Here is an 81,119-nt window from a genome sequence, read left to right as displayed (position 1 = left end):
CGACAAATATTGGGGCGCGCAGACACAGCGATCCCTTCAAAATTTTAAAATCGGTGAGGAAAGGCTACCCTTTCCCCTGATCCGGGCGCTCGGCATTCAAAAAAAGGCGGCGGCCCTCACCAACCGGAAACTGGGCTTGCTGGACCCTCGCCTCGCCGATGCTATTGTCACGGCCGCCGATGAAGTTATCGACGGCACCCTGAAAGATCATTTCCCTCTGGTTATCTGGCAAACCGGATCCGGCACACAGAGTAATATGAATGCGAACGAGGTCATTGCCAATCGCGGCAACGAAATTCTGGGAAGTCCCCTTGGTCAACAAAAACCAATACATCCAAATGATCACGTCAATCTTGGACAAAGCTCCAACGATAGTTTTCCAACCGCCATGTCAATCGCGGCCTGTGACGAAATTTCCAGACATCTGATGCCATCTTTGCGGCACCTGCTTACAGAGTTAGTGGCAAAGTCGAAGGAATTTGACGATATCACGAAAATCGGGAGGACCCATACCCAAGACGCCATACCAATTACCCTCGGGCAGGAATTTTCCGGATATTGCCGCCAGATAGAACTCGGGCTTGCCCGCATAGAGGGGAGCCTTCCCCGCCTGCTTGAACTGGCGCAGGGGGGAACGGCTGTCGGAACCGGCCTGAATGCCGCCCCGGAATTTGCCGGAAATTTTGTCACAATCGTCTCCGAGATAACCTCCCTGCCCTTCACATCGGCCGAAAACAAATTCGAAGCCATTGCCGCGCATGACGCCCTCGTCGAGATGTCCGGTGTACTGAACGTCCTTGCGACCAGTTGCATGAAAATCGCCAATGACATCCGCTTTCTGGCGAGTGGCCCTCGCAGCGGCCTGGGAGAATTAATTCTGCCAGAGAACGAACCGGGATCCTCGATCATGCCCGGCAAGGTGAACCCGACGCAATGTGAAGCAGTAACCCAAGTCTGTGCCCAGATTATGGGAAATCATGTCACCGTGACAGTCGCCGGATCGAACGGCCATTTTGAACTTAATGCGTTTAAACCCGTGATGATATACAATCTCCTCCAGTCCATTCGGCTTTTGTCGGATGCACTTCGAAGCTTCACCGATAACTGCCTCATCGGCATTCAGGCGAACCGGCCCCGCATTGCCAGCCTGATGGAACAGTCACTGATGCTGGTAACCGCCCTGAACCCACATATCGGCTATGACAATGCGGCCAAGATCGCCAAAAAGGCCTATGCAGAAAATACAACATTGAAGCAAGCCGCCCTTGATCTTGATCTGATGACAGAGACGCAATTTGATGACTGGATACGGCCCGAGAAAATGACTGGAAAATAGAGGTGCTTCTAAACTCGCGAAATCCTTGACACCAGGGGAAACCGGCATGCGGTGCGGAACTGAATAAAAGTCGATGCGTTTGCACTGTGAGTGAAAACTGAAAGGAAAGATAATGAAGACACGACAAAAGGATATTGAGAAAATCTTGAAGGATCCCTCAGCCGTTTATGACACACCACATGATGTGTATCATGACGAAAATCTCACATTTGAAGCAAAGAGTGCAATTCTTGAAGGCTGGGAAGAGGATGTAAAAGGTTTACTGCGGGCAGACTCCGAGAATATGTCAAACCCGGACTCATCGTCAAATTCTGCCGACCTACTGAAGAAAATTTCCGAATTAAGGGCTGAACTGGAGAAAACCGCCAATAATGATCGCGTCTAAACTTAGCTCTGGACAGCTATGAAGACAAAAAACCGCCGTGCCCGAAAGCACGGCGGTTTTCTTATAGGTTAATATCAGTGGGAGTGATCTCTCTCGAATTCGTCCAGCATTGAGTCCGCTTCTTCTTTGGCAATGCCATAGTTTTCCTGAATCCGGCCAACAAATTTCTCTCGGTTACCATCTATCTGGTCCAGATCATCGTCAGTGAGCTTACCCCATTTCTTCTGGATATCGCCCTTGAGCTGTTTCCACTTGCCTTTCAGAATATCTTCGTTCATTTCATTCATCCTTTCAAAATAGAACTACGGGTTTAATTAGTCTTAGCGTCCTTGTAATTCATGATCATAGCGGCTCGATTGGCGGATAACTGCACATCATAATCCCCATCCTTTGGAATGATTTTCACGGAATCATAAGGCATCGCGACATCTTCACCGCCAAAACCAAGCACCTTGTCGTATCCGACAATCAAATGGTCGGCAGTGTCGTCCTTAAAGGAGATGTCTTCGACTTCTCCCATCTTGTCGCCTTTTTCGTTGATTAAATTCGCATCCAGCAGTTTGGCGACGCTGTAGCCATTTTCCGGGACCATGCGCACATTTTCTCCCTTGTCTTTCCGGTCGTAGGAGAACTCAGACGCCCGTTCAATGGACTCTTCCGTCAAGGGCATAATTATATCACCCTCAGCATTCATATTGACCATGTTGGCATAATCAAACGCCGCAAGTTTACCAAGTCCGAAGAAATCGCCATCGCCGACAACGATCATCACAGGTTTTCCCGTCTGATCGACAATGATGTCTTTGACAACGCCGACCCGTTCCTCGTTATTGTAAACAGGCTCGCCGATTATGCCTTCCGCCGTTTCACGGGAATTGATCCTGACCTGCTTTACGCTCAGTTCATCATCATTTTCACCGAAAGCGAAGGCCTTGAAGTCTCGATAAGCCTCCTTAGTTGCGTCGGCAGCATCATCCGCTGCTTCGGAGACAGCTTTTTTGGTTTTGTCCCAACCTTCCTTGACGTCTTTTTTCGCTGAGTCCATCGTATCGTTCGACTCGTTTGTCGTATTTGCACTTACGAGAAATGCCTTCTCAGTTTGTAAAGCGGACTCCGCATTTTTATCGGTTGCCCCCGCAAATGTGGGGCTCGCGCTTATCAGCGCAACTATTGATACGGCGGCTAAAAGTTTCTTATTCATAAGTAACTTCTCCTTAGACTTGTATTAAGCAATTCACACCCGGACTAACCGTCAGTGAGAAAATCGGTTCCTATATCCGATAAGGCGATCCGACTACGTCGGCACATTTAAGTGACGACTATTTCCTTATCGGAAATCTGAAGCCTATTCCTTCTTTGCACCAGTATGAGTTTTAGTGCCCGGCTGCATGCTGGTATCGGCCTTTTTGCCCGTTCCCGATTGCAGTTTATTCGGTGTTTCAGTTGAACTCGTCCCTGAACCCGGCTGCATGGACTTGTCTTCCATGTGCGCCTTTGTTCCGCAGTCAGTTTTCATGCCGTTTTTCACGGCTGCGCTGCCCGTATCCGATGACGTGCCCGATCCAGGCTGCATTTTCGAATCTACTTTATCACTCGCATTATTTGAATCCGACTTCATCATTGTTTCACAATCCGAATTCATCTTCGTTGATGTGGTCGTTCCCGCAAATGTGGGGCTCGCGCTCATCAGCGCAGCTATTGATACGGCAGCTAAAAGTTTCTTATTCATAAGTAACTTCTCCTTTGTCCAGTTTCAGGTATCTCACCCCACCAAACGAGCGGAACGTAAAATGGTTCCAATAAATACAGGGAACCAAAAACAACCGGATTAGTTAGATGGCACTATAGGGAACCCCAAACAATCCAGGAGAGGCGACGATGACGAAATCCGAGGCAGACTTCCTTAACGACCTGATAGCTATCTGCGAGGATGCGCGTAAGTTTTATGTAGGGGCTGCCGCTCAGACCGAACACACGTGTATTAAAGAAACACTTGAGGAAATGGCTTCGGTTCGTAAAAGTATCGTCGAAAACCTGAAGTTCCGCATCATTGCCATTGGCGGTGTGGTTGGCCAAAATAGATCGTTTGCCGGAATGCAGCCTCAGATGTTCGGCAGCCTAAAGACCAAGCTGACCAACAGGGATAAAATGCTGGTGGCGGAGCTTGAAGAAGCAGAAGACAAAACACTTGAGGAATTTTATCATATATTGGGAAATAAGCAGCCAGCCGCAACCATGGCCCTGTTACAGAAACATACGAAGATGCTACGGGAGGCCCATATCTATATGCAAACACTGAAGGTTCAGTTGGAAATTGTCGCGTGATCGGACGGGAGTTAACAGGTTTGTCGCCGATGAATTTCTGCCGTACTTTTAGCTAATGGTCTGAATTAAAAACCCCTATGAACAAGTTCACACGGAACTGGCAACTGCGGGAACGTTGTCTATCGCTGTGCTTTTGGCAAGGTCCTCATCACCGGTCGTGCCACTAACAACAATAGTACCATGATAGACAACCGCCCATTTCCACACGTCCGCCTGTTGTTCGCATTCCCAGTTCCGCTTTTGCTTCTCAACAACGAGTTCATAATCCCCAACATCGGTACATAGCCGCTGGTTTTCCCAGGATATTTCTTTTTTACCTATCGTCATCCTGCTTCTCCTCTCCGGAAAGTTAAGTATGTCAGAACCGGTACCCAAATGAAAGCGCTCCAAAAACAGATGGATCCTCCTGCCCGTCAAATTCCTTCGTTCGATAAACAAATGTGTAACTAATCCGGTACTGATCGTAGGTCAGAGCCAGACCCGCGTTAGCATCCATAACGAGATATTTTTTATCAACGCTATGGGAATCACTGAAGGTATTGCCGTCCAGAAAGATATTATGTGCCACCGCGCGCACATCCATGCCAGCGAACAGATACCAGCTCCATCCTTTCGGGGGAACCTCAAAAAACCCGGTCCCCGGTGACGCTGGTCGAACCCGGACCGGGGCGTCCTGCCAGATGTCTTTTTCCGGTATTAGTCGCAAACTGAATCCGGCATTGGCGAAGGTATAAACGTTGCCAAGTGTTACGCCGAAATGGGGTTCGAGCCCAAGCGACAAACCCGCGCCACGAGCGGCAAAATACTCAGGAAACCGGCGTTGCCATGCCAGTAACAGCGCTGGCTCGTTATTCAGCTGGTTCGACCAGCCCTCGGGCGTCGGACTGTCTGTCGTAATATATTTATGGACGAAAGTCTGGGTTTGCTTGCCAAGCGCCCAAGGGCCGACAACACCGACAGACGCTTCTACCTCGTCTATATGATCGTCGGTTGCCGTAACCAATCCCATGGCGACATAAAGGTGGGCGGCCCAGGGTCGATCATCGGGATTCTGTGTACTTTGTGTAATATCACTTGGCGTATACAGATTTTGGCCAAATGTATAAAATACACTTGAACTATCATTGATTGCGAATGTCGGAATATAGTCTGCCAGTTTATACGCGATAATTGGCATCTTGGCACTTACGTCGAAATAATTCAGGCTCACGCCACTTGTATAGTTTTTATCGTCTCCCTGAAATCCAATCGAGTCATTTTCAATGACGAGGGTGATGATCTTGCCGTCGCGATCGGATATCGGTTTTGCAGGGGCATCTTTTTCCGGCTCCGCCTCCTCCGCGAGTAACACTGACGGAAAGAGAAGAAAACTTAGGATAACAACTACAATAAATTTCATCTTTACATTTTCCGCACAAAATAAAACCGTCTGCTCAAAGACGGTTTTATTTCAGTATGTAATTCCCGGCAAGAAAAGGTCCATAACCGACCCGTCCCATAATATCTAGTCAGCAGCGTCCTGAACAGATTTGCCCGCTTTTTCAATGTCTTTGCCAGCGCCTTCCATTGTCTCACAAGCGACGAGCGACAGCGTCGAGACAGCGAACAGGGCTAATATCAAAACGCGCATTTTTGATCGAAGTATTCTCATTGGTCTTCCTCGCTACTACAATTAATAACGTAACAACCAACGCAGCTACACTCTATTTGGTTCCCTAACTCAGGATAAATACTTACCCGCGATAAGCCCTGCTATGCCCGCGATAAGCAATGCCGTCTTGGGACTCTCCTCCACCTTTTCATTAAGTCCGTCCGCCGCCGTTGCCGAAATCAAAGAGATGAGTTCCCTGATTTCATCGTTCGGCGCTGGTTCCGGTGGTATACGTTTAAGAACCAGATAGGCGCTGAAAGCAACGATCGAGCCTATTACCAGAACCGTGCCTGCCGTGACCAAGGCCGCAACCGGCTGGACAAAATGCAGCAACAGCCAGCCATAATAGGCCAGAACCATATAAAACAGGGCGACCAGAAGCAGGAATCCCGCCACCGCCATCAAACAAATACCAAGCTTGCTTCTTTGTATCGTTTGCGACCTGTTGCTTAAAACTCCGTTGAGCAACACTTGTTGGATTATGTTGGCGATTGACCCCACGGTTTAACCGCGCCTCCGCAGGAGCATATTCGCAAGGAAACCGACAGCAAACGCAATTGCCAGACTCTGTGCTGGCTTGGCCTGCACCTGAGCTTCAACTGTCTTGAGGCCTTGTTGTCCGTGTCCCTTAAGCTCATACAGCTTTTCCTTGGCCTTTTCGCCGAGTTTGTCAGCCTGATCCAGGCCCTCATTTTTCAGGCGGTTGGTCAAAGCCTCGACATGAGACTTCAAAGAGGCAAGATCGTCCTTGATTTCCGACATTTCGGGAGAGGTTGTTTTTTCATTCGCCATTTAAGGTAACTCCTTTTCAGTAATTGCTTTAACACCAACAAACAAATAGCAAAAGAGTTCCAATCATTATTCCTTCGGAGCAAACATATATCCAATGCCACGAACCGTTTTAATGATATTTACGCCTTCTTTTCCAAGTTTTTTGCGAATCCTGCCGACCTGAATGTCAATTACCCGATCATAACCGTCAAATTCCCCATCGCGGGTCAACTCAAACAGCCTCTCGCGACTGAGAGTTCTTCTTGGCGCCAGCGCCAATTCCTTCAGGAGCTGAAACTCCCCCGTGGTCAGGTCAAGGGATTTTCCCTTTTTGTCAAATACCTGGAATTGGTTATTGTCCAATACAAACTCGCCAACGGCTATTTTTTCGTTCTGCTTTTTTGCTGGTTCACTCTTCTCGTTTCCATTCACAGGGTCTGGCACCCGTCGAAGCGCCGCCTTGATTCGCGCGGACAATTCGCGCATCTCAAAAGGCTTCGTTATATAATCATCTGCCCCCATTTCCAGACAGATGATCTTTTCCGTCGTGTCATTTTTTCCGCTGACGACAACGATTGGTGCCTGTGTTTTCGACTTAATCAATGAAATAAGGTTGACACCGTCTGCATCCGGAAGGACCAGGTCGAGGAGAATGACGTCAAGTTCAACAGCATCGAGCCTGTCAGACAGCTGTGCCCCATTTCTCGCCGACACGACGGTATAGCCGTCACCTTCCAAATACTGCTTCAGGACAGACTGAAGTCCCTCATCATCATCAACCGTTAATACCGTTCCTTTGTTCATTACGACCTCTACTGTGTCCGCGGTATGAACATGTCCGGACACAAAAATGATACAAACTATTTCACAAATACTACAGAGGCGAACAATCCTGGTTACAGATACTGGCTATCTTTCTAATTGCGAAATCAACGGAACCTAGCAAAGAGAGATACAAAATGTTTGACAATCAGCAATTACTCGAAGAAATGCCGGGACTTGAAAAATTTGCGCGCCGCCTAACGCGAAATAAACATGATGCCGACGATTTGACACAGTATACCTTACTGCGGGCGATTGAAAAGAAACATTTGTTTCAGGTCGATACGGATTTGTTCAAATGGACCTCAAAAATGATGTACAATCTTTTTGTGACCGATTACCGGCGGAAAGTAAAATACGAAACCAAATTTGATCCGGAGAGCTATCTGGAAGCAGAATTTGTAAATCCCTCCCAGGAAAAGCATCTGGAACTGTCGAACGTCACAAAGGCAATGAGTCTGCTTTCGCATGAACACCAGGAAATCCTGGTTATGATCTGTGTTCAGGGCATGCATTACCAGGAAGTGGCCGAGGCTTTGGACATTCCGATCGGAACTGTTCGCTCCCGTCTTTCCCGCGCTCGCGGTCACCTGCAAATGCTGACAGAAGAACCTCACAGCAAGACGATTGCGGCGTAAGAGTGATACCAACCGACATGCCGTTTTCAATTATTGCCATTATTGATCGGAAGCCCGGTTTTATTGCCGGGCTTCTTTTTGAACAGCGTCTACCTGAACCGTCAGGAAATTGAGAATTGTCGATTTGAAGTCATGCTCGACAATTGGCTTTGGTAAATAGGAATCCATCCCCGCCTCAATACATTTATCCTTATCCCCGACAAGTGCGTGCGCCGTCATACCAACAATCGGTGTTCTGAGCAGTCCTTTTTCCTTTTCCATGTCGCGAATAATCTTGGTGGTGGTAAATCCATCCATTTCCGGCATCTGGATATCCATCAATATCATGCTGTAATGGTGTTCATTCCAACTATTGACGGCTTCCAGGCCAGTTTTCGCGATATCAAACACGATCCCCATATCCTCGAGCATATGCCCTATCACAGCGATGTTGCCGTCATAGTCCTCGACCAACAGGATCTTTTTGGTCTGTTTAATGATCGCCCGGAGTTCCTCATTGAGCTTTCTTTTGAGGGTCCTGTCCGGCTTTTCGTTGACCTCTGGCAAACTGGCGGTGACTATCGGCAGGATCACGGAAAAAGTTGATCCCTTGCCAAGCTCACTCTTGACCTCGATGTCTCCGCCCATAAATGCGGCGAGTTTTCTGGCAATGGGGAGCCCTAGTCCGGTCCCTCCGAATTTGCGGGAAACGGACGAATCCGCCTGCTTGAAACGCTCAAACACAAGTTCAAGGTTTTCGTCTGCAATTCCAATTCCAGTATCTTCGATATCAATACGCAAAATGGAAACTGCCCCTCGGTCTTCTTGGCTCGATTTGACGGAAACCCCTCCCTCGTCAGTGAATTTTACCGCATTACCGATAAGGTTGATTAATATCTGCCGCAACCGCATCGGATCGCCATATAAATAAAGATCTTTCACATGGTCATAGTCAAATGAGAAATCGAGGTTTTTTTCGCGTGCCCGAACGGAAATTATGCTGACGATATGCTCAAACGCCTCCTGCAGGCTATATGTGGTTTCTTCCAGTTCCAACTCACCGCTTTCGATCCTTGAAAAATCGAGGACATGCGAAATCACATCTTTCAACGTAATTGAGCTGGAACGAAGAACTTTCACAAGTTCCTGCTGCTTGATATCCAGACTATTCGAATTATTATCGAGGATTTCTGCAACACCGCTAATGGCGGTCAGCGGCGTACGGATTTCGTGGCTCATATGGGCCAGAAAATCGCTTTTTGCCTTGTTTGCATCTTCAGCCTTTGTTTTCGCTTCCTGCAGCTTAAGTTCATATTCCTTGGCGGCGCTGATATCCCTGTGAGCGCAGACAAAACGGACTGGTCTGCCTTTCTTGTCTAGAACAATTGTCCCTCTTGCCTGAACCCATATCCATCGGCCCGACTTTTGCAGCATACGAAATGTATTTGAATATTCAGACAGCTGCCCCTCCAGATACAAATCCAGATATTCCCAGACGGTTTGTTTCTCATCCGGATGAAGTTTATCCGTAAAATCGTCCAGAGTTCCGTCGAACTCCTCCGGTTCATAACCCAGCGTTTCGGAAAACTGAGTGGAATAATAGACCGCCCCTGACTTGATATCCCAGTCGAATATGCCGTCTTGCGTTCCCTCGACCGCGAGGCGAATTACCTTTTCCTTCTCCGCGTCTGAAAAGGCGGCATCGGCCCGGCCGCGTCTTGACCGTGCCCGCCAGAGGTAGGCGTTGATAGCGATTATGATCAATATCGTTGTGGCGGCGAGAAACAGGGTCACATAGAACCAGGATTTCGCCTCTTCCAGAATCGTCACGCGTTTATTTAAAAGATTGAATTCTTCGGATAGAAAATCGCTACTAATTCGCGAAATATCTGATTTCAGCCCATCTGTATTTGTGTTGTCAATCGTAGTCTGTTCAGCGGACCCTGAAATTTGCGCGGACCGGCTTTCCAATTGAGAGGAAAACTGAACAAAAAACTGCCGAAGTTCGTCTAACCTGCTGGCCTGCGCAGGATTATCGCCAGTTAATTTACTTAATTTTGCAATATTTTGTGAAAAAGAAGATTTCGCGCCTTCATACTCGTCCAGAAACTTTTTTTCCTTGGTAATCAAATATCCCCGCTGTGACGAGAGCATGCGTTCAAGCAGGGAATTTACCTTTTCAGAGACAATGATGGTTTGCTGAGTCTGGAATATCTGTGCGTTATAACTGTTTATCTCTTTTTCACCAGAAATCAGGAGATAAAAAAATGAGAGAACGCATATCACGACGATAGCGCTGAAAATCAAAACGTTTCCGTAAAAGGTTTTTAACATCAACGCATAATATAGCATCAACCGTTTCGCCGCCATATAAAACGGCGCTTCAAACGAAGCGCCGTTTTATATGTTTTGTTAATATATCACAATCCTGTTCTGCGTTTCCTCACGACATGCATAACTGCCGCAATTACGAACAGCACAATGAAGATAACAAATAATAATTGTGCAATTTCCACAGACACTGCTGCCACCCCGCCAAAGCCTAAAACGCCAGCGATCAGCGCTACAACCAAAAATGTCAAAGCCCATCCAAGCATCAGGTTTCTCCTCATTTGTTATACACACCACCATAAACGAATGATTTCAAAGAAAGTTCCGTGGAACCATTTAAGCACTGAAACCGTTAGTGTAAAGGAGAAGACCTAACTACACGGAAACCTCGATCACGGAGGCGCGTAATATCGTGATTCCGGAGACTATATGAAAGACAATATTATTTCGGATTATGACCTTCAAGCTCTAGTTGACGACGAATTGGGACCACTGAAAGCGAATGAAGTCAAAGCATTCATAGCGCGCAACCCCGATGCAAGAAAGCGATACCGGGAATTGCAGAGGCAAACGCGTGATCTCAAATTCTGGTGGAAGAGTGCACAGAATAAGATGTGACGACTGACAGGCGTTTGTCTATGGACATGAAGGGGTGGCCTATATCGCTTCACTCTCGGAAAAACTCCAGTATGTCCTCCCCTCTTGCCATAGTATCCTTGTAACCAAGATCAATAAGAGTGCCAATATAACCTGGCTCGAAGAGTAAATAACTTTCCAGCAACCCGACAGCTTCTGATTTTCCTTCGCGGGCGACTATCCATCTCAGGCTCCTCGGCATTTCTCCACGATAGTTCAGGGCGATCTTCTTGAGATCCCGGCTCGGATTAATCACCAGTGTCGTTATGTGTTTCAGCGACGTTTTCTCGATTTCCGACGCCGGTATCAAGCCGATTGTCGTGTTGATGCGCTGCAAGCGTTCAATATCCGCATCAAGACTGTCGTGAAACACTGTATCAAGCGTGTAGCCCGCGATGTCACCAATTGAAGGGTATTTGGTAGGGGTCATTTCGTTGGCCACCCGTGTCGCCTGGATTTTATCGCGGGTGCCGACAATTAGCAGTTTCGTGCCCCCCAAATGGATTGCTGGTGCCAATGGCGACGTCAGGCGCAAGGAACCGTCGCCGAAATATTCACTACCGATTTTGACGGCGGGGAAAAGAACAGGCAGAGCAGAGGAAGCCATGACATGATCGATTGCCAGATCGCATATCATTCCCTCCCTGCGTTCACGATGCCATTCCGTTGTATTTGATGCCGTTTCAAAAAAAGTCTTGGCGTTGCCGGTGGAATATCCAGAGCAGGTCACCCCCACCGAAAACAGATTGTCCGTCGAGACCGCCTGCTTTATCTTTGAAAAATCAATTCCCTTTTCAAGGGATTGACGTAATGGGTAATTCTGAAACAGGGATTTAGGGGATTCAGCCTTCATAAAAGGAACGAATTCTGAGAGAAACATCCTGCTTGCATTCAAAATTACCCGCATAAGGTTTGCATCGAATACATTTTTAGTGTGCAGCTTTTTCCAGAAGTTTTCGATCACCTGCACCGAATAGTTAAAATCATCGAAGTTCGCCGCAAGGGCGGCTGCGTTTATAGCCCCGACAGACACGCCCGTGATCACTGGAAATGCGACCTTTTTGGTATCAGAAAGCTCTGATAGGGCGCGCAAGACACCTACCTGATACGCCCCTCTTGCCCCGCCCCCTGTAAGGACAATGCCACATCTTTTCGTTATTTTATTTTTCATTTTTTCTGTTTCTGCATACATAAAAAACGGGCGACGGTCCTTACCTGCACGATATATCCAACTGTCATTTTGAGCATTTTCAGCTTCTGCGCAAGAACTCGCCTCATATGGATGCTCTCTTAATTCGGCCGCTCGGCACTGAAAGTCGTCCGATAAAGCAAGCGGCGTGATCCATCATAATCATTGGTCGCATAATGCAGGCTCATTCGATTGTCCCAAACCGCAATGTCTCCCGCCTGCCATCGCAGCCGACATGAGAAATCTGGCCGCGTGCAATGCTTGTAGATTTCCTGCAAGATCGGTTTGCTCTCCTCTTCGCTCATGTCTTCAAACCGGGTGGTATAGATTGGGTTCAAAAACAGAGCCTGCCGCCCACTTTTGGGGTGGGTGATGATGGCCGGGTGCAGAATTTCCCGATCCGCATCCGGGTCCCCGCGGGACATGCGAATGGAGGCGTTCGCACGGCTCTCCGGCGGCGGCGCATGTTTCACGCCATACGGGGTGCCGACATGAACGGCCTTCCGACCGTCAACAATATCCTTCAGATGTGTAGGAAGCGACGCATAGGCTGACACCTGACTCGCCCAGACCGTATCGCCGCCGACTTTCGGAACTTCCACCGCCGACAACAGCGATCCGGCAGGCGGATTCTCGAGAAAGCTGAAATCCGAGTGCCACTCTCCGCCGAAGATACCGGTGTTACATTCATCCGCTTCCTTTAAAACGGCAATCACCTGATTGTCATTCTTCAATGGTTCAACATAGGGTAACTGCATAATTGGCCCGAAAACCTCAGTCAGCCGCTTCTGCCGGGGAAGAGAGAGATGCTGACCACGAATGGCTATCATCTGATAGTCTGCAAGGGCCTGACGCAGGCTTTCCGCCGCCTTGTCTGTAATATCTTGTGACAGATCAATTCCAGAGACTTCCGCCCCCATTAATCCCGTGAGCTTTTCAATGTGAAGCACCTGCTATGTCCCTGAATTTCCTGGAATGGGATTGATTTTAATTCGAGCCCGGCAATATATCGCCTCATCAGTTAAGGTATAGTATGCAATTGCCCTGAAATATTGCAAGAGGCGTAAAGGGGAATATCGTTCACTTGCCCGAGACTACAGAAAACGGGAAATTTCTTCGGCTGTATTAACGACATCGCTAACAACAGCGTTATTAAACTGAAGGTCCTGTTCATGTCCGGACAGGTTTATGGCGCCAATATATTTTCCCTGTTCATTAATCAACGGCGCAGCAATAGCGTAAGTTCCCGGTGCGATATGCGAATTCTGCGCCACAAACCCGCGCGACCGATCTTCCGTCAGCAAGGCCATCAGTTTACATAAACTTGTTGGGGTATGCTCTGTCAATTGCTTGAATTCATACCCTTCAAACAATTTATTCAGGCGACTTTTTGGCAAATCACTTAGCAGTAACCGCCCCATGGATGTCGCGTAGGCCGGCAAGCGTGATCCGACGGGAATATTGGACACCATGGTTCGGTCTGACAGCGCCCGGTGAATATAGACGATATCCGTATTTTCAAGCACGGAAACATGCACGGAGAAATTCGTCCGGTCGCGCAGGCCATTTACATGCGGAACCGCAATTTCATTGATATCCAGCGATTTGATATAGCTGTAGCCCAGACCCATTATCCGGGACGTCAGACGGTATTGCTTTTGTTCCGAAGAGCGGCAGATATAGCCTTCCTGTTCCAGTGTAAAGACAATCCGGTAGGCCGCGGAGCTCGATACGCCAAGGACGTCCGCAATCTCCGAGAGTGTCATGCTTTGGCGCTTATGTTCAAATGCCTTCAGGATTTGCAGGCCCCGGACAAGGGAATTGGCCGTGTAGTTTCTTTGCTCGCTTTTTTGTTTCATAAACTCAGCTCATTTCCATAGGTTACAGCCGGGACAATAGATTTTTCATCCGGTTCTTATAGGTGGTGGAAATAGTGTCGCGGTGAATGTGCTGGCCTTTTGAGACAACGGGATGACCGGCAACAAAAACGTCCCGTTCCAGCCTGTCCGAGGCGAATAGCAGGATATCGAGGATATGTTCACGCGGTCGCCCATACAAATCGGGATGATCCATGTCCAGAACGATAAAATCCGCACGCGCGCCCACTCGTAAGGCCCCGACAGGCTGATTTAAAGCCTGCGCGCCGCCGGCAAGAGCCTTTTCGTACAGATAACGCCCGGTATCAGGCTGGCTTTTTGAGGAAATGACATTGCGTTCCTGAAGAAACAGCCGCTGGCCGTATTCCAGACTTTCAAGCTCCCGTGCGGCACTCAGGCAGACATTGCTATCCGATCCGATGCCGAACATTCCGCCCTGATCAACGAATGCTTTCGCCGGAAAGACGCCATCGCCGAGATTTGCCTCTGTCAGTGGGCACAGTCCGACAATCGTCCTGCTTGTTACGATACGCGCCAGTTCATCGTCAGTCACATGGGTGGCATGGACAAGACACCACCGATCATCAACATTAAAATTATCATACAGCCAGTCGAGCGGACGCGCGCCGTAGGCCGCCTCACAATCAGATATTTCCTTTTGCTGCTCGGCGATATGTATATGAAGCGGGGTTGCGGGGTTGATCCGTGTCAACTGATCAAGTTCGTCCTTTGTTGCCGCGCGCAGCGAGTGAGGGGCGACGCCAACGGACAGCAATGGCTCCTCCGTTGCCATTTTCTCCGCGGCAGCATGAATCTCCTGATAGCTGTCGAGGCTGTTGATAAAACGGCGCTGACCCTGCTCCGGGGCTTGCCCGCCAAAGCCGGAATGCGCGTAAAAAACCGGCAGAAGTGTGAGCGGCATCCCTGCCTGACGGGCCCCCTCAATAATCGCTTCCGACATGCGGGAAGGCGTTTCATAGGGCAGTCCGTCGCGGTCATGATGCAAATAATGGAATTCAGCGACACTAGTGTAGCCCCCTGTCAGCAGTTCCGCATACAGCTGGGCGGTAATGGCGGTGACGTCTTCGGGCTCAAGGAGATCGAGAAAGCCATACATAATCTTGCGCCAGCTCCAAAAGCTGTCAGTCGGTGAAGACCGCCTTTCCGCAAGTCCGGCCATTGCCCGCTGAAACGCGTGACTATGAAGGTTCGGCATGCCGGGAACAGCGGCGCCCCTGATTCTCGGGAAATTATTATACTGCGCCGATTTTTCAATGGAAATAATATGGCCCGCCGGGTCAACCTCCATCGAGACATCTGTTGCCCAGCCATCTTCAAGCAGTACCTGTTCAAAATGAAATCCGCGCATTCCTTCACCCTATTTATCTGGTCTATTCACAGCTTATGCGAATTTTCCCGGTAAGCGTAACAGTCTCATATGAATTTTGCATATAAAATTTAATATTGACATGGAAAATTATCTGGGGCCTGATATTTTCGGCAGGCTTGATGGGCCGGTCTCAAATCATGTAGGGTAACGCTTTCGAATGGCCTTCAAATATTCGAAATATACAGGAGAAAAATCGATGCATATTAAAAGTCCGTCTAAAAGGCATTTTTTATCGGCATTGCTTGTCGCTGGCGCCATCGGCGTTACCGGTATTGCAAATGTAGCGACCGCGGCAGATCGCGTGTTTTTTGCGATTGCAACTGGAGGCACCGGGGGTACTTATTATCCGCTCGGCGGCATGCTGGCGCAGTTGATTTCCAATAACGTTGAAATCGATGGAGCCAAGCTATCGGCAACAGCGGAAACCGGGAACGCATCTGTTGCTAACGCAAAGCTGCTGGGCCGCGGGGAAATTGAATCGGCCTTCGCCGCTGCGGATATCCTCGATGCCGCCTATAAGGGCATCAATCAGTTCGACGGCGAGCCCATTAAAAACCTGCGCGCGATCGGCGCCCTGTATCCGGAAACCGTTCAGCTTGTCGTTCAGGCGGACTCCGGCATTAATTCCATCAAGGACCTCAAAGGGAAAACCGTTTCCTCCGGCTCACCGGGATCCGGGCAGTACCAATTGTTGAGCGACCTTCTCGAAGTTTACGGAATGTCGCGCGATGATGTGCAGGAGGATCACTCGTCCTTTTCCCAGTCAGTCGAGAAAATCAAGGACGGAAATCTTGACGCCTCCCTGATTACGGCTGGCGCGCCCACGGCGTCTGTTATCGATCTGTCGAATGGTCATGACATTAAGATTGTGCCGCTCGTCGGCGCTGAAATAGAAGAACTTCAAAAGAAGCAGCCCTATTACGCGTCCGCCGTTCTTCCCGCGGGCACCTATAAGGGACAGGATAGCGATGTCCAGACTCTTGCCGTTCGGGCGATTTGGGCGACACATGCCGACATGCCCGATGACCTGATCTATGCCGTCACGAAAGCCCTTTACGAGAATACGGAAACACTGGGTAAAGTGCATCCGAAGGGCAAAGAAGTGACGATTGAGACCGCGCTTCAAAGCGTGTCTATCCCGGTTCATCCCGGCGCCGAAAAATACTACAAAGAAAAAGGCGTTATGAAATAATCATGACCTGATTATTCGGGAAATGACTTAAAATGAAACCGGAAAGCCTGCATATGTTTTTAAAAAAACTCTTCCTGCTTTCCGGTTTTATTTTTGCTTTGCAAAACCCTGTCCCTGCCTTTGCGGGCATAGAAAACCATCAGCTCTGTGTTCTCTCTTTTCCGGAAAAGAATATCCTCTGGGAACAGAACCTCACACAGACGGGAACAGCTTTTTCACTTTTCTTCATCCACTCGGTCTCCAAAACAGAAGTTGAGGATAAATATCATTTCTCGGGCGAACGGATTATTCAGAATGCAGAGATTTTCGAAGCTCATGGCGCCGGACTGCCCTCGCTGAAAAACGAGGTGAACGAAACATCCTGGTCCCATGTTGACGGCAAGTTCGTGTTGGCACTGGATCGACCGATCGACACCCTTATTATCCGGGTCAATCCTGAGTATCGGAACCGCCTCACTTTCAAGAACACGACGATAGATCTTACTCAATGGGGCCGACGGGCCCTGTTGATAGAGCTTTGCCACTGACGGCAGAGGGGGGAATTAAGAATGACGGACCAGAACGAAGACGGCAAAAAGGCAGTTCCGGCGGATACTGAGGAATTATCGCCGGAAGAGCTTCAACGCATCGTTGAAGAATATGACACTGAATCCAATTTTCGGCATCTTGTTGGTCCCGTTGCCCTGCTCGTCACAGTTCTCGGTGTGTCGCTGTCGCTTTTTCATGTCTATACGGCCGGCTTCGGTATTTATAACGAGATTATCCATCGGGCCGTTCATCTGGCCTTTGTCATGCCACTTATTTTCCTGGTGGTACCACGAAAAAACAACGACAGGGAGGTAAAGCACTGGGCGCAGTCCATCGGATTTGCAGCCTTCTACGGGTATATCGCCTTTGATCTCTATCGTTCCCTGCCGGACTCGCCTATGAATATGGTTTTCCTGGCGGTGATTGCCATCATGATCCTGATGACCCTGCCCTGGCCGCCGACGGTGGAGACAGGCAAAAAGGTTTATTTCAGGGACTGGGTTTTTGCACTTCTCGGGGCTGCCTTTTCCCTCTATCTCATTCTATTTTTCCATACAGTTTTTGTTGAAAACGTGGGCGACCCGACGCCACGCGACTATATGCTTGGCGTTCTCGCAATTATTATCGTTCTGGAGTCCGGCCGAAGGACAATGGGTCCCGTGCTTCCCATGATTGGGATTGCCTGCCTGATCTATGCCTTGATGGGACCCTATTTTCCGGGAATTTTTGGGCATCGCGGATATAATATCCTGCGCATCGTCAATCATATCTATGTTGGCACGGAAGGCATTTACGGGATCGCGGTCGGTGTCACGGCAACATATGTCTATCATTTTGTCCTGTTTGGCATTCTCGCCCAGGCGAGCGGGCTCGGACAGCTTTTCATTGATCTCGCCTCGATGATTGCCGGTCGTCAGGCCGGCGGTAGCGCCAAGGTTTCCGTTGTCTCCTCGGGCTTCTTTGGTATGATTTCGGGCTCACCGATCGCCAACACAGTCACCACCGGTTCCTTCACCATTCCCCTTATGAAACGCACTGGATTTTCCGCGCGCTTTGCCGGCGCGGTCGAGGCCTCGGCCTCCTGCGGCGGCCAGATTACCCCTCCGATCATGGGGGCCTCCGCCTTCGTCATGGCGGAAATGCTGGGCGTTCCCTATAACCAGATTATCCTTATCGCTATTGTTCCAGCCGCCTTTCACTATTTTGCCATCATGCTGATGGTGCATCTGGAAGCCAAGCGGTTGGGGCTGAAAGGGATGGACGCATCGCAAATACCGAAACTGGGCGCGGTCATCGGCAAGCAATGGCATCTGTTCATTCCGCTTATTGTCATGGTGACGCTGCTAATCATGCAGTTCACGCCATTTCTCGCCGCTTTCTATGGGATCATGCTGACGATTGCCTTTTCCTATATCCCCTATATCCGGCAGAAGCTGGGCGATAAATCCATCACGACCGAGGGCGTCCTGTTTCCGAAAAGATTAATCGAGAATTTTGCGGTTGCCGCGAAATTCTCACTGGCGATTACTGCCGCCTGCGCCTGCGTCGGGTTTATTCTTGGCATTACCACTCTGACCGGGCTCGGCTTTAAGTTCTCCGGCGCCGTGGTATCAACAGCACAGGATTTGGCAACATTCCTCCACCCGATTGATGTCTTCGGGTTGTTGACAGTTTCGCAAATGACGCTTTTCTTTGGCCTCATCTTCGTGGCAATTGCCTGTATCCTTATGGGCGCGGGTTTGCCAACGACGCCGACCTACATCATCCTCGCCTCCATTACCGCACCCGCACTCTATGATCTCGGAATTCCACTGATCGCGACTCATTTCTTCGTCTTTTATTTCGGGGTTCTTGCCGACGTGACGCCGCCGGTTGCTCTTGCCGCCTATGCGGGCGCCGGTATTGCGCGCTCTGATCCGACCGAGACAGGGATCACCGCCTTCCGACTTTCCATGGGGAAGGCACTTGTCCCCTTCATGTTCGTCTATGCGCCAAGCCTGCTCTTTGTCAATTTCTCCTTCACCGAATTCATTGTCGCATTGTTAAGCGGCATTTTATGCGTATTGGCGCTGTCCACCGCCTATATCGGCTATTTCAAAACGGAGATCTCTACTATCCAGAAAATTATGCTCACAGTGGGGGGATTGTTTCTCATCAGTAATTCACTCATTCCACTCGCCATTGGCGGGGTGATGATTGCGATTGTTCTGATACCAAACTACATGAGAACGGCCGTTTCGTATTGAACTAGGGCAAAAGGATGAACGCGACACAGCCACCTGCCTTCGCCCGGACAACCGATTTATCACACTATGGTTTGCGATGGCGGCAGGAGAGAAGCTTGAGTCTCAGGCATCGTAACTATTCACATAGATTATACCTTTACGCGCTCAGACTTGGGATCATACATCGGCTTTATCGACGCATTAACCTCGAAACGGGTACCGGCGATTTCGATTTCATAACTTGAGGCGAGAACATCGGCAGGCGTCTCGCCTTTGCACGGCACATAGCCCAGCCCAATTGCCGCCCCTAGTGTATGCCCGTAGCTTCCTGAGGAAATATAGCCCACGACCTTACCGTCCCTAAGGATCGGCTCGTTATGATATAGCAGTGGCTCCGGGTCCTTGAGCCGGAACTGCACAAGGCGGCGGTTCGGCCCGGACGCCCGGCGATCGAGAACGGCGCGGCGGCCGATGAAATCCGGCTTGTCCGTTTTAACCGCAAATCCCAGCCCGGCATCAATGACATGATCCTCGCAACTGATATCATGACCGAAATGACGAAACGCCTTTTCAATGCGGCAGCTGTCCATCATATGCATGCCGCAAAGTTTCAGGTCTAGATCAGCTCCGGCGTCCAGCAGGGTTTCAAAAACATACCCGGCCATATCCGTCGATATGTAAATCTCCCATCCTAACTCGCCGACATAGCTTACCCGGTGGGCCCGCGCGAGCCCCATCCCGATTTCAATCGGCTGGGCGGTGCCGAACGGATTCACCTCATTCGAAAAATCATTTGGGCTGACTTTATTCAGCAGCTCGCGGGATCGCGGCCCCATGACAGCGAGCACGCCCTCGCCCGCCGTTACATCGGTGATAACAACATTAAAATTCCCGCGATGCCGCTCAAGCCAGCCTTGATCGGAAAGACGTGTTCCGGACGGGGTCACCACCAGAAAGGCCAACTCGGATAATCGCGTCACCGTGACATCCGCCTCAATTCCACCCTTGTCATTCAGAAACTGGGTATAGACAATCTTGCCAGCTGGAACCGAAAAATCACCGCCTCCTACATAGTTTAGGAAGGCTTCTGCATCTGGACCCTCAACACGAATCTTGCCGAACGAGGACATATCATACATGCCGACGGCTTCGCGCACGGCCCGATGTTCTGCCGCGGAATTTTCAAACCAGTTCTGGCGCTTCCAGCTATATTTATATTCCCGTTCCTGTCCGGGATCTGCAAACCAGTTCGCGCGTTCCCATCCGGCGGCCTCCCCCATAACCGCTCCGTTCGCCAACAGTTCATGATGAAACGGTGAACGGCGAATACCGCGTGCGGTTATTTTTTGGCGAAAAGGAAAATGATCGGCATAAAGTAATCCGAGAGTTTCTTTTGACCGTTCAAATAAATAATGCCTGTTTCCCTGAAAGGGCTGCATGCGGGCAATATCGACATCGCCAAAATCGAAAGGCTTTGCGCCATCTTCCATCCATTGCGCCAGCGCCATCCCTGCTCCGCCAGCGGATTGAATGCCAATCGAATTAAATCCTGCAGCTACCCAGAAATTATCAAGCTCGGGTGCCAGGCCAAGGTGGTAGGCGTCATCGGGCGTAAAGCTTTCCGGGCCATTAAAAAATGTATGAATGCCGGTTTCCGCCAATACCGGCATCCGGTTTACCGCCCGTTCAAGGATTGGCTCGAAATGATCGAAATCCTCCGGCAACTGGTCAAACTCGAAATTCTTCGGGATACCGGCCATGCCCCAGGGTTTCGCAATCGGCTCAAAGGCTCCGAGAAGGATCTTTCCCGCGTCTTCCTTGTAATAGGCACATTCGTCAGGCACCCGCAGCACAGGTAACTGGGGTAACCCCTGAATGCTTTCCGTGACAATGTAAAAATGCTCACAGGCATGCAGCGGGACATTAACGCCCGCCATACGACCCACCTCGTGCCCCCACATTCCTGCGCAATTGACAATCATTTCTGCTTCGATATGGCCCTGCTCGCCTGTCTCATCCTCCCAATCGACACCGGTCGCGCGCCGTCCGGAAATGGCAACACGGGTCACGCGTACCCGCTCCTGTATCAAGGCTCCCCGCTGCCGCGCGCCTTTTGCCATGGCCAGCGCGATATTACCGGGATCCCCCTGCCCATCATGCGGCAGCCAGACAGCCCCGGTGACACCGTCAATATTGAGGTAGTCATATTTCGCCTTGACCTCTTCGGGGCTGATTTCTTCCACTTCGACGTCGAAGGCCCGCGCCATTGATGCCTGACGTAGCAATTCCTCCTTGCGTTCCTCTGTCAATGCGACCGAGATCGATCCCGTCAACCGCAAGCCGGTGGCCACACCCGTTTCCTCTTCCAGCTTGCCATAGAGCTGCTGGCTATATTTTGCGAGACGGGTCATATTCTTGCTGGCGCGCAACTGGGCAATCAGTCCCGCCGCATGCCAGGTCGTGCCTGAGGTAAGCTGCTTACGTTCCAGCAGGACAACGTCGGTCCAGCCCAGTTTTGTCAGATGATAGGCAACCGAACTGCCGATAACCCCGCCGCCAATGATGACAACGCGGGCCTTAACGGGAATTGAACTCATAACAGGAACCTTTTTACAAATGCCGGATGACAGAATAATAGTCTGGCGATCTCCGACGCACTGAACAAGTATAATCTTGCCCATTTGCGCGTCACCAACAATTAACTCTCATGGAAAATTGCAGAATTTTTTTTCAGCCAGTCGTTACTGCCGCAGCGGGACATTTTGCCTGCAGGTTTCCGGAAAATGCCGGACCACCCGAGGCATAACGGTAAAAAGTCAAGTCGACACGTGCCGTTAAATTTTATAGCCAAGTGCCACGGGCAGCCAAAGCGCTATCTGCGGGAAGATAATGACCAGGGCCACGGCCAGTATCATGGCAAGTATCGGCCATATAATCCACCGTACTGTCTCTTCTATCGACACATTGGCTATTCTCGCCGTCACCATCAGATTGACGGCCACCGGCGGGGTAAACTGGCCGATTGCCACATTCATGGCCATCAGCACGCCAAACCAGACCTGGTTCCAGCCGAGAGCGGCCATGATGGGCATCAGCAAAGGCAACGTAATCAGGTAAATCGAAACGCCGTCGAGCACCATACCAGCGAGCAAGATAAAGCCCATGACCAGTATCAAGACAATGATCGGCACGTCCGAGATCGCGAGGATATGGGCCGCAGCGGCGTCAAAGGTGCCGAGTATCGATCCGGCAAAAGCAAAGAGGCCGGCCAGCGAGATGATGATCATGACCACCGCGGATATTTGTGCGGATTCGGCAAGCACATTATAGATATCCCGCAGATTCATTGACCGATGCAGGAACAAGCCGACAATCAGACCATAAAAAACAGCGACGGCGGCGGCCTCCGTCGGTGTAAACAGACCACTCCGCAATCCGCCCAGAATAATAACCGGTGCGAACAATCCCGGCAGGGCCCTGATAAAACTCGGGCCGAGAGGTGGACGAGTTGCATCGCCCTCGGCACCGAAACCTTGCCGACGGCTAATCAACAGAGCCGGTACGGCAATTGCCAGTCCGGCCAGAAGCCCCGGGAACAGGCCTGCCGCGAACAACGCGCGTAAATCAACACCGGGCACCATGATGGAATAGATAATCAGTGCGATGGATGGAGGTATCAGGATGGCGGTGGAGGCTGATGCCGCGATGATACTGGCCGAAAAGGCCCGGGGATAACCTTCTTTCAGCATGCTCGGGATCATTACCGTCGCCACGGCAGCGGCATCCGCAGGCCCGGAACCTGACATTCCACCCATGATCAGACAGACAAGAATAGCCACAAGAGCGAGTCCGCCGCGTCTTGGTCCGACGACCGCCCGGGATAACTGGACCAGCCGCTCGGCAACACCCGAGCGTTCAAAAATCGCACCGGTCAGAATAAAGAGTGGAATGGCAATAAGAGGATATTTGGCGATACTGGAATAAATAATGGTGCTCATATTGGCGACGGCATCCATATCGAGGCCGAAAAAGATAGCGATCACGCCCGATAGGCCCAAGGCCACCGAAATCGGGGCACCGGAAATCAGAATGAGAACAAAACTTCCCAACAGGACAAGATGCGGGCTCATCCCTTTTTCCTTAACTCGTTCCAGTGCGACTGAAAAATCCGGAACAGGACGGCAGCCGACAACAGAGGCAGCCAGACTGTATAAATCCAGGTCGGATACCCCAGCGCTGGTGAGGTTTCCTCAAAAAGATATTCGTCAATGGTAAGGTCGGCCCCGTAATAGACGATGAGAGCGAACAGAACTGTTGAGGCAAGAAAAGAGAACACTTTCAATACCCTGCGGCCGCGCAGGCCGAAGCGGTTCACAAAAAAAGTAATGGCGATATGACCGTTATTGGTATAGGCGAGGCCAGCACCGACAAATGTTACGACCACCAGCAGGAAAACCGAATATTCTTCCGTGAACGCGAAAGAGACATCCGTCGCATAGCGGACAACAACATTGAGGATACTGATGATGCAGATCAGGCCCATCGCCAGCGCCCCGATTGCTTCCTCTATTCGAAACGTCGGCTTTTGTTGAGCCTCGCTTTCCGCTTCCTCTGGATGTTCCTCTACCATTACGCATTCCCACTTAACTAATCGGAGGCACCCGACATAAATTGAACTCGAGGCCTCCGATTATTCAACAATTTTTCTACCTGCTATTCGCGACACTTTCTTCTGCCGATTTGACCAGATCCGGACCGATGATGTCCGTCCATTTGGCATAGACATCACGCGTCGCATCAACAAATTGCTGACGTTCATCGTCATTCAGGTGGGTGACTGTAACGCCGAGCCCTTCAAGTTCTTTATAAAGGGTGTCATCCCCATTTTTCAGGCCCGTACGTGCGACTTCAATCCCGTACGCCCCGGCTTCGACTGCTGCCTGACGGATGATCTCCTGATCTTCAGGCGTAAAGTCTTTCCAGACTTTATGGCTTACGGCGAAAATCAACGGATCGGCGACATATCCCCAAGCCGTGACATATTTTTGGCCCACCAAATGCATTTTGGCTATGGTGTAAATCGTCAGCGGGTTTTCCTGGCCGTCAACCGCACCGGTGGTCAGGGCCGGCTTGGCATCCGCCCAGCTCATCTGTGCCGGATTGGCGCCGAATGCCGTGAAGATATCGTTGAATAACGGCGATCCGACAACCCGGATTTTCATGCCTTCGAGATCTGCTGGCGTATGCACTTCGCGCTTGGAGTTCGTCAGTTCGCGGAAACCGTTTTCTGCCCATGCCAGCGGTTCCACGTCTTTTGAGCGTACAATCTCGAAGAGTTTCTCGCCAACCGGTCCGCCGGTCAGAGCATCCATCGCCTTATAATCCGGGATCAGGAACGGCAGCGCAAAGATATTCATTTCCGGAATTTGCGGCGACCAGTTAATGGTCGAGCTGACGGACATATCAATGGCCCCACGGCGCACTGCCGTAAACTCCTTGGTCTGTTCCCCGGCGACGAGCTGCGTACCCGGATAAGCCTTCATATTAACCCGGCCATCCGTTCTTTCCCGGACAAGCTCGATCCATTTGTCAGCGGCCAGTCCCCACGGAAATGGCGCGGGAACAACGGTGGAGACCTTGTATTCGGATTTATAGTCTGCCGCAAACGTCGGCGAGATACTCGCAACGCCGACTAACACGGTCGCTAATAACGCATAAAGTTTCATTTTAACATCCTTCCCTTTATTATATGGCACCGTGCCTTTACGCCACACGGTCCCCTTTTTTGACCTGAACGGTCCTATTATCCACCGCAGGAAGCATCCTTGCGGGGTCTCGCGTGACCACAACATCGACAACACTCGGGCGGCCCTTTTCTGCAAAGGCACTCTGTAATGCCGCTTCAAGCTGATCCGGTGACTCAACACGAATACCGTGACAGCCCATTGCATTGGCGACATTTGCATAATTGGTCTCGGAAAGCTCCGACGATTGATAGGCACCGTCGCCAAACATCAAATGCTGTAACGCTTTCACATATCCGGAGGCGGCGTTATTGACGACGACGATGGTGACGCCAAGGCCCATGCGACGGGCAGTTTCCAATTCCCCCAGCACCATATTGAAACCGCCGTCGCCGGTTAGACCGATCACGACAGAGTCCGGCGCCGCAAGCTGAACACCCATGGCGCCCGGAAGGCCGTACCCAATCGAGGCAAATCCGCGATCCGGAACAAAGCTCCGTCCTGCTTTCTTGGTGTCAAACAGCAAGCCGCCCCAATGGGCCGCAAACCCTCCATCTGCAACCAGATATCCGTCATCGGGCAACAGTTTGTTGATTTCTGTAATCAGCCTGGCCATATGAACCGGCGTTTCATCAGAGTTTAAGCGCTCTGACACATCCTTGCGCCAAGCCTCCATTTTCTTCGGCACCTCGGCGATATAGGCCTGTCGCGCGCACCGCTGGTCCGCTGACCGACTTTCAAGCAGGGAGCTCAAATCACTCAATCCGGCTTTCGCATCGCCCCACAATTTAAGGGCGGGCTCAAACGTCCGGCCCATTTCCTCGGCAACGATATCAAGATGGATTACCGGTGTCCCGGCTTCGGGAATAGTGTAGCGTTTAGTCGCAATCTCACCAAGTTTACAGCCAACAACAAGCAAACAGTCACTTTGTGCGATCATGTCGTTCGCGATCCGGTCATAGCGCCCGAAAAGCCCGGCACTAAGGGGGTTGGAACAGGCGATGGCCCCCTTTCCCGTCAGCGTATGAGCAACCGGAATGCTGCAGCTTTCAGCGAGGGTCGTGACTGCATCGCACGCGCCGGAAATATGAACACCGCCGCCGCACAGGATCATCGGGCGTTTTGCCGCCGCGATCATATCCGCTGCCTTTGCCGCCATTTCCGCATCCGGACGACATCGGAGCGCGGGCATCGCGCAATGGGCAGCCTCGACCTCAAAGTCCTCCGGCTCGAAATTATAGGTTCCATGTGCAATATCTTCAGGCACATTCACGACAACGGGACCAGGCCGACCCGAGGTTGCTATGGCAAACGCCCGGCGCATGATTTCCGGAATACGGTGCACGGCCTCAATTTTAAGCAGCTCCTTGCAGGCCGGACGCAGAATGGAAACCTGGTCGGTCTCCTGCGTCATATTCTTGCCTGCATGATCACGATGCGCATCGCCGATGATCGCAACGATGGGCGATCCCGCATTTAAGGCTTCCACAAGTCCGGTGACAAGATTTGTCGCTCCAGGCCCAAGCGTTGCATCGACCAGCCCGACCCTGTTCGATACCTTCGCATAAGCGTCGGCGGCAAAAACAGCGCAACGCTCGTCGTTAATCAGATTATGATTGAGGCCAAGACGGCGTGCGGCATCATAGAAAGGAAGCAACTGAAAGCCCCCCATTCCAAACATCGGGCCGGCCCCATGAGCCAGCAACATCCGAACCAGTGCCTCACCCCCCATCATTTCATTCTTAAGCATCAATCCGCCTTTTCCAGTGTTTCCTGTGCCGCTGTGGCAATCATTTTAGAGGTAACCCGTAACATATCTTCGAGATTGGGAGCGTAAGAGACAAGGGACCGTGGCGCGCCAAGCCGACGAACCGGTCCTTTGAGAAAATGGCCGCCCTTCTCGGCGACCGTCGCAACAATTTCCGCGCCGAATCCGCCGACGGCCACAGATTCATGGGCCACGACCAGATGCCCTGTCTTCTCGACACTTTTCAACACCGCAGCCTTATCCCAAGGCCAGAGACTGCGAAGGTCAATCACCTCGGCGCTGATCCCCGTATCGGCCAGCGCCTTAGCGGCATCAACCGCAATATTTGCCGTATTCGACCAGCTCACGATTGTCACATCGGTGCCAGCGCATCTTGTCCTCGCGGCACCGAATTCATAGGTTTCTGAAAAATCAACTTCGCCTTCCAGCTCCCAAATCCCCTTATGTTCCAGATAAACGACTGGATCATCACAGGCGATGGCCGCCTTGAGCATTGAATAATTATCCTGCGGGGTGCCGGGACAGGCAACGACTAGGCCCGGAATATGAGCATACCAGCTCTCCAGTGACTGCGAATGCTGGGCGGCCGACGACCGCCAAAGTCCCATCGGCTTGCGAATGACCATCGGCGCGCGGGACTGCCCGCCGAACATGAAGCGAGCTTTTGCAATCTGGTTGACCAATTCATCCGTGGCACAAAGAGCAAAATCGGAAAACCGCATTTCAACAATGGGCCGTGTGCCCATCATTGCCGCCCCGAAAGCAGCTCCCATGATTGCCGCCTCAGAAATCGGGGCATCAGAAATCCGTGCCTCGCCGAATTCCTCGCGCAATCCTTTATACTGGCCGAAAACCCCGCCCCGTCCCAGATCCTCGCCAACGCACCAAACATCCGGGTCTGACTGCATGGAATGGCGGACGGCCTCAAGGCCTGCATCCTTGTAACTTAAACTTGGCATTAGAAGGCCTCCAGCGCAGGACTACCAATGTCCTGTACATCCATAAATGCCGTGCTGTTATCGGGAAAAGCCGTGGCGGCAGCTTTCTTCAGAACCTCGACCATTTCCGCTTGCGCGTCGGCATGAAGGGACCGCATATCCGCCTCCGTCATGCCCGCCGCAATCAGGACCGCCTGTTGCCGGGCAATTGGATCGTTTTTCTTTTCCTCGATTTCCGGTTCACCCTTAGGGCGATAGACGGCGGGATCGAAGGAGGTATGGCCTGTCCGCCGGTATGTTATGGCGTGCAGGAATTCGGGCGGACCACCAGCCCGCAACCGCGCGGTAATTCCGGCCATGCTATCGGCAACGGCCTCAACGTCATTCCCATCTACCGTCGTTGACCGCATACCAAGGGCAACCGCGCGGGCCCCAGCCCCCTCGCCCGCTGTCATCGACGAAGTTCTGGTCGTGGCTGAATATTGATTGTCTTCACACACAAAAAGTATCGGTAGTTTAAAGACCGCCGCCCAGTTGAGCCCTTCCAGAAAGGGTCCGCGATTGACGGCGCCATCGCCAAAGATATCAACAACAATTCTTTTATCACCCTTCAGCCGTATGGCATGCGCTGCCCCGGCGGCAATTGTAATATTTGCCGCAACAACGCCATTGGCGCCGAGCATTCCAACACTGAAATCGGCAATATGCATGGACCCGCCCTTACCACCGCAGCATCCCCCTTCGCGGCCGAGCAATTCCCGCATCATCGCCAGAGAATCGGCTCCCTTCGCGAGAGTATGTCCGTGACCGCGATGGGTGGAGAGCAAAATATCCTCCCGGGTCAGATTATGCATGATACCTGCGGCGACGGCTTCCTGACCTATGGACGGATGAATGGCGCCAAGCACCAGCTTATCCCGCTCCGCCGCCAGACATGCCTGTTCCTCGAATGCGCGAATACGCTCCATCATTTGCAATAGCAACCGACCGCGTTCGAAATTATGGCCTGCAGACGTCATAAATCCTGCCCCCGTTCCAATTCATTTAATTTTTCAGCAAGTCGGGCCGCCTCCCGGATCAGGCCCGGCAATAATAGCTCATCTATCCGTGATTGGGCCATCCGGTCATCAATGGCGCCAATGGCAAGGGCCGCAACCAAGCGATTGCCCGTCAATATTACCGGGACGCCGACCGCGCTCATGCCGCTGACGACCCGGCCTTGGTTAAAAGCGTATCCGTTTTTCCGGAAAAACGCGTAATCCGACAACAGGTCTTCTTCCGTGACCTTGTAATCGGCCAACCAATTCCGGTTTACCCGGCACATAGTGGCCCTTTGGGCTTCTGTCAGGGAGCAAAACAAGGCAAGGGATCCAGCGCCAACACCCAGGGGTCGACGGTCGCCAACATCCAGGGTCAAAGTCCGGATGGGGAAGGCACCGACGTGGCGTTTGACACACACGGCCGTTGCGCCCTCCGGGACGGACAGGAAAACCGTGTCTTCCGACATATCCGTCAAGCGCATCATGCCGCGCTCACCAAGCGCTGCGACGTCGAGACGCTCAGCGGTACGGGCGAGATTGGATAGCTTCGAACCCAGCCTGTAAATCCGGCTTGCCGGATCCTGAACGACATAATTAATATCACGAAGAGACGCAAGAACCCGAAAAGTAGTTGTTTTGCTGAAATTTGACCGGGCCATGATTTCGGTAAGGTCAGCTCCGTCCGGCGTCATGGACAGAACATCCAAAACGCGTGCTGCACGTGCTATTGAGCCTTTTGGTGCCAATAGACTTGTCATCACCCCTCCCGCAATTATTCCGTTTATCGGAATTTATTGTGGTATTATTTGAAACGATTGTAGCAAAGAGTCAAGAGTTGTAAGGTTCGGTTCATGATAAAAAAAACATTTTTTCTGGATTCCATCACCGACGCTGATCAAACACATCAGGGCCGTATCGGTATCTCTGGTTCCCACGGGGGCCTGTACCCTGCCGCTCTCGCCTCCGCCGCAGGCATTCGCGCCGTGTTATTTTATGATGCTGGAATTGGTCTCGATCAGGCGGGTGTGGCCGGAGTTCTGGCTCTTGCCAATGTCGGCATGGCAGCGGCGGCAATCGATTGTCATAGTGCCCGGATAGGTTCTGCCCGAGATGCCTATGACCACGGTATTATAAGTGTCGTCAACTCGGCAGCGGCCGCCCTCGGTGTTCTGTCCGGCATGCCTGTCCGGACGGCGTTGCTGGCGCTGGAGGCGGCAGAGATGCCCATCGGCACGTTACCGCCAGTTCAGGAATCAAGGCATGAACTTACGCTGGAAGAAGGCGGACAACGATTATTGTTGGTGGATTCGGCTTCTCTAGTCACGGCGGATGACGCGAACAGAATAATAATCACAGGATCACATGGCGGACTGATTGGCGGCGATCCGGCCCGCGCCCTGAAAACTGTCGCCCGGATCGCCGTTTTCAATGACGCGGGAATGGCCGAGAACCAGGCTGGAACCACCCGCTTGCCGGCACTCGACGCGCAGGGAGTTGTCGCAGTTACCGTGTCCCATGAGACCGCCAGGATCGGCGATGCCCGTTCCAGTTTTGAAACCGGCATTATTTCCAAAGCGAATGATCTTGCGTCTCAACGGGGAGCGGACGTCGGAACTTACCTTAAAGACTGGATTGCAAAGCTAGAAATACCAGCCTCCTGAACAGGACTGAGTGGTTAGTTTACCCAAAGGTTAAGTCAATAAATAAAAATCACCACAGAAGTTTTTTATTGGAACAATCACCCTATCTATAATGTTAGTGCATACAGGTTGGCTTATTTTCTGGCTTAACAATGCAAATAAATTTCGTCCTATTGGAATATCACCATTTTTCGGTAGTTTTAGAGCACTTACATCTAGGATAAGTATAAAAATACAAGCCATGAGTATTACAAGTATACGCCAACAGATATTGACGAAGCCGATATATAAATGGGCGCAAAAGGCATTACCTGGCCTGTCCGATACGGAGCGCGAAGCTCTGGAAGCCGGCGATGTCTGGTGGGACGCTGATTTGTTCTCTGGCAATCCCGACTGGTCAAAACTTCTGGCGACCCCCCCGGCAAAATTATCCGACGAAGAGCAGGCATTTCTCGACGGACCGGCGGAGGAATTATGCGGGATGCTCAACGAATGGGAAATTAATTCAGAGCTCAAGGACCTGCCGCCGCCAGTCTGGGATTTCTTGAAGGCCAACAAATTTTTTGCAATGATCATCCCCAAGGAATATGGCGGCCTGGAATTCTCCGCCTATGCAAATTCAGAGATTATCCGCAAAATAGCCAGCCGGTCGATTGTTGGCTCCGTCACGGTGATGGTTCCAAATTCTCTCGGTCCGGGAGAATTGCTCATGCAGTTCGGAACCAAGGAGCAGCAGGATTTTTGGCTACCACGGCTGAGTGACGGCACGGAAATCCCGTGCTTTGGCCTGACAAGCCCCGAAGCCGGGTCCGACGCCTCGGCAATGACCGATACCGGCGTTATTTGCAAAGGGACCTGGCAGGGCAAGGAAGTCACCGGCATCCGCCTCAATTGGCATAAGCGATACATCACATTGGGACCGGTCGCCACTGTGCTTGGACTCGCGTTTAAACTGAACGACCCCGATCATCTTATTGGAAATGAAGAGGAATTGGGTATTACGGTCGCCCTTATTCCAACCGACCTTAAGGGAGTCGAGATCGGCAGGCGGCATCTTCCCTCCTATCAGATGTTTCAAAACGGGCCAAACTCAGGCACCGATGTTTTCATTCCGATGAACCATATCATCGGCGGCGAAAAGCAAATTGGCAAAGGCTGGAAAATGCTGATGGCGGCGCTTGCCGCTGGCCGGGGCATCTCTTTGCCGTCCCTTTCCGCCGCCGGAACAGCGTTTACGGCGCGCACAACCGGGGCCTACGCCCGCATTCGCGAGCAATTTGGCATTCCAATTGGTAAATTCGAAGGCATACAGGTCCGGCTGGGGCGTCTCGCCGCAAATGCCTATCTGCTGGATGCAGCCAGACGCCTGACCTGCGCGGGTCTCGATGAAGGCCGCAAACTCGCAGTGATCTCGGCCATCATGAAAGCCCATGCCACATACCGGATGCGGGAATCCGTGATAGATGCAATGGATGTTCACGCCGGCAAGGCGGTTATTGACGGTCCGTCGAACTACCTTGGTAATCTATACCGGGCGCTACCTGTCGGTATTACCGTTGAAGGCGCCAATATCCTGACCCGCAACATGATTATTTTTGGTCAAGGATCCATTCGCTGTCATCCCTGGCTGCTCAAGGAGATGCTGGCGCTTGAGGAGAGCGACAAAGAAATATCCCTGAAAGAATTCGATGACGCGTTCTGGGGTCATGTCGGACATAGCGTGAAAACGCTGGGCCGGGCGTGGCTGCGGAGCTGGACGGGCGCGATATTCGCCCCCGCCCCCGACGTACCTGTCAACGTCCGGTCATATTATAAAAGATTGAGCCGTCATGCTGCCTGTTTTGCCTTGCTGGCGGATATGGCGCTCCTCACGCTCGGCGGCAGCCTGAAACGCAAGGAAATGCTGTCTGCTCGCCTCGGAGACATCCTTTCTGAATTATATTTGTTATCTGCGGTCCTGAAACGCTGGCAAGACGAAGGTGCTCTGGCGGAGGACCTACCGCTTGTAGACTATTGCCTGCAACAGGGGTTTCGGACAATCGAGATGCGATATGTCGAAATTTTGAGAAACCTGCCGAACCGTCCGATTGCGTGGTTCGTCTGTCTGGTGACGCACCCCTTTGGGCCAAACCTAAAGGGGCCGTCAGATGAATTGATAAAAATCTGTGCTGATATATTGCTGAAACCGTCCAAGCAGCGCGACCGCCTGACCCAGGGACTGGATAAAGGATCTGCGGGTGAGCCAGTCCATGACCTCGAGCATACCTTTAAGCTCGTAACAGAAACGGCGTCCTTGAGGGAGAAAATGAAAAAAGCGCGTATGCGCAGCGTTGAAGAAGCGGTTCAAAACGACATTTTAACCAACGAAGAAGCCAAAAGTTTGCAAGAAATGGAAATTGCTGTGTCAAAGGTCATCGCAGTTGATGACTTTGCAGCGGAAGAGTTTTCACCTAAAAAAGCATCTGAGGACTGAGCATGGCGCGACCAGCCGCCCGCAAGGATAATTCCAATGAAAACCGTACGCCGGACAGCTTCCGGCCGGTTTACATTGTTGACGGCGCCCGTACACCGTTCATAAAAGCGCGGGGAGAACCCGGCCCCTTCACGCCGGTAGATCTGGCGGTCCAATGCGGACGGCCCCTCTTGTTACGCCAGCCCATCCCCGCTCAAGATTTTGATCAGGTTATTCTGGGCTGCGTCAATGTCATCGCCGAGGAAATGAACCCGGCCCGTGTCGCCGCCCTCCGCCTCGGGATGGGAGTGGATATGACCGCTTTTACGGTCCAGATAAATTGTGGATCGGGCATGCAATCCATTGATACAGCATATAAATATATTCGCTCTGGCGCCTCCGACCTGATACTCGCGGGCGGCGCGGAAGCCCTGAGCCATGCCGCACTCCTGTTTCGGCAAAATGCCGTTGCATGGTTTGCCGCTTTATCCAAATCAAAGTCCCTCACTGACAAGTTAAAGACATTTGCCACGATTAAGCCATCCTATTTTAAACCGGTTATCGGACTGGAACGTGGGCTCACCGACCCTATCGTAGACTTGAATATGGGACAGACCGCGGAAAAGCTTGCCTATCTTTTTGATGTCTCAAGAACGGAGGCGGATCAATATGCGGTAACCAGTCATATGCGGCTCGCCAGAGCTCAGGAGAAAGGATTTCTTAAAGGTGAGGTAGAGACCGCCTTTGCAAGTAACGGCGCAATATACGAAAACGACGATGGCGTGCGGCCGGATACGTCAATCGACAAGCTTGCCAGCCTCTCGCCAGTCTTTGAACGCCCCTATGGGAAGGTGACGGCCGGCAACAGCTCTCAGATCACGGACGGGGCCTCCTGGGTCATTCTCGCGTCTGAAGAGGCCGTCAAGAAATACAAACTCGAACCTTTGGCCATCATCCGCGATAGTGAATGGTCAGCGCTCGATCCGTCGATCATGGGGCTGGGCCCGGTTCTCAGCGCGTCCAGCATTATGACCCGGCACGGCTTTGATCTGAATAGCATCGATATCTGGGAAATAAACGAGGCATTCGCCGCGCAGGTTCTCGCCTGTCTGAAAGCCTGGGAAGATGATGAATTCTGTCGGGATATTCTCTCACTGGACGGTGCTCTAGGATCATTGGACCGGCGCAAACTTAATATCGATGGCGGCGCGATCAGCCTTGGCCATCCGGTGGGCACGAGCGGGAACCGCATTGTTCTACATCTGGCGAACGCTCTCAAGCGGCTGGATAAGAAAATTGGAATTGCCAGTGAGTGCATTGGCGGTGGCCAAGGCGGCGCCATGCTGATTGAGAGGGCATAAAATGTCACAAGGGGTGCTGGAAAAAATTGAGGCATGGCCGGTAGACTCATTGCCACCGAAAGGCGATTACAAGAACTGGCGCAGGGACTACGACGCGGACAGAAAAATATTGACGCTATTTTTGGATAAAGATGACAGTGAAACCAATGTGTTGTCTTCCGATGTTCTGTTTGAACTTGAAAAAATTATCGGCAAAGTTGAAGCGGATTTACCGGTCGCGCTTGTCATCCGATCTGCCAAGGAAAAGGGATTTTGTGCAGGCGCAGATATTCGCGAATTCAAGGAATACAGCGATGCTGACATAGCAGTCAGCTTAAAGAAGGCCCATGACGTCATAGATCGCCTGGACCGTCTGGATACCCTGACCATTGCAGTTATCCATGGGCATTGCCTTGGCGGCGGACTGGAACTCGCCCTTGCCTGCGACAAGCGCATCGGTGTTGAAAAAAACCTGCAAATGGGATTTCCCGAAATTCTTCTCGGCCTGCATCCGGGAATGGGTGGAACATTTCGGCTAACCGAACTGATCAGTCCGGTCACGGCCCTCGAAATGATGCTGACGGGACGCCCCGCGCATGAGCGCCAGACAGCAGAACGCGGACTTGTTGATGTCCTGACGGAAGAACGGCATGTGGACGCTGCCATCCGGGCAATGATCTCCGGTGATGTGAAGCCCCGTGATCCGGGCGTGGTCCAATCAATCATGAATTTACGCCCGGCCCGCAGTCTGGCGGCGATCAAAATGCGGCGGATGAGCGAGAAAAAAGCGCCCTCCCGCCATTACCCTGCCCCGTATGCCCTGATTGATCTTTGGGAAGACCACGGCGGCAACCGCGATGCAATGCAGAGAGCCGAAATTAAATCCTTCTCTAAACTGCTGACCACGGACACTGCCCAAAACCTGATCAGGGTTTTCTTTTTACAGCAGAAGCTAAAGGATTTGTCCAAATCGACATCAGACATCCGGAATATCCATGTTATAGGCGCCGGCGCCATGGGTGGCGACATCGCCGGCTGGTGCGCCATGCAAGGGTTTCATGTCACGATTTCGGATCAGAAGCCCGACCCGATTGGACAGGCGCTAACGAACCTGCGCCGCCTCTGTCAGAGCAAGCACAAGTCCAGTATTGAAACCCGTGATGCCATGGACCGCTTTGTCCCGGATCTCGACAACCATGCCGTGCGGCAGGCAGATCTGGTGATCGAAGCCATTCCGGAAAACCTCGAAATCAAGAAGAAGCTTTATAAAGTGATAGAGCCGCTGATGAAAAAAACGGCGATCCTCGCCAGCAACACCTCCAGTATCCCGCTCGAAGACCTGTCTAAAGGATTAAAACGGCCGCAACAATTTTCCGGTTTGCATTTCTTCAATCCCGTATCCCAGATGATGGTGGTAGAAGTAGTTCGTCACGAGAATACCAGCGAGGAAGTTCAGAATAAAATACTGTCCCTTGCAACTGAAATCGGAAAACTGCCCGTACCTGTCACAAGCCACCCGGGATTTCTGGTAAATCGTGCCCTGGCGCCGTATCTGGTCGAAGCGATTATCATGCTGGATGAAGGATTGCCGAAAGAAGTGATAGATGACGCGGCGATAGCGTTTGGCATGCCCATGGGTCCGGTGGAACTGGCAGACCAGGTCGGACTGGATATTTGTCTCGATGTTGCCGATATGTTGTCAGATGCCGATGGCATAGCCATAGCCCCCGTCCCGGCCTGGTTCCGCGACAAGGTGAAAAGCGGGGAGCTTGGCAGAAAAACGGGAAGAGGCTTTTATCACTGGAAGTCGGGCAAGATACAAAAAAGCGGATCGTCCAGCGCAAGATCCGATAATAAAATAATTGACCGTCTGATCTTACCCATGCTCAATGCCTGCGTGGAATGTTATCGTAAAGGCGTTGTTGCGGATACCGATCAACTCGATGCCGCCATGATATTCGCGACCGGCTTTGCCCCGTTCCGCGGCGGGCCCTTGCACTATGCACGAACGCGGGGAATTGACGACGTTGTCACCTCGCTGCGACGGCTCGTGGATAAACATGGCGAAAGGTTTACACCGGATAACGGCTGGAAGGACGTATAGGATTTGACTGCAGATATATCCAGTTACAAGGATCCGGGAAAACTCGCTGCCGCAATTGTTAAAAAAATCGGAAAAAAAATCGTCCTCGCTCTTCCGCTTGGGCTCGGGAAGGCCTGCCATATTGCCAATGCTCTGGTGGACCTTGCGTTACGGGACAGCACCATAGAACTTAAAATATTGACGGCACTGACCCTGGAGTTTCCCCGCGCGGACAGTGACTTAGCCCGCCGGTTCCTCGAACCTGCCCGTTCACGGCTTTTCGGGGAATACCCTGTCCTGACCTACGCGACCCTGTTGAGAAACAGGCAGCTCCCCGATAATATAACGGTGAATGAATTCTTCTTTCTGGCGGGCAGTTGGCTGTCCGTCCCTGCCGCTCAGCAAAACTATATTCCGGCCAATTATACCCATGTTCTGCCGCTTCTTCTGGCACAGGGCGTCAATGTCATTGCCCAACTGATCACCCGACATGACGATGCTTATAGCCTCAGTTGCAATCCCGATATCACCCCGGACCTGTTAAAGGCGCGGCAGGTGGGAAAATGTGAATTCGTTTTCGCTGGCCAGATAAACAGCGAACTGCCGTTTATGTATGGGGATGCCGAACTTCCTGCGGAAGAGATAGATTTTCTACTGGACGGTCCCGACACGGATTTTGAACTCTATTCCGTGCCCAAGCGTCCGGTCAGCCTTCCCGCCCAGGCCGTCGGCCTGCGGGTGGCCAGCCTGGTTCAGGACGGCGGGACATTGCAAATCGGGATCGGGTCCATCAGCGATGCGGTAACCCGGGCGCTTATTTTACGTCATACAGATCATAGGCAGTTTCAAAGTCTGTGCAAAAATCTGTCCGGCGAAGCGCCACGTTACGATACAGCTTTTGAAGAGGGATTATATGGTGTCAGTGAAATGTTCGTTGACGGCTTTTTACAGTTGGCCAGTGCCGGTATCCTGAAACGAGAAATTGACGGCGTCGTCCTCCATGGTGGCTTCTTTGTCGATTGCCGGGATTTCTATAAAAAGCTACACGCCATGTCTGAAGCAGAGCGTGCCCGGTTCCAAATGAAGCCCGTCAGCTTTACCAACGAGATTTACGGGGATGAGGAAAACAAGCGGCAGGCGCGGAAAAGGCATGCTTTGTTAACAGCGCCATGAAAGTGACCCTTCTCGGTGCCGTTATTTCTGATGCGTTGGAGGACGGCGCCGTTGTCAGCGGTGTTGGCGGGCAATATAACTTCGTCTCCCAGGCATTTGCGCTTGACGGCGCGCGCTCGATTATGACCGTGGACGCCACCAGAACCCATAAAGGAAAGACCATTTCCAATATCGTCTGGTCTTACGGGCATGAAACGATCCCCTGGCATCTCAGGGACATTATCGTAACGGAATACGGAATCGCTGATGTAAGGGGCAAAAGCGATGCTGAGACGATTGCAGCCCTTATTTGCATTGCCGATTCCCGCTTTCAGGAGGATTTGCTGCAGAATGCGCAGGTAGCGGGCAAAATTGGCCGGGCTTGGAAAATTCCGGAAAAGCATGAATCCAACACCCCGGACCACATAACGCAAGCACTACTCCCGGCACGGAATGACGGAATTTTACCGGAATTCCCTTTCGGCACAGACTTTACGCCCACTGAACAGCGATTGTTGCCAGCATTAGACCATTTAAAAAACAACTCCCATTCAAAACGTGCGCTGCTCAATTTGTTTGTCACGGGCTTGAAGGGCATAAAGGAGCCGGTCGAATGTGACGCGCTGGACAGAATGAAATTGAAAGACCCGAGCAGCCTCAAAGAGTTTATTCTTCAAAAATTGCTTATGGGTGCCTTGCACAGGACCAGCTCTTCCTAACAAAAGAGAGCTCCGGCGGTGCTTTTTCGCACCACCGGAGATCTGTTCGGATCACTCGGTTTTACGAAGATGCACGCTCTTTTCACGCGCCCAAAGCCGTAAATCCCCACAGGCCTTCAGGAAGGCCTCGACGTTCGTTTTATCACTTACCTGATGAAACCCGTTATCCTGGGTCATGACATCTTTGATGCCGGCCGCGTCGAACAAGGGTACCGCCCCCTTATTGTATGCAATGAATTTGAGATGAGCATATGCATCACTGACAAAATCCTGGGCCGTTGCCTCTCCGGCTAGCTTCTTGGCATTGTCCGCGGTCCCGAGAACGGCGATGGCATCGAACACGACAGAAGCCCCGCCTTCAATCTTATGCATTGCTTCAATATGTTTGCCGTCACTGTCTTTAACCCCGCCCACGGTAGGCGCCACAACCTCGACGACCACGCCGGCACCTTCCGCTGCTTTTTTAAGTGTCTTGAATAACTTGCCGTCGACACCCTCCGTGACTAGTATTCCAAGCTTACGACCGGAAAAAGAACCCGGTCCGTTTTTCTGAATGGAAAGGGCATCGGATGGCTTGAGATCATCGCGGGTTGCCATCGCGGCCTTCGCCGGCTCCGGCAAATCGTCTAGGCCCAGATTCAGGGCAACAGATTTCGCCATATCTTTGTCGATATTCAGTAAATGCGCCACCACCCGCGAGCGGATGTCTGGGTTCTCGACCTTGCTCAGTTCGAACACCAATGCATCGACAATATGGTTCTGTTCCGATGTCGTCTGGCTGATAAAGAACTGACGGGCCTGACTGTAATGATCTGAAAATGTTTCCGAACGGACACGACGTTTCGCGCCCTCCTCCACTGCGGGGTAGGAGGTAAAGCCCTTTTCCGGGTTCTCTCGCGGCCCTTCTCCCCAGGAGTTCGGTTGATAATTCGCACGCCCTTCAACATTCCGATAGGCCATATGGCCATCCTGCTGGAAATGATGCATGGGGCATTTCGGCGCGTTTATTGGCAGCTGTGAAAAATTGGTGCTGCCAAGGCGTTTAATCTGCGTATCAAGATACGAAAAATTGCGACCCTGCAATAACGGGTCGTTCGAGAAATCAACCCCGGGCGGAACATTTTGCGTCATAAACGCCACCTGCTCGGTTTCCGCAAAAAAGTTATCGGGCATCCGGTCAAGGACCATGCGGCCCACGCAAATCGTTGGGACATCCTCTTCCGGTATGAGCTTGGTCGGATCAAGAATATCGAATTCAAATTTTTCAGCAAATTCATCATCAAAAAGCTGAACATGTAATTCCCATTCCGGGAAGTCTCCCGCCTTGATCGCTGACCAGAGGTCCCGGCGGTGGAAATCAGGATCCATGCCGTTTATTTTCAACGCCTCGTTCCAGACAACCGATTGCATGCCCAGCTTGGGCTTCCAGTGAAACTTGACAAAGGTCGACTTGCCTTCCGCGTTCACAAGACGGAACGTGTGAACGCCGAAGCCTTCCATGAAGCGGAAGGATCTCGGAATTGCCCGGTCCGACATCACCCACATGATCATGTTCATGGCCTCAGGGGTCAGGCTGATGAAATCCCAGAAATTATCATGGGCTGACTGGGCCTGGGGAAAACCCCGGTCCGGCTCCGCTTTCACGGAATGAATGAGATCGGGGAACTTTATGGCATCCTGAATAAAAAAGACCGGCATATTGTTCCCGACAATGTCCCAGTTTCCCTCCTTGGTATAGAATTTCACGGCAAAGCCACGGACATCACGGGCGAGATCTCCTGATCCCTTGCTTCCGGCAACGGTGGAAAAGCGAACAAATAAAGGCGTTTTTTCACCTTTTCTCTGGAATATATCGGCCTTCGTATATTCAGGTATGGGATTTAATGTTTCAAAATAGCCGTGGGCGCCATAGCCGCGCGCATGCACTACCCGCTCTGGAATGCGTTCATGATCAAAATGGAAAATTTTCTCGCGGAAATGAAAATCTTCCATGAGAGTTGGCCCGCGATCTCCCACCTTCAGTGAATTTTGATCATCTGAAACGGGTCCGCCCTGAGCCGTGGTAAGAACAGGAGTATCTCCCTCGGCGGTCTGATGATATTCACCGCCCTCTCCAATCTTACTTATATGATCGGATAATTTTGGTTTTGCAGATTTGGCAGCAGGTGCACTCGCACCAGCCTTTTTCGGCGACTCGGTCATCAAACAATCTCCTTCATTAGCCAACTTCGGGAAGTCACCTAACACCAACCAATCTGGAGCCCGTTAGTTCCTTTTATTCCGGGATTATTAAAAAGCCGAAGAAGGCCGCGCAGGCTTGTTCCCGCAGGTCTTCTTTGACGTGATATGCAATCATATCGGCGCCGGGATATAAAGTGTCGATTTTGTTAGTTCAGCGCCAAAATTTATACTAATACTGAGGCCGTATTTTAATGGACTATTGGCGAAAGTATAAGGCTGCAATGTTGATTTCAAAAACAGACTATTCGAACCAGTTCACACTCACCCTGTGCTGTGACGATAAGCCCGGGATTGTCGCGGCCACCGCAACCGAACTTGCCGCCACCGGCGCCAATATTATTGAAAGCAGTCAGTTTTGGGATCAGGATTCAAACCAGTTCTTTATGCGGATCTCTTTCACCACCACGGAAGAGGTCAAGCGCTCCCGCATTGAGAAGGCCTTAAAACCGGTCGTTGACCGGTTTGGCATGAAAACGCATCTTGTCGATCAAACCGAAACCCCGAATATATTGATCATGGTATCGAAATTCGATCATGCCTTGCTGCATCTTCTATATCAGGTCAAAGTCGGCTGGTTGCCAGCAAAGGTGGCGGCCATCGTCTCCAACCATACTGATGCCCAAAAAATCGCGGATCAGGAAGGCATCCCGTTTTATCATATTCCGGTTACCCGCGATACGAAGGCGGCCAAGGAAGAACAGCTTCTGCAAATTGCCCGTGATTCCGATGTCGATCTGGTGGTTCTGGCCCGCTATATGCAGGTTCTTTCCGATAAATTTTCAACCCGGCTCTTCGGCAAAATAATCAATATCCATCATTCCTTTTTACCAAGCTTCAAAGGGGCAAAGCCGTATCACCAGGCATATGACCGAGGCGTCAAACTTATTGGTGCAACCGCACATTACGTGACACCTGATCTCGATGAGGGGCCGATCATCGAGCAGGAGACCAGCCGAATTTCCCATTCCTTCAGTGCCACAGAATTAGTCGCGGAGGGCCGGGACATCGAAAGTCGCGTTCTTGCCCGGGCGGTCAAACTGCATCTTGAATCCCGTGTCATGCTCAACGGTCATAAAACCGTTGTTTTCGCGTAACCAGCAGAGATTTAATCTTACTTCCGCCGACGCGCCTGAAAGGCCAGAACCCGCTCCTTGAAAACCGGGCCATCCTCCAGGATCGCCATGTGAGACGAAATCATATCGAGATGAGAGTCCAGCGTTGTCGAAAAACTCTGGACTGCCGCGCGTTTTATCATCCGAACCGCTTCAGTCGGCTGAGCTGCTATACGCGCTGCAAGTTTTAGCGCTTCGGGCAACGCTTGACCTTCATCAACTGCACGGGACATCATGCCAATGCTCACGGCTTCCTCGGCGGTCACTGCGTCACCGGTCCAGAGCAATTCCAGCGCCTTGGAAAGACCCACGAGGCGCGGCAAGAAGTAGGAGCCACCATCACCGGCGATCAACCCCAGTGAAATATAGGATTCGGCGAAAACAGCAGACCGATCAGCGATACGAATATCACACATCAGCGCCATATCGAGCCCCGCCCCGCGCGCTGTCCCGTTCAGGGCAGCGATTACTGGGATATCCATGCTATGGACCTGACGCATGACCCGGTAAACATTATCAAAAAGAAATGATTTTCGTTCCGACATGCTCATTTCCAGAAAGCTGTCCAGTTCATCCATATCGCCGCCCGCACAAAAAGCTTTGCCTGCCCCCGTCAGCACCATGGCGCGAATATCTTTATCCGACGCTATGTCAATTAGACTATCGGCCCATGTGTTGACCATTTCCCGATTGAACGCATTAAACTGGTCCGGCCGGTTTAGCGTTAATATGGCGACACCGGTTTCATGGTTTTTCTCGACTAGAATGGTCTTGCTCGTCATAGCGTTTCCTCACCTTCAATTCTTATTGTTATTTTTATTCTGGCGTCTGCCCGGCGGCAGAAAGGGCTGTCATTGTCCGCCACAGAGATCCTTCCTGCGCGATGCCGCCGCCCATGCTCTGACCAAGTTGGAATGCCCAATATTGCTCGCCGCCAAATTCCTCGCGCCATGCCCAAAGCCGTCTTGTGGAATGATGCAGCGTGTGCTCCATTGTGACGCCCATTGCCCCAAATATCTGATGGCTCATGCGGGCAATCGTCGTGGCGGCTTCGCCTGTACGGATTTTTGCAGCCGCGATCATCGTGTGCCGGGCCTGCGCCTTGCCTCCGCTCACCGCCGCCGCTTCGACCATGGCGGATGAGGCCGCAACTTCCTCTGTTATCTGCGAAATCATAAAGGCAATGGCCTGAAAGGCACTGATAGGACGGCCGAACTGGACTCGCTCGGTCGAATACTGAATGGCGAGCTCAAGCGCTTTTTCAGCGGCACCGGTGATCAGGGCCGCCCGGGTGAGCGCCCCGAGCGCACGGTATTCATCAGCCAAAGCCCCCTCACCCACTGCCGCGGAAGATGATGGCACATCAACGGCGTCGAATGTCACATCGTCCAGCCATTCCCCGGCAATAGATTGGCGATTGACCAGCTGCGCTTTGTCCACCGGCAGGATGACGACGAGCGTCGCATCTTCTTGCGGAACGGCGAGCACGATATGCCCCGTGACGGAGGCAAAGGGCACCGCCACAACGGTGCCGCTCAAGGACCAGACATCGCCGCTTTTGGTGGCTTTCAACCCTTCGGCAATGGCAAAGGATAACGGGCCCTCTGGCGCCTCAATTCTGACTGCAGCCAGAAGCTCGCGCGCCAGCATCGTATCGGCCAGTGGCAGGGGCGCACTTGCATAGCCTGCGGCGCGAAGCGTGGCTGAGGCATCCTGCCAATCGCCCATGCCCGGCACGTCACAGAGACCGGCTTCCTCCACCGCCCTCCACAGTGCGTCGGACCAGACCCCTGCCTCGGCCGCATTCACCGTTTCCGCGGAACAAAGGTCGCGGAAAAGACGCGTTGCAGTTTCATGAATCTCTCTTGCAATATCGCTCATCTCGGCAACACTTCCTTGGATATCATCATTCGCAAAATTTGCGTCGTCCCGCCCCGTATCGTAAAGGCGGGCGAGGCGCAGATCGCTTCTTGCAATAACTGGGACAACTCGGTACTTCGCGTGCCCTCTGTCGCCGCTCGGACAATCTCAATCGCGTCCTGCTCAAAGATCGTACCAAGGTCCTTTGACAAGGCAGCCTCGAACACCGGCGAGCGGCCCGCCACCAGTTCGCTGGTGATACCGAGGCTCATGGCCCGCTGCGTAAGCAGTCTTGCCGACAACCTGCCAAGCGTCCGCGTCTGTTCTTCGCTATTCCCACTGTCCTTGGCAAAGGCCTCAATCAGGGGCATCACAGAAAGATAGCGTTCGGGTCCGCTGCGCTCATACCCGAGTTCGCTCGTCACCTGGTTCCATCCGCCGCCTTCAGTACCGACAAGCGCATCTGGCTCCAAGACTACATCATCAAAAACAACTTCATTGAAATGCTCGTTTCCATCGATAGACCGTATTGGATGAATGGAAATCCCGTCGAGCGTCAGGTCGACAACAAACTGGGTGATCCCCTGATGCCGATGCTTGGTATCAAGCGGCGACGTCCGGCACAGCACGATCATATGGTCGCATTTATGCGCCCCGGTGCTCCAGATCTTACGCCCCTTCAGGATATATCGTCCATCTTCCTGCAGGGTTGCCCGAGTTCGCACCGCCGCAAGATCCGAGCCAGAATCCGGCTCGCTCATGCCAATGGCGAAAAAGCTTTCGCCGCGCGCGATACGAGGAAGGTACTTTTGGCGTTGCTCTTCAGTGCCGAATTTCATCAGGAGGGGGCCACTTTGCCGAGCGGCAATCCAATGGGCTCCGATCGGTGCCCCGACAGCCAGCATTTCTTCGTTTATCGTGTAGGTGGCCAGATAGCTACCCCCCCTGCCGCCGTACTCTTCCGGCCAATGGTAGCCTATCCAGCCGCGCGCGCCCAGGAGCCGACTGAATTCCGGCGAAAAGGTCTCAGCCCAGGAATTGTTGCAAAAATCGAACTCACCCTTCTTGCGCACCTCGCCAAGAAAACCTCGGACCTCTTGTCGGAGTGCCTCCAGTTCTGGTGAAACCGCAGGCGGTTGAAATGTTTCGGCAAAGTTCATTTCTTGTCAATCTCCGTAAATGGGGCCTTTTCCGGCGCGTTCTGTGTCGCAAGATTAACTTCCGCGCGATCAGTGTCAACAAGGAACGTCTCGACACTATATTAAGCGAATAGACATTCTGAGGCTGCCTCGCCTTTGACTAACGGCCCTATAGTCACAGCAGTCCTGTGAACGGCAAGGATTTTACGGTTGTACAGGACTTTGATAGCCCCTACAAATAAGTCCTGCATTACAATACCTGACAAGCGGGAGGCAAGTCATATGTTACGGTCCGGCACCCTTAAGGAGTTGCTCGAGCATGGAGAGGATGAGGCGCCAGCGATCTCTGCTCCCGGCAGACAGCATTTAACATATCGTAGGCTTAAGGAACTGGCGGCAACGACCATCGTACGGCTCAATGAACTTGGCATTGGCAGGCAAGACCGCGTGGCCATTGTCTTGCCCAACGGGCCTGAAATGGCAACTGCCTTCGTCTCGATTGGTTGCGCGGCAACCACTGCCCCGCTCAATCCAAATTACAAGGCAGATGAGTTTGAATTCTATCTCTCAGACCTCAAGGCGAAGGCACTTGTCGTTCTGGAAAAAAGTGACAGTCCCGCTGTTGAGGTCGCAAAAAAGCTCGGCGTGACAATTATTGAATTAAGAGTTCCCGAACTGGCAGCCGCGGGCGCCTTTGAGCTTAGTGGACCAATTTCAGGGACCGCTGAAATGCCCGGTCCCGCCCATGCCGACGACATCGCCTTGATCCTGCATACATCAGGAACCACCTCCCGGCCGAAAATCGTCCCCCTTAGCCACACCAATGTCTGCACGTCAGCGGGCAATATTGGCCGATCCCTGAATCTGACGGCCGAGGACATATGCCTCAATGTCATGCCTCTTTTTCATATTCACGGGCTTATTGCGGCAGTTCTGGCCTCGCTTCGGGCGGGCGCAAGTGTAACCTGTACGCCGGGATTTAATGCGCTCAAGTTCTTTGGCTGGCTGGAGGAGGCGAAGCCTAGCTGGTACACGGCGGTACCAACCATGCATCAGGCCATTCTGGCGCGCGGGGAACGCAATCCGGACGCGGTCACCCATGCCAGATTGAGATTCGCGCGGTCGTCTTCCGCTTCGCTCCCGCCGCAGGTTATGAAATCGCTGGAAGTCATGTGGAATTGCCCGGTGATTGAAGCCTATGGAATGACCGAGGCGTCCCATCAGATGGCCGCTAATCCCTTACCGCCGGCCAAACGCGTTCCGGGAAGTGTGGGAATTGCCTCCGGGCCGGAAGTTGCCATAATGTCAGAGGACGGGGCACTCCTGAAGGCCGGTGAAACAGGAGAAATCGTCATTCGCGGTGACAATGTCACGAAGGGATATGAGAATAATCCCAAGGCGAATGCCGAGGCCTTTACCAACGGATGGTTCCGCACCGGCGATCAGGGCGTTCTGACGGACGACGGATATATTTCCCTTACTGGTCGCCTGAAGGAAATTATAAATCGGGGGGGAGAGAAAATATCTCCACGTGAAGTCGACGAAGTCCTTATGAACCATCCTTCGGTAGAGCAAGTTGTGACCTTCGCCCTGCCGCATGACAAGCTGGGGGAAGACGTTGCCGCCGCTGTCGTTCTTAAAGACGGTCAGTTGGCGACAGAAGCGGAACTCAAGGCATTTGCCGCAAAAAGTCTTGCTGCATTCAAAGTGCCCCGGACGATCACGTTACTGGCCGAAATACCGAAGGGCGCGACGGGCAAGCTGCAGCGCATTGGAATGGCAGAAAAGCTGGGGTTGGTGTAATGCGAGTCTGTATATTTGGGGCCGGGGCAATCGGCGGTTATGTCGGTGCTTTGCTCGCGCGTCAGGGCGATGCCGACATCTCACTGATCGCACGCGGGCCACATCTGGCCGCTATCCGAGAAAATGGACTAACCCTGGAAACCGGGAGCGAGACGTTCATTCAGAAAAATGTCACCGCGACGGATAATCCGGCGGACCTCGGCGTACAGGATTTTGTCATTATCGCCTTGAAAGCGCATTCGGTTCCTGCGGTCGTCGATACGATGCAACCACTTCTGGGCCCGGATACCGCCGTTGTCACCGCTCAGAATGGCCTGCCATGGTGGTATTTTTACGGCATCGACGGAATTCATAAAAACAAACGTATCGACGCCACGGATCCGGAGGGCCATATCTGGGACCGTGTCGGGCCTGCCCGTGCCATCGGATGTGTCGTATATCAGGCAGCAGAGGTCACCAAACCCGGCGTGATAACCCACAGGGCCGGCGATCGCTTTCCCGTCGGCGAGCCAACCGGCGAGCGCACCGACCGGGTTTCCAAGCTTTCACAACTGCTGATCTCTGCCGGGCTAAAGGCGCCAGTGAGAAAGGCAATCCGAAATGACATCTGGGTAAAGCTATGGGGAAACCTGAGCTTCAATCCGATTTCAGCTATAACCGGCGCGACCCTCGACATAATCAGCGGAGATCCGGGAACATGTCAACTGGCGAGGTCTATGATGCTGGAAGCCCAAGCCATTGGCGAAACACTCGGCGTCGATTTTCCAATTGACGTTGATAAAAGAATTGCGGGTGCCGCCTCGGTCGGGGCCCATAAAACGTCGATGCTCGTGGATCTGGAAACGGGCCGGCCGATGGAGATTGATGCGCTCGTAACGTCCGTCCAAGAACTTGGCGTGATCACTGGACATAGCACGCCGGCCATTGATGCCATTGCGGCGCTGGTGAAACAAAAGGCAAGACTGGCCGGTTGTTACTAACTTGACAAAGCCGGGGGAAATCGTGGGATAATTGCCCGTTTGGTGTCATTTCTTGTCAATATCGCCCGTTGTAATATTGAACAATCTGAAGTGTCGTTGCCCAAAAATTGAGGCCGGGAATTTCCGCACGTGTCACCCGGGAATGTAACCAGTTTCACGTGATCACATTCCTCACGAAAATTCCCGGGTCTCAACCTAGTTGGCTGGTGCCTTGAAGGCTTTGCTCAAAAATTCGTTTGTATACGCATCTTTCACATCAAAGGGTTTTTCCAACGTAAAATATTTTTCAACCAGGGCGTAGCTGTCGTCAAGCCCGGCTGGATCAAGATATCCCAGCGCAACAGTCCTTGTCGCCTCGGTAGACATCAATTCCTCCACCCGGAGCCACTGGTCCATTTGTGCCTTCTCATCAAGACCACTCACATTTTTCAATAGGGCATCGATGCAGGGCTTGTGATCCATGGCACAGGCATTGAAAGCCTTTTGCGTGACCTCTACGAATTTGGCCACAGCCTCCTTATGGTCCTTCAGGTATTCACCATTGACGAAAATTGTGTTGCCGTAAGGATTGACGCCGATATCACGCCAGGCAATAAATCCCATATCATCTCCCATTGCATTCACTTTGAGATCATGACCATTGTAAAAGTCACTTATGATATCGATGCGGTCCGACATCAGGCTCGGCATTTTGGCCTGCGGGGCAATATTAATAAACTTCACTGAATCCTCAGCTATCCCGACAGCCTGCGCAAAGGCTGGCCACATTGCTCGTGCGGCATCACCCGGTGGATTACCGATCGTATGGCCGGGAAAATCTTTTGGGCCGGTTATTCCACTCACGCTTTTACGCCAATAGAACCCCTGCGGTGAGTTTGCATATACAGCCATAACCCCGACCAAATTTGCGCCTTTACTCCGGGCAATGAAGGCAGTTGGCAAGTCAGCCACACCTAATTGCGCCTGGCCGATACCGATCTTCTGTGAAGACGCAGCGGACCCTTTTGCAGACTCGATATCTACCTCAAGACCGGCGTCTGCATACCATCCCTGCTCACGAGCATAATAATACGGGGAATGGTCCGCTGTGGGAAACCAGTTCAAAACGAACGTAATTTTTTCTGCCGCGCCTGAGCTGCTCATCGAGGACAACCCGGCGAGCGCTATCACCGCCAAGGCTGAAACAATTTTCGTAATTCGCATTGAACTTCCCCTATTTTGCCTGTATCAAAATTCTAAAAATTCCGTGTAGATGTGTTTGATGGTACGGTAACGCTAAATATAAAATTGAACCGAGTCAATACCATCCAACTAGTTGGTTGATAAAATGAAACAAAATGCAGTGGTAAAAAAACGACGCGGAGGACGCCCCCGAAAGTCTGACAACAGCGACACGCGGCAAGCCTTACTTGACGTGGCCTGTCAGGAATTCGCAGGGCGCGGGCTTGAAGGAGCGCGGGTTGATCGCATCGCCAAGCTTGCGAATGTCAACAAGCAGCTTGTCTATCACTATTTTGGCAGTAAGGACGAATTGTATATCGCCGTTCTTGAAGAGGCCTATCGGAATATCCGCGAGCAGGAGCACGCATTGGACCTCGCCGGTCTGCCCGCCCATGACGCAATGCGCGTGCTGATCGAGTTTTCTTTCGATTATCTCGATAGAAACCGCGAATTTGTTGCCCTAGTTACCGATGAAAACACTCATATGGGAGAGCATTTAAACGGCTCTACGCAACTTGAGCCAATGAACCGGCCAATTATTGAGATGATAAGGGAAACGCTTGAGCGGGGCGATTTTAAGGCCGGGCTCGATCCGTTTCAGGTTTATTTGTCAATTGCTGCGCTCTCGTTTTTCTATTTTTCCAATGCGTTTACGCTGTCGCGGATCTTCGGACGCGACCTCCTGGAATACTCCTCCGTCGCCGAGCGTCGCCGGCATGTCGTGGATTTCGCAATGTCCGCACTTACAAAAACCTGAACAGGTGATCGAGCAGAGTTGACAGATACGCTGCCGCCGACTATTAATCAACCAACTGGTTGATTACTGCAAGGCTGAGCAAATGGAAAAAACTGTTGAGGATCAGGATACGGCCGATCACAAGCCGCGGATAACTACATTCATCCAGGACCGGATGCCCACGCTGCTCCCGATAGTCGTTTCCCATGGGCTGGTCATCCTGGCCTGGTATATGGTGGTGGAATTTAGCGATATACCGTCTTATATTCTGCCCTCCCCCGGCGCGACGATCCAGACGCTCTTTCAGGACAACTATGCGTGGGGACTGAACACATTCGTCTCAGTCGTTGAAATTTACGGTGGTTATATTATCGCGGTTGCCTTCGGCATCGGTACAGCCTTAATTTTCTACTGGTTTAGCTGGTTCAGCGTACTGGTATTTCCCTTATTCGTGACCCTTAGCATGATTCCCAAAATCGCACTGGGCCCACTCTTTGTCGTCTGGTTCAGTTATGGCGTTGGCACCAATGTTTTTATTGCGTTTGTAATCTCCTTCTTTCCGATGCTGCTCACCACATTGCGGGGTTTGCGTGAAGTCGAACCCGAGATGCTGGAACTGGTCCGGTCACTGAAGGCGACGCGCTGGCAGATTTTTATAAAGATCCAGCTCCCGAATGCCCTTCCATACATTTTCTCCGGCATGAAGGTCAGCAGCATCTTGGCCGTTGCGGGCGCTATCGTCGGTGAATTTATCGCCTCTGAAAACGGTCTTGGTTACCTCATGATCCAGGTACAGGCGGTATTGGATACGGCGGCCATGTTTATGGCGGTCATCCTACTCAGCATCGTTGGGGTAACTTTGTATCTAACGATTATGGTGCTGGAACGTCTTATGGTCGTTCAAGACTCGCGTATAGAATAGGGACCTCCACTTATGCAAAACGCATTATATGAACTGACGGCAGCTCAGTTGACCGAGGGCTATCGTACAAAAAAAATTACCCCTGTAGAAGCAACTCAGGCCTGCCTGGACCGCATTGCGGACCTGAACCCGGTCATAAACGCATTTTGTCTTGTCGATGAAGCTGCCGCGCTCGCCCAGGCGGAGCAGTCGACCGCACGCTGGCAGACCAACACTCCTCTGGGCCCATTGGACGGCGTGCCCGTTTCAATCAAGGACCTCTTGCTAACAAAAGACTGGCCGACAAGGCGGGGATCAAAAGTAATACCTGCGGAAGGGGATTGGAGCGAGGATAGCCCCCCAGTCGCGCGCATCCGCGACGCCGGCGGGATATTGCTCGGCAAGACCACGACACCGGAATTCGCCGCCAAGGGAGTGACTGACAGCCCGCTTACGGGAGCGACAAGGAACCCGTGGGACATCACCCGCACACCCGGCGGCAGCAGCGGCGGCGCGGCGGCGGCGGTTGCATCCGGCATGGGACCACTTGCACTGGGAACGGACGCCGGCGGGTCGCTTCGCATACCGGCCGCCATGTGCGGGCTATTTACCATCAAGCCGACCGGCGGGCGTGTCCCCTCCTATCCGCCAACGCCGTATGGCAGCTTTGCCGCCAGTGGACCGATCAGTTGGTCGGTCGAGGACGCCGCAATATTACTGACTGTCCTAAGTGGCGACGATTGGCGTGACGGGTCTGCCCTGCCGTTGGATTCGATGGATTACGCGAACGGCCTCAATCAGGATCTGCGCCGGTTACGCATAGGATGGTCCCCTGATCTCGGCTTTGCCCGCCCGCAAACGGCAGTTCTGGACGCCGCCGAAAAAGCTCTTGGCCAACTTGAAGCGCTCGGGCATTTGGTCGAGAAAGTTTCCGCGCCATTCGATAACCCGACCAACACTTACGAAGACTTGCGGGCCGGCATGACGGTTGCGGCTTTTGCCAGAATGGGCGATGCGCAGTTTGCCCAAATGGATCCGGCCCTTGTCGCCCATATTCAGGAAAGCCGATCAAACGCCAATCTTGCAAGCTATCTTGCGGCCGACTCCGCCCGGACGGAAATTTGCCGTCAAATGCGCCAGTTCCATACGGAATTTGACCTTTTGCTAACTCCTGCCCTTGCCTGCACAACGTTTGAAGTGGGCATCGACGGCCCTATGGGGATGGCGGAAAGTCGTCATTGGTCACCGTACACCTTTCCCTTCAACCTGACCCGCCAACCCGCCGTCACCTTGCCCTGTGGAATGGATCCCAATGGCCTGCCGCTCGCAATCCAGGTTGTCGGGCCGCTCTACTCGGAAATGTTGTTGCTTCAGTTTAGCCGTCAATATGAGCGGGCTTACCCATGGAATCGCGCCCGCGCCACGCCGAGGTTGCCTGAATGAAATCGATGGAGATAATCGAAATGGATCGAAGTACCGCTAAATCAAAATTGCCCGATACGATTACCAGTATCGAAAATCTGGAGGAACTTCTTTCGCGCCCAACCCCCGAATTGACAGCGGAACTTGGTGCGCTTGACGGTGATATCATCATCCTTGGCGCCGGAGGTAAAATCGGCCCGTCCCTCGCCCGCATGGCCAAGCGTGCCTGTCCGGAGAAGAAGGTTTATGCCGTCGCCCGGTTTTCAAACTCCGGTATCGCCGACGCGCTGGCCGCGGACGGGATCGAAGTGGTGAAAGCCGATCTGATGGATCGCCAGGCTATCGAAAAATTACCGAACGCCGCCAATGTGATGTTCCTTGCTGGACAGAAATTCGGATCTTCCGGCGCGCAATCCCTGACCTGGGCCATGAACAGCTTCATGCCCGGACTGGTGGCCGAGCGCTTTCGTGACAGTCGCATCGTCGCTTTCTCCACCGGTTGTGTCTATCCTTTCGTGTCCGTTATTTCCGGCGGTGCATCGGAGGACCTGTCCCCCAATCCGCCCGGTGAATATGCTATGTCCTGCATCGGCCGGGAGCGCATCTTTGAATATTTTTCACAGCGTCACAACACACCGGGCCGCCTGTTTCGACTAAACTATGCCGTCGACCTGCGCTATGGTGTTCTGGTTGACATCGCCCGAAAAGTGCTCGCTGGCGAGACAATCGATGTGACCATGGGTCATGTCAACGTTATATGGCAAGGGGACGCAAATGTGATGGCATTGCGCTCACTGGCACATACAACACCCGTCACCAGCCCGATTAATGTCAGCGGTCCGGAAACAATTGCCATTCGCTGGGTAGCGGAAGCCTTTGCCCGCCGGTTCAACAAGAAAGCGGTCATTACCGGAACGGAAGCCGAATACGCCTGGCTGACCAATACGGCCCATGCAAACAAGCTGTTCGGCTATCCGAGGGTGCCGCTAGACCTGCTGATGGACTGGGTCGCTGACTGGCTTGTCAATAAGCGGGAAGTCTATGATAAACCAACCAAATTTGAGGTCCGCGATGGCAACTACTGACGGCTTGATGCAAGCTCCCTTCAAACTGGACGACATCGATGACGCGATGACGTTGGTGGAAGAAGCTGGCTGGAATCAGGTTGCAGCAGATTGGCGACTGATGTGCGACGGGGGGGACGCGGTCATCATCCGAAATGAAAACGAGAGGATTGCCGCCACGGCGCTCGCCCTGCCCTATCCCGGAGGATTTGGCTGGATCAGCATGGTCCTGGTGTCAACGGCCATGAGACGCCAGGGTTTGGCGACTGCGCTTCTTGGCGATCGGATAGACTGGCTTCAGGAACGAGGACTCGTACCTATCCTCGATGCGACAGAAGCCGGAGAACAGGTCTATACAAAAATCGGGTTTGTTCCCGGCCTGCGTTTCACTCGATGGCAAGGGGAGAGACAAAATTCATACCGGAAAAACGAGGGAGTACGTGAAGCCAATACGAGTGATGAGGGCTGGATCAGCACTCTTGATGCAGAGGTTTTTAACGCCGATCGCAGGAATCTTATAGGCGATTTTCTCAACCGGGACGGCAGCAAGTGCTTTGTCATCGAGACTAAAAAACCAGGATTTATCATCTCGCGGCAGGGCCGCCGCGCCGCCCAGTTTGGCCCGTTGATTTCCGCTTCTGAAGATGATGCCATCGCCCTTGTTGATGCGGCCCTTGCCGTGACCGACGGTCCGGTATTTTTCGATCTGCTCGACACCCGGACGGAATTGGCCGCGTATATATCATCCATCGGTTTCGAAAAACAGCGCGGGTTCACGCGCATGAGCTTGGGCGACAGCCCGGACTTTGACGGCGGTGGGCGGACAATGATAATTGCGGGCCCCGAATATGGATAGGAGTAACTGACTTGCATTGGACTGAAATTAACACGACATTGCTCGATAATTTCCGCGGGGGACTTGTTATCCCGGCTCATCCGTTGGCGCTTAACAGTTCGCGGGAGTTCGATATCACTCGGCAGCGTGCGCTGACACGTTACTATGTCGATGCGGGCTCTGGAGGGCTTGCCGTCGGCGTCCACACCACGCAATTCGCCATCCGCGATGTGGGGCTTTACACGCCCGTACTTGAGTTGGCAGCCCAAACCGCAGCGGATTGGGCTAACCGCCCCTTGTTCATGGTCGCCGGTGTGGCCGGCCCAACAGGCCAGGCCATTCGCGAGGCGGAGACGGCCCGTGCGCTAGGCTATCAGGCCGTACTCCTGAGTCTGGCGGCGCTTAAGACAAGCAGCGAGGACGAATTAATAGATCATTGCCGCACCGTTGCCGATGTAATGCCAGTGATCGGCTTTTACCTGCAAACCGCAGTCGGCGGCCGCCGCCTAACGCGCGGCTTTTGGCGGCGCTTTGCGCAAATTGAGAATGTTATCGGCATTAAAATGGCGCCATTTAATCGCTATGCGACCCTGGATGTCATCCGCGGTGTCGTGGAAGCCCGCGCCGAGGACAGGGTTAGTCTCTATACCGGCAATGACGACCACATCGTCCTCGACCTGGTATCGCATTATCGCATTCAACGCGACAGCAAACCGGTCGACATGAAAATTTCAGGCGGTCTTCTCGGGCATTGGAGCGTCTGGACGCGCGGTGCTGTTGACATCCTTGGACGGTGCAAGAAGGCACAGGCTTCGGGGGAAGCAAAGGAGGACATCCTGCGCCTTGATTCAGCCGTTACCGACTGTAATGCGGCCGTTTTCGACGTCGCCAACGATTTTCAGGGAGTTATTGCCGGATGCCACGAAATCCTGCGGCGTCAGGGGCTTTTGGAAGGCCGCTGGTGCCTCGATCCGGAAGAAGATCTGGGGCCCGGCCAAAGTGAAGAACTTGATAGAATCTATAATGAATACCCGGAATTTAATGATGATGCCTTTGTTGCTGAAAATCTCTCACGCTGGCTCGCCTGAATTAGGAGCATAATCCATGTCGACTCCCACTGTAGAAAGCGCACACCCGTCCGAGGTGATGATCCGCCTCGAAGGGGTGCAGAAAACCTATGTCAGCCGCGACGGTGCCCGACATGTCGCCGTCAGTGACGCCAGCATGACGGTCAATTCTGGTGATCTTGTCTCACTGGTTGGGCCTTCCGGTTGCGGCAAGACAACATTGCTAAAGATTTTAGCGGACCTGCATGATGCCGATGAAGGCATGATCGAGATTGGAACAGCGGAGCATCCGTTTGAACCCGGCCGCGACGTCGGCATGGTTTTCCAGCAATCCTTGTTGCTGAAATGGCGGCGTATTATCGACAATGTCATGTTGCCAGCCGAAATTATTGGCCTTCCGCTACGCGAAGCCCGTGAACATGCACTGCATCTCATCAATATGGTTGGCCTCACCGGCTATGAAAACAAATATCCCTACGAACTCTCGGGCGGCATGCAACAGCGCGTCGCGATTGCCCGCGCGCTCGTCCATAATCCCAAGCTGGTGCTCATGGATGAACCGTTCGGGGCACTTGATGCCATGACGCGGGAGAAAATGAACCTGGAACTATTGCGGATCTGGGAAGAATCCCGCAAGACCATCATTTTTGTTACCCATTCAATTCAGGAAGCAGTATTTCTCGGGTCGCATTGCGCCGTGCTGACATCCGGTCCCGCCCGCATGGCCGATTATTTTCCCATCGATCTGCCCTACCCACGCACCCTCGATATGAAGGTTACTGAGCCCTTTGGCGTCTATACGAAACATATATATAAATTGCTGGGAATGGCCTGAGCATTAATGAACAGCCGCATACATCAGCTTTTCCTCAGTAGCCTCAAGAGGTGAGAATTCTTCGACAATCCTCCCCTGACGCGCCACGAGAAGGCGATCAGAGAGCATCATCACCTCCGGCAGGTAAGAAGAAATCATGACGACGGCTTTGCCTTCGTCTGCTAACCGGCGGATTATATCGTGAATTTCAGCGATAGCACCAACATCCACACCCCGTGTCGGTTCATCGAAAATAATTAGTTCAGGCTCCTGGACCAGCGACTTGGCAATCACAACTTTCTGCTGGTTGCCGCCCGAGAGCTCTATCACGCGGGCGCCATTGCTAACGGATCGTACTTGCAATGACTTGGCCCATTTAGCTCCGACAGCGTCAATTTCGCTATTTCTCAGCCAGAATTTTCCGACTCGAATTTTTGCCAACAAACCAACAAATACATTCAGTTTAATTGACATGGTTTCAAAGAAGCCCTCAATCTTTCGATCTTCTGTAATGTAGGCCACGCCGCTGCGAACACTTGTCGCCGGAACACGATATCGCACGGCTTTGCCGTTAAGAAAGACTTCGCCCCCGTTTGCGTAATTACGTTTGATCACTCCGGCGACCACCTTGAAGGTTTCGGTGCGTCCTGACCCCACAAGCCCGAAGATTCCGGTGATCTGTCCGGCGAATACGGATAACGAGTTATTCTTAACCGTGTTGCCCACACGCAGGTTTCGCACGCTGAGGACGCGGCGGCCGGCGGGGCGAACCGCCGCTTTGCGAGTCCCATACAGTTCCTGCGACAGGCTGCGCCCAACCATTGCCTGCACAATTCTATCACGGTCAAAATTAGTGGTGAGGTCTGTCAGAACATGTCTACCGTCACGCAGGACGGTTATGCGATCCGATATCTCCAGCGCCTCTTCTAATGCATGTGAAATGAAAATCACTGAAACACCGCGTGATTTGAGCGTAGCAACCAGTTCGAAGAAATGGCGCTTCTCTTCGGGTGTCAATGTCGCCGTTGGCTCATCAAACACGATGATCCGTGCCTGCAGCAGCATCGCCCGCGCAATTTCGACCATTTGCTTTTTCGCGGCGCCAAGCGACGCAACCAACAGGGTCGGATCGACATCAAAGCTCAACGACTGCATAAACTGCTGGGCCGCAATATTGACACCCCGCATCCGGTTGAAAAATTTCTCGTTTCCAAGGAAAAGGTTCTGCGCCACTGTCATTGATGGTACCAGGCTGGTTTCCTGAAAAACCATTGCAATACCGGAATTGACGGCATCTGCTGGCGTTTTGAGAGAAATTTCAGAGCCCTCCAGCAAGATCGTTCCGGACGACGGGGCAACGACGCCGGCTATCATTTTTGTCAATGTGGATTTACCCGCGCCATTTTCTCCAAGCAACGCGTGCACCTCACCGTGCAACAGGATGAAATCAATATTTTCCACTGCCGCCGCACGTCCATAGAACTTGGTTATCTGGCGAAGTTCTAAAATCTGGTTCATATGCCGGCCTCCAATGCTTTCGCGGCTTTGATTTCTGACAACGACAACCGCAGAAGTCGGCCGGAGCCCTTAGACGCCAGAAAGAGATCATCACCGCGTTCTACGATGGCGACGATACCGTGATTTTCACCGCCCGCGCGGCTATGCAGTGAGAACAGGGGCATCAGGTCGGCATCATATCGAACAACCAGCCCATAGGAGCGAGGCGGTGCCCAGGGTTTAAGGATTCCCATCTGCTTTACACCGCCGCCTTGTAGAGGTTCACGAAAATCTTTTCCTGAACTCAACGCTGGAGCGACCCAGTACTCAGGTTCCATTGTCCGCATCATTTCCTGACGATAGTCGGTTTCACGCAGTATGAATTCCATCAACAACGTACGGGTGGCAAACAGCGACAGCCAGAAGCCGCCCCCTTCCGCGGGGGCCATGCGGCTTGGATAGCCCGGCAAGCCAACAATCGCGGGCGTCGTCCGTCCTTCATTCACGGCACTCACTTGATGGCGCCAGCTCTCGGAGACCAAAACCCTGTTCTGCGTGTCAACATGGGCGCCGAAGGCATAGGCGAGGCCCGACGCCATTGTTGCCGTCTTTCCACCTACATGGTCATATCGCACAAGGCGGCCGGTCTTCCCTTTTTCCAGAAGATCCCGGCTCCATTCGCCATAAGGACATGTCTCAGAGCCATCACATATCAACAGCGAGCCATCCATGTTCGCCTGCAAGGCGTTCACGGCCACGAAGGGCTTTCCGTCTGCGCTATCAATGATTTTCTGGTTCGCTGTCCCCGGCGCCACGATCACATTTGTACCAAATGCCACGGCCAGGGTCCCGGCGGGCATATAGGCAAGTGCCGTCACCACATGATCAAACGTCGCCACTGGAGTAAAATCACCGCTCTCAGATACTTGCATCACACTGGTTCCGCAGGCGGCATAAAGCTCGCCGCCAGGGCCCAGTGTTATATCTTCAAGTTCCGCATGTTCGCCGTAAATTGCTGCTTGTTCAATAAGGTTATTCGGCCTGTAGGCACCGTCGAGAATGGGAACCGTGAAGCCCGCCCCCTGTCTGTTGAACAAGGCTCCCACCTTGGCTGAGAGTGCATTAAACATTATAGCGCCCCCGCGATAGAAATTCCGGGTCGGCATCATCCAGTTTAAGTCTTCCAATGCGGTTGTTTGAAATACCGCCAATATAGAGATATCCGCGATGTTCACGCATCGAGGTGATCATCGGATGGTTGACACCGCCGAGGTCCCACAGGACATCGAGTATCTCTCCCTGTTCGTTGAATTTGACAATACAGCCCGTGTTAATATTGGGCGCAAGCCATTCATCGCCCGGCAACTGCTTGGACATGCGGCGACGAAACCCCGGCTTTCGCATGGCGAGGTCAAAAGCCGGGCTGCGCATACCCATCAATGCCAGCCAATAATTTCCATCCGAGGCCTTATTGATATTATCCGGATAGCCCGGCAGATCAGGAATAACTGTCTCCGTGGTGCCGCGCTTGCTGCCATCAAACCAGTAGCGCTTTATCGAACAGTTCCAGCTCTCGGCGAACAAAATCGATTCCAGATCGGAAGCAAGCACGATGCCGTTCGGGAAGATCAGGTTACGCAAGACCGTCGTCGTTTTCTTTGTCCGCGGATCGTAGCAAATGATACGGCCATTACCTCGTCCCTCAAGACTGTCTGTGGGCCATTCGTGCATCTCGTATCGGATCGTCGCTTCCGAGAAGAAGATACGGCCGTCGGGGGCAATATCCAAATCATCGGCCAGTCGAAGCCGGCTGTCATCGACAATTGAAAACAGGGATCGGTTTGTCTCATCGGTAACTTTTTCAACCTGCCGATCTGGCGTCACGCGATAGAGGCCCATGCCGCCGACACAGACATAGAGGGTCTGCCCGGCATCGAATGCCATACCGAGTGGCTGGCCGCCGATGCGCGCATAGATTTCCTTCTGTTTGTAGTCTGGCGCCAGAAAGCGGATGATCTCGCCATGGCGGCTGCCGCAATAGAGATTATCCTGATCGTCCAGCACGACGTCTTCAGGGGATTCTACTTGGCCCAGCCCGATGGTTTCAACATGGCGCAGGCGGTCATTGAGGGCATAGCGGGCATCATCCCGATTGAGAGCCGGCAGTTCCAGGTAGGAAGGACTGACATAAAGCTCGTCAATCGCCTTGTGCCGGTTCTTAAACCAGCGGATATCCAGCGTCGCGGCCAGCAGAAGGATTGCCGCCAGTATTACGCGCGAGGCCCCCGCCGGTGTCGCCATCCTTAGAAGACCGTTCGTGACCAGAAGGATGATCATCGTTCCCAGAACGGCCTTGGCAACGGATCCTTTGCCCCCACCAAGACGAATCCCGCCGAGGATCGCCGCCGTAAGGACAATAATCTCCAACCCCTTGCCCGTATCGGCACCGGGGCTGGAAAGTCGTGCAGCGTAAAATATTGCGGAAATCGCCGCAAACGTACCCGAGGCGACATAGGAAAGCGCAACGACACGGTTTACAGGCAGCCCGATGTTATAGGCAGACCGTCGATTACCCCCAATTGCCATCACGCGCCATCCGGCGCGCAACCGGGTCAAAAATATATGACTGAATATCGCAACAGCCGCGAACACCCAGACAACGGTCGGGATATAAAGAAACGTCCCAAACCCGATAAAGTCCCACGCCGGTAAATCCGGTATAACAGATGAAATTTGGACAGCCACCTGATAGTTCAGCATATCATGTACGGCCTTAAAAACAATTAGCGTGACCATCGTGGTCAGGAAAGCGCGCATCCGTAGATACCCTATCAAAACACCATTTACGGCGCCAAGCACAGCTCCGCTCGCGAGTGTAATGAGGACCGCGGCCACAATCGGTAACCCGAGCACGTTGATGCAATATAGAACTACAAGATTACAGATCGCGAAGACGGAACTGACACTCAGGTCAATCCCGCCGACGATCAATACCAGGGACATGCCCAGGACAACGAAGCCAAGCTCGCTCGCCTGACGAAAAATATCGGATAGATTGGCTATCGAAATGAAGTTATCGATCTGTGAGCTGAAAAATACGATTGTCAGGATAAGAACAATAAGCGGAACCGCCGTCTCCATCCATTGCTTCTGGAGCAGTTCACCGAGTACATGATCCGGCCAAAACCTGTATCGCCATTTTGTGATTGTTTTAATCATTCGTACTCTATCCGAAGGGAGCCTACAGACAACTCAGTCACATAGGATCGCTGAAAAAGGCGCCCGCATCGCGAGCGCCTTTAAAGCGAAGGAAATCAATGAATGTTATCGAGGGTCCAGCAGGACTGTTGATCAACATTATCCTTGGTGTATTCGACCAAGGGCGTATAGAGGATTGTTTTCGTTGTCCCCACTTTATTCTTATCCTGCAACGCCGCGGAAATTAGTGCGTTCAAATCCCGTGCCTGACCGGGAACATCATAACTTACATAATGCTGCCACAGGCCTTCGCGGATCCCCTTGCACGAGAGTTCCCCGCCACCCCCAGATGTAGATACGAAGACCTGATCGCTTTTGCCGGCCTCAGAAAGGGCCGCAGCCGTTCCCACGTCAGTGTTGTCCCAGACGCCTAAAATGCCGCATAAATCGGGATGCTGCTGCAATACTACCTGCGTAATTGATTTTGCCTTTGCAGATTCATAAGCACCAGTTGATTGGACTGACACAACATTAATCTTCGGATTATCGTTGAGGATATTTTCATACCCCTTTAACATATAAGCAGAAAATGGGCTTGTAGGTGGCCCCGCCAGAATTAGAACCTTGCCCGGTGTATCGCCCGCACATTTAGCCGTGACAGCGTTTGCCTGGGTCTCGCCAAGCAAAACCACGTCAGCCCCGACAAATCCCGTCGTCAGGGTGTTCGTTTTCATATTAAGCTGGATGACATGGATGCCTGCTTTTTCGGCCCGGGAAAGCAGCTTGGCATAGGATTGAACGTCCGGGTTTTGCACGACGATGACGTCCGGCTTTTCAGTGATCAGGGAGGTCAGCGTTTGCGCACCGGCCGCGGTGTTAAAGTTTGAATTTCGAACCTCGTAATTATAATCGAAAAGTTTCGCCTGCTCTGCCATCATTTTGGACCAGCCCTCTGTCAGGTCCAATCCCATAAAAACGGGAACAAAGACTACACTTTTCCCTTTAAGCTCGGCATGAAGAGCGTCGCGAGCAGGATCATCGATGCTGTTTTGCGCTTGGGCAAGCCCGCCTATTGTGATGGATGCAATCGCGGTTACTGCGAATGCCAATTTCTTTAGAGTAATCATTTTTCCCTCCTCATTAATTAAATAACATCGTTTCCCGCCGGTCGCGGTCTGCGGCCGGATTAAGCTAGATATCTCCCTGCTGGGCAGTTTCCTCGTTACGCGGATTAATGAAGCTGTCCAGTGAGAGTGCCGCAAGCAAGACCATGCCCCTGACGAAATTCTGCATTTCGAATGAAACATTGAGAATTGTCATTCCATTCACAATCGTGCCAATGAGTAACGTTCCCACGATAACGTTCAATACGCCCCCGCGCCCACCTGACAAGCCAATCCCGCCCAGAACCACGACAAGAATAACATCGTAAATCCAGGTCAGATTGAATATTCGCGTGTCCATATTGTGCGATGACGCCGCAAGCACCAACCCGGCAAACAGGCTAATGACAGCCGCGATAATATACTGGAGCATAACGATTGGACGGACCGGGATACCGGCGATACGGGCAGCGCCCGGATTGTCCCCGATTGCATAGATAAACAACCCTAACCGGGTTCGCCGCAAAAATATTCCGACACAAATCGTCGCCGCAATGAACGCAAGTATCGAATAAGGGATGCCAACCACCGACCCCCTGCCGAGCCACGCAACTATATCAAGCTGTGGCGGCCAGGGAATAATGTCATATTCAAACAAGCCGCTCTGGCCGATGCCCGCAATGCCAATGCCAACGGCCAATGTCGCAAACAACGGTGGAATTTCTGCATAGGCAACCAGTACCCCGTTAAGCACACCAATCATAACGGATATTAACAGACCGCAGGCAAGGGCAAGGGCGACCCCATAGTCTTTAGACGCAAGTGTCATCACGATAGCGGCTGGAACAGCCAGTGAGGCGATCATGGATAAATCGATCCCCCGGCCAATAACAACAACCGCCATACCCAGTCCCAAAATGCCAAGAACAGCGACAGAGCGAATTAATGTTAGCTGGTTACCAAGGGTAAAGAACCCGGGCAGGAAAATTGCAAAAGCAAAGAAGATCACCGCAAAAAGCAAGGCAACGATTATCTGCTGATCGAACGCCACGCGCCGCATGGAGCTCAGCAGTGAATTATTTTCAGGTGCGAAATTCATGCCGCCTGAGGGATCGGATGAAATGGCCTCGTCCTTTCAACATTTGTTATTCTGACGCGCGTCTCAATAGCTCGCCGGTATGCTCACGATCCGAGATCACGACAAACTTTACCTGAATTTAGGCTACAAACTCTCACAGACCAGGACGTAAACCCGAGAGAAATTATGGTTTATCTAATTTCTAACCGGTTACGTTCGATTAATGCGATAAATTCGATAGCCAGACGTTATTCTTCATTTCGATCTTGCCTGGAGGGCCTCCCACTGTATGTCGAACTCCATCTTTGTTTTATATGAGCGATGGATTTTTCAACTTTATTATAGAGAAACTCTAACGAGCGATTTTAACATTCGTCAAATACCAATTAGTAATAGTACATATGTATTTTCGGCATATCAATCTTCATGACCAGCATCGATTGGTGCCCGCCTCAACTTCAGAGCAACCCCGGATCTGGAAATATTTTTATGTCCGCGATTATCCTAATGCGCCAAAACCGTTACTCATACTCATTTTTTATCAAGAAGATCCTATGAAAGCAGATCATTAAATGATACTCAACCGCCAGAATTCGACTAATTTTTATTAATATTATATATGTAATTATGGCATGGCTTTAAATATATCCGTCGGAACATTGCCAGCCTAATATTTTTCGACTTACTGTCGAAGCTCAACTTTAGGGATCGTCATGAATTTTACTCATCTCTTAAATTTCATTCAGATCGTGGAATGGGGAAATATATCCAAGGCCGCAACCTTCCTTAATATTGCGCAACCAGCCCTCAGTCGGCAAATCCAGTCCCTCGAAGAGTCTCTCGGCGTAAAGTTGCTGATGCGTTACAGCTGGGGCGTTACGCCGACGGCCGATGGCAAAATCCTCCTCGAACACGCACATCGCATTGAGAAGGAATATCAATCCGCCAGAGAGCTGATCCAAAAAAACCATGACAAGCCCATTGGCAGAGCGGTTCTCGGTGTTCCATCCGCTTATGCCGTGTCTCTAATTCCCGACCTGTTGCAGCGCATGCGAATTTCTTACCCGAATATTGATATCCGGGTGGCCGAAGCCTTTAGCGGAACAATCTACGAATGGCTATATTCAGGGCGACTGGATCTGGCAATCCTCTACCAGACCGAAGACAAGGTCGCCGCCGTTACCACAGACTTTTTTAACGAGGATTTCGCCTTCATTTGCTCGACCGACATGTACAATGACAGGGCGGAAATCAGACTATCTGAAATTTCCGGCATGAAACTTATTGTTCCGTGGCGGCCCCATATGGTTCGCCTGATCCTGGAATCCGCCTTTCTGTCAAATGCAATCTCCTTTAACCCCGCAATCGAAATTGACTCCCTACCCTGTATGAAGGAACTGGTCCATCGCGGTGAAGGAGTGACAATTCTGCCGCCCTCTTCTGTTGCCAGGGAAATTCAAAGCGGCAGGTTAAAAGCAATTCCCATTACGTCCCCAAACATCAAGCTTACAATGATGATTGGCCGGCCAGCCGGGCGCAGCATTTCACCGGTGATAAAGATAATAATCGATGAACTTCAGAAACTAGCCGTGGATCTCGCTCCCTCTCTCAAGTGGGAATGTACTTTCCCGACGGGTGACAAATAACGTCTGCCCCACCTTGTTACCCCGTTAATTCCTGTAACTGTTAAATGCTTCGCCCGCCGTCGACCTCCAGAGCAACCCCGGTGATGAATTCCGCATCATCAGACGCCAGATATAATGCCGCACCCGCGACGTCTGAAGGACGGCCCAGTCGCCCCAAGGGGATGGTTGCCAAGAAGTTTTTCCGGTTTTCTGGAGTGTCCTCAACGCCCATGAATTGTTCGAGCAGTCCGGTTTCACTTAAAACCGGGCAAAGCGCATTGACGCGGATGTTATCGGGCGCCAATTCAACGGCCATTCCCTTTGTCACATTAACCGCAGCGCCCTTGCTGCCATTATACCAGACCAGACCCGGTCTTGGGCGCGTGGCCCCGACCGATGCGACATTAATAATAAGTCCGCTACCGTTTTGCCGGAAGATCGGTACCACTTCCAGAGCGGCCAGATAGATAGCCTTGACGTTGACGTTATATATTCTATCGAACGTCTCTTCATCCACCTCCAGCATAGACCCATTACGACTGGTATATCCCGCATTGTTAATCAGTACGTCCAGCTTACCGAATTTTTCTACGGCAAGCGCAATCATCGCGGCCACGTCAGACCTCTTTGTAACATCTCCGGAGAATGAGACCGCCGCTTCCCCGATATCTTCAGCGACCCGCCTTGCGGCCTCACCATTGATATCAGCGACGACAACTTTACCGCCTTCAACGGCAAACCGCCGCGCAATACCTTCACCAAAACCGGAGCCAGCTCCGGTAACAACAGTTACTTTTCCCTGTATACGCATGATCTATTCCTCGCGTTATTCGTTGTAATCGGGTTGACGATGCAGGTTTTTGGGCAAACTCTGCCAAATTTATCTCCCTGCGATCGGCAATCAAACGATCCGCTTTATAATTATTTATGGGCCTTTTCAATTTGGCAGGGTATTTCTAGCCTCAAACCGGCTCATTCGTCTAATACCACTTCATAATAAGAGATATGTTATTTTGGCATGACCAGAAGCGGATGACTTGTTGCTCGGACGTCAACAGGGCTTATAAATGGCAATAGCGGTAGACAGAACAAGCGTTTGCAGGATACTGATTAAGATATGCGCCTAAAATTTCTGTCTATTTTCCCCCTGCTCGGTCCCTTCATGCTCAGCGCCTGTACGAGTACCGCTATTGTCGTCGCCAACGCGCCCACGTCTTTTTTTGATGGGACAATCGAGCGTGACGTCGTCTATGATGATATAAATAACCAAAAACTCGATATTTATATTCCGGATTTAGCCGCACAGAAAAAGCTGCCCGTGATTATCTTCTTTTATGGCGGCCGATGGACAGATGGAAAGAAGGAAGATTTCGCTTTCGTCGGCACCACGCTTGCCGACAAGGGATTTGTCGTCGTTATTCCGGATTACCGTAAATACCCAGATGTCCGGTTTCCCACCTTTGTCGATGATGGCGCCCATGCCGTAAACTGGGTTCACGACAACATTGAGAATTATCGCGGCCAGTCCCGTGCGCTGTTTCTGGCCGGGCACTCCGCGGGGGGCCATATTGCCTCGCTTCTGGTAGCTGATGAGCGCTATTTGAGGGCCGATACCCTAAGTGCCATAAAGGGGTTCGCAGGTCTTGCAGGGCCCTACGCTTTTACACCTGAGGATGAGGATCTGAAGGATATGTTTGGGCCACCATCCCAATATCCACAAATGCAGGCGACCACATTTATCGATGGGCGAGAGCCACCGATGCTTCTCTTGTATGGTAGCAACGATACAACGGTGGAGCTATATAACCTCAAGCGTCTGGAACAGAAAATCCAGGAGTACGGCGGTCAGGTGCAAACGAAAATCTATCCCGATGTCGACCATATTGAAATTGTCGGTGCCTTGTCGTGGGTCTGGCGATCAAAGGCGTCGGTTGCAGAAGACATTGCCGTATTTTTCCACCACTTGGTCTCTGCTGCTCGCGGTAAATAGCGTCAATCAAGTGCGACCATTTGCGATGTACGCCTCATTGCCGGGGAAGTGCCAGGAACGTGCCGTTGCTCCTACGAGTGACTTCCCGCATTAGAATGCCAAAACGGCCAGTCGTTCCCGGTGAAACAAATCCGATTGCGTGGATACGGGCCAGCGGCTTGCCGGTTATACGGTTTGTATTGAATTGTTCCAGGCGATCAATAACCGCGTCATAGGAACTCCCCGTATAATCATCCCCCACAATGTAGATCGACAGGCTTATTCCCGGCTTTGCGTATTTTTGCAGCGCGACCTCCAGCCCTTCCACCGGGCTGCTGTTGGAATTACTGCGCCAGTTGGCGAAGGCCTTAAAAATATTCTGGCGTCGGTTGGCCGTATCGGGGATCCATTTTCCGCTATAGGTAGAAATGAGGTGAATGCCGTTGTCATTCAGGATCTGAAATCCCTTAACCTTCGGATGGATGGCCAAGACGTTCTGCATCACACGGGAGACTTGCCGCCATATCGCCTGCATACTCCCGGATGTGTCGACAATGAACAGGACGTAGTCGCTATCCACCGGAATGCCTCCAACCTCGTCGTCCCGCTTTTCGGGCATTGTGTTCGGCCGGATGGAAGCGCGGTTGAGCGAGTCATCAACCAGTTGGAGGCCCTCGAGATCATCCTTCGCTTTCGCTTCGGCCTGTTCGGCGGAGGATTTTTGCTGTTCCAGTTCTTCGATCGTCTTTTCCATCTGATCGACTTTGCGCGTATCCGCGGCAAGCGCCACCTGGATCGTGGATTTTTGCTCTTCCAGATCGTTGATAAGACGCTCGGCCCGTGTGACCTGCCCCATCAACTCCCGCGCCTCATCGATGCTTCCCGCGAACTCCCCTTCCCCCGGTTTGGCCACGAGAATAAGCAGGACAACGGCCCCGAAACCACAGGACACGAGATCAAGAAACGACAGGGTGAAAAGCTCTAATGTCCGGTTACGCCGCCGCCTCATGGCCAACTCTCCGCAGGGCTGATCATGAGGCCATTTGTTGTATAGGTCCAGCTCCAGAAGGCCGGTGCAGCTTCCGGGTCGCCCTCCAGCGGGAGGAGGATGACATTCACCGGCCGCCCTGAGTTAAGGCCATGCTTATTGACGGTATATTGAAAAAGTTTGCGTCGGCAGTCGCCGGAAATTGTCGAGGATTTTCCAAACAGGGAATTGCAGTTGGAAAAAGGATTGAGGGACATAAAATTTGACGTGCCGGCGGTTGGCAAGCCATCGGTCACGATATAATAGGTGGTTGGTGGAGAGTCCTCACCGTTGACGGCCTCCAGCACCGCTTCAAGATTGGTTGCTCCCTTCGGGACCACCGTCTCTATTTGCGCGAAAACGCTCTGAATGGCGGGAGCATCAGATCCTGAAAACCACTCATTTGGGCCAATCGCGAACGCTTTTTCATTAAAGCCGACAAACTTAGCCTTTGAATTTTTCGGGATACGGCTGGCCAGCCATTTGACGATCCGCTGTGTCCGGCGCCATTTCGGGCCCTGCTTCTTTTCCGCATCCGAGCCAACTTTCCGGCTGATGATATCCAGCAGTTTCTCATCCGTCATCGAGGCACTTGTATCGATCAAGAAGGCAATGCGCGCACCTTCCACCTTCAGTCCGAGCAGGTAGTTTTCCTCCCCGCCCTGATCGGATTGCACCGGATCCGCCTTCTGAAGCGGGGGCTTCTTGACGATGCTTTCCTTCAAGGTTTTAACCTCGGCGACCTTTTCCGCCGTTCGGCTTGTGGATTGGAAGATCGCAGCGGCCAGTTCATTGTTTTTACCCGATAAGCTCGCCAGTTTGGACTTCAACCGTTGCAGTTGCTGCTGCTGTTGCTCCAGCGTTACCTGCAATTCCTCTGCCTTTTGCGTGCGCCCGGTCAATTCCTGTTTAAGGGTATCCACCTGAACAGGGGCGTCTTCGGGCTGCAGCTTCAGAAGGATCAGAATGAGAACAGCCGCCCCCAGTCCGCATGACATGATGTCAATGAACGAAAGACTGATCCCCTCAGTTACGTGCCGTTTATGCAGGATGCACCTATTTACTGACGCGGTTTAACAGGAATTTCTCGCAATACTCCTGGGTATTAATCAACTGATCGTCCTGAAAGCGTTGTAGGCCATGCAGGAGTAACATCAGGGGAATGGAGAGACAAAGCGCCACCAGCGTCGAGTTAAACGCAACGCCAAGGCTGTCCGTCATAAGTGTAATATCGCCTTTAAGCGCCTCATCCGCCTGGGTCAGGGCCTGCCCGATCCCCCGGACGGTCCCGATAAATCCGAAAGACGGGATCGCCCAGATAACATAGCGGATCATCGTATTCCCCGCCTCCTGCCGGAGGGCCAGAGCATCCATACTGAGCGAAATCGCTTCCGAGGTACTATGGACGTCATCCGTCATGAGATAGCGCCGGATACTGGCCAGCAGGGCCTGAATAACCGGAGTGGCGGTTATCTTTTCTGGTAATTCGTCGATTTCCTTCATGGTCTTGCGCAACGTCTGTTTTTCATCCTCGCCGTCCCCCGCCTCAATCATCGCGCCCAGAAAATCGATGTTATAGAGGTGATTGTCGTTAAAGATGCCCCAGTATTTCGCGACGAGCAGGATAAGACACCACAGAGCCAACGTGATGCAGATCTGCTGTTCCCAATCCTTGATGATGACGACAAAAACCTGCGGCGCGGCGCTCCCACTTTGCCGGGCCTCGACCACCAATCGTCCCGCTTCCGGGATAACATAGGTTTCGTAAACCACCCAAACGCCGACGGCGCAGAGGAGGAGCAGGGCCGTCGCAAAAATAAAATTCTTCATCTAGATATCCACAGGAAAGGAGACAGGTGAATTGAGGCTGATGGAGGAGCCGCTGCTTTGCGCATAAGCATATTGCAGCAGGACAATCCCTCCCAAAAGTGCCAGAAGCGTTATCACAAGCCTTTTGCGTTTGGTCTGTTTCATTCGACATCTCCGTACAAATAGCGGCCGACCCGGAAGCCGGTCTTGTCCGAGCCCTGATCTGACGACGCCCGGTAGGCCGGTCTAATTTCCGTCAGCCTTCCGGACGCCCAGCTTGCCCCTTTGATCACGTGTTTTTCTCCCGTTTGCTCGCCAAGCGGATCGGTAAATGTCTGCCCCTTCAAGGGCGGGATCAATATATAAAAATCATGAACCCATTCGGATACGTTGCCAAATAGATCATACAGTCCGGCGCGATCCTTGTTAAAACTTTCGATGGGAGCGATACCGGCATAGCCGTCAACATATCCCGGGACATAAAACTGTGTCTTGCCGTTGGCCGTCTCATCAGCAATATTTCCCGTCCCCTTGGGGATCACGGCCTCATCCCCCCAAGGAAAAATACTTTCCTTGCTCCGGCCTGCCTTTCGCGCAAGCCATTCCCATTCCGCTTCGCTCAACAGCCGGTAGCCTGTGGACCGGGCATCAAAGCCCCGATAGCGGGTACCATCAAACCTGTAAAACGGCGCAAGCCCCTCCCGCTGGCTCAACCAGTTGCAAAATTGGGCGGCCTCTTCCCAGGAAATACCGGTCACCGGGAATTTATCCCCCGCTTTCCCGGCAGGTTTGAACTTGCTATATTGGCCTTCGGTCGTCTCTGTCGCGGCGGCGTAAAAATGCCGTTTCAGCGTCACATCCCTCAGGAATTCATTTGCGCGCTGTCCCTTTTCATAACGCGGCGCCCCCAACATCACATTGGTTGGCGCAAAAAGCCGCATTTCCATACCGAGGCTGTTTTTATAAACGGGTTTGGCCGCTGCGAGCGTGGCGGCCTGCTCGGTTTGGAGGACAACATCGATCCTGCGTACCGCCGCTGGATCGGGCATGAGGCTTTTTATAATGCTCCGATATCCCTGCTTTTCTATGGAAAATTCATGCATCACTGCCGGAAGGCGGACCTTCAAGGGGGTATTCCCGGCCGGTTTGCCGTCGATCATCACAGTGGCGGTCGGAGATGATGAAATATGAACCTCTCCTATTTTCAGCTTGAGATTAAAAGCCACCTTGCGATGCTCAGCAGGGTTAAGAGTGACTTCCTCCTCCATCGCGCCATACCCGTCTTTTCCGTATTTCAGATAATATTTTTTGTTGGCGGAGAGTTGTAGCTCTTGCCCCGGCGCGACCGATTTACCGTTTAATGTCAGCTGCCCGCCATTTGGTGAAACAGAAACGCTCACATAGGCGGGCTCCAACTGCAACCGGTAATGACGCTCAATATCCTTCTGCTGAAAGGTCAGATCGATTGTGTCTTCAAGAGGCGCATAGCCGTCCCTTGAAATCTCGATTTCATAGCGGCCGGCTTCCTTTGCAAGATCAGCCGGGACTTTACCAATCGCCCTGCCATCCAAAAGAACATGCGCATCGGCAGGTGTCACATCGATATGAATGCTGCCCGAGGCCTTTTCCAGGGTCAGATCTTCGGAAAGGCTTTCCCCCCGGCCCAAATCATAGGTTTTTTCAAGCGGAATATAATAAGGGTGTTCCGCTCGCACAACATACTGTCCCGCCGCCAGCTTTGCCGAGAATGTAGCAGCGGAGGGATAGGCCCTGTCATTTACATACCAGCTCACTGGCTCCTCCAGGTTTGCGAACCTTAAGGTCAGCTCGGCGGGGAGCTCCCGCATCATGATGGCAACCTCGTGCCCTTCCTCAATGGGCTCAATCACCCGCTCAGCCGTCTCATAACCCTCTGCCGCCACAATGACGGTCGGAAAGCGGGAAAGAGAAAAGAGAGACCCCTGAAAATAAAGCGCCATCCCCTTCCCAGCTTTAATGACGGCCTGCTCCGCGGCGGGCGCTGGGCCAACGTGGATCACCGATACCTTCATCAGTCCGAACAGGGCGGCGATCACTACCAGCGAGCCGATACCGACAACGGCAAAAGCCAACAGAAAAAACCGTTGACGGCGGGCGGCCTTTTCAATTTTCTGTCTAAATTCGCTCATCGCTGACTACCGTCACCTTCACCTGCCGATCCTCAGGGGAGATCGTAATCCGGACTGATTTTGTCCGAAACCCCTCTCGCTTCCCCTCAAATATATAGTCACCCGGCTTGAGGCGGATTTTATACTGGTCCACCAGACCGACTTTTCCGACCCCCCGCACACTCACATTCGTCAATTTATCTGAAAAGACCAGTACTTCAATTTCCGTATTTTGCCGAACAATCTCTTTCGCCAGTTGATCAAGGTCGTTTGCAAGTGCGGGGCTCATGGAGGTGTAGAGATCCGCTGCCTCAATGGTCTGCTCCGCAGCCTTGCGAACGCCAACATTGGACAATCTATTCGGATCCTGCAAGAAGCCGCCAATTTCCTTGCTATATTGAACGATTTTCTGTGACAGGATAACTGTTTCCTGAACTTCCGCATTATCGGGATAAAATGCTACGGCATTCTGATATAAATCCAGAGCCGTCTTCCAGTTATCCTCTCGAATGGCAGTATCACCCTGCTTGACGAATTGCCGGAAGGTGAGTTTTCGCTTCAACTCGACAAGTAGCGCCGCAAGATTTTGCGTCTCCTCACGCTTAGGGTAGAGAAGTCTGGCCTGCTCATAGGCATTATTCAATGCCTTCAGTTGCTCCGCCTGGCTGGCCGCCAGCCCCGCTGTCACGATCGTCTCAAAGCGTCGTTCCGTCAGTAGAATCTCTATCTCATTTATTCTGTCCTGATAAAGGGTTCGCCTTGGGTCAATCTGGATGATTTGGGAAGAGAGTTTTAGTTCTTGCTCTAGATTATTCTCGACCCTGGCGATCCGTGCCTTTTCCATTATATCAAGGATTTCTGGAAGTTTTTTAATGCGGTCTGCCAATTCAAAAGCAAGGCTGTCTTCCGGCTTGAGTTCAAGCGCCCTTTTCACCGGAATTTCCGCACCGGTAAAGTCATCGGCTTCATAGGCGGTTCTGGCGTCGCTCATCGCCTCATCAAAAGCGGCCTCGAAGCCCAAAACGGCAGCAGAGGCGTCGGCAATCAGCTGATTTGCCTCTTCGAATGCAATATCCGTCTCTCCGTTCGCGAGATGGGCGATCAGCTTGTCTTGTCGGGCGGAAAAGTCGCTTCGCAACGCGGCATCCCAGTTGTTAAAGCCATCCGATTTGATCGTGGGTTCAAGCTCCTGTTCGTAGCGACTTATGGCCTGAACAACCTCCCCGCTACTACGGCTCTGAATTACCTTTTCGGAAGTGGGCTCAGTCGCTTGGTCAACCGGTCCCTGCGACGCAGGCGTCGCGGTGTCTTGCTCTTCTGCTTCAACCTGCGGGGAAGTTGAAGAGGGTGTGAGGGCCGCCTGTGTTAATAGAAAGACGACAGCGCCTCCCAAAATCAGGATCACAACGAACATTAGCGATATTAACAGTCGCTGCCGTGATTTCCGGGCAGCCTCGTTGAGATTTTTTTCAAACATCCTAATGACTTAAAGCTGCTTTTCCGGAGTTTTTTCCTGTTCATATATCTGTTTAAGGAAGCTTCTCCATTCTGCAAACTGTTTAGCCGCACTTCCTGTCAGCTTCTTTGTTTCGCCCTCGAACTCAACGACCTGCGGTGCCAGTTCCGAATCCACGGATTCCCCCAGTTCCTCCAGCGTATCGGCGTGGAATTTCGTTTCATTGCTGGTTTTGAAGCCCTCGGAAAACAGCATGGCGGACCCGATACCCGCGACGGCCGCCCCCGCAAAGGCACCCGTGGAACGGCCAGGGCTACCGCTGTTGCCACTGGCAACCGCCAGTCCGATGCCAAGGATCGCGAGAAGAACACCACCGACCATCTGCGCCGTCTCCTTCGCCTCGGCCGCGTTCAGCGCGATTTGTGCCTCCTGGCTCTGCTGTTGCCAGATAGCATAGCTTAATTTCATCTTTGTATTGAAGGCTTCATAATGCTGTTGAAGGTTATCCACATATAATTCATCGCGCACCCTGAGTGCCCGGATCCGCCCTAGCATCGGATCATCCTCGCTTGGCAGACTTGTAAGTTCGATTTGGCCGTCCTCCTCCTTAATATACTCGGAGAAGGCTTCTTCAGAAAAATTAGCGGCGAAGCGCATTTCGGTCACTGACTTCAACAGCGCAAGTTCGGTTCCGTCTGCATCATCCAGATGCTCGACGAGGTCTGCCGCCGCCTCGACAAAAACCGGATCATAGGGGTCAATGCCTTTGTTCCTGAAGGAATTATGGAAGTTTTTGGGCACTTCATGTTCATAGTTTTCGCTGTACCATTTGACGCCGGAGATATCGTAAACCTCCACATCGATTTCCACATCCAGCCCGTTTGATTTCACGATTTTTCCAAGCACATATAAATCGCCGGTGGCCTCAGCATTCGGTGTCACGCGAACCGCGCCGAACTTGCCTGTCTCTTCCAGTTTTTCCTTGAGATTGAGGGCAAAACGGACGGCCTCCGTCCGCCGAAGCTCCGGCCATATCCCCTCTTCCTCCAGATCCGTATCATCTTCGGGAATACCCGGATCAAACACCGGGATGATGATATCAAGTTTAGGTTTTGCCGCCTTCGGATCGACTTTTGCCGCTGTCATGATTTCGCTGGAGACACGCGGCCCCACCCTCGACGACATACCGGGTGTCGCACAGCTTGTCAGCATAAAGCAAACGCAGATCAGCCAGCCAATCATACCTCGACCCATGATTTTTCCTTTTCGATCCGATCCTGGCATTAAATCTGCGACTGATCCTTTAGCGGCAGCCCCTTTAACTTACGATATTCGTTCCACAATTTGGCACGTTTTTCAGGGTTGGGCTCATTCAGGGCCGCCTCCTTGACTTTTTGCTGCAATATACCGTCGTTATCCGATGGTGGAATGTCGTCCGGCAGTTTCCCGTTTTTCAGCGCCTGCTTTTGCTCTAGCGTTTTCCCGTTGGCGTTTGCAGCGGTATCATTTGGACTGTTTCCATCCTGATTGGGATTTTCCACCGCCTCGCTTTTCTCCGTGCCCTCGATACCACTGGAGGCCGTCGATGATGCATCCGCACCCGGCCCACCGGCCCCGGCCCCAGCGCCAGCGCCAGCCGCGCCTGCGGCACTGCCAGAGGCGGCCCCATCGGACTGGGACTGCTGCAGACACTCCTCATATTTATTCAGGGATTCAAACAGGGCTTTATCCATGCGGTCGGTAATTTCTTCCTTCGTCAGCCCCTCGGTCTGTTTATAATCGACGCCATATTCTTTGCAATCCGGCGCCCCCACTTCCGCGCCTGTTACCTGCGCGACCGCTGTATTAATATCCGCGAAAAGAATGACCGAAATAAAACCGACCAAAGCCAGAGTAAATTCTTTCATCAAAAAATAAACTTTCAACAGTTATTGGTAGTATTAATTTCTTTATAAACTCTAGCATAACATTAATTTAAGGTGGATACCCCCGAAATAAGGCAAAATGATCTATATCATCATTTCATAAATCGGCAGTAATCCAGAATCGATAGTAATTTAGCATTCGTTGAATGGTGCCAACTCACCGCGTAAAATGTGACAACGCTCTACTTATGCTGCTCATTGTCAATTTACTCTGACAATACCAGTTATTCGGTTAATCTTTCAAAATTGATGCTATTTTATTCGTGACAATATCGAAAAATAGTGTTGGTATTATAATATGGCTCAATTAAAATGCCACGGTTTTTGGGAGCGGGCTTTATCCGGTCATGCTAGGGGCATGTTCAGTTCGTTATTTGTTGGTCTGTTATTAGGGGGCGCATGGCGTCTAATCCGAAAGCCTGTCGGTCGAGAAAAATAGGCTACCCAAATTTTATTGCGTCAACGGCGAGCTTTGAAGCATTGCCAAGACGCGCACCAAACTGATGGCGGGGCTGTCCTGCCGATAAAAAAGTTTCTAGGAGGATACAGCGATGAGTGTTTCCATGATCAATGCTCAATCAGGCGAAAATCGGTCGAACGACAATGCTGATTTACAGATACGTCGATTGTCTCCGGCACTCGGCGCGGAAATTTCCGGTGTTGATCTAGGCGCCTTTGTTGATGATGCGACTTTTTCTGCGATCCATGACGCCTTGATGGAGCATCAGGTCATTTTCTTTCGTGATCAGGACATGTCCGTTGAGCGACATCTCGAATTGGCGAAGCGTTTCGGTACGCCGACATATTCCAAAAAACTCCCGAAATATGATGGCAATGATTATGTGTCGCTAATCCAGAGCAACGGCAGCACCATTAATGTCGGCGGTCGCTGGCACACTGACAACACTGATTTCAAAGCACCTCCGATGGGCGCAGTGTTACTCTGTGAGGAAACACCGAGCTTAGGTGGGGATACCCTTTTCGCCAATATGTACGCTGCCTATGACTCCCTCTCTGAGGGCCTACGTCGACATCTCGATACTTTAGTGGCGCAGCATGACAACAGCCTGGTGGCGCTAAGATTTGCCGGCACCGAGTTTGTTGGCGATGGTGATAAGGGAATGTCTGTTGGACCAGCAGTAGAGCATCCGGTGGTAAGAGTACATCCGGTGACGGGACGACGCGCGCTTTATGTCAATTCGTCTTATACCCGCCGAATCCTTGGCGTGCCACCCACAGAAAGTGAGCATCTGCTGAATATGTTGATGGCACATGTGATGACGCCAGACTTTCAGGTGCGCTTCGAATGGCAACCGGGGAGCGTAGCAATCTGGGACAACCGTTGCACACAGCATTACGCGCCAAACGATTATACTGAGCCGCGCAGAATGCGCCGCGTACAGATCGACGGCGATGTGCCGGTAGGTGTCAGCTAAGACCGCGAAATATCGCCGCGATTATGCTCCCCGCTATTTCAGCCTCCAAAAGGTGAAATAATATTTCTATGGCGTGCGGGTGATCGCGAAGATGAGGTTCTAGAGGCAATTGTGAGAAAGAAACGAGACCACAGTGCGGCGGTCATTGGATCGCGAGCTTCAATAATACACAAATCAGGTCGCTGGAAGGCTAATAGCCCTGAAAACAGTAACCTCGTATTCCGTCAATGTGAACGGACGGTGTTCTGTTTTCAGAATGCCGCGCCGTCACACTGAGGCGGGTGTCTTCGGGTGACGTATTGAAATAGCGGAATAGATTTTTCAACTAAAAATACTAAGTGGAGCTATTGACCCTTCAAGGCAGTATTGCTCCGACAATACTGACTAAGCGTTTGAGCGCTTAGTCCCCTGAAACAGGAGTCCGCATAGTGTATCACCGCAGTGGTCGTTGTGTTATCTAAGGTGGCAGGAGACCTGGTGCCCCGGCTCAATTTCTTTTAAGTGGGGCACATCTATTTTGCAGGAGGCTTCCGCGATCGGGCACCTCGTGTGAAACGGGCATCCCGACGGCGGCTCCATGGGACTGGGAATATCGCCTTTGAGAATTGTCCGTTGTATTTTTTTAATGTTAGGGTCGGCAACCGGAACGGCGGAGAGAAGTGCTTGCGTATAGGGATGCTGCGGGTTTTCGAACAAGCTGTTCCGATCAGCAATTTCAACGATGCGCCCCAGATACATCACAGCCACACGATGACTTAGACGTTCCACCACTGACAGATCATGTGCGATGAACAGGTAGGAAATGCCAAGTTCATCCTGAAGATCCATCAGCAGGTTGATCACCTGCGCCTGAATTGAAACGTCGAGCGCAGAGACGGGTTCGTCTGCAATGATCAGCTTCGGTCCCAATGCCAAGGCGCGCGCAATCCCGATTCTCTGACGCTGACCTCCTGAAAATTCATGAGGGTATCTATTGATCTGGTCTTTTCGCAGTCCAACTCGCTGAAACAGGTCCGCGACACGATCTTTGATCTCCGGACCTTTAGCGATGTTATGAACCCGCAACGGTTCGCCGACGATCTGGCCCGCTGTCATGCGCGGGTTGAGTGATGAATAAGGGTCCTGGAAAATAATCTGCATTTCCCGCCGGAATGGGCGCATTTCTGAACGCGGGAGCGCGGCTACATCCTGGTTGTTGATAATAATTTGTCCCGCAGTCGGCTCTATGAGTTTTAGGATTGTGCGACCGACTGTCGATTTTCCACACCCGGATTCGCCAACTACACCAAGCGTTTCACCAGCCTTCACCTGAAATGAAACGTCATCAACCGCGTAAACATATTTCCTGCTACTGGGCAATATCCCCTGCTTGACCGGAAAATATTTCTTCAGGCCCCTGACGTCCAGCAATGGCGCATCCGGTTTTGTGCTCGCCTCGGAGATAGTTGCGTCTTGTTGTTCCTTGCTCATCACTTCTGACCTCCAATTGCGGTGGCCGGACCAGTGTTCCAACAGGCAGCCAGATGACCCGGTGCTTTTTGCTCCAGGGACGGTCGCTCAACTTCACATCTACTCGTCGCAGCGGAGCAACGAGGCCGGAAGGCGCATCCAGAGGGCAAATCCGTCAGCGCGGGAACCGTGCCGGGAATGGTGCTCAGTCGTGAGCGTGCCTGACCAGGAAGCTCCGCCTCACCGAGTTTGGGAACCGCTTTCATGAGTCCTTGGGTATATGGATGAAGCGGGTTGCTATAGATATCACGAACCGGCGCCTCTTCGACGATCCGTCCCGCATACATAACGACAACCCGGTCAGCCATCTCAGCGATGACGCCCAGGTCGTGAGTAATCATGATGATTGCAGTGCCGAGCAGTTTCTGCATCTCTTTCAGGAGATCCATGATCTGTGCCTGGATTGTCACGTCGAGTGCCGTTGTCGGTTCGTCCGCGATCAGAATTTTTGGATCGCATGAGAGCGCCATAGCGATCATGATACGTTGGCGCATCCCGCCGGAAAGCTCATGGGGATAGGTATCGATGCGCTGTTCCGGTGCCGGGATCTTGACAGTCCGCAACATTTCCAGAGCTCGTTTCCGGGCGTCATGTTTTGACAGTTTCTGATGGATACGGATCGATTCTATCATCTGCTCGCCAACCGTCATGACGGGATTCAAGGCCGTCATTGGTTCCTGAAAGATCATAGAAATTTCGTTGCCGCGTATGTCGAGTAGTTCTTTCTCACTGAGCTTAAGCAAATCGACATCGCCATATTTAATTGAACCACCAACGACCTTTCCCGCACGGGACGGTATCAAACGCAAAATTGACAGTGAAGTGACACTTTTGCCGCAACCTGATTCGCCGACAAGACCAAGAATCTCGCCCTGACGTAGCTGAAAAGAAACATCATCGACAGCCGGTAGCGTCCCCTGCCGGGTATGAAAATGAGTCTTCAGATTTTCGACGTCCAAAACAATTTTATATGGCGGAGAGGGCGCCTCGGAATTCTCAGAAGTCATTGATAATTTAGTACTTTCCATCGGCCTTTGTTTCCTATCGAACTGTCGTCGTTCTCTGATGTTTATAGTGCCGGATTCGGGCCGAATCTAACTTGAATTTTATATTGATACCAATTCCCGCTATCCCTTTATCCCATTATGAGACCAAATGTTGACAGCATCAAGTAAATTGTATCATTATTAACGATATCAATGTATGATAATTTTTATTATATGTATGGTTACATTTAAACAATAAACGAAAAACCTTAGGGAGGTAATATAGTGATAAAGATGCTTCGAGTCGGCTATGGAATGCTCGTGATAGTAATGTGTACTTTCGCGAGTAATAGCCAGGCTGCAAACAAGAATGAAATTATTGTCGCTCAACCGGTCCTGCGTCAGCAGTTTGACCCAACAGCTCTTGTCGCAACGACAGACTTCATGCCTCAAGATATGATTTTCGATGGCCTGTTCAACTTGACAGAAGATGGCATTACACCCGCGCTGGCTGTCAGCTGGGTTGTCTCTGAAGATGGCAAACAGATCGACTTTACCCTGCGCGATGGCGTCAAGTTCCACAATGGTGATCCCTTCACAGCGGAAGACGTGAAATTCACCTTGGATCGGGTTCGGGCACCGGACAGTAAGCATGCTTACCGTAAGCCGTTTACAGACGCGATTAAAGATGTCGTCGTTTTGGCGCCGAACAAAGTCCGTTTCGTTCTTTCAGGACCATGGCCAGGATATTTCACCGGCGTCCGGAACGCGACTGTCGGTATACTTCCGCACGCATATTATGAAAAAGTCGGCCCAGAGGGTTTCCAAAAAGCCCCGATCGGTACCGGCCCGTTCAAGCTGGCAGGTATAAAGTCCGGTGAATGGTCTCAGTTTGACGCTAACGATGATTACTGGAATGGCCGCCCGAACGTGGATTCGGTCAAGAAGCTCCTCGTTAAAGAAGAATTCACTCGTTATGCGATGCTGGCCAACAATGAAGCGGACATCGTTATGGGGGTTTCCGGTCCGCTACTGGATAAAATTCGTGCCGACAAGAAGGCTCGGATCATAATGTCAAAATATAGCGGCACTTCTGGGTTCTATTTTAACAAGACGTCTTTCCCGGAATCGCAAGACCCACGGGTGCGTCTGGCTTTTGGCCATGCCATCGATCTGAAAACTATTGCAACGAATATTCTGGGCGATGTTTGCGAACCCGCCGCAAGCATTTTCACACCTGCCACGTTTGGGCACCTGCCTGGTCTGGATATCATTTCTTATGATCCGGCTAAGGCAAAAGAGCTTCTGGCTGAAGCTGGCATCAAGCCTGGCATGGAACTTACTGATGCCATTCATTCGGCGTCTTTTGGTTCGCTACCAAATGCCCCGGCCGTTCAGGAGGCTATCGCTGGCTATCTTGAAGCCGTTGGGTTCAAGATCAAGCGCGAATCCTATGACACTGGTGCTTGGTTGAAGATGATGCGCGCTGGTAAACAGCCACAACTTTTCTATGGCCCGTCCTCTCTTCCTGATGATGGTTCCGCGACGTTGGAAAGCTGGTTCCTAACCACATCTCCTTGGTCCTCCGGTAACATCAGTGTTCCTGAGTACGACGCGCTCTTTAAAGAGCAACTGGTGGAAGTTGATCCGGAAAAGCGCCGTGCGATTCTGCAAGGGTTTGCACGTGATGAACACGAGCGTCATGCTGGCCTACCCCTGTTCTGGTGCAACACCCCGTTCGCTGTTGGTCCGAAAATCAAAGATTGGTCTCCGAGCCTTGGCAGTGGTTACCAAATGAATCTCGACCAAGTAACCTTGAACCAGTAACGGGCGTTAAGCCGAACAAATTGTTGGAAGCCGTTAATAATTATGTCCAGTCGTTTTTTCTTTCAACGGTTTGTTCAAACCGTTCTAACGTTGGTTCTATTGAGCATGGTTGTCTTCGGATTGGCGCGATTATCAGGCGATCCTGTCCTGATAATGGCGCCGCCCGAAGCAACCGATGCTCAATTGGATCAAATGAGGGCTGAATACGGACTTGATCGTCCCTTGCCAGTTCAGTATTGGCGTTTCATATCCCGTGTTGCCCAAGGTGATTTCGGAATGTCAATCAAGTGGAACGTACCAGCTATCGATATCGTCATTGAGCGATTTCCGGCAACATTGTTGCTGGCGACGACATCAATACTATTTGGGATTCTTCTGGCGTTGCCGGTGGGAATCTTATCGGCCGTTAAACGCGATACCTGGATAGATAATTTTGGGAAGATCGTTGCACTGGCGGGGCAAAGTATGCCGACCTTTTGGTTCGGCATACTCCTAATTCTTATTTTTGCGGTATATGGCAAATGGCTGCCGACGTCCGGCTATGGGACGTTTTCCCATTTGATTTTACCGAGCATTACTTTAGGGGGGTTCGTTGCGGCAGCGATCATGCGCGTCACTCGATCGGCAATGCTTGATGCGCTGGAATCGGACTATATCCGCACCGCGCGGAGCAGAGGCGTTGCCGAATGGCGGGTAATCATGGTCCACGCGCTCAAAAATGCTGCCATCCCCATAGTGACGATAATTGGCCTGCAGGCAGCGACTATTTTGCGGGGTGCTGTCGTGACGGAGACGGTTTTCGTATGGCCGGGCATCGGAAAAATTGCTGTTGACGCCGTTTATGCCAGAGATTTCCCTCTGGTTCAGGCGGCCGTGCTGACGATGGGCGTCGTGTTTCTCCTTGTCAATTTGATCGTAGATTTCATCTACATCTATCTTGATCCTCGTATCAGTTATCAGAAGAAATAATAGGGCTAATCGTCATGAACCTTCAGGGTTTCCGTTCATCCCCGCTGCTGGAGTGGCGCTTTGCGCTTCCTAGTTTTTTCCTATTAGTGGTTTTGATTTGTGCCGTGTTTGCGGACTTTATTGCGCCGTACGATCCGACAAAACAAAACTTAGCCTTGTTTCTCAGCCCGCCGAATGCAGACAATTGGTTGGGCACAGATGCCTTCGGGCGG

Annotated in this window: 73 protein-coding genes and 2 pseudogenes; 30 read left to right on the top strand and 45 right to left on the bottom strand. The window is 52.0% G+C overall.

The features are described 5' to 3' along the window. Both fumC and ACESNI_RS02680 read left to right on the top strand, forming a co-directional pair. Window positions 1–1,336 (top strand): class II fumarate hydratase (gene fumC, locus ACESNI_RS02685; protein ID WP_373084763.1); only part of this gene is annotated, 1,336 nt, incomplete at its 5' end. 112 nt (window positions 1,337–1,448) lie between these two features. After that, window positions 1,449–1,721 (top strand): hypothetical protein, encoded by a 273-nt coding sequence (locus ACESNI_RS02680; RefSeq protein ID WP_373084761.1) that lies wholly within the window; start codon window positions 1,449–1,451, stop codon window positions 1,719–1,721. Window positions 1,722–1,795: 74 nt separating this feature from the next. On the opposite strand, the gene ACESNI_RS02675 is transcribed toward ACESNI_RS02680, so the two are convergent. The 3 genes from ACESNI_RS02675 to ACESNI_RS02665 all read right to left on the bottom strand — a co-directional run bounded on the left by ACESNI_RS02675 (window position 1,796) and on the right by ACESNI_RS02665 (window position 3,450). Continuing rightward, window positions 1,796–1,999: a CsbD family protein gene (locus ACESNI_RS02675; RefSeq protein WP_373084759.1), complete on the bottom strand. Its 204-nt coding sequence runs from the start codon at window positions 1,997–1,999 to the stop codon at window positions 1,796–1,798. Window positions 2,000–2,031: 32 nt separating this feature from the next. Beyond that, window positions 2,032–2,922 (bottom strand): PRC-barrel domain-containing protein, encoded by an 891-nt coding sequence (locus ACESNI_RS02670; protein WP_373084757.1) that lies wholly within the window; start codon window positions 2,920–2,922, stop codon window positions 2,032–2,034. Window positions 2,923–3,066: 144 nt separating this feature from the next. Beyond that, complete coding sequence (locus ACESNI_RS02665) at window positions 3,067–3,450, bottom strand: hypothetical protein (protein WP_373084755.1); 384 nt, start codon at window positions 3,448–3,450, stop codon at window positions 3,067–3,069. A 149-nt stretch (window positions 3,451–3,599) separates the two neighbouring features. On the opposite strand from ACESNI_RS02665, the gene ACESNI_RS02660 reads away from it, so the two are divergent. Then, complete coding sequence (locus ACESNI_RS02660; protein WP_373084753.1) at window positions 3,600–4,046, top strand: PA2169 family four-helix-bundle protein; 447 nt, start codon at window positions 3,600–3,602, stop codon at window positions 4,044–4,046. Between the two features lie 87 nt (window positions 4,047–4,133). On the opposite strand, the gene ACESNI_RS02655 is transcribed toward ACESNI_RS02660, so the two are convergent. The 6 genes from ACESNI_RS02655 to ACESNI_RS02630 all read right to left on the bottom strand — a co-directional run bounded on the left by ACESNI_RS02655 (window position 4,134) and on the right by ACESNI_RS02630 (window position 7,272). Further along, complete coding sequence (locus ACESNI_RS02655) at window positions 4,134–4,373, bottom strand: hypothetical protein (protein ID WP_373084751.1); 240 nt, start codon at window positions 4,371–4,373, stop codon at window positions 4,134–4,136. Between the two features lie 31 nt (window positions 4,374–4,404). Beyond that, entirely contained in the window at window positions 4,405–5,445 is a 1,041-nt protein-coding gene (locus tag ACESNI_RS02650; protein WP_373084750.1) for a lipid A deacylase LpxR family protein, read from the bottom strand. A gap of 105 nt (window positions 5,446–5,550) precedes the next feature. Next, window positions 5,551–5,697 (bottom strand): entericidin A/B family lipoprotein, encoded by a 147-nt coding sequence (locus tag ACESNI_RS02645; protein ID WP_373084749.1) that lies wholly within the window; start codon window positions 5,695–5,697, stop codon window positions 5,551–5,553. 69 nt (window positions 5,698–5,766) lie between these two features. Further along, entirely contained in the window at window positions 5,767–6,168 is a 402-nt protein-coding gene (locus ACESNI_RS02640) for a phage holin family protein (RefSeq protein ID WP_373084772.1), read from the bottom strand. Window positions 6,169–6,201: 33 nt separating this feature from the next. Continuing rightward, window positions 6,202–6,489: a YqjD family protein gene (locus tag ACESNI_RS02635; RefSeq protein ID WP_373084747.1), complete on the bottom strand. Its 288-nt coding sequence runs from the start codon at window positions 6,487–6,489 to the stop codon at window positions 6,202–6,204. A 66-nt stretch (window positions 6,490–6,555) separates the two neighbouring features. Continuing rightward, complete coding sequence (locus ACESNI_RS02630) at window positions 6,556–7,272, bottom strand: response regulator (protein ID WP_373084745.1); 717 nt, start codon at window positions 7,270–7,272, stop codon at window positions 6,556–6,558. A gap of 155 nt (window positions 7,273–7,427) precedes the next feature. Here ACESNI_RS02630 and ACESNI_RS02625 point away from each other — a divergent pair, with 155 nt between their 5' ends. After that, complete coding sequence (locus ACESNI_RS02625; protein ID WP_373084743.1) at window positions 7,428–7,928, top strand: sigma-70 family RNA polymerase sigma factor; 501 nt, start codon at window positions 7,428–7,430, stop codon at window positions 7,926–7,928. Between the two features lie 60 nt (window positions 7,929–7,988). Here ACESNI_RS02625 and ACESNI_RS02620 read toward each other — a convergent pair whose 3' ends face one another. The 3 genes and pseudogenes from ACESNI_RS02620 to ACESNI_RS02610 form a co-directional block, all read right to left on the bottom strand. After that, entirely contained in the window at window positions 7,989–9,737 is a 1,749-nt protein-coding gene (locus tag ACESNI_RS02620) for an ATP-binding protein (protein WP_373084769.1), read from the bottom strand. A 12-nt stretch (window positions 9,738–9,749) separates the two neighbouring features. Then, window positions 9,750–10,241: pseudogene (locus ACESNI_RS02615) on the bottom strand (CHASE3 domain-containing protein); the annotation flags it as partial. An 86-nt stretch (window positions 10,242–10,327) separates the two neighbouring features. After that, window positions 10,328–10,504, bottom strand: coding sequence for a DUF1328 domain-containing protein (locus tag ACESNI_RS02610; protein WP_373084741.1), 177 nt, complete (start codon window positions 10,502–10,504; stop codon window positions 10,328–10,330). Between the two features lie 163 nt (window positions 10,505–10,667). Between ACESNI_RS02610 and ACESNI_RS02605 the strand changes: the two genes are divergently transcribed. Continuing rightward, the gene (locus ACESNI_RS02605; RefSeq protein WP_373084739.1) at window positions 10,668–10,856 is read left to right on the top strand and encodes an anti-sigma factor; all 189 of its coding nucleotides are present in this window, start codon (window positions 10,668–10,670) and stop codon (window positions 10,854–10,856) included. Between the two features lie 49 nt (window positions 10,857–10,905). Here ACESNI_RS02605 and ACESNI_RS02600 read toward each other — a convergent pair whose 3' ends face one another. The 4 genes from ACESNI_RS02600 to ACESNI_RS02585 form a co-directional block, all read right to left on the bottom strand. Continuing rightward, window positions 10,906–12,045: a patatin-like phospholipase family protein gene (locus ACESNI_RS02600; protein ID WP_373084737.1), complete on the bottom strand. Its 1,140-nt coding sequence runs from the start codon at window positions 12,043–12,045 to the stop codon at window positions 10,906–10,908. 119 nt (window positions 12,046–12,164) lie between these two features. Next, entirely contained in the window at window positions 12,165–13,013 is an 849-nt protein-coding gene (locus ACESNI_RS02595; protein WP_373084735.1) for a TauD/TfdA dioxygenase family protein, read from the bottom strand. A gap of 144 nt (window positions 13,014–13,157) precedes the next feature. Continuing rightward, complete coding sequence (locus ACESNI_RS02590; RefSeq protein WP_373084733.1) at window positions 13,158–13,922, bottom strand: IclR family transcriptional regulator; 765 nt, start codon at window positions 13,920–13,922, stop codon at window positions 13,158–13,160. Window positions 13,923–13,944: 22 nt separating this feature from the next. Further along, a complete protein-coding gene (locus ACESNI_RS02585; protein WP_373084731.1) occupies window positions 13,945–15,309 on the bottom strand; it encodes a formimidoylglutamate deiminase in 1,365 nt (454 codons plus the stop codon). Between the two features lie 217 nt (window positions 15,310–15,526). On the opposite strand from ACESNI_RS02585, the gene ACESNI_RS02580 reads away from it, so the two are divergent. The 3 genes from ACESNI_RS02580 to ACESNI_RS02570 are packed head-to-tail and all read left to right on the top strand — an operon-like array spanning window position 15,527 to window position 19,296. Continuing rightward, window positions 15,527–16,522: a TAXI family TRAP transporter solute-binding subunit gene (locus tag ACESNI_RS02580; protein ID WP_373084729.1), complete on the top strand. Its 996-nt coding sequence runs from the start codon at window positions 15,527–15,529 to the stop codon at window positions 16,520–16,522. A gap of 32 nt (window positions 16,523–16,554) precedes the next feature. Further along, window positions 16,555–17,049, top strand: a complete 495-nt coding sequence (locus ACESNI_RS02575; RefSeq protein ID WP_373084727.1) for a DUF1850 domain-containing protein — start codon at window positions 16,555–16,557, stop codon at window positions 17,047–17,049. 21 nt (window positions 17,050–17,070) lie between these two features. Continuing rightward, the gene (locus tag ACESNI_RS02570) at window positions 17,071–19,296 is read left to right on the top strand and encodes a TRAP transporter permease (protein ID WP_373084726.1); all 2,226 of its coding nucleotides are present in this window, start codon (window positions 17,071–17,073) and stop codon (window positions 19,294–19,296) included. A gap of 128 nt (window positions 19,297–19,424) precedes the next feature. Here the strand turns inward: ACESNI_RS02570 and ACESNI_RS02565 are convergent, their stop codons facing one another. From ACESNI_RS02565 to ACESNI_RS02530, 8 genes are all read right to left on the bottom strand, one after another. After that, window positions 19,425–21,872: an FAD-dependent oxidoreductase gene (locus tag ACESNI_RS02565; RefSeq protein WP_373084724.1), complete on the bottom strand. Its 2,448-nt coding sequence runs from the start codon at window positions 21,870–21,872 to the stop codon at window positions 19,425–19,427. 237 nt (window positions 21,873–22,109) lie between these two features. After that, complete coding sequence (locus tag ACESNI_RS02560) at window positions 22,110–23,405, bottom strand: TRAP transporter large permease (RefSeq protein WP_373084722.1); 1,296 nt, start codon at window positions 23,403–23,405, stop codon at window positions 22,110–22,112. Then, window positions 23,402–23,905: a TRAP transporter small permease gene (locus tag ACESNI_RS02555; RefSeq protein ID WP_373084720.1), complete on the bottom strand. Its 504-nt coding sequence runs from the start codon at window positions 23,903–23,905 to the stop codon at window positions 23,402–23,404. Before ACESNI_RS02555 ends, ACESNI_RS02560 begins: the two co-directional genes overlap by 4 nt. 76 nt (window positions 23,906–23,981) lie before the next feature. Beyond that, window positions 23,982–25,001, bottom strand: coding sequence for a DctP family TRAP transporter solute-binding subunit (locus ACESNI_RS02550; RefSeq protein WP_373084718.1), 1,020 nt, complete (start codon window positions 24,999–25,001; stop codon window positions 23,982–23,984). A 37-nt stretch (window positions 25,002–25,038) separates the two neighbouring features. After that, window positions 25,039–26,769 carry a thiamine pyrophosphate-binding protein gene (locus ACESNI_RS02545; RefSeq protein WP_373084716.1) on the bottom strand — a complete coding sequence of 577 codons (1,731 nt, stop codon included), beginning with the start codon at window positions 26,767–26,769 and terminating at the stop codon, window positions 25,039–25,041. Further along, window positions 26,769–27,746, bottom strand: a complete 978-nt coding sequence (locus tag ACESNI_RS02540) for an alpha-ketoacid dehydrogenase subunit beta (RefSeq protein WP_373084715.1) — start codon at window positions 27,744–27,746, stop codon at window positions 26,769–26,771. The genes ACESNI_RS02545 and ACESNI_RS02540 overlap by 1 nt, the downstream gene beginning before the upstream one ends. Continuing rightward, a complete protein-coding gene (locus tag ACESNI_RS02535) occupies window positions 27,746–28,744 on the bottom strand; it encodes a thiamine pyrophosphate-dependent dehydrogenase E1 component subunit alpha (RefSeq protein ID WP_373084713.1) in 999 nt (332 codons plus the stop codon). The genes ACESNI_RS02540 and ACESNI_RS02535 overlap by 1 nt, the downstream gene beginning before the upstream one ends. Then, entirely contained in the window at window positions 28,741–29,523 is a 783-nt protein-coding gene (locus ACESNI_RS02530) for an IclR family transcriptional regulator (RefSeq protein ID WP_373084711.1), read from the bottom strand. Before ACESNI_RS02530 ends, ACESNI_RS02535 begins: the two co-directional genes overlap by 4 nt. Before the next feature lie 93 nt (window positions 29,524–29,616). Between ACESNI_RS02530 and ACESNI_RS02525 the strand changes: the two genes are divergently transcribed. The 6 genes from ACESNI_RS02525 to ACESNI_RS02500 all read left to right on the top strand — a co-directional run bounded on the left by ACESNI_RS02525 (window position 29,617) and on the right by ACESNI_RS02500 (window position 38,151). Further along, entirely contained in the window at window positions 29,617–30,426 is an 810-nt protein-coding gene (locus ACESNI_RS02525; protein ID WP_373084709.1) for a hypothetical protein, read from the top strand. A gap of 91 nt (window positions 30,427–30,517) precedes the next feature. Beyond that, window positions 30,518–32,878, top strand: coding sequence for an acyl-CoA dehydrogenase (locus ACESNI_RS02520; protein WP_373084707.1), 2,361 nt, complete (start codon window positions 30,518–30,520; stop codon window positions 32,876–32,878). Between the two features lie 2 nt (window positions 32,879–32,880). Next, the gene (locus ACESNI_RS02515; protein ID WP_373084705.1) at window positions 32,881–34,218 is read left to right on the top strand and encodes an acetyl-CoA C-acetyltransferase; all 1,338 of its coding nucleotides are present in this window, start codon (window positions 32,881–32,883) and stop codon (window positions 34,216–34,218) included. Between the two features lies 1 nt (window position 34,219). Then, complete coding sequence (locus tag ACESNI_RS02510; RefSeq protein WP_373084703.1) at window positions 34,220–36,301, top strand: 3-hydroxyacyl-CoA dehydrogenase NAD-binding domain-containing protein; 2,082 nt, start codon at window positions 34,220–34,222, stop codon at window positions 36,299–36,301. Between the two features lie 3 nt (window positions 36,302–36,304). Continuing rightward, on the top strand, window positions 36,305–37,453 hold the full coding sequence (locus tag ACESNI_RS02505; RefSeq protein ID WP_373084701.1) for a hypothetical protein: 1,149 nt from the start codon (window positions 36,305–36,307) through the stop codon (window positions 37,451–37,453). Beyond that, entirely contained in the window at window positions 37,450–38,151 is a 702-nt protein-coding gene (locus ACESNI_RS02500; protein ID WP_373084699.1) for an acetyl-CoA hydrolase/transferase C-terminal domain-containing protein, read from the top strand. The genes ACESNI_RS02505 and ACESNI_RS02500 overlap by 4 nt, the downstream gene beginning before the upstream one ends. A 51-nt stretch (window positions 38,152–38,202) precedes the next feature. Here ACESNI_RS02500 and ACESNI_RS02495 read toward each other — a convergent pair whose 3' ends face one another. Continuing rightward, window positions 38,203–40,353 carry a catalase gene (locus ACESNI_RS02495; protein WP_373084696.1) on the bottom strand — a complete coding sequence of 717 codons (2,151 nt, stop codon included), beginning with the start codon at window positions 40,351–40,353 and terminating at the stop codon, window positions 38,203–38,205. Window positions 40,354–40,613: 260 nt separating this feature from the next. Here ACESNI_RS02495 and purU point away from each other — a divergent pair, with 260 nt between their 5' ends. Further along, a complete protein-coding gene (gene purU, locus ACESNI_RS02490; RefSeq protein ID WP_373084694.1) occupies window positions 40,614–41,486 on the top strand; it encodes a formyltetrahydrofolate deformylase in 873 nt (290 codons plus the stop codon). Between the two features lie 17 nt (window positions 41,487–41,503). Here the strand turns inward: purU and ACESNI_RS02485 are convergent, their stop codons facing one another. Genes ACESNI_RS02485 through ACESNI_RS02475 form a run of 3 tightly spaced genes read right to left on the bottom strand, consistent with a single transcriptional unit; the run spans window position 41,504 to window position 44,524 of the window. Then, the gene (locus tag ACESNI_RS02485) at window positions 41,504–42,286 is read right to left on the bottom strand and encodes an enoyl-CoA hydratase/isomerase family protein (protein ID WP_373084691.1); all 783 of its coding nucleotides are present in this window, start codon (window positions 42,284–42,286) and stop codon (window positions 41,504–41,506) included. Window positions 42,287–42,320: 34 nt separating this feature from the next. Next, on the bottom strand, window positions 42,321–43,385 hold the full coding sequence (locus ACESNI_RS02480; protein ID WP_373084689.1) for an acyl-CoA dehydrogenase family protein: 1,065 nt from the start codon (window positions 43,383–43,385) through the stop codon (window positions 42,321–42,323). Beyond that, entirely contained in the window at window positions 43,382–44,524 is a 1,143-nt protein-coding gene (locus ACESNI_RS02475; RefSeq protein WP_373084687.1) for an acyl-CoA dehydrogenase family protein, read from the bottom strand. The genes ACESNI_RS02480 and ACESNI_RS02475 overlap by 4 nt, the downstream gene beginning before the upstream one ends. Before the next feature lie 261 nt (window positions 44,525–44,785). Between ACESNI_RS02475 and ACESNI_RS02470 the strand changes: the two genes are divergently transcribed. Further along, complete coding sequence (locus tag ACESNI_RS02470; RefSeq protein WP_373084685.1) at window positions 44,786–46,306, top strand: acyl--CoA ligase; 1,521 nt, start codon at window positions 44,786–44,788, stop codon at window positions 46,304–46,306. Continuing rightward, the gene (locus tag ACESNI_RS02465) at window positions 46,306–47,286 is read left to right on the top strand and encodes a 2-dehydropantoate 2-reductase (RefSeq protein ID WP_373084683.1); all 981 of its coding nucleotides are present in this window, start codon (window positions 46,306–46,308) and stop codon (window positions 47,284–47,286) included. The genes ACESNI_RS02470 and ACESNI_RS02465 overlap by 1 nt, the downstream gene beginning before the upstream one ends. Before the next feature lie 195 nt (window positions 47,287–47,481). On the opposite strand, the gene ACESNI_RS02460 is transcribed toward ACESNI_RS02465, so the two are convergent. After that, window positions 47,482–48,489 carry an ABC transporter substrate-binding protein gene (locus ACESNI_RS02460; RefSeq protein ID WP_373084681.1) on the bottom strand — a complete coding sequence of 336 codons (1,008 nt, stop codon included), beginning with the start codon at window positions 48,487–48,489 and terminating at the stop codon, window positions 47,482–47,484. Window positions 48,490–48,613: 124 nt separating this feature from the next. On the opposite strand from ACESNI_RS02460, the gene ACESNI_RS02455 reads away from it, so the two are divergent. From ACESNI_RS02455 to ACESNI_RS02425, 7 genes are all read left to right on the top strand, one after another. Further along, entirely contained in the window at window positions 48,614–49,264 is a 651-nt protein-coding gene (locus tag ACESNI_RS02455) for a TetR/AcrR family transcriptional regulator (protein WP_373084679.1), read from the top strand. Between the two features lie 82 nt (window positions 49,265–49,346). Beyond that, complete coding sequence (locus ACESNI_RS02450; RefSeq protein WP_373084677.1) at window positions 49,347–50,165, top strand: ABC transporter permease; 819 nt, start codon at window positions 49,347–49,349, stop codon at window positions 50,163–50,165. Between the two features lie 12 nt (window positions 50,166–50,177). Beyond that, the gene (locus ACESNI_RS02445; protein WP_373084675.1) at window positions 50,178–51,587 is read left to right on the top strand and encodes an amidase; all 1,410 of its coding nucleotides are present in this window, start codon (window positions 50,178–50,180) and stop codon (window positions 51,585–51,587) included. 20 nt (window positions 51,588–51,607) lie between these two features. Continuing rightward, on the top strand, window positions 51,608–52,651 hold the full coding sequence (locus tag ACESNI_RS02440) for an NAD-dependent epimerase/dehydratase family protein (protein ID WP_373084673.1): 1,044 nt from the start codon (window positions 51,608–51,610) through the stop codon (window positions 52,649–52,651). Then, window positions 52,638–53,486, top strand: a complete 849-nt coding sequence (locus tag ACESNI_RS02435) for a GNAT family N-acetyltransferase (RefSeq protein ID WP_373084671.1) — start codon at window positions 52,638–52,640, stop codon at window positions 53,484–53,486. The genes ACESNI_RS02440 and ACESNI_RS02435 overlap by 14 nt, the downstream gene beginning before the upstream one ends. Window positions 53,487–53,497: 11 nt before the next feature. Next, on the top strand, window positions 53,498–54,553 hold the full coding sequence (locus ACESNI_RS02430; protein WP_373084669.1) for a dihydrodipicolinate synthase family protein: 1,056 nt from the start codon (window positions 53,498–53,500) through the stop codon (window positions 54,551–54,553). 16 nt (window positions 54,554–54,569) lie between these two features. Next, window positions 54,570–55,367 (top strand): ABC transporter ATP-binding protein, encoded by a 798-nt coding sequence (locus tag ACESNI_RS02425; RefSeq protein ID WP_373084667.1) that lies wholly within the window; start codon window positions 54,570–54,572, stop codon window positions 55,365–55,367. 3 nt (window positions 55,368–55,370) lie between these two features. Here ACESNI_RS02425 and ACESNI_RS02420 read toward each other — a convergent pair whose 3' ends face one another. The 5 genes from ACESNI_RS02420 to ACESNI_RS02400 all read right to left on the bottom strand — a co-directional run bounded on the left by ACESNI_RS02420 (window position 55,371) and on the right by ACESNI_RS02400 (window position 62,204). Beyond that, window positions 55,371–56,864 carry a sugar ABC transporter ATP-binding protein gene (locus ACESNI_RS02420; RefSeq protein ID WP_373084665.1) on the bottom strand — a complete coding sequence of 498 codons (1,494 nt, stop codon included), beginning with the start codon at window positions 56,862–56,864 and terminating at the stop codon, window positions 55,371–55,373. Then, window positions 56,861–57,973 (bottom strand): hypothetical protein, encoded by a 1,113-nt coding sequence (locus ACESNI_RS02415; RefSeq protein WP_373084663.1) that lies wholly within the window; start codon window positions 57,971–57,973, stop codon window positions 56,861–56,863. Before ACESNI_RS02415 ends, ACESNI_RS02420 begins: the two co-directional genes overlap by 4 nt. Next, entirely contained in the window at window positions 57,966–60,062 is a 2,097-nt protein-coding gene (locus ACESNI_RS02410; protein WP_373084661.1) for an ABC transporter permease, read from the bottom strand. Before ACESNI_RS02410 ends, ACESNI_RS02415 begins: the two co-directional genes overlap by 8 nt. Window positions 60,063–60,157: 95 nt before the next feature. Next, entirely contained in the window at window positions 60,158–61,168 is a 1,011-nt protein-coding gene (locus ACESNI_RS02405; protein WP_373084659.1) for a sugar ABC transporter substrate-binding protein, read from the bottom strand. A gap of 64 nt (window positions 61,169–61,232) precedes the next feature. Next, entirely contained in the window at window positions 61,233–62,204 is a 972-nt protein-coding gene (locus ACESNI_RS02400) for an ABC transporter permease (protein WP_373084767.1), read from the bottom strand. 731 nt (window positions 62,205–62,935) lie between these two features. On the opposite strand from ACESNI_RS02400, the gene ACESNI_RS02395 reads away from it, so the two are divergent. Beyond that, window positions 62,936–63,868, top strand: a complete 933-nt coding sequence (locus ACESNI_RS02395) for a LysR family transcriptional regulator (RefSeq protein ID WP_373084656.1) — start codon at window positions 62,936–62,938, stop codon at window positions 63,866–63,868. Window positions 63,869–63,908: 40 nt separating this feature from the next. Here the strand turns inward: ACESNI_RS02395 and ACESNI_RS02390 are convergent, their stop codons facing one another. Then, window positions 63,909–64,658: a glucose 1-dehydrogenase gene (locus ACESNI_RS02390; protein ID WP_373084654.1), complete on the bottom strand. Its 750-nt coding sequence runs from the start codon at window positions 64,656–64,658 to the stop codon at window positions 63,909–63,911. A gap of 306 nt (window positions 64,659–64,964) precedes the next feature. Between ACESNI_RS02390 and ACESNI_RS02385 the strand changes: the two genes are divergently transcribed. Further along, window positions 64,965–65,837, top strand: a complete 873-nt coding sequence (locus ACESNI_RS02385) for an alpha/beta hydrolase (RefSeq protein ID WP_373084652.1) — start codon at window positions 64,965–64,967, stop codon at window positions 65,835–65,837. A 34-nt stretch (window positions 65,838–65,871) separates the two neighbouring features. Here ACESNI_RS02385 and ACESNI_RS02380 read toward each other — a convergent pair whose 3' ends face one another. The 8 genes from ACESNI_RS02380 to ACESNI_RS02345 are packed head-to-tail and all read right to left on the bottom strand — an operon-like array spanning window position 65,872 to window position 74,162. Continuing rightward, the gene (locus ACESNI_RS02380) at window positions 65,872–66,825 is read right to left on the bottom strand and encodes a hypothetical protein (RefSeq protein WP_373084649.1); all 954 of its coding nucleotides are present in this window, start codon (window positions 66,823–66,825) and stop codon (window positions 65,872–65,874) included. Continuing rightward, window positions 66,822–67,841, bottom strand: coding sequence for a VWA domain-containing protein (locus ACESNI_RS02375; RefSeq protein WP_373084647.1), 1,020 nt, complete (start codon window positions 67,839–67,841; stop codon window positions 66,822–66,824). Before ACESNI_RS02375 ends, ACESNI_RS02380 begins: the two co-directional genes overlap by 4 nt. 58 nt (window positions 67,842–67,899) lie before the next feature. Beyond that, entirely contained in the window at window positions 67,900–68,673 is a 774-nt protein-coding gene (locus ACESNI_RS02370; RefSeq protein ID WP_373084644.1) for a MotA/TolQ/ExbB proton channel family protein, read from the bottom strand. Then, on the bottom strand, window positions 68,674–68,817 hold the full coding sequence (locus tag ACESNI_RS02365) for a hypothetical protein (protein WP_373084642.1): 144 nt from the start codon (window positions 68,815–68,817) through the stop codon (window positions 68,674–68,676). Next, the gene (locus tag ACESNI_RS02360) at window positions 68,814–70,820 is read right to left on the bottom strand and encodes a PEGA domain-containing protein (protein ID WP_373084640.1); all 2,007 of its coding nucleotides are present in this window, start codon (window positions 70,818–70,820) and stop codon (window positions 68,814–68,816) included. The genes ACESNI_RS02365 and ACESNI_RS02360 overlap by 4 nt, the downstream gene beginning before the upstream one ends. After that, the gene (locus ACESNI_RS02355) at window positions 70,807–72,276 is read right to left on the bottom strand and encodes a hypothetical protein (RefSeq protein WP_373084638.1); all 1,470 of its coding nucleotides are present in this window, start codon (window positions 72,274–72,276) and stop codon (window positions 70,807–70,809) included. The genes ACESNI_RS02360 and ACESNI_RS02355 overlap by 14 nt, the downstream gene beginning before the upstream one ends. A gap of 9 nt (window positions 72,277–72,285) precedes the next feature. Further along, the gene (locus ACESNI_RS02350; protein ID WP_373084636.1) at window positions 72,286–73,509 is read right to left on the bottom strand and encodes a hypothetical protein; all 1,224 of its coding nucleotides are present in this window, start codon (window positions 73,507–73,509) and stop codon (window positions 72,286–72,288) included. 29 nt (window positions 73,510–73,538) lie between these two features. Continuing rightward, a complete protein-coding gene (locus ACESNI_RS02345; RefSeq protein WP_373084634.1) occupies window positions 73,539–74,162 on the bottom strand; it encodes a hypothetical protein in 624 nt (207 codons plus the stop codon). A 569-nt stretch (window positions 74,163–74,731) separates the two neighbouring features. Between ACESNI_RS02345 and ACESNI_RS02340 the strand changes: the two genes are divergently transcribed. Further along, entirely contained in the window at window positions 74,732–75,616 is an 885-nt protein-coding gene (locus ACESNI_RS02340; RefSeq protein ID WP_373084632.1) for a TauD/TfdA dioxygenase family protein, read from the top strand. A 453-nt stretch (window positions 75,617–76,069) separates the two neighbouring features. Here the strand turns inward: ACESNI_RS02340 and ACESNI_RS02335 are convergent, their stop codons facing one another. After that, window positions 76,070–77,086: an ABC transporter ATP-binding protein gene (locus ACESNI_RS02335; RefSeq protein ID WP_373084630.1), complete on the bottom strand. Its 1,017-nt coding sequence runs from the start codon at window positions 77,084–77,086 to the stop codon at window positions 76,070–76,072. Further along, window positions 77,086–78,132 (bottom strand): ABC transporter ATP-binding protein, encoded by a 1,047-nt coding sequence (locus tag ACESNI_RS02330; protein WP_373084628.1) that lies wholly within the window; start codon window positions 78,130–78,132, stop codon window positions 77,086–77,088. The genes ACESNI_RS02335 and ACESNI_RS02330 overlap by 1 nt, the downstream gene beginning before the upstream one ends. Window positions 78,133–78,405: 273 nt before the next feature. Here ACESNI_RS02330 and ACESNI_RS02325 point away from each other — a divergent pair, with 273 nt between their 5' ends. The 3 genes and pseudogenes from ACESNI_RS02325 to ACESNI_RS02315 form a co-directional block, all read left to right on the top strand. Next, entirely contained in the window at window positions 78,406–79,938 is a 1,533-nt protein-coding gene (locus ACESNI_RS02325) for an ABC transporter substrate-binding protein (protein WP_373084765.1), read from the top strand. Window positions 79,939–79,980: 42 nt separating this feature from the next. Beyond that, window positions 79,981–80,907 carry an ABC transporter permease gene (locus tag ACESNI_RS02320; protein ID WP_373084625.1) on the top strand — a complete coding sequence of 309 codons (927 nt, stop codon included), beginning with the start codon at window positions 79,981–79,983 and terminating at the stop codon, window positions 80,905–80,907. 14 nt (window positions 80,908–80,921) lie between these two features. Continuing rightward, window positions 80,922–81,119 (top strand): annotated as a pseudogene (locus ACESNI_RS02315) (ABC transporter permease); the annotation flags it as partial.

Origin of the sequence: Sneathiella sp. (assembly GCF_041689005.1) — a bacterium.
Taxonomy (GTDB): domain Bacteria; phylum Pseudomonadota; class Alphaproteobacteria; order Sneathiellales; family Sneathiellaceae; genus Sneathiella.
The sequence above is the reverse complement of the archived record's forward strand: the minus strand, read 5'-3'. Positions and strand labels throughout refer to the sequence as shown.

Coding starts and splice junctions, on each gene's coding strand:
- ACESNI_RS02680 (WP_373084761.1), top strand. CDS start 1,449: ATGAAGACACGACAAAAGGATATTGAGAAAATCTTGAAGGATCCCTCA.
- ACESNI_RS02675 (WP_373084759.1), bottom strand. CDS start 1,999: ATGAACGAAGATATTCTGAAAGGCAAGTGGAAACAGCTCAAGGGCGAT.
- ACESNI_RS02670 (WP_373084757.1), bottom strand. CDS start 2,922: ATGAATAAGAAACTTTTAGCCGCCGTATCAATAGTTGCGCTGATAAGC.
- ACESNI_RS02665 (WP_373084755.1), bottom strand. CDS start 3,450: ATGAATAAGAAACTTTTAGCTGCCGTATCAATAGCTGCGCTGATGAGC.
- ACESNI_RS02660 (WP_373084753.1), top strand. CDS start 3,600: ATGACGAAATCCGAGGCAGACTTCCTTAACGACCTGATAGCTATCTGC.
- ACESNI_RS02655 (WP_373084751.1), bottom strand. CDS start 4,373: ATGACGATAGGTAAAAAAGAAATATCCTGGGAAAACCAGCGGCTATGT.
- ACESNI_RS02650 (WP_373084750.1), bottom strand. CDS start 5,445: ATGAAATTTATTGTAGTTGTTATCCTAAGTTTTCTTCTCTTTCCGTCA.
- ACESNI_RS02645 (WP_373084749.1), bottom strand. CDS start 5,697: ATGAGAATACTTCGATCAAAAATGCGCGTTTTGATATTAGCCCTGTTC.
- ACESNI_RS02635 (WP_373084747.1), bottom strand. CDS start 6,489: ATGGCGAATGAAAAAACAACCTCTCCCGAAATGTCGGAAATCAAGGAC.
- ACESNI_RS02630 (WP_373084745.1), bottom strand. CDS start 7,272: ATGAACAAAGGAACGGTATTAACGGTTGATGATGATGAGGGACTTCAG.
- ACESNI_RS02625 (WP_373084743.1), top strand. CDS start 7,428: ATGTTTGACAATCAGCAATTACTCGAAGAAATGCCGGGACTTGAAAAA.
- ACESNI_RS02610 (WP_373084741.1), bottom strand. CDS start 10,504: ATGCTTGGATGGGCTTTGACATTTTTGGTTGTAGCGCTGATCGCTGGC.
- ACESNI_RS02605 (WP_373084739.1), top strand. CDS start 10,668: ATGAAAGACAATATTATTTCGGATTATGACCTTCAAGCTCTAGTTGAC.
- ACESNI_RS02600 (WP_373084737.1), bottom strand. CDS start 12,045: ATGAAAAATAAAATAACGAAAAGATGTGGCATTGTCCTTACAGGGGGC.
- ACESNI_RS02590 (WP_373084733.1), bottom strand. CDS start 13,922: ATGAAACAAAAAAGCGAGCAAAGAAACTACACGGCCAATTCCCTTGTC.
- ACESNI_RS02585 (WP_373084731.1), bottom strand. CDS start 15,309: ATGCGCGGATTTCATTTTGAACAGGTACTGCTTGAAGATGGCTGGGCA.
- ACESNI_RS02580 (WP_373084729.1), top strand. CDS start 15,527: ATGCATATTAAAAGTCCGTCTAAAAGGCATTTTTTATCGGCATTGCTT.
- ACESNI_RS02575 (WP_373084727.1), top strand. CDS start 16,555: ATGAAACCGGAAAGCCTGCATATGTTTTTAAAAAAACTCTTCCTGCTT.
- ACESNI_RS02570 (WP_373084726.1), top strand. CDS start 17,071: ATGACGGACCAGAACGAAGACGGCAAAAAGGCAGTTCCGGCGGATACT.
- ACESNI_RS02565 (WP_373084724.1), bottom strand. CDS start 21,872: ATGAGTTCAATTCCCGTTAAGGCCCGCGTTGTCATCATTGGCGGCGGG.
- ACESNI_RS02560 (WP_373084722.1), bottom strand. CDS start 23,405: ATGAGCCCGCATCTTGTCCTGTTGGGAAGTTTTGTTCTCATTCTGATT.
- ACESNI_RS02555 (WP_373084720.1), bottom strand. CDS start 23,905: ATGGTAGAGGAACATCCAGAGGAAGCGGAAAGCGAGGCTCAACAAAAG.
- ACESNI_RS02550 (WP_373084718.1), bottom strand. CDS start 25,001: ATGAAACTTTATGCGTTATTAGCGACCGTGTTAGTCGGCGTTGCGAGT.
- ACESNI_RS02545 (WP_373084716.1), bottom strand. CDS start 26,769: ATGCTTAAGAATGAAATGATGGGGGGTGAGGCACTGGTTCGGATGTTG.
- ACESNI_RS02540 (WP_373084715.1), bottom strand. CDS start 27,746: ATGCCAAGTTTAAGTTACAAGGATGCAGGCCTTGAGGCCGTCCGCCAT.
- ACESNI_RS02535 (WP_373084713.1), bottom strand. CDS start 28,744: ATGACGTCTGCAGGCCATAATTTCGAACGCGGTCGGTTGCTATTGCAA.
- ACESNI_RS02530 (WP_373084711.1), bottom strand. CDS start 29,523: ATGACAAGTCTATTGGCACCAAAAGGCTCAATAGCACGTGCAGCACGC.
- ACESNI_RS02525 (WP_373084709.1), top strand. CDS start 29,617: ATGATAAAAAAAACATTTTTTCTGGATTCCATCACCGACGCTGATCAA.
- ACESNI_RS02520 (WP_373084707.1), top strand. CDS start 30,518: ATGTTAGTGCATACAGGTTGGCTTATTTTCTGGCTTAACAATGCAAAT.
- ACESNI_RS02515 (WP_373084705.1), top strand. CDS start 32,881: ATGGCGCGACCAGCCGCCCGCAAGGATAATTCCAATGAAAACCGTACG.
- ACESNI_RS02510 (WP_373084703.1), top strand. CDS start 34,220: ATGTCACAAGGGGTGCTGGAAAAAATTGAGGCATGGCCGGTAGACTCA.
- ACESNI_RS02500 (WP_373084699.1), top strand. CDS start 37,450: ATGAAAGTGACCCTTCTCGGTGCCGTTATTTCTGATGCGTTGGAGGAC.
- ACESNI_RS02495 (WP_373084696.1), bottom strand. CDS start 40,353: ATGACCGAGTCGCCGAAAAAGGCTGGTGCGAGTGCACCTGCTGCCAAA.
- purU (WP_373084694.1), top strand. CDS start 40,614: ATGTTGATTTCAAAAACAGACTATTCGAACCAGTTCACACTCACCCTG.
- ACESNI_RS02485 (WP_373084691.1), bottom strand. CDS start 42,286: ATGACGAGCAAGACCATTCTAGTCGAGAAAAACCATGAAACCGGTGTC.
- ACESNI_RS02480 (WP_373084689.1), bottom strand. CDS start 43,385: ATGAGCGATATTGCAAGAGAGATTCATGAAACTGCAACGCGTCTTTTC.
- ACESNI_RS02475 (WP_373084687.1), bottom strand. CDS start 44,524: ATGAACTTTGCCGAAACATTTCAACCGCCTGCGGTTTCACCAGAACTG.
- ACESNI_RS02470 (WP_373084685.1), top strand. CDS start 44,786: ATGTTACGGTCCGGCACCCTTAAGGAGTTGCTCGAGCATGGAGAGGAT.
- ACESNI_RS02465 (WP_373084683.1), top strand. CDS start 46,306: ATGCGAGTCTGTATATTTGGGGCCGGGGCAATCGGCGGTTATGTCGGT.
- ACESNI_RS02460 (WP_373084681.1), bottom strand. CDS start 48,489: ATGCGAATTACGAAAATTGTTTCAGCCTTGGCGGTGATAGCGCTCGCC.
- ACESNI_RS02455 (WP_373084679.1), top strand. CDS start 48,614: ATGAAACAAAATGCAGTGGTAAAAAAACGACGCGGAGGACGCCCCCGA.
- ACESNI_RS02450 (WP_373084677.1), top strand. CDS start 49,347: ATGGAAAAAACTGTTGAGGATCAGGATACGGCCGATCACAAGCCGCGG.
- ACESNI_RS02445 (WP_373084675.1), top strand. CDS start 50,178: ATGCAAAACGCATTATATGAACTGACGGCAGCTCAGTTGACCGAGGGC.
- ACESNI_RS02440 (WP_373084673.1), top strand. CDS start 51,608: ATGGATCGAAGTACCGCTAAATCAAAATTGCCCGATACGATTACCAGT.
- ACESNI_RS02435 (WP_373084671.1), top strand. CDS start 52,638: ATGGCAACTACTGACGGCTTGATGCAAGCTCCCTTCAAACTGGACGAC.
- ACESNI_RS02425 (WP_373084667.1), top strand. CDS start 54,570: ATGTCGACTCCCACTGTAGAAAGCGCACACCCGTCCGAGGTGATGATC.
- ACESNI_RS02420 (WP_373084665.1), bottom strand. CDS start 56,864: ATGAACCAGATTTTAGAACTTCGCCAGATAACCAAGTTCTATGGACGT.
- ACESNI_RS02415 (WP_373084663.1), bottom strand. CDS start 57,973: ATGTTTAATGCACTCTCAGCCAAGGTGGGAGCCTTGTTCAACAGACAG.
- ACESNI_RS02410 (WP_373084661.1), bottom strand. CDS start 60,062: ATGATTAAAACAATCACAAAATGGCGATACAGGTTTTGGCCGGATCAT.
- ACESNI_RS02405 (WP_373084659.1), bottom strand. CDS start 61,168: ATGATTACTCTAAAGAAATTGGCATTCGCAGTAACCGCGATTGCATCC.
- ACESNI_RS02400 (WP_373084767.1), bottom strand. CDS start 62,204: ATGCGGCGCGTGGCGTTCGATCAGCAGATAATCGTTGCCTTGCTTTTT.
- ACESNI_RS02395 (WP_373084656.1), top strand. CDS start 62,936: ATGAATTTTACTCATCTCTTAAATTTCATTCAGATCGTGGAATGGGGA.
- ACESNI_RS02390 (WP_373084654.1), bottom strand. CDS start 64,658: ATGCGTATACAGGGAAAAGTAACTGTTGTTACCGGAGCTGGCTCCGGT.
- ACESNI_RS02385 (WP_373084652.1), top strand. CDS start 64,965: ATGCGCCTAAAATTTCTGTCTATTTTCCCCCTGCTCGGTCCCTTCATG.
- ACESNI_RS02380 (WP_373084649.1), bottom strand. CDS start 66,825: ATGAGGCGGCGGCGTAACCGGACATTAGAGCTTTTCACCCTGTCGTTT.
- ACESNI_RS02375 (WP_373084647.1), bottom strand. CDS start 67,841: ATGTCATGCGGACTGGGGGCGGCTGTTCTCATTCTGATCCTTCTGAAG.
- ACESNI_RS02370 (WP_373084644.1), bottom strand. CDS start 68,673: ATGAAGAATTTTATTTTTGCGACGGCCCTGCTCCTCCTCTGCGCCGTC.
- ACESNI_RS02365 (WP_373084642.1), bottom strand. CDS start 68,817: ATGAAACAGACCAAACGCAAAAGGCTTGTGATAACGCTTCTGGCACTT.
- ACESNI_RS02360 (WP_373084640.1), bottom strand. CDS start 70,820: ATGAGCGAATTTAGACAGAAAATTGAAAAGGCCGCCCGCCGTCAACGG.
- ACESNI_RS02355 (WP_373084638.1), bottom strand. CDS start 72,276: ATGTTTGAAAAAAATCTCAACGAGGCTGCCCGGAAATCACGGCAGCGA.
- ACESNI_RS02350 (WP_373084636.1), bottom strand. CDS start 73,509: ATGGGTCGAGGTATGATTGGCTGGCTGATCTGCGTTTGCTTTATGCTG.
- ACESNI_RS02345 (WP_373084634.1), bottom strand. CDS start 74,162: ATGAAAGAATTTACTCTGGCTTTGGTCGGTTTTATTTCGGTCATTCTT.
- ACESNI_RS02340 (WP_373084632.1), top strand. CDS start 74,732: ATGAGTGTTTCCATGATCAATGCTCAATCAGGCGAAAATCGGTCGAAC.
- ACESNI_RS02335 (WP_373084630.1), bottom strand. CDS start 77,086: ATGAGCAAGGAACAACAAGACGCAACTATCTCCGAGGCGAGCACAAAA.
- ACESNI_RS02330 (WP_373084628.1), bottom strand. CDS start 78,132: ATGACTTCTGAGAATTCCGAGGCGCCCTCTCCGCCATATAAAATTGTT.
- ACESNI_RS02325 (WP_373084765.1), top strand. CDS start 78,406: ATGCTTCGAGTCGGCTATGGAATGCTCGTGATAGTAATGTGTACTTTC.
- ACESNI_RS02320 (WP_373084625.1), top strand. CDS start 79,981: ATGTCCAGTCGTTTTTTCTTTCAACGGTTTGTTCAAACCGTTCTAACG.